Below are 109,735 nucleotides of genomic sequence, written 5' to 3'. Positions count from 1 at the left end.
TCCCGGTTGACCCCCATCGAGTACGAGACCATCATGACCCCACCGGCCAATCAGGCCGCGTGACTGAAACTGTCACCTATCGGTGCAGCAGACCCTGGTGCGGGCCGACTCACCCGTCATCACGTTTGGTCCGTGTACTGCCCGCCGCTTGTCGTCGTCCTGCAGCGCTTGACGGGCCTGTTCGGCGGCTGCGGTTGTAGCGGTGTGCTGCGCCCTAGCCGCATTCCATGCCTGGTAGGCGGCCTGAAAGGCGGCACCTGCCTGGCGATGCTCGACGCTGTCCCGTTTGGTCGTGGCGACTGTGGCACTGTGCCGCAACGCATCCGCGCCGCTGGACCGGATGCGCTGCCGCAGCTGCCTCAGGGCGTCGACCTGGTGCTCGTGGATCGCTCGGTCATCAGTCGAGAGGAGGACCGATTCGGATTGCCGGCCGCGCAGCGCGCGATCGGCGAGGTCACGCATGGCCTTATCGGCGTGATCGATGTCCACCGGGGTGGTGTTTTGCTCGGCGCGGACCCGTCGCTCGAGCCACCTGATCGTGGCGGTCAGCGACTTCACCGCCGCTTCGACCTCGGCCACATCGTCGGCTAGTTCCTCGCGCAGCTCGTTCTGTGCCTCGCGGATCTCCTGGGTGGCCTGGTCGAGCACATCGAGCCGGTCGTCATGGAGTTGGACCTGTCCGTCGAGGGCTTCGTGCTTCTCCTGCAGCTCGTAAACCTCGCCGGACGTTGTGGACACTTGGCGACTTAGCCGTTCGACGGTGTCGGTCAAGTTCCGGAGATCCGTCTGCTGGTAGGTGGAGTACGTCATTTCGTGTCCTCCGCTTCGGTGCCGTCGTAAAGCCAGCAGACCATCGACATCACCAGCAGCGGCAGCAGGGCCGACAGCCAGAACGCTGATAGCAACCGAAGCACCGCGACGACCACCAACGCAGCGCAGGCCACCACGATGAGCGCGCCGACGGCCCGGCTACGGTGCCCGATTCGCTGGGCGTGAGGTTCGCTCAGCGTGACGACCACGGCCACCAAGCCCACCACGATGACCGGCACCAGATACCAGCGACTGAACCAGCCGGCCACGACGAACCCACCCATGACCAGCATCGCCGCCGCAGCAGCTCCACCGGCGACGTAGACGACACGGCTACTGATCTGCCGGCGCTGCTCGTCGATCAACACCGGGATCCGCGCCCCGAAGTCCAGCAGCTGCGTCGTGGCCGCGAAAACCTCCGCCCGTTGCGAGCAGTACGCCGCCGTCCCGGGCTCCGTCGCGGCCAGATCCTCGTGGCGCTTACGCAGCACTCGTTGGAGCCGCTCCGCTTCCCCTTGATGATCCAGTTTTGGCTTACCCACAGGCTGCACCACCTTCTTCGACCACCACGTAGACCGCACGCACCATATCGGCCACTGTCACTCTAGGCGGTGGGCCTGACACTTAATGAAGTGTCGATCAAGGGCTCGAGAGTCGTCCGGCGCTGTTGGCGGATCGGTGGACACGCCGAGCCGCCTCATCTGGGCACTGATCAGATCCCTCGTACCAACTCCGTGAACGCGACCGTCACCCGCCGGGCGGGCAGGACGTCAGTGGCGAGTTCGTAGTGTCCGCGTGCGCACCGCAGACGCGGCGCACCGCGAGGCGGAACTTTCTCCCGACCGTCAGAAGGATGCGGTGTACGGGCGCTCGGGCGTGTTGTCGAACGGTTCGAACAGGCTGGCGATTGTCTTGGCATGTAGCTTGCCGGGGTTGGTCATCAGCATGGTGTAGTCGCTGTCCTGGAAGAGCGTGTCCAGGATGCCCTCCCAGTCGTAGTCGGTGGTGGATTCGCGTAGCTGCTCCAGGTCGTCGTCGAAGGCGCCGAGTTCGAGTTCGACGGTGGCGCGGTCGGTCATGAGGTGCAGAGCCATCTCTTCGGCGTTGGTGCGGGGGTGGGGTTCGGCGCCGTGGGCGAGGTCGGCGGCCAGGTCGAGGAACGCGGTGCGGAACCGCTCCAGCGCGACCGGGGACAGATGCCGGAAGAACGGCGGGAACTCCTCCCAGCCGTCCGGGTCCTCCAGCGCCGCTGTGACTTCGTCGCTGAGGATCTCCGCTGCGGTGTGCAGGATCAGGGCGGTCCGGGGGGTGATCACCGGGGGCATGCAGGTGTCGCACTCGCCGCTGTCGCAGGCCGCGCAGTCGAGGCATCCATCGGCGCAGGTCGTGCAGGTGTCGCATCCACCCGTCGGGCAGCCGGTGACCGGGAAGCTGGCGAATCCTGCGGTCGCTCGGCGTCGCAGGTGCACGGCCAGGGCGTGAGGGTTGGTATCGAGGGCCTCGACGATCGAGGTGACCGCGGCGCGGACCGGGCCCGGCTCGGCGTCGAGTGCGGCCAGTAACCGGTCCCGGGTCAGCTCGGGCGGGTGCCCGACAGCCAACAGGTTCAACAGATCCGCGACGGTGTCGGCCCGCTCCGGCGTGGGGAACGTGGCCAGGGCCTCCACCGTTTCCCCGCCGCCGTGGTCAACGATGGCGAACACTCGGTGGGTACTGGCGGTGTGCTGCGGCAGGAAGCCGTGATAGATCGTCCTCATCTGGGAGTCCTTCTAATGGGTGGGCCCACTCAACGGGCGGGCTCCGCGAGGGAGAGAGCATGACGGGGCTGCACGTCGCGGTACGTCCACAACGCCGGTGCCCAAGAAGATTCGCGGCTGCCTGCCGGGGTTCGACCCTGGCCGCGTGACCAGATACCTGACTATCAGAGTCGGACCTACCAGGCAAGCTCGGTCTTCAACAGACCGCCGCTGCGTCCCTCGCCGGATCCGACTTCCCAGCATGGCCGAAGGGGTGGCCGTCGCACGCCGCCCTGGTCGGGGTGATCGGGGGTGCTCCGTGGGTGCTCGGACGTCGGGGAGCTGGCCCGGACGGACTGGACTGAGCCGGATTCTTTACTCTACTTTCGAGTAGAACACATATTGATGAATGCCGCGATAGTTCCGCACCTGCAATAACGCATTCGGATCGGGGTGGACGGGGCTGGACTTGACTGGAGCCTTCGCCTTACGCATAGGAGCACATGACTACGGATCAGAAGGTTAGGGGTTCGAGTCCCTTCGGGCGCACAAGATCACAAAGGGTCTGACCTGCCGATACGGCGGTCAGACCCTTTCTGCTGTCTGGCCCGTGTGGACGGCGGGTGTCACGTGGGTGCGATGTATGCAGCCCCGGAAGCGGCCTTCTCGTGGGTTCGCTGGGAGGTGACCTGCGGCTTTGCGGCCTGCTCGCGCTTCGGCGGGGTTGGAGCACCTGTTTTCGGTTTCGTCGGCGCCGGTGTGCCGGCTTTGGGGCTGCGGTCGGGCCGGTTCTTGCGGGCGCTGGCTTTGATCTTCCGGCGGGTGCGGCGGGTGGCGTTGAGGACCAGTTGGGCGGTGGCGTCGGCGCAGCGGCGCTGGATCTGCGGTAGGACGCTGGTGTAGGTGTCGGCCGTGATCACGATGCTGGAGTGCCCGAGGAGGTCCTGCAGGGTCTTCCGGTCGGCGCCGGCCTCGTGGGCGAGCGACGCGGCGCCGTGATGTCCGGGCGTGGCCCAATCTCCGCGGCGGTGCTGCTCGTGAGCCAGGGCCGGCGGCTGATCCGGGGCGACGCGCCGTTACGGTCAAAGATTGCCGCGGCTTTCCTGCTCGCGTTCGATGGCCTCGAACAGGGCCTTGAAGTTGCCCTTCCCGAAGCCTGCCGAGCTGTGCCGCTCGATCAGCTCGAAGAACACCGTCGGGCGGTCCTGGACCGGCTTGGTGAAGATCTGCAGCAGGTAGCCGTCCTCGTCCCGGTCGACCAGGATCCGGCGCCGGCGCAGATCCTCGATCGGAACCCGGACGTCGCCGACGCGCGCGCGAAGCTCCGCGTCGTAGTACGAGTCGGGGGTGTCGAGGAACTCGACGCCGGCCGCCGTCATCGCGTCGACGCTCGCGACGATGTCGGGCGTCGCCAGCGCCACGTGCTGGACCCCGGGCCCGCCGTAGAACTGCAGGTACTCGTCGATCTGCGAGCGCCCGCGGGACACGGCCGGCTCGTTGAGCGGGAACTTCATCCGGCGCGTACCGTCGGAGACGACCTTGCTCATCAGCGCCGAGTACTCGGTGGCGATGTCGTCGGCGACGAACTCGGCCATGTTGGTGAAGCCCATGACGCAGCGGTAGAACTCGACCCACTCGTCCATCGCGCCGAGCTCTACGTTGCCGACCACGTGGTCGACGGCCAGGAAGAACTCGCCGGCGGCCGGTGCCTTCGGCGGCGCGCACGCGACGAAGCCCGGCAGGAACGGTCCGGTGTACCGGGAACGGTCGATCAAGGTGTGTCGGGTGTCGCCGTATGCGGCGATCGTGGCCGTGCGCACCGTACCGTGCTCGTCGGTGAGGTCGTGCGGCTCGGCGATCGCCGTGGCACCCCGTTGCGTGGCGTACCAGAAGGCGGCGTCCACGTCCGTCACCTCGATCGCGACGTCCTGGATTCCGTCGCCGTGCTTCGCGTGGTGAGCCGCCCCGTCTGCCTCGGCGTGCACCGCGCCGGCGAGGACGAACCGGGCCGTGCCGCTGACCATCACGTATTCGGCGTAGTCACGGTACCCCTGATGCGGGCCGCGCATCGCGACGCAAGTCATGCCGAACGCGGTGCGGTAGTAGTGGGCCGCCTGTACCGCGTTGCCGACGACGAACCGGAGGTGGTCGAGGCCCTCGACCGGGAAGGGATCGTCAGCGGCGCGCTCGACGGCGCCGATGAGGTCGGCGACCGTACGATCGGCGGCGGCGACCGCCGGCGTGGCTTCCGGCTTTGTTGCGGCCGGGGCCTCCAGCGTTGTCGCGGCTGGCGGGGCCTGCGTCACCGTCACGGCCGTCGCGGCCTCCGGCGCTCCCGAGGCATGAGCCTGGGCTCGGGCTCGGCTCGCGAGCCACAGGCGGTGGCCGAACAGTGCCGCGTAAGCGGCCAGGACGACGCTCAGCACGGCGATCGACGTGCCGCCGGCCCCGCGCCGGGCGGCGTCGAGGACCATGCCCAGCATCGCCGCCGCGACGATGAGCGACACGTGGTTGGACGCCCAGAACACGACCGGCGTCATCCGGCGCGGGTCGAGATCGCGCATGGCGCCGCCGCGCAGCTGCACGGCGAGCCACCAGGACAGCGGCGCGGTCACCGTCATCAGCGCCCAGACGAGCCACGGAACCCAGCCGGCCAGCGCGAAGGCGGTCAGGGCCAGGTAAGCGACGGGCTGCACGCCGACGATCACGGTCACCGCGCGGCGGTAGCCGAGGATCACCGGCAAGGTGCGCTTGCCGACCAGTTCGTCGGACTGTCGGTCGCCGAGGTTCATCACCATCATCCGGGCCGCCTGCAGCAGCGCGGTCGGGGCCAGCACGGCCAGCAGGAGCGTTGGTACCCGCCCGGTCTGCAGCACCACCGCAACCGCGGGCCACAGGCCGTTGAGGATCGCAGCGACCGTGAACTCCCCCGCCGCGCGGTAGTTAAGCCGCAGTGGCGGCGCCGTGTAGAACCAGGCCAGCACGACGGTACCGGTCGCGAGCAGTCGCGTGGGCCAGGTCGGCATGACCGCCACCATCACGATCGACGCGCTCAGCAGCACGAACGCGGTGCCGAGCGCCACCAGCGGTGGCACGAGCCCGTCGACCAAGGCTCGGCTGCCGCCGGTCCAAGGCGTGAAGTAGACGTTCGCCCGGTCGGCCTCTAGGTCGAAGTACTCGTTGCAGTAGTGGGTGGTGACGTGGACGGTCCAGGCGAACACCTGGGCGAGCAAGTACCACTTCACGTCTATCGCATGCCCCTGGTGGACCGCCACGGCCACCCCGAGGCCGACCGGCAGGACGTTGTACAGCAGGAACCGCAGGCGGGCCAGGCGCACGAAGCCGCGCACTTTGACGCGCGGAGCGATAAATCCGGTCGATGCGGTGGTCAGGCGGTTTCCCGGTACAACACTCATCGGGACCATCTCTTCGTAGGCGGACGGTTGCCTGGACCGTACGCCACCGTCGAGGGCCTGCACTATCGGCGACATCAATGTTTTACATTTAGCATTATCGGGGTGATTACATTAATCCAAATGACGCTGATTAATCTGTTGAACCTGCGACGCGGCTCTGCCGGTCGTGTGTCAACGTCCTACCGGCTGGCCGGGATCCCCAGGGCGATTGCGTAGTCGGGTAGCAGTGCCTTGAGCTGGGAGCCTCCGAGGTCGGTGGCGTCTGAAGCACTGCGCACTGCCGGCACGCCGCGCACCCCGCCAGGCGGGCGTCGACGAGGGCCGGCAATGGCCAGTTCGACGGCCTTCCCCAGGCGGACGCGGGCGACGCGACGGTGTCGCCGCGCATCAAGGCGACCTCGCCGAGACCGTGGTCAGCGTAGGCCCAGCTGAGGGGCCGCCGCCGTCGGCCTGGCCGCGCTCGTAGCGAAACCCGTGCTCGGCGAGCACCCGCGGGCGTGAGGTCATCCGACCAGTCGGTCATCGCCGCACCGTCATCGGCGCCCCTGGTGGAGTGGCCGTCGCCGACCGGCCGGGACAGGGCGGGCCGGCGACGGCGGCCGATCAGAAGTCGCTGTCGGTGTCGTTCCGGCCCCCGCTGGGGATGTCGTCGATGGTCTTCGACGAACCCCCGACGTCCCGCCTCGGCAGGCCGCCCAGCATTCGGGCGAGCTGCTCGTCGGCCAGTTCCACGCCGCCTGCCGGAATCGTGTCGATCCGTACCGTCTTGCGCCTCATGTCGTACCCCTGTTCACCCTGAGGGAGCGCCCGGCTGCTCGGCCGGACGAACGCCAGTGTGTGGCCGCCGGGAACCGCCTGGGACCAGGGATCTCCCTGGTTCGGGACCCCAGTCTTGGCTGGCCGGGTGTCCGCCGGACGCGCGGCCGGGCCGGCGCTGGAGCGATCGTCGCCGGGGTCCGACTCACGACGGGGGTCGGGCCGAGGTGTAGGCCGGCAGCGGCAGCGGCTCGTCGCGCAGGAACGCGCGGAGCAGCGCGTCGTACGCCTCCCGCTGGCCGGAGGTGATGTCGTGTCCCGTATGCGGCAGGTAGACCAGGGTCGCCTGCGGCAACGTGCGCCGGTATTCGTACGTTTCCTCCCACGGGACGAAGTCGCACTCGCCGCGCATGATCAGCGCCGGCACCCGGGCCTGCCGGAGCGCGGGCCGCGGATCGGGGATGCGGGCGAAGTCCTCCACCGTCAGTTGGTTGGCGTAGAAGCCCTGGTGGTTGTCGTGCACCCCGGCGGGTGCCGAACCGGGGCAGCGGGCGGTGTCCTTACCGAGCACGGCGACGGCGTGCATCAGCGCGTCCGCCTCGTCGTCGCCGACGAGCGCGTGCGCCGCGTTCGGGTTGACGCCCTGCAGGACCGCCTGGGCGACGACCCGGGGCGAGGCGAACAGGTCGTCGCGCTGCCGACGCTGCTCGGCGGTCATCCGGGCCCAGGGGTCGCCGCCTCCGCCGTCCGGGTAGGCGCCCGCCCAGATCGGTCCGGGCGAGGTGAACACGACCCGGGCGACGTGCTGCGGGTGGGCCGCGAGATACTGCGCCGCGAGCGACCCGCCCCACGACTGCCCGACGAGAACGACGCGCTCGGCGCCCAGCTCGACACGGATCGCGTCGAGGTCGGCGACCTGCCGGGCGACGGTGTAGCCGGTGACGTCGGCGAGCCGGGTGGACCGGCCGGCGCCGAGCTGGTCGTAGGCGTAGACCTCGAAGCCGTCGGCAGCGAGCAGGGCACCGACGGCGGGCACCCCCTCCCCCGGGGTGCCGGGGCCGCCGTGCAGGAAGAGCACGGGCGTCGGGCGGGGCGTGCCGGAGGCGGCGGCGTGGACGTACGCGATCCGTGATCCGGTGGGCAGGTCCCAGAACCGGACGCCGGCGGGCGGGGGCGGGGCGGTCGGGTGCGGGCCGGGCCGGAACACGGTCACGGCGGCGAGCCCGGCGACGGTGACGGTGACGGCGGCGGCCAGCGCCGTCGCGGCGCGGCTCCGGCGGCGTACGCCGAGCAGCGCGAACGCGGGCCGGGCGAAGAGCTGGGCGACGGTGCCCAGCAACACGAGCCCTACCGCGCACAGCAGCGGTATCCAGGCGGTGACGAGCGCGGTGGCGACGAAGCCCGCGCCGCCCACGGTCACGGCGGTGGCCACGGCGACCGGCAGCAGCAGGACGCCGATGCTCCGGCGAACAAGGGAACGAACCATGAAGATCATGCTGGCCGGTGCCTGGCGCAGGCGCGTCGTGCCACAGGACGGCTTCCGCGCGCCCCACCCCCGTCTCGCGGCGGGGTCCCGACCGGCCGGGCGGCCCGTACCATCGGGGGATGCGACGCTGGGCCCCTGACCTGGGCGACACCTGGGCTCCCGGCGCCGTGGCGGTGTCGCAGGCGCTGTGGTGGCTCGCCGCCCGGCCGGACCCGCGGCTGGCACCCGGCGTCTGCGCCGTCGCCTTCGTCGCCGTGGTCGCGCTGCTCTACCGCAGGCGGGTGCCCGGCCCGGCGCTGGCCGGTGCCGCCCTGGCCACCGCGCTGGCCGCCCCCGTCGTCGGGGCCGCCCCGGCCGGCCCGGCCGCGGTGCTGCTGACGGCGTACGCGCTGGTGGTGCACCGCACGGCGGCGGTCTCGGCGGCCGGCGTCGCGGCCGTGGTGGCCGGGTTCGCCGTGACGGCGGCGGCCTCCGGCGCGTCGGCGCGGGCCACCGTCGCGACTGCGCTCGTGCTCGGGGCCGTGGCCGCCGGGGTGTGGGCGGTCGGGCGGTTCCGCCGTCGGGTCCGCGCCGACCGGGCCTCGGCCGAGGCCTTCCGGGCGGCCGTGGACGGTTTCGCGCCGCTCGCGGTCGCGCAGGAACGCCGGCGGCTCTCGACCGAGCTGCACGACGTGGCCGGTCACCGGCTGACCGCGATCCTCGTGTCCGCCGGTGCGGCGCTGCGCCTCGCCGACCCGGTGCTGCGGGAGCGGGCGATCGAACACGCGATCGGCGCCGGGCAGGCGGCGGTCGACGACCTGGACCGGGTGGTGGCGTCGGCGGGGCGGGACGACGAGGTCGGCATCGAGGCGGTCGACCAGCTGGTGGCGGGCCACCCGTGGGTGCACTACGAGCGCACCGCGCGGGTCGTCCCGCCGGCGGTCGCGGCCCTGGCGCACCTGATCGTCCGCGAGGCGCTGACCAACCTCATGCGGTACGCGCAGGGCGCGGCGGCGACGGTGCGGATCACCGCCGACCCCGGCGGGTGCACCGTGACGGTGCTCGACGGGGGTGGCAGCCGCGCGGCTGGCGACGTGGGCAGCGGGCTCGGCATCGCCGGGCTCCGCGCCCGGGTCGAGGCGGTCGGCGGCGACCTCGACGCCGGGCCGGCCGGTCCGGGATGGCGGGTCCGGGCCCGGCTGCCGTGGCGGCCCGGGGCGGCACCGGGTGCCCCGCCAGGGACCGGAGCGACGCCGCCCGTCCGGGCGACGACGGGAGCGCCGCCGGGCGTCCGGACCTGGGCCGGGGCCGGCGCGGCGGTCCGGGACGGGGCGATGGTCGTCCTCGCGCTCGGGCTGTCCACGGGCACGGTGCTGCTGCCGGGCGGGGACGGCCCCGATCCGCTGGCCGCGCCGATTCCGGCGACGCTGCTGGTCGCGCTGCTGGTGCTGCACGCGCTGCCGTTGGCGTGGCGCCGGCTCGCGCCCGGCGCGGCGCTGGTCGCGGCGTTGACGGTCCAGGTCGCCTGGCTCGCCGGCACCGCTGCCGGCTGGACCCGGCACGACCCGGCGGAGACGTTCCTGTGGTGCTGGTGGGTCGAGCTGGCGCTGGTGTACGCGGTGGCCGCCTACCGGCCCGCAGCCAGCCTCGGGTTCGCCGCGCCGTTGGCGGTGGCCGCCGTCGGCGGGGTGGCCCTGGGCGCGGGCGCCGACATCACCGGAAACCGTGCCGCGGCCGGTGCGGTGCTGGGCGTCGTGCTCGCGATACCGCTGGGTGCCGCCTGGCTCGCCGGCAGGCTGGTGACGACGCGGCGGTCCCGCCGGTCGACCGCCGAGGCCGCCGCACGGGAGACCGTGCGGCGGCACGCCGACAGCGCGGCGCGGGGCGAGCGCGCGCGCATCGTGGACGACCTACGCGCGAGCGCGCGGCTGCACGCCACCTCGGCGCTCGCCGCGGCCGAGGCGGGCCGGCTGGACGAGGTCGCGGCGCAGGCCCGCGCCGGCCTGGTCGCCCTGCGACGGCTGCTGCACGGGCTGCCCCAGGACCGGCCCGACCCGCCGCCCGCCGTCGCCGCCCTGTCCGACCTGGCGGCGCGCCGCCGGTCGGCGCTGCGGTTCGTCGGCGAGCCACGGTCCCTGCCCGCGCCCCTGGAGGTGGCCGCGCACCGGGCGGGCGCGGCGCTCATCGCCGACGGCGCGGTGGCCACGGTGACGTACGTCGCCGGCGGGATCGGCCTGGAGGTCCGCCGCTGCCCGCCCGTCGGTGCGGAGGTGCTGCGGTCGCTGCGGGATTCGACGGACGCCGCCAGCGGTTCGGTGGCGGTCGACACCGACCGCACCACGGTCCGCGTCTGGTTGCCGGAGGCGCTGCGATGATCCGGGTCATCGTCGCCGACGACGAGGCCACGGTGCGCGCCGGCATCGCCGCGATCCTCGACGCAGAGCCGGACATCGCGGTCGTCGGCCAGGCCCACGACGGTGACTCGGCCGTCGCGCTCGTCGCGTCGACCACTCCCGACGTCGCCGTCCTGGACGTACGCATGCCAGCCCGCCGGCCCCCCACCCCGGGTCCTCCGGTTCGGGGGCTCCGCCCGGAGGGCCCGCCCTCGGGCCGGCCGACCTGCGCCGACGGGATCGCGGCGGCCGCCGCGATCGGGCAGCGGCATCCGGCGACCCGGATCGTCATGCTGACGACGTTCGGCCTCGACGAGTACGTGTTCGCGGCGCTACGGGCCGGAGCGGCCGGGTTCCTGCTCAAGGACGCGGAGCCGCAGCGGGTCATCGACGCCGTCCGGGTCGTCGCCGCCGGGGACGCGATGCTCGACCCGGGGGTCACCCACCGGCTCATCGACCGGTTCGCGACCGGGCCCGGGCCCGAGGACGCCGCACGCCTCGGCGGGCTGACCCCCCGCGAGACGCAGGTGCTGCACCAGGTGGCACGCGGGCTGTCCAACGCCGAGATCGCGGCGGTCCTGGGCATCAGCGCGTCGACGGTCAAGGACCACGTGGCGGTCGTCCTGGGCAAGCTGGGGGTGCGCGACCGGGTGCAGGCGACGATCGCGGCGTACGAGGGCGGGCTGATCCGCCCGGGGGTACGCGAGCAGCAGGCCCCGGAATCGTCGGGGCACCACGGGTCTCCACCGTCGAAGGGCCGGCTGCTCGGATGAAGGTCCGGCCGGTCGGCCATGCCGCACCCGGCCCCTACCGCCCCGTCGACTCCCTGAGTCACGCACGGCTTTTTTCAAGATCTCCTTCTCCAGCTCCAGCTGGGTAACCTGCCGCCGCAACCGGATCAGCTCTGCTCGCTCGTCAGCGGCCAGGTCGCTGGGCCGGCCACCGTCGCGCTCCTGCCGAAGCCGATCCACTCAGTTGCGCAGCGTCTCGTGATTGACGCCCAACTCCCGACCCACGTCCCGGATCGTGCGACCGGAGTCGAGCACCAACGCCGCGGCCTGGCTCCGGAACTCCTCGGGGTACTTGCTCTGTCGAGCCACAGCGGTTTCCTCCTCCTCGGCAGGATGCCAAGTCAGGAGATGTCCGGTCTCAGAGGGTCACTTCACTCGGGGGCTGGGTGGTGACTCCTGTCGAGGGGCCGGTCCGAGACCTTCCTTGGCCGCGCGGTGAGACCGAGTGAGGCGCGAACCACGCATCAGATACCCCCCGGGGGTATAGGATGGATGGCGAGGAGGTGACGAGATGTCCCGTCACACGCACCAGCACGGCGATCACTCGGCCGCTGCGGGCCATGAACAGCACGGCGCGCCCGGGCACGGGGGACACGACAAGCACGCCGGGCATGATCCGGAGGCGTTCCGCCGCAAGTTCTGGCTGAGCCTCGCGCTGACTGTGCCCATCGTGGTGACCAGCCACATGGTGATGGACTGGTTCGGCTATCGGGTCGACTTCCCCGGGATGAACCTGGTCGGGCCGGTGCTGGGCACCGTCGTGTTCGGCTATGGCGGCTGGCCGTTCCTCCAGGGAGCCGTGCGGGAGGTCCGGGATCGCGCGCCCGGGATGATGCTGCTCATCGCGATGGCGATCACCGTGGCCTACGTGGCCTCGCTGGCCACCGCGCTGGGCGCCTTCGACCTGGACTTCTGGTGGGAACTGGCCGCCCTGGTCACCATCATGCTGCTCGGTCACTGGCAGGAGATGAAGGCCATCGGTCAAGCCCAGGGGGCCCTCGCCGCGCTCGCGGCGCTGCTGCCCGACGACGCCGAACGCGTCGGCGAGGACGGCCAACCGCGGCCGGTGGCGGTCGCGGACCTGCGCGTCGGGGACGTGGTGCTGGTCCGGCCGGGCGGGCGGGTACCGGCCGACGGCCAGGTGGTCGACGGCGGCGCCGAACTCGACGAGTCGATGATCACCGGAGAGTCCCGGCCGGTCGCCCGGGGCGTTGGTGACCGGGTGGTGGCCGGAACGGTGGCCACCGACGCGGCGATCCGGGTCCGCGTGAACGCGGTCGGCGAGGACACCGCCCTCGCGGGCATCCAGCGACTGGTCGTGCAGGCGCAGCAGTCCAGCGGGCGGGCGCAGGTGCTCGCCGACCGGTTCGCGGCCTGGCTGTTCTACATCGCCACCGCCACGGCGGCGGTCACCCTCGTCGTCTGGACCGTCGTCGGCAACCTCGGCGAGGCGGTGGTCCGCACCGTCACGGTGCTGGTGATCGCCTGCCCCCACGCCCTCGGTCTGGCCATCCCGCTGGTCATCGCCCTGTCCACCGCCGTGGCGGCCAGGGCTGGGATCCTGGTGAAGGATCGGCTCGCGTTGGAGCGGATGCGTACTGTGGACGCGGTGCTGTTCGACAAGACCGGCACCCTGACCCGCGGCGAACACGCGCTGACCGGCGTCGCGGGCGTCGGCGGCACCGCCGACGACGAGGTCCTCGCGGTCGCGGCCGCGGTCGAGGCCGACAGCGAGCACCCCCTGGCCCGGGCGATCGTGTCCGCCGCCCAGGCACGGCAGCCGGCCCGCCGGGCGTCGGGGTTCCGGTCGTTGACCGGGCGGGGCGTGCGGGCCGAGGTCGACGGCGTCAGCTACGCGGTCGGCGGCCCCGCGATGCTGCGGGAACAGGGCGTGGCAATACCCGAGGAGCTGACCCACCGACAGCGGGAGTGGTCCGACCGGGGAGCCGCGGTGTTGCACCTGCTGCGCCTGGACGGCGACCGGGCCACCGTGGTCGGGGCCCTCGCGTTGGAGGACGAGGTCCGCCCGGAGGCCCGGCAGGCCATCGCCAATCTGCGGGCCCAGGGGGTACGAAAGATCGTCATGATCACGGGGGACGCGCGGCCGGTCGCCGAGGCGGTTGCCGCGGACCTGGGCTTCCGGGCCGGCGACGATGAGGTGTACGCGGAGGTGTTGCCCGCCGACAAGGATGACGCCGTGGCCGACCTGCAGCGGCGGGGCCTGCGGGTGGCGATGGTCGGTGACGGGGTCAACGACGCCCCGGCGCTGGCCCGCGCCGACGTGGGTATCGCGATCGGCGCCGGCACCGATGTGGCCATCGAGTCGGCAGGGGTCGTGCTGGCCTCCTCCGACCCGCGTGGGGTGACCGGGGTGATCGCGCTGTCCCGGGCCTCCTACCGCAAGATGATCCAGAACCTGGCCTGGGCCGCTGGCTACAACGTCGTCGCACTTCCCCTCGCGGCGGGCGCGTTGGCGTGGGCCGGGGTGACTCTCAGTCCGGCCGTCGGGGCGGTGCTGATGTCGGCGTCGACGATCGTGGTGGCGCTGAACGCCCAACTGCTGCGCCGCGTGCGTCTGCGCCCGGAAGAGATGACGTGACGAGGTTGGCGTCGAGACCCGGCAGGAGCCCGGTAGCGTGATGACCGTGACCGGTATGTCGGCGGTGCGAGGCGGACGGCTCGTCCGCTTCGTGCTGTTGACCGCCACCCTGATCGGGCTCGCCGCGATGCACAGCCTGGGTCACGAGCCCACCATGGCTGACCACCACAACCGGTCAGGCATGTCTGCGATCACGCACATGGTGGTGCAGCCCGCGGCGGCCTTGACGAAGACGGGTGCGGCGACGAGCGTGGCTGCCCCGAGCGGGTGTGCCGGGGACGGGTGCGCAGGCCTGAGCTCCGCTCGGGGTGACTCGCCCGGACATGTACCTGGCTGGGCCGTCTGCCTGGCGGTCGTCGGCGCGTTCGGGGTGGCGCTGGTGCTCGCGGCAGCGCTGCTGCGGCGCGCGACGGGCACCACGCCCGGCGACCGTCGCCGGCCGTCCGTGGCGGTTTCCCGTGGCCCGCCCGCCTGGCCCCGGATGGGGCAACGCGTCGCCGCAGTGTCGGTGCTGCGCATTTAGGAGCGACCCCGCGGCGGGCACCCGGCTGGGCCCGCGCGACCGCTTCCGCGCATCCTCACCGACCGAAAGGCTTACCTCGTCATGTCTCGTACCATCCTGCGCCGTGCCCTCGTGGCCGGCGTGAGCCTCACCGCCGCTGCCGTCCTGGCCGGCTGCGGCAGCGGCGACGACCACAGCGCGGTCGGCGGCGGCCACGGCTCGCCCACCGCCGCCGTCCCGTCCGACACCGCGACCGCCTCCGCCCACAATGCGGCGGACGTGATGTTCGCGCAGATGATGATCCCGCACCACCAGCAGGCTGTGGCCATGGCCGATCTCGCCGCCACCCGGGCCGCCGACCCGCAGGTCAAGCAGCTCGCCGCCCAGATCAAGGACGCCCAGGCACCGGAGATCGCGACGATGAGCGGCTGGCTGAACGCCTGGGGCGCGCCCATGCCGCCCGGCAGCGGCAGCACCGGTCCGGGCACGAGTCACGGCGGCAGCGGCATGCCGGGCATGGGCCACGGTGACAGCGCCAGTCCGACCAGCTCCGGGATGCCGGGGATGGATCACGCCATGCCGGGGATGATGTCCGACGCGGACATGGGCCGGCTGGCGGCGGCCTCGGGGCGGGACTTCGACAAGCAGTTCCTCACCATGATGATCGCCCACCACGAGGGCGCGATCACGATGGCGAAGACCGAGGCCACCCAGGGCACCAACACCGACGCGAAGGCCCTCGCCGAGCGGATCAGCACCAGCCAGCGGGCCGAGATCGACACGATGAAGTCCATCCTGGCCAGGATCTGACCGGGAGCGCGGTGGCCGGGATCCGCGTGGACGCCCGGCCACCGCGCCATGCTCAGGCCAGGTACGCGAGGTTGGCCATCATGCCGGTCTCGGCGTGGCACGGGTTGTGGGAGTGGGTCATCCACTGGCCCGGGTCGGCCCCCGCCGCGGCCGACTGGGCCCGGTCCCGCGCGTCATAGCCTGTACCCTTCACACATCACAGTGGATCATGGACAATGCGTACATGCTGGCAATGGGGAGTGCCGACAGTCCCGCCCCGATCCATCTGGCGACACCTGGCCGGAGAGCAGTGTCTGGCGGCTCGGCGACAACGGACCCCGAACCCGTTTCTTCCTGGTGAACTTCCGCCTTGCTCACAACCGTGCCGATGAACTGGAATTCGTCCTCGGAGCTATGGCGGCTGCCAACTATCGCATTAAAGCCCGTCTCGATCTCGATCTCGCCGGAGATCTAGTTCACAGTTCAGAGCCTCACGCGGTCGAAGACGCCGCGCCAACTGGCGTCGGTTCGCACCCGAGGAGGCAGGCGTTGCGCTTGGTGGATGTCATCGTCCGAGTCCTTCCGCCAGACCAGCGTGCCCGATACAGCGAGGAGCTCCGCGCCGAACTGTACGGCCTCGCCGAGAAAAACTGGCGATACGGGGCGCAGCTGCTCTACGTCGCAAGGCAGTTCAACCGGGTATTCGAACTCAGGCACGAGTTGCGGCGCCCCTCCCCTCAGAAGTCGAGCCCGTAATCGCGATGTTGGGCCGCACCGGCGATGCGCACATTCACCGCTTTCAGGAGAACACCGATGCTGACCGCCAGCACGCCGCCCGCTACGCCCCCGTCCTCGCCTCGAGCACCTCGGTGGATGTGGCTGCTGCTTATGCTGCTCTTCGCCGGAATCATCGGTGGGGTCGCCGGACTGCTTTCGTACGCATCGGACGGTAACATCCCCGCCGCTATTCTCACCGGCGGCAGCGCATTCGCGGGTGCACCAGCTTTGCTTTTGGCTATCGCTCATTACACTAGCGGGGGGTGAGCATTAACACTGCACCGACCTGGCCGATCAACCGGGATGTTCGACGCTGGTAACGCTCCAGAGCCCCCGCAAACTGCTCCTGGAACGGGATGTCCCGTCGCCGGTGATCGGCCGCACCCGCAGCCAGCGGCGCCGCTCGCCCCGACGGGCACGTACGCGGCCTGATGCGCGGGTCCTATTCCTCTCGGGTGGGACGGAGCACGTGGCGCACGGCGTCACGCAGCCACTGGTGGGCGCCGTCGACGCTGTGCCGGGGGTGCCAGGCCATGCCGATCGTCAGTGGTGGCAGCGGCAATGGGATCTCCAGCAGGCGCAGTCCCAGCGCGTGCGCCGCGTCGCTGAGCCGTGACGACGGCTCACCCGGCAGCGCGGTCGGTACCAGGCAGACCACGTTCTCGGCTGCGGCCAGCATCATCGCGGCCAGGTGTCCGGGTAGGACGGCGCTGACCCGCCGGCTGAGCCCCTGCGCGGCCAGGGCCGTATCCAGCGGCCCGGTGAAACGTCCGCGGCGGCTGACCGCCACATGCTCGGCCGCAGCGAGCCGGGCGGCGGTCAGCGTTCCCTCGGTGAGGGGGTGCCCGGCCCTGACGCCAGCCGCCATCCGCAGGGTGACGAGTTCTTCGACGCGCGTTTCCGGGTCGACGTGGTCGATGGCCCCGATTTCCAGGTCGATCCGTCCGTCACGCAGCGCGGGGCCCGCCTCCCACTCCTCGGCCAGCACGCGCAGCGAAACGCCCGGCGCCCGCTGTCGGGCGAGCCGGATCAGACCGGGCGTGACTGCGGCGCCGACCAGGTCCGCGGTCTGGACGGTGAAGGTGCGCCGCAGTGCCGCGGGATCGATTCCGCCGCTCGGGGCGAGCAACGCCTCCAGCCGGCGCACCACCGCGCCGGCCTCGTCCCGCAGCGCCTCGGCGCGCGGCGTGGGCACCATCCGCTGTCCGGCCCGCACCAGTAGTGGGTCTCGGAGTGCCCGACGCAACCGGGCCAGGGTGCGGCTCATCGCTGCGGGGGAGGTCTGCAACCGCGCGGCGGCCCGGGTGACGCTCTGCTCGGTCAGCAGGGCGTCGAGAGCGACTGCGAGGTTGGCGTCAAGGTTCGGGGGTGGGCTGCTCACCGAAGTTATTCCATTTCAGGCAATGATTGGATGCTGAAGTTCCCATTGTGGCAATGCGGTGCCCGTCCGCACGATGAACGAGTCCTACCGATCCGACAATCGAGGTTTCATGATCGTGATTACCGGCTCCACCGGGAACATCGGGCGACACCTGCTGTCGCTGCTGATCGAGGCCGCTCCCGCAGGCCGTGAGGAGTTGCGTGTCGTCGTGCGGGATCCGACCCGGCTACCCGAGGGCGTCCGTGAACGGGTAGAGGTGGTCGTCGGCTCGCACGGCGACGCCGCGACCGTCGAGCGTGCCTTCGCCGGGGCGGACGCCGTGTTCTGGCTGGTGCCGCCGGACGCTTCCGTCACGCCCGACGACGCCTACAGCGGCTTCACCCGCCCGGCCGCGCGGGCTTTCGCCGCCAACGGCGTCGGCCATGTTGTCGGCGTCTCCGCACTCGGTCGTGGCACCCCGCAGGCCGCCCAGGCCGGGCTGGTCACCGCCTCCCTGGCCATGGACGACCTGATAGCCGGCTCCGGCGTCGCCTACCGCGCCCTGGCCTGCACGTCCTTCTTCGAGAACCTGCTGGAGGACGTCGACGCGATCCGCGACGACGGCGTCTTCACCGACACCGCCGCCGCAGACCGTCCGGCCCCCATGGTGGCCGTCGCCGACATCGCCGCCGCCGCGGCCGCGCTGCTGCTGGACCGCTCCTGGACCGGCGTGGGCACCGTCCCTGTGCTCGGCCCGCAGGACCTCTCGCCCGACGACCTGGCCCGCATCATGACCGAGGAACTGGGCCGTCCGGTCCGCTACCAGCGTCAGTCGCTCGACGAACTGCGCTCCACCATGCTCGGCTACGGCCTCAACGAGGCGTTCGTCGAGGCCATGGTCGACATGAAACGCGCCAAGGACGAGGGCCTGGACTCGGGCGTCGACCGCTCACCGCAGGCAGGGTCGGCCACCGCGTTCGCGCAGTGGTGCGCCCAGACGCTCCGGCCCGCCGTCCTCACCACCCGGGGGGCCGTCGATGCCCGCTGACCGAACCGAGCCGCCGGTCACCGCTTTCATGCTGGTCAAAACCATGCCCGAGTGGCTGACGATGACCGTGGCCGAACGCGTCCAGGCCTTCACCACCCACGTTCTCCCCGTCATCGAGGCCCGCACCCGCGGTGTCCGCTCCCGCTTCTACGACACGGAGTTCTACTCGGCGCGGGTCACCGACATCTGGGTCTGGGAGGCGGACGACCACGACGCCTACCGCCTGCTGATCGACGCCTTGCGTGAGACCCCCTTCTGGGACCGCTACTTCCAGGTCGTCGACCTGCTCGTGGGCACCGAGAACGGCTACGCCCATACCTACGGCCTGACGCCGCTGGCCACCGTCACCACCTGAGGCACCGCCGGAACGGCCGGTGCCGCCGTCGCCCGACGGCGGCACCGGCTCGGCGGACGACGATCCACCCCGATACCCCCCGTTGCTGTTCAGCGGGCGGCGGCCAGCCGGGCCAGCTGGCCGTCGCCCAGCGGCACGTCCACCGCGTCGACGGCCTCGCCTCGCTGCGCGAGGCTGCTCACGCCGGCGATGGGCCGGATGCCCTGCCGCAGCAGCCAGGCGAGCACCACCTGGTTGCGTGTCGCCCCCGGTCTCGACGGTGATCTGGTCGAGCACGCCGAGGACCCGGCTCGTCCCCGGGTGGTCGTAGGCCTCTGGGAGGGGTTTGTCGGGGCGCACGTAGCCGCCGATGATCAACTGGTGTAGGCCCACACGTCCAGGCCCTCGGTGTGTGCGTAGTCGAGGTCGTCGGCGGCGAGGAGTCTGTGCCCTGTGCGTGGTCCTATCGACGCGGAGGACGTGCGCGAGCAGGTGGGCGTCGCCGCGGTCGGACTTCTTTCGTTGCGCGGCGAGGCGGGAGCGGTAGTTGGCGACCTGAGTTGGGTTCAGCACGACGTTGGGCTGGCCTGCCTTCAGCAGGCCGGCGACCATCAGACCGCGGCCGGTCTCGATTCCGATCGGAATCGACCGCCGGTTCCGCCGGATCGCGGCGAGGGCGGCCAGGAGGCGTGCCAGCCCTTCGGGGTTGTCGGGTAGGCGAGTGTGGGTGATGAGGTGACCGTGGTCATCGATCACGGCGAGATCGTGGTGGCTTTCGCCCCAGTCCTGCCAATCTGGACGACCGGATCACGCCCCGGCATGCCAGGTTAATCAGGGCGAAGAGCCATTTCCTGGACACCGATAGTGGCCAGCAGGTCCAGTTTGCTTCGGGCGTCAGTGCCCGGTCGCGCCGTCAGCACCACGACCCGCAGATCGCTGTCCTGCGTCGGAAGAATGTTGGCGTCCAAGGCGATCTCACCAACCTCCGGATGGACAGCGGTCTTGTGCGCGCTTTCGTGAGCCGCGACGGTCGGACTCGCCCACAGTTCCCGGAACCGCGCAGTGCGGTTCAGTCGATCGATCAACGATGCGACATCGGGATCGTTCGGGTATCGGCCGGTGGTGGTCCGCAGGTCCGCGACGAGGGACTGCTCGAACCACACCCGTTCCGCCGCGGTCTGTCGGACCCGGGCGTTCCGCCGTTCGAACTGGGTGATCATGGCGTTCCGGTCCTCAGCGCTGGCTCGGCACGGGTCACCCCAGGTCGCCGCGAACAACGGGTTCCAGTGCAGCAACTGCCAGGCGGCGTCGTACACGGCCAGAGGGTTGGCGCTGAGCTGGTCGGTAACCCGGCGCACACTGATCGGGATCAACCTGGGAATGCGATCCGGGTTGGCGGTATGCCCAGCCAGACGCAGCAGGTGGGCCTGCTCCTCGTCGTTCAACTGCAACGCGCGAGCCAACGCCGAACACACCTGAGCCGACGGGGTCTTCGCCCGGCCCTGCTCGAGCTGCGCGACGTACTCGGTCGAGACGCCCGCCAGCATCGCCAGCTCGCCGCGGCGCAGTCCGACGACCCGCCGCGGTGCGTGGTGGACCAGCCCGACGGTGGCCGGCTCCAGTCGGTCTCGCCAGGCGCGGAGCGCGGCACCAAGGTGGTTCATCCTCTTCATGATCCCGTATCCGGTTGCCCGTGTCCTGGTACCAGCAGTACGAGGAAGATCTCTGACTCCCTCGGAACGTATCGGTGTAGGAGCATCGATGGATGCTCAAAGTGACGCGAATGAACCACATCGGCGTGCCCGTCAGCGACCTCGACCGGTCGGTGCGGTGGTACGAAGATGTTCTCGGGGTCGCCGCGAACGGCGTGACCATCTCGGCCGACAACGCTGCGCTCGGCGCCGTGGTGGAAGTGGAGAACCCCGCGATGCGCGCGGTGTTCTCGCTCGCCGGAGACAACGTCCTGCTGGAACTGATCCAGTATGACCGGCCTGTGCCGAAGCCGTTCGAGGGCCGCAACTGCGACGTTGGGGTGATGCATCTCTGCTTCGAGGTCGACGACATGGACACGGCGGTACGCCACCTGAGGGAGCGGGGCGTCCACCTCAACGCTGATCCGGTGATATTGGCCAGCGGTGACGGAATCCACGCTGGCGAGCTCGCCGGCACCAAGATCCTGTACCTGCGCGACCCGGACGGCATCCAGTTGGAGCTCTTCGAACTCACTCGGTGACCACACGGCACGCTACTCAGCCACGGGTAGGGCGGCCGCCGCAGGCTCAGGAACGCCCAAAACCCGATCCACGGATCGTGGGTTAGCTACGGTACGTGAATGTGTAGGTGGGCTCAGAGCGGCGCTATTGCATTGGCGGATCGGTGGGCACAGCGCGCCGCGTCAGCGGTATTGGTCAGATCGCTCGGGCCAGTTCGGTGAACGCGGCGGCCACCCGCAGCGTGGGCGGGACGGCGGTGGCGAGTTCGTAGCGTCCGCGTCGGAGGTTCTGAACGAAGGCGTGGCCGGTGACGATCGTCTGGGCGGTGCGGAGTCCGCGCATCGGTCCGACGAACGCCGACGACGGCGGAGACCAGGACCGGACGCGGGACGACAACCTCACCAGGCAAGGAGACCACACCAGCCAAGCTGAAATCGATCATGCTTCCCCCAGCGCAACAGACCCGCGTCAGCTCGAGGAGGACAGGTAGTCCGCGAGGCGGGCCGAGCCGGTGAGCATCGCCCGACCGCGATTCGTGATCCGCTCGCGCCACTGGTCGATCGACGCTGCCAGCGGGCCGGGGCCGCCGGCGGCGTGGACTTGCTCGATCACGGCCGCGATGTGCTGTAGTGGGTAGCCGCCTCGGCGCAGCAGGTGGGCGAGTTCGGCGTCGCGTACGTCGTCGGCGTGGTAGGCGCGTGCGGTCCGTGACCGGGTTGGGGCCAGGATTCCGGCTCGTTCCCATTTACGCAGGGTGGCCGGGGTGACGCCGAGCCGATGAGCGAGGACTCCGATCGAGACGGGCCGATCTGAGGCCAGCGTGGCCGGCGGGCCGGAGGCGAGCAGGACGACCGCTGAGGCGACTCGTTCCACGGTCTCCCGGTCGCGGTGCAGCTGTATGTGAGCGGTGTCGAGCACGGCCAGCGCCGTCGGGAGGTCATCGCCGAGCACGGATTTCATGATCTCCCCGGCGGCGCGGTGGCCGTATCCCGCGATGAGCGCGACGTAGGCGGACAGCGCGCGTACGTGGTCATCGGTGTAGACCCGGTAGCCGCTGGCCGTGCGGGCGGCGGGCGGGATCATCCCGGCCTGCTCGTAGTTGCGGACCGCCTGCGCGGACAGCCCGACTGCCCGGCCCAGATCCACCGGCCGGTACCGCACCGTTTGAGGCTTCACGTGGCAGTCTCCGAGCGAGAGATTGGTGAAGTTTCACAGGTTGGTTCAACGATACGGTCGAGGTCATGGCTTTCGACGCCGAGTTGCTGTCCCTTGTCCGTGCCCGCCGGCCGCACCTGCTCGCGATCGGTGAGCCCTACCACGGGGAGCCGGCATTCCCCCGCCTGCGTAACCGGATCCTCGAAACCCTCGTCGGGCACGGCTTCCGGTCGATCGCGATCGAATCGGACCGGGCCGCCGGCCTCGCCGTCGACGACTACGTCCAGGGCCGGCGCGACGAGGTGGACCTGAGCACCGGCATCAGTCACGGCTGGGGTGCTCACCCGGCCACCCGTGAACTGGTGGACTGGCTGCGCGAACACAACGGGAAACTGCCACCGGCAGAGCGCGTCACCTTCCATGGCTTCGATGCCCCGACCGAGATCACCGGTGCGCCGAGCCCTGGCCCGCTGCTGCGTGAGCTGTGCGAATACCTCGGCGCAGCGACGACCGACCTGGACCGCCTGGTCGGCGAGGAAGACCGCTGGAGCGCCCCGGAGATCATGTACGACGCGTCGCGTTCACCGGGCCGCTCACCGCAGGCCGCCGCGCTACGCGGCCTCGCCGAGGACCTGCGATCCCAGCTGTACGCCGACGCGCCCCATCTCATCGGCGACACCTCCGCCCAGGCCTGGAACCGCGCCAGGGTGCTCGCCACCACGGCGATCGGCCTGCTCACCTACCACGGCGCAATGGCCGAGCCGGGCACCCAGTCCCAGCGGATCGGCCGCCTGCTCGCGGCGCGGGACGCGCTGATGGCGCAGAATCTGCTCGACATCCTCGCCCTGGAACGCGACCGTGGACCGGTCCTGGTCTCCGCCAACAACGCCCACCTCCAGCGGCACCCGAGCCGGTGGGACACCCACTGGGATGGTCAGGACCTCGCAGCACAGTGGAACGGCGCCGGCTCCATCGTGTCGCCACTGCTCGGCGACAGATACCTGTACGTGGCCGGCAGCCTCGGGGCAAGCGGGCCGGTCGGCCTCGGCCAACCGGACGTCGGCACCTACGAGGAACGCCTCGGCCCGCAGAGCGGCATCTTCGCACCGCCCGTCGGCAGCGACCTGCGCCCACGCGCGACGGACCTGCTCGGGTACTTTCCGCTGGACGCGGCCACGGTCGAGACCTGCGACGCGATCCTGCACATCGGTTCGGAGCCCGGCGCGGCTGACGCGGCCCGGATCGCCGGCCGTCCCGCGGTGACCGAGACCCGGATCGAAGCGGCCTCGGAGATGCCGTCCTACACCTGGGGCGACCGGTTCTTCTTCGCCGGCGAGGACCGGATGCGGCCGTTCGCCACGATCGTCGGGCACGACGTGCCCGGTTTCGACGAGCGATCCCGGCTGTCCGAGCCGGGACGATACCGGCTCAACATCGAGGTCGGGCGGGCCGAGTTCCGCAACCTGTTCGGCTACGGGCCGGAGGAGTTTGCCGCGCACAGCGACACACTCGATTTCACGCGGACCGACCAGCTGATGCCCCATCCCGCCTACGCCGTGCAGGGCTGGGTCAGCGTGGTCAACCCAGGACCAGCAAGCGCGGACGAGGTAGAGCGACTGCTGGAACGGGCACGTGCCCGTGCCGCTGATCGCGAGCACCGCAGGAACCGGGGATCGAAGTAGGTGCTGGGAGAGCGCACTGGCTTCCACAGGTGCGTAGCCGGGAAGAGAATTCATGACGTCCTCCTTCCCGTGCATCCGGAGTGCGACGGTTGACGACACCCGCAGCCCTACATCTGGTCCCGGCGCAGTTGCAGGGCGGGGTGGCGGGGTGGTGCGAATCCGAGGGTCCGGTAGAGGCGTTCGCCGCCCGGGGTGGCGTTGAGGTCGACCACGCTGACCGTGGTGTCGTCGGCGAACCAGCGCAGGAGCGCGTTCAGGCAGTCCCGGGCGTGGCCGCGTCCGCGTGCGTGGGGCACGGTGCTGATGTTGAAGACGTGACCGCGTAGCCCTCCGGGATTGCCGGGTCCCGGCGCGTGCCGGTCGCAGAGGCCGGAGGCGTTGCTGACGATGCCGTGTTCGGGGTCTTCGATCACGAAGGCGGCGAACGTCTGCGGATCGTTCAGCGAACGGGTGAACCAGTCCAGGGCGGCGGCCCGCCACGGTGCCGTGGCGTCGCCGACGGGTGCCCCCATCGCCTCCAGCATGGTGACGCGGAGTCGTACCAGCGCAGCCGCGTCGTCGGGGCCGGCCCTACGTGGTCGTGCCATTGTTCGTCCTGCTCCCTGCGGCTACCGGCCGATGTCGAGGACGACCTTGCCGCGCACCCGTCCCTCGTTCAGCGCCCGGATCGTGGTGCCGGCGTCCCGCCAACTGTCGCGCCTGGCGATGTGCGGTGTCAGCGTATTGTCCGTGACCCGCGCGGCCAACCAGGTCAGGTCCTCGGACAGCCCGGCGTGGGCGCCCAGGAAGAAGGAGGTGATGGAGCGGTCGTTGCGCCCGTCGTGGCCGGAGAAGGCGAGGGCGGGGAAACACTCACCCGTACCGCCGACGTTGCCGACCGACACCAGGGTGCCGTGTTCGGCGAGTTTGTCGTACGCCTGCACCAGGGTTTCGCCGCCCACCACGTCGATGACGCCGGTCACCGCCCGGTCGAGCTGCCCGGGGGACCGGATCACCTCGTGGGCACCCAGTTCCCGTAGTTCGCCGCCGTGGGTGTCGGGGTCGCTGGTCGAGGCCGTGACGTGCGCACCGCCGAGCCGGGCCAGTTGCACGGCGTACCGGCCCACCGCACCGGTGGCACCGGTCACGAGCACCCGGCGTCCGATGATCGGGCCGAGTCGGTGCAGGGCGCGCAGCGCGGTCGTGCCGGCGACCGGCACCGTGCTGAGGGCCCCGAGGTCGGCGTTCGCCGGTGCCACGCCGATCCAGTCGGTGCGCACTGCGCGTAGCTCCGCCCAGCCGCCGGCGAAGCCCAGCGTCACCACCGGCGTGCCGACGGCCGGACCGGAACCGTCCGCGGCTGCCCGTACCACCACTCCGGCGGCGTCGTAGCCCGGCACGGCTGCGTCCGGGGCGTTGTCCAGGTACAGGTCGCCCGGATTGATGGAACTGGCGACGACCCGGATCAGGGATTCGTTGGCGGCGGGTAGCGGGTCGGGTGCCGAGCCGAGCCGGAGACTTCCGGGCACGGTGCGATCAACGAGCAGAGCTTGCATGACGTCGCCTCTCCGGTTGGACTTGCTCCCGAAGCAGAATGCCGCTGAGTGGCATTAGCCCGCAAGTGGCGTACGCCGCTCGGTAGTATCACCGCATGGCCACCGCGTCGTCGTCCTCCCCCCCGCCCCGGCCCTCGCTGCGGGAACGCAAGAAACAGCGCACCCGTGAAGCGCTGACGGACACCGCCCTGGACCTGTTCACCCAGCGCGGCTTCGACGGGGTGACGCTCGACGAGCTGTGCGACCGCGTCGAGGTCTCCAAGCGCACCTTCTTCCGCACCTTCGCCAGCAAGGAGGAGGTGGCGATGGCGCCCTACGAGGACCTGTGGAGAACGTTCCTCGATGACCTGGCGCTGCGGCCGGCCCCTCCCGGGCGGCCGGTCCTGCTGGTGTTGCAGGACAGCGTGCTGGCCGCCATGCAGATCATGGACTCAGGTGACTGGACCCGCCGGCTCCTGCTCTGCACGCAACTGGCCGGCAGGACCCCCGCGATCGAAGCCCACTGCCTGTACTTCTGCGACGTCACCGTCCGCGCCGCGCTCGACGTCCTGCACCGCAGGTTCGGTCTCGCGTCCGACGACCTCCGCCCCCGGCTGGCGCTGGACGTCCTCGTCGCCGCGTTCCACCGCGGACTCGAGACCTGGACCACCCGGGCACCCGAGGCCACCGCCGACCAACTGGCCGCCGACACCCGCGCCGCGTTCGCGGCGGTTCCCGGCGTCCTCACCCTCACTGCTGCGACCCCGGCAGAACGGGCCTGATCGCGGCGTGTCGCTGTCGACCGGTGTGGTCAGCGCGTTCGGGACGCCGGCGCGAGTCCCGTGACGGATCTTCGCCGACGACCGCAGTTCCAGGACGACGGGTGACTCCCGGCCATCCGTTCCGGTCACGCGCCGATCCTCGGTGTCGAGTTGGGGTGCCACCGCTACCGCGGCTGTCCAGCAGGCTGGATTGAGGGCTTTCGTGCGGTTCCGCAGACTCAGGTAGTTCGATGTCGTAGGACCCACGAGGAGCTGTTCAACGTGCCTACCGTCCCCTTCCCGAAGGATCGACCCACCCGGCGGCGTCTCCGTGCAGTCGCCATCACAGCGGTCGCCGTGACCACGGTCGGCGGTCTCGCGTTCACCGGCTCCGCCTCCGCCGGGCCGCCCGAGACCCGCCGCGACAGCATCCAGCAAGGTCTGGACAAGCTCGTCGGCACCGACCGGCACCCGGGCGCGCTGGCCGCGGTCCGCGACCGGCAGGGCCGGACCCGGCACTACACGGCCGGCACCGGTGATCTGCGTACCGGCGAGAAGGTGCCGGTGAACGGCAAGGTCCGCATCGGCAGCGCCAGCAAGATGTTCGCCTCGGTCGTGATCCTGCAACTGGTGGGCGAGGGCACGGTGAAGCTCGACGAGCCGATCGAGACCTACCTGCCCGGCCTGGTACGGGCCGAGGGCGTGGACGCCACCAAGATCACGGTACGTCAGCTGCTCCGGCACGACAGCGGGCTGCCCGACTACACCGATGCCATGTTCTCGGCCATGGGCGACCTGCTCACCTACCAGCACGTCTACCTTGAGCCCCGCGAACTGCTCGACCTGGCCAACGCGCGCACGGACGGCAGGCCCGCCGGCGGCGGCTGGTCCTACAGCAACACGAACTACCTCCTGGCCGGCCTGATCGCCCAGCGGGTCACCGGCCGCCCGTTCAACGAACTGGTCACCTCCCGCGTGATCGAGCGGATCGGCCTGCGCGACACCTACGCGCCCGGGGTCGGCGACAAGCAGATCCGCGGCCGGCACCCGCACGGCTACCAGCGTGACCCGGCGACCGACAAGCTGGTCGACTTCACGACGATGGACCCCAGCTGGGGTTGGGCCGCCGGTCAGCTGATCTCCACACCGGGTGACCTCAACACGTTCGTGCGGGCCCTGCTGGACGGAAAGCTGCTGCGGCCGGCCCAGCTGGCCGAGATGCGTACGACCATCGCGGCGTACCCGGCGGGCCGCAGCTACGGACTCGGCCTGTTCCGCATCGAGCTCAGCTGCGGTGCGGTGGCGTGGGGCCACGGTGGTGACATTCCGGGCTACTCGACCGCCAACGCGGCCACCGACGACGGCCGCGCCGTGACCGTCGTGGTGACCTCCCTCAACGGGTCGGTGAAGGACGGGTCCGTCGGCGCGGACCGGGACGCGCTCGTCGACGCCGCACTGTGCGGGCGGTGACGGCGGTCGCGAGAGCGACTCACTACGCATAGCGCCTGGGTACGGTGTGTCCACACCGTACCCAGGTTGCGTTGGCGTGGTGCCGGTCGGCGCGGGAGGGTTTGCTCCGCCCGGCAGGCGATGCCGATGGTGAGCCCCGACCTGCCCGCGTTCGAAGACGATTCGGCGCACATTCCGATGCCCGACCCGGCCATCGGCCGCTGGTGTGCTCCCGATCAGATCGAGTAGTGCTGGCTGTACCGGTGTCGGGTAGTGCGGGGGATCGTGCGGCGTGGATATGCAAACAACACTGAGTGGGTCAGCGCGAATCAAATAAATGGGAGTTCCCGTGTTCAGTATGGTGAATCGTCCGACGCGTGAGTCGCGTTCCACCGGCGGCTGGCGCCGGGGTGTGATCGCCGCAGCGATGGTCTCGGTGGCGGCGGCCGGCGTTGCGGTCGCCGGCGTGGCGTCGGCGGACGTGTCGAAGGCAAGCACCGGCAACGGCCGGGACAAGACGCTGCAGGCGGCACTGGACGCCGCGGTCGAGGACGGAACGCTTCCCGGGGCCCTGATGTCGGTCCGGGATCGGCACGGACGGGTCACCAACTACACCGCCGGGGTGGGTGACATCCGGACCAGGGCGAAGGTGCCGACCGACGGATACGTGCGGATCGCCAGCAACACGAAGATGTTCACCGCTGTGGTCATCCTCCAGTTGGTGGGGGAGGGCAGCATCGCGTTGACCGATCCGGTGGAGAAGTTCCTGCCGGGTGTGATCCGGGGGACCGGTGCGGGCGCGGCGATCGACGGCCGCCGGATCACCATCGAGCAGCTGCTGCAGCACACCAGCGGGCTGGGCACCTACACCTTCCTCGACAAGGGGATCCTGCCGATCCGGAACCGGTTCTTCGAGCCCCGGGAGTTGCTCGACTCGGCCCTGACGCAGCCTCCGACGTACACCCCGGGTGAGGACCCGGTGTGGGAATACAGCAACGCCGGATACGTGGCACTGGGTCTCGTGGCGCAGCAGGTGACCGGCCGGCCGCTCGCCGAGGTGATCACGGACCGTATCCTGAAGCCGGCCGGACTCCGGGAAACCTACTACCCCGGCCCGGGGCAGCGTGGCATCCGTTCACCCCACCCGCAGGGCTACCTTTTCGCCCAGGACGGCAAGCTGCTGGATATCACCCGGTTCGACCCGTCGATCGCCGGTGCGGCGGGGCAGATGATCGCGACCCCGACCGACATGAACAAGTTCCTGGTCGCCCTGCAGGATGGCCGGTTGCTCAAGCCACGCGAGCTGGCGAACATGCGTCGGACGGTGTCGGCCCCCGGCTTTCCCGAGGGGTGGAGCTACGGGCTGGGCACGATCAGGTTCGAGCTCAGCTGCGGGGTGACCGCGTACGGCCACGGCGGTGACGCCGACGGTTTCCAGAGCCGCGTGGGGATCACGACCGACGGCCGGGCGGTCACCCTCGTCGGAACGAACGACGACGCCAAGGTGGAGGAGTTGCTGGCCCTGTTCGACAAGGCGCTGTGCGCCGACAGGTGAGATCGACCTGCCTTCTCCGGGCCGGCGCGGTGGAATCCACCGCACCGGCCCGTTTCCCTGTGCCCTGCTGGTTCGCCGCGCCCGGGGTTCGCCTGGCCGAGCCGGCCGGCCCGCCGTGGGTGCGGCGGTCGGCCTCCCGGGCAGGCGGTGCAACGCAGGACGGGCGCGGCTACGGACGAGGATCTCGTCGTGACCGCGCGGGACGACCTGGTTCTGAAGGGCCCGGTCGGGGCGTACCTGTTTCGAGGGCGGCTCAGCTGCGGTAGGCGCGATGCAGGAAGTACAGCCCGGCACCCACACCGCCGAGCAGCAGTGCGGTGCTGCCGACGTGGCCCCACCAGTGGTCCAGCAGACCGTCGGCCAGCGTGCCGGAGCGCAGCAGTTCCTCCGTCACGACGGCTGCCGCGAGGACGGCAATCGCAGCGGCGATCCACCCCCGGCGGCCCGTGTTCCTGTCGCTCGTCATAGCTGAGGTCGTCTCCCTGTTTTCGTTTCGACGGTATCGTGCCGCAGCCCGGGCTGGCGGTCCCGGCGGTCCTGGTGCTGTCGGCCTATGTCGAGCAGGCATTCGCCACCGAGTTGCTCGCCGGTGGCGGTGAACGGCTCGGTTACCTGCTCAAGGAGCGGGTCGGCCGGGTGGAGGAGTCCCTCACCGCCCTGCGCCGGGTCGCCGGGGGTGGCACCGCGGTCGACCCGGAGGTGGTGGGGCAACTGCTCGCCCGCAGCCGGCCGGACACCGTCCTGGGCCGGCTCACCCCGCGTGGGCGTGAGGTGCTGTCACTGATGGCCGAGGGACTCGGCAGCACTGCCATCTCGGAGCGGCTGTTCGTCCCCGGGGGGGCGCGGTGCACGAGAACATTCGCGGCATCTTCTTCGCCAAGGACGATGAGGGTGGCACCGCTGCGGCCATGTGCTCAGGCCCGTCGTCGCCCTGACGTCGACGGGCGGGCCCGTGTTGCGGGCCCGCCCGTCGCGCGTGTTCGGCCGATCCCCGACCGGCCGGCCGTGGCCGGCTACTCCTTGATGCCGATGCCGGCGACCGGAGGGACGCGGAGCAGTCGGGCAACCGGCAGGATCGTGGTGAACAGCGCCAGCAGCGTCGTGCCGCCGATGATGGACACCCATCCCAGCGTCGGCACGTAGGGCACCAGCTGCCCGGTGAGCGTGTGCACGATCGACACCAGGGTGACGGCGGCGATGGCTCCGCCGATGAGCAGCGAGACGCCGAGCAGGCCGGTCTGTTCCGCGTGGACCATCCGCTTGACCTGCTTGCCGGTGACACCGACCAGGCGCAGCAGGGCCAGCTCGCGGCCCCGGGCGAGGGCGGCCATGACCATGGTGTTCGCCGCGGCGAGAGCGGCGTAGCCGACCATGATGCCGATCAGGAGCTTGTTGAGCCAGGCGCTCAGCGCGAGGTCGTCGGCGAGCTGACCGCTGACGTCGGCCGTGTTGGTCACCGAGCTGCCGGGGTACTGGCCGATGACCTCGTCCAACGCGGCGGAGATGTCCTTGCCGGGCTCGGTGCGTACCAGGATCCGCTCGTAGCCGGCGACGGCGGTGTGCCCGTCGACGACGTCCTTGACGACGGTGACAGCGCCGAACGCGAAGCCCCGGTCGTAGATCGCCACGACGCGCAGGTCGGCGGGTGTGCCGTCGCCGAGCCGCACCGTGACCTGGTCGCCCACCCGCCAGCCGCTCGACTCGGCCTGCAGGGTCGATGCTGCCATGGCCGACCCGCGCAGGTCCGCCAGGCTTCCGCTGCGGACCTTGAGGTCCATGGTGAGGTCGAGGCCCTCCGGGTCGATCGCCTGCGCGTCCGCGCCCTCGACGGCTCCGTCCGGGATGATCGAGGTGTTCCGTACGCCGGTGGCCGCGAGCACACCGGGGATGTCGCGGATCTGCGCCAGCATGGTGTCGGGCAGTCCGGTGGCGGAAACCACGGTCTGCTGGGCCAGCACCCCACCATGGTTCTCGGCGACGATCTGCTTGTCCAGGTTGTCCTGGAGGAACCAGATCGAGCCGCCGAAACCGACGGACAGCACCAGTGCGGTCAGCACCGTGACCATGCCCTGGGCGTTGGCGCGGAGGTTCGCCGCGGCGAGGTAGCCGCTGTCGCCCCACACCCGCCGCAGCACCGGGGCGAGCAGCCGGGCGGCGGCCCGGTTGATCCACGGCCCGAGCAGGGCGACCGCGAGGACGAGCAGGCACAGCAGACCCATCGCGGGCCCGAGGGCGGCGGTCCCCTTCGCCGCGCCGGTGAGGGCGATCAGGATGAAGCCGCCGGCCAGGGCGGCGAAGCCGAAGATCAGGCGAAGTACGCCGTTACGGCCTGATTCCACGGCGATCTCACCGAGCGCCTCCGTCGGGCGGATCCGCACCGTCCGACGCGCTGCGAGCAACGCCGCACCGGTCGCCACCGTGACCGTTGCCACCGTCACGGCGATCGCCGCCCAGCCGCCACCGCGAACCGGGAAGGTGTCCGGGATGAACGCCCGGTCCACCAACTCCTGGTGCAGCCAGCGGCTGGCGAGCCAACCGACGGGCACACCGATGACTACCGACAACAGGCTGAGCAGTCCCACCTCGGCGAGGATCAGGCGGGCGACCTGGCCGGGGGTGGCGGCGACGGCGCGCAGCAGGGCGAGGTCACGGCGGCGGTGCCGGACCGCGAGCCCGATGGTGCCCGCCACCACGAACATGACCAGCAGCGCGACGTAGCCGCCGAACACGCTGCCCAGCTGGACCAGCATGAGGGAGGCCGTCTGGTCCGCGGACTGTTCCAGCAGCCCCCGCTCGTCGCCGGCGTAGGCCTTGACGCCGGCTTCGGCGGCCAGCCGGCGCACGTCGGCCACCACGGCCGGGGCGGCACCGGGTTCGGCCAGGACGGCCACCGCGTCGACCTGTCCCAGCCGGGGGTGGATGACCACCGCGTGCGCGTCGGTGAAGAACACCGCGGGTGGCGCGTGCGGGTCGGGCCGGGGGCCCGCGTGGCGGACGAAACCGCTGACCCGGTACGTCCGTGCGCTGCCGTTCACCAGGACCGGCACCTCGTCGCCCGGAGCCACCGAGGCGGCAAGACGTTCGTCCAGCGCGACCTCGGTGTCGCGGGTGGGTCGGGCACCCTTGGTCAGCTGGTACGGGGTGATGGCGGTGCTGCTCCAGCCGTGGCCGGTGGCGGCACCGTTCGGCAGGATCGCCGGCACCGTCCGGTCGGCGACGACGGCGGCCACCCCCGGCAGTTGCCGGATCTGGTCGACCATCGCGGCCGGGACGGTTCCGCCCTCGGGCAGCGCGACGGTGTTCGTTTCCTTTTCGCCGAGCATGGTGGAGGTGAGGGTGATGTCCCGGTTGGCGACGACGACGTCGGCGGCCGCGTAACGCTGTGGGGCGGCGGTGAAGCGCAGGCCGGACTCCACGAGCACGCCCAGCGACATCAGAATCAGCACTCCGGCGGTCATCGCCAGGAGGGTGGCGGCTGCGCTGCCCTTGCGGTGACGCAGCATCTGTCCGGCCAGTTTCAGCACGGGTCAGCCCTCCTGCGTCAGCTGCGGACGACGCCCGAGCGTCGCGAGATGCTCGGCGATCCGCTCCGCGCCCGGCTGCGGCATGTCCTGCACGATGCGCCCGTCGGCCAGCACCATCACCCGGTCGGCGTAGGACGCCGCCACCGGGTCGTGCGTGACCATGATGACCGTCTGTCCCGCCTCGTCCACCACCGAGCGCAGCAGGGCCAGCACCTCACCGGCGGTCTGGGTGTCCAGCGCGCCGGTCGGTTCGTCACAGAAGATGACCTCCGGCCGGGTGGCCAGTGCCCGGGCGATCGCGACGCGTTGCTGCTGCCCGCCGGACAGTTCCGAAGGGCGGTGGGACAGCCGCTCGGTGAGCCCGACCCGGTTGACGATCTGCTGTATCCAGAGGGGGTCCGCCCGCTTTCCGGACAGCCGCAACGGCAGCGTGATGTTCTCCTGCACCGTCAACGCTCCGACGAGGTTGAACGCCTGAAAGACGAACCCGATCTCCGACCGCCGCAGCTTGGTCAGTTTTGTCTCCGACAGCTTCGACAGTTCCGTGTCGCCGACCCACACCAGGCCGCTGGTCGGGCGGTCCAGACCCGCTGCGGTCTGCAGCAACGTGCTCTTGCCCGAGCCGGACGGGCCCATCACCGCGGTGAACGTCCCCCGCTGAAAGGCGGCGTCGACTCCGGCGAGCGCGGTCACCGCGTGCCGATCCCCGCCATAGACCTTGCGCAGTTGCTGGACCCGCACCGCCGCCACTGGCGTCTCTCTGTCAACTGTCGACCCGGATTCGAGTCGTGCACTATTAACCGACATCGCCGGACTCCCATTTTCGTTGATTTCTTCTGCAGAGAAACCATATTTTTGGGAATCGCCTCCAGCAATCCAGGTGGCGGGCCGACCGAGGTAGCGCTGGCTGTACCGTCAGGGCCCGGTGCCGTCGTCAGGCCATCGCCACGGACCCGTCCGGGCGCGAGCCGGCCCGGCCGGACATCCGGCCCGCGAGCCGGCCCGGCCGGACATCCGGCCCGCGAGCTGGCCCGGCCGGACATCCGGCCCGCGAGCCGGCCCGGCCGGACATCCGGCCCGTGAGGCGTTCCTCCCCGGCGGCTCCGGACGGTGCCCGTCGCGCGTCCGCCATGGCCCCTGACGGGCAACTGTGCGGCGACGACCTTGATTTATCGATGTGTATGCATCTATCCTTTGGCGGCCCGTCGGCTGCCGGGACAGGCAGTCGAAATATCGTCGAATCGCTTCGACAACCCAGCGTGACTATGGGCTCGAAGACGGGAGACTCTTGTGAAATCGACCCTCAGGAAGGTGCAGTTCGCCGTGCTCTCCGGCGTACTGGCGCTGGCCGGCTCCACCGCCGTGCTGACGAGTTCCGCCTCGGCCGACAGCATGGCCCAGGTGAACGCCACCCAACTCGTCGCCGACATGGGGGCGGGCTGGAATCTGGGCAACGCCCTGGAGGCCAACGCCAACGGCATCCCCAGCGAGACGGCCTGGGGTAACCCGGTCGTGACCCAGGCGTTCATCGACCGGGTCAAGGCGGCGGGCTTCAAGACGATCCGCATCCCGGTGTCCTACCTGGGCAACATCGGGTCCGCCCCGAACTACACGATCAACTCCGCCTGGCTCAACCGGATCAAGGAAATCGTCGACTACGCCTACGGCCGCGGCCTGTACGTGCTGATCAACATGCACGGCGACGGCTTCAAGACCGTCAACGGCTCGTGGCTGATCTGCGACTCGTCCAACCAGACGACGATCCGGGACAAGTACCAGAAGGTCTGGCAGCAGATCGCGACCAGGTTCCAGAGCTACAGCGAGCGACTCATCCTCGAATCCATGAACGAGGAGTTCGACGGGCAGTACGGCAATCCCACCCAGCCGTGCTACTCGAACATCAACGCCTACAACCAGATCTTCGTGGACACGGTCCGCCGCACCGGCGGGAACAACACCTCCCGCTGGCTGCTCGTCCCCGGCTGGAACACCAACATCGACTACACCGTGGGCAACTACGGCTTCGCGCTGCCGACGGACCAGTACCGGTCGTCGTCCGTGCCCGCCAACGAGCAACGGCTCATGATCTCCGTGCACTACTACGACCCCTGGGACTTCGCCGGTGAGGAGAACGGCACCATCACGCAGTGGGGGCCGAACGCCACCACTGCGTCCCGGAAGTCGACCTGGGGTCAGCAGGACTACATGGACGGGCAGCTGAAGAAGGTGCGCGACACCTTCGTCTCACGTGGTTACCCGGTCTTCGTCGGCGAGTACGGCTCGGTCGACAAGACGTCGGCCGACCCGACGAACAACAGGTACCGCGCGGACTACGCGCGCACCCTGGTGGCCGCCGCCAAGAAGTACGGCGCGGCCACCGCCTACTGGGACAACGGCTACAACGGGGCGTACGGCTTCGGGCTGTTCAACCGCAGCAACGCCACGGTCACCCAGCAGGGCATCATCGACGCCATCATGAGCGCCGTCGGCGGCACCACCCCCACCACGCCGCCGACCACCACCCCACCCCCCACCACGACCCCGCCTCCGCCGACCACCACCCCGCCGCCCACCACGACCCCACCGCCGTCGACCGGGCGGTCCTGTGCGGCGTCGTACACGGTGACCGGTCAGTGGCAGGGCGGCTTCCAGGCCGAGGTGCGGGTGACCGCCGGCAGTTCGGCGATCACCGGTTGGACGGTGACCTGGACGTTCGGGAACGGGCAGCAGGTGACGCAGGCGTGGAGCGCGACGCTGGCCACCAGCGGCCCGACCGTCACCGCCCGCAACGTCGGCTACAACGGAGCGCTGGGTGCCGGTGGCAGCACGACCTTCGGTTTCCTCGGATCGTCGGGTGCCGTCAACGGCGTACCAACGTTGTCCTGCGCGGCGAGCTGAGCAGGCCGTGAGCTGACGGGCCGGGCGTCACGGACGCCCGGCCCGTCGGTCCTACGCACACGAGATGCAGTGGCGGGCGGACGGCCGCACGGCGGGTCGTTCCGCACCGATCGGCCGCTGGCGGCGCGCGCAGCTCCCGAAGGTCTGCGCCCCCAGCCTGAGCAGGACGTCGTCGCCCGTAACCGCAGCAGCGCCTCCCGGATCATCTGCCCAGGTTGGTACCGGACGTGGCGGTCGTACGGCTCCCGGCGGCGGGCGTGCACCGAGGTCTTCGACGCCGGGATCGGCCGGCCGGTTGGGCAGCACCACGCCGACGGTCAGGCCCCCGCCGACACCGGCACACCCGTCGACCTGCGGACCGGCGTAGGGATCTCGGCGCGGTGCAATGGTGGCAAAGTTCCGATTATAGTGGCGGCGGTCTCGTCAATGCGTGGTGCTGGAAGGGTGGCGATGGAACGGCCGGAATGGGCACCAGCAGATGTGGATCTCAGCCGGCCGAGCGTGGCCCGAGCCTACGACTACTGGCTCGGCGGCTCGCACAACTTCGAGGTCGACCGGGAGTTCGCCCGCCAGGCACTGGCTGCGGTGCCCGATCTCCGCCTGGTCGCGCGGGCCAACCGCGAGTTCCTGCACCGGGCGGTGCGGTTCATGCTCGACGAGGGGATCCGTCAGTTCCTGGACATCGGGTCCGGTATTCCGACGGTGGGCAACGTGCACGAGATCGCCCAGCAGGTGGACCCGCACTCCCGGGTCGCCTACGTGGACATCGACCCGGTGGCGGTGACGCACAGCACGCACATCCTCGCCGGCCAACCGAACGCGGTCGCCCTGCTCGAAGACCTGCGCCATCCGGAGGCCATCCTGGACCATCCGGAGGTCCGCCGGCTGTTGGATCTGGACCGACCGGTCGGCCTGCTGCTCGTCTCGGTGGTGCACGCGGTCCCCGACCACGACGACCCGTACGGACTGATCAGGCGGCTGTGGACCGCGTTGGCCCCCGGCAGTTGCGTGGCGATCAGCCACGTCACCACCGACAGCCGGCCGGACGAGATGGGCGAGGGCGCCCGGCTCAGCGGCCGGACGAACACCCCGGTCACCGCCCGGACCCGCGCCCAGGTGGAGGACTTCTTCACCGGCCTTGACCTGGTCGAACCCGGCGTGGTGTGGTCCCCGCTGTGGCGTCCCGAGTCGGAGGCCGACGTCGGCGAGCACCCGGAACGGATGAGTTTCTACGTCGGAGTCGGACGCCGCAGGTGAACGACCGGCCCGCCGCCGACGGGGCCGACGACCGGCCCGCCGCCGACGGCCGGGGCGTCGGGGAGTTCGTGACGGCGTGGGCCACGGCCCTGCACCGGGCCCACTACGTGCCGATCAGCGCCGAACAACGGCACCGCATCGTCACCGGGCTCGCGGACCGCGTGGTCACCGCGGTTCTCGCCGGACCGGGCGGGCCCGGCGAAGGCCGTCGGATCGGTGCCGACCTGGTGGCGGCCGGCTTCGGGTCGCCGGAGGCGCTCGGTGGGACGATCGCGGTCCTCACCTCGCGGCTCCTCGGCGACCTCGGCGTCGCCGCCGACCCCACCCGGACGGCCCGGCTGAACGACCTGCTGGCGGAGCTCGCGACGGGCTTCACGTCGGCCGCGCACGACCACAGCCTGCGGGCCCAGGACACGGTCCGGCTTGCCGCGTTGGCCGCCCGCACCCAGGCCGAGGAGGCGTTACGGGTCAGCGAGGTCAGGTTCCGCCGCTTCGCCACGCACGACCAGTTGACCGGACTACCCAACCTGACACTGCTCACCGAGCAGTTGGGACGGCTGTCCACCGCCGAGGCACCGACCGACCGGGTCGGGGTCTGCTGCCTCGACGTCGACGACTTCGCGGCGGTCAACGACGTACTCGGGTACCAGGTGGGTGACCTGCTCCTGCGCGAGATCGCCGCCCGGCTCGGCGCGCTCGCCGACGGGCGGTTCGACCTGGTGGCGCGGCTGGACAGCGACCGGTTCGCGATCCTGGTCCGCGACACCACCTGCGCCGGGGACGTCGTCAAGATCGCTGATCGGGCGCTCGCCGTGCTCGCCGCCCCGTTCCGGGTCAACGGCACCGAGGTGCCGCTGACGGTGAGCGCCGGGGTGGCCGAGGGCACCGTCGCCGACGGCGGCGCCACGCGCCTGATGCGCGCCGGTGAGATCGCGCTGCACTGGGCCAAGGCGGACGGCAAGGCCACCCTGCGCCTGTTCGACCAGGACCGCAGCAACGCCGACGCCGAGCGTTACCGGCTGTCGGCGGCCATGCCGGCGGCGCTGCGACGGGGCGAGTTCACCGCCGCCTACCAGCCCGTCACCGCGCTACGCTCCGGGCGGCTGGCCGGGGTGGAGGCCCTGGCCCGCTGGCGGCATCCCCAGCTCGGGCTGCTGAGCGCCGCCCGCTTCATCGAGCTGGCCGAACGCACCGGCCTCGTGGTGGCGCTCGGCAGCCAACTGCTGGAGCAGGCGTGCCGGCAGGCCAGCCGTTGGCAGCGGATCCAACCCGGCCTGTACGTGAGCGTGAACGTCTCGGTACGCCAACTGCACCGCACCGGCCTCGCCGGGGAGGTGGCGCAGATTCTCGACCGGACGGGTCTGCCGCCGCACCTGCTGCACCTGGAAGTCACCGAGCAGGCGGTGATCGACCTGACCGGCGTGGTGACGCAGACCCTGGCGGCGTTGATGCAACTCGGCGTCCGGATCGTCATCGACGACTTCGGTGTCGGCTATGCGAATCTGGCCAACCTCCGCTCCCTGCCCCTGTACGGCCTCAAACTCGACGCCAGTCTGACCCGGCCGTCGGCGCAGCCGGCCCGCTGGCCGGGGGCCCGCCGCCCCGGCACGGACGACGACTTCCTCGGCACCGTCGTGTCGCTCGGGCACAGGCTCGGTCTCGTCGTGACCGCCGAGGGCATCGAAACCACCCAGCAGGCCCACCGGCTGACCGCGGCCGGGTGCGACAACGGGCAGGGTTGGCACTTCGGTCGTCCGGTGCCACCCGACGAGATCACCGCCGGCATCGTCGCGCAGCAGCACCGCGAAGCTGTGCCACCCGGCCCCGAGCTGCCGGTGATCCCGGTCCAGCGGCGCTGACGCCCCCGCCGGCCGCTGCTGCCGGAGGGTCAGGGGCCGGTGTGGACCAGCGCCGCCCACAGTTCCGGGCGCTCCGGGTGCGCCCGTCGTACCCGATCTATGGCCGCGTCCAGCGCGACGGCCGCACCGTCGGCGTCCAGGTGGTCCCCGGCGCTCAGCCCGGCGTAGACGTCGCCGGCGACCTGGGCCGCCACCCGGTCGGAGACCGCCCACTGGCTGCCGATCACATGCCGGAAGCCGGCCATCTGGAGCGCCGCGGTGAGATGGATCGCCTCGTCGGGCAGGTCCCGGCCGCCCGCCGCGGTGCGACACGCCGAGAGGTAGGCGAGGTCGGCCCCACCGGCCGACTGGCTGCGGGCGGCGAGGCGGCCGGCCAGGTCCAGGACGCTGAGCCTGCCGTCGACCAGGCGGAGGGCGGCCGCACTGGGCCGCTTGAAGTCCTGGTCGCCGTGGCAGGCGAAGTGCGCCCAGCTGTGCCGTTCGAGCGCGCTCAGCACACCCTCGACGGTGGCGCTGCGACCGGACAACACCCGCAGGCCGGGCACGTGCGAGCTGACCGCGCGCAGTTCGTCGCTGACCGCCGGCAGCGACGGCTGGCCGGGTAGGGTGCCGAGCCCCACCGCGAACGCCCGCGGCGGCCCGGCCGGCGCCGGGGTGGTGCGGGCGCGCAGCAGCGCGGACAGGCTCGGGGTGTAGGACGACACGCAACGCGCGGCGATCGAGATCCGGCGTCGCGCGGCGAGCGGGGCGCTCGCCCCGAACCGGCCGGCGGCGTGCAGCGGCAACATCGTCAGCGGCCCCGTCGGGCACCACCACACGCGGTGCCGTCGCTCCGGCCCGACGTCGAGCAGGTCGTCGAGGGCCGCACAGACGGACTCCCCGACGGTGTCCCAGAGCCACCGCTGCAACGACACCAGCGTCTGGTGCAACGCGGCCCGCTCGGCCGGCCCGCCGCCCCCCTCCACCGCCCGCTGCACCTCGAGGAACGCCGCGGCACGCCGCTGCGCCGTGTCGTGCGACAGCCACGGCAGCGGCACGGCCCGTACCCCGTCGGCGGTGACGACGATCGCGTCGCTGCGCCACCGCGAGGTGTTGACCAGCACCGCGGCCCCGCCCCTGGTTGCGGGCTGGAGGGCGGCGAACGACGGCGGGTGCAGGAAGTTCTCGAAGCCGGGCTGGCGGCGGGCCTCGGCCGCCAGCCGCTCCCAGCGTTCCGCCAACCGGCGGCGGTGACCGGCGTCCTCGGTCTCGGCACGGTGCGGTCCACCCAGCGCGCTGGTCAGCAGGTCCCGGCCCAGCTCCCAGCCGGGCCGGGACGGTAGCGCGACGATCGGGGACGCCCCGGCGCCGTCCAACTCCCGGCGCGTCCGGTCGAGTTCGTCGGCGAGCGTGGGTGCGACCGCGGCCAGCGCGGACAGGTCGCTGCGCGTCTGCAGGGCCTGTGACCACAGCACCTGACGACCCTGCTCCAGGAGTTCCACCGCACGTTGCGGCTGACCGGCGGCGATGGCCCAGGCCGCCGCGTCGCCGGCCAGGCCGGCCACCGAGGTCAGCCGTTTCTCCTGCACGGTACGGTCCAGGCCCCGCCACGCCAGCAGCGGCAGCAGACCCACGGCGGTGCCGTACGCCTCCAGGGCCAGCGCCGCGTCACCGGCCTCGGCGGCGGTCTGCGCCCAGGTGCGGGCGGCGGTCATCCGGATCTCGATCGCACCCGCCCGGGAGGCCGACGACGACCGCCACATGCCGACCGCGGCGTCGAGGTCGGCCGGGTCGTGATCGATCAGGTAGCGGATCCGCAAGGCGGTGCCGAGCACGTTGAGGGCCCGTGCCCGGTCCGGATGGCCCGGTGAGAACCCGGCCAGGGCGGCCATACCGGTGTCGACGGCGTCGCTGACCCCGGCCGGGTCGCTGCTCATCCGGGCCCGGACGAGCAGCGAGTGGGCCAGGCTGACCAGGTGGCCGGCCCGTTGGGTGCCGGCGGTCGGTGCGTCGACGGCCTCCCGGGCGCTGCGGATCGCCTCGTCGAGGTGCACCGACGAGTTGTTGCTGAGGCCGTGCAGGACCAGCAGCACCCCGTGGGTGGCCAGCAGTTGCGCGCGGACCGTGCCGATGGCCGGCAGGTCCGCGACGACCTGCCGGCTGACCCGGACCGCCTCGTGCAGGTCGGTTTCGTCCGCATGGTCGGTGCTCACCCAACGCTGCACCAGCGCGATCACCAGCACACCGTTGAGGGCGGCCCGGTCCACGTGCCGCGCGGGCATGGCGGCCAGACCGCTGCGGCAGTGCTCGATCGCCTCGTCGATGTCGCGTGGACCGCCCGTCCGGGTGAAGCGCATGACCAGGCACAGCGCCAGCAGTTGGCGGGCGGTGAGCAGGTGGTCCGGGTCGGTGGACCGGTGGACCTCCCGGCTGAGGCGTACGGCCGCGTCGATGTCCGCCAACTGGCCGAACCGTTCGAAACTGAGCCGGTACACGTTCACGCAGCGGACCAGCACGTCGATCCGGATCGGGTCGTCCGCGCCGACGGCGGCCACCGCGACGTCCGCGTGCCGCTTCGCCGTCGACAGGTCCGCCACCTCACGCCGCTGCTCGAACCGGAAGCCGACGACCAGGGCCAGCTGGGCGTTGACGTACGGCCACCACGGATCACCGGGCGAGGTCAGCGCCGTGGCCTGCTCGGCGGCGACCACCGCCGCGTCGAGGTGCTTCGGGTCCGAGGCCCGGCCCCGCAACATCAGGACGGTGGAGAGCGCGGCGAGCACATCCACCCGGGACGGATCGGACGCGAGCAGGCCCCGCGCCACGTCCTCGGCCCGGACCAGCAGCGACACGTCGCCGCTGTCGTTGTAGGCGACGATGAGCGGATCCATCGAATCGACGGATCCTGCTTCGGATGGCACGGATTCAGTAGATTCGACGGCAGCTCGGGCGTCAATCGACAGGAGTGTCGTGTATGGAGCAACGTCGTCTGCTGGCCGCGTTGTGCGCCGCCGTACCGACCCTGCGCGAACGGGCCGAGGCGGGGATGTGGACCGACCTGCTCGACGACCTGCTCGACGAGCTGGCCGCCGGCCGGCCGGTGGAGGAGGTCTGCCGGCAGCTCGGCTGGACCGTCGGACCGGAGCCCGAGACCGAGCGCGGCATCGGCTCCGGCCCGTCACTTCCCGACTACGCCGGGGGCGCCCGACTGGAGGGTCTCGCGCCGGTGGTGCTCAACGGTGACTACCGCTGTCCACACCACCGCTGTGCACGCCGGGCCCACCGCGACGACCGGGGTCGGGTGCCGCACTGTGCGCTCGCCGGTACGCCGATGACGTACCGGACCGAGCCATGATCGAGGTGCTGCTGGGCGAGGTCGGCCGACGCCTCAACGACCGGTGGCTGACCCGGGCGCTGGGCCCCGGCCTGCTGTGGTGCCTGGTCGCCGCGTTCGCCGTACTGCCGGGGCGCGGTGGGGTCCTCGACGTGCCCGGCGCGGCGCTCGCCGCCGCCGACGCGCTCGACCACCTGAAGGGCCGGGTCAGCCTGGCCGTGGTGGTCGGGTCGCTCGTCGTCGCGGTCGCCGCGGTGGCCGCCGTCGGCGCCCAGGCGGCCGGCCGGGTCGTCCGCCACCTCTGGCTCGGGTCCTGGGCCGGCCCGGCGGGGCGGATCGCGGCGACGCTGACCGCCCGCCGCCGGGCCGCTGCCGCGCGTCGGCTGGACGCGCAACACCGGGTGGTCCCGGCGGTGTACCTACCGGCCCGGCCGACGTGGATCGGTGACCGGATCCGCCTCGCCGACGACCGGGTCGCCGCGCAGTACGGTCTCCGCCTGGGCCTGATCTGGCCACGGCTCTGGCTGCTGCTCACCGCCGACGGCCGGACCGACGTGATGCAGGCCCGTGACCGGTTCGACCGGGCCGTCACCTCGGCCGGCTGGGCGGTGCTCTACCTGGCGCTGACCCCGTGGTGGTGGCCGGCGGCACCGCTCGGCGCGACCCTCGGTGTCGTCTTCTGGTGGCGGGCCCGGTCCGCGGTGGGCCTGTTCGCCGACACCGTGGAGGCGACCGTCGACCTGCGGCACCGCAGCCTGGTCGCCGAGTTGGGCTTCCCGGTCGAGGAGGGTCGTCCGCTGCCCCCGTCCACCGCCGCCGCCGTCAACGACCTGCTGCACAAGGGTGCCAGCGGTCACGGGCAGGAGGCCCGGGCCGGGGCGGCGAGCGAGCCCACGCGGTATCCGGCACCGTCCTTGACCAGTGACAGCCGGGAGCGCCAGCAACCGGATGACGAGCCTTCACCGCTCGGCACGAACACCACGTTGACCTGAGGGCTGCCGCTGGTCGCGGTGCGGATCCCGATGATGGTCGCGCCACGGAACGGGCCCCGGTCCGCCAACGTGGCGGCCCGCGCGGTCTGGGTGCTGCTGCGGTCGGCCAGGCGTGGTGAGTCGATGTTGATCCCGCAGAGGAAGCTGCCGACGGCGGCGACCGCCGCCTTCGTCCGGGCGGACGTCCGGTTGAGGCCGCGCCCCACCGTGACGTCGCTGAACAGGCAGGGCCTGGCCAGGGGAAGGAGCTTTTCGAGGTCGAACCGGGTCGGCAGCGGCAGGACGGGCGCTGCGGGCACCCCTGCCGGGTAGCGGGTGGGCAGGACCCGGGGGTAGGAGGGCACGGTGGTGGCGTCCCACCGCACTCCCGTGGGCAGACTCGACCGGGCCCGGGGGGTCGTGCTCGTCGTGTCGCTGTTGGCGCTGATCAGGCCGGCCATCACCACGATCGCGGCGATCGCCGCGACGAGCAGACCCCAACCCCGGCCGGCCGGCTGGGGGTTGACCACCCCGGGCCGGGGGACGTTGCGGCGTACGGGGTCCCGGCGGGGGGCGTTCGGGCGCGTCGACCCCTGACCGGGCGGCTCCGGGCCCGTCGGGGGAGCAGCCGGTGCCGTCGGCGGTGTGCGTCGGATGCCCCGCTCCAGGGCGTCCAGCCAGTGCTCCGGGGCCGGCCGGCGGTCCGGGATCGGGTCGAGACTCCGGCCGGCGAGGGTGACCAGTTGCCGGTCGAGCCGCCGCTGCGCCGCAGCCGGATCGCGGGTCTGCTGGTCACCGGCGAACAGGCGGACCGCGAGCAGTCCGAACTTGAACGCGTCGGTGGCCGGGGTGGCCAGTTCCTCGGCGTCCGCGTCCGGCACGTGCCACTCGGGGGTTTCGGCCTGCGCCAGCACCGAGTCGCCATCGAGGCGCATCGCGTCACAGTCGATGAAGTAGCACCGGGGCCGGGCGTCGAGGCTGAACAGCAGGTTGTTCGGCGACAGGTCACCGACGCAGACCCCGAGGCGGTGCAGCAGGGTCAGCGCCTCGGCGGTGTCCCGCAGCAGTTCGAGGCGCATCCGGTCGTCGACGTGCAGGCCACGGCCGCGCAGGTAGTCGTCGTTGTTGAGCAGGTACTGCACCTGTGCCAGCACGGTGTCCGGCCCGCGTGGCAGTTGGATGCGGACCCGGAACCGGTCGGGCACCCGGGGCATCAGGAACCCCCGCACCACGCCCTCCTTACGGACGACGGCGGTGGGCCAGGCGGCGAGACCGAGCAGCGCGTCCGCGTCCGGTCCGGCGTCGGCGGCGAGTCGGACGAAACGGTTCAGCGTGGTCACGTCGACGTCGTCGACGAGCCGGGTCGCGTACTCCTTGTAGACCCACCGGGGGTCCTCGGTGAGGGCGTAGACCGTGCCCTGACCGCCGACCCCGATGCGGTTACGCGGGCCGAGGGCGGACAGGCTCACCTCGGGCGGCAGTGGGCTGGTCATGGCAGTTCGGACGGGACCGGCCAGACGGCCAGCACGGTACGGTCGTCGTCCCAGGCCCCGCCGGCGAAGTCGAGCATCCAGGCGAGCCGGGTCATCGCGGGCGGCGTGGTCAGCCCGTCGCCGAACAGTCGCCCGAGATCCCCGGTGCCGTGACCGAGCGGCTCGGCGAAACCGTCGGTGGCCAGCACCAGCACGTCGCCCGCGACGAGGGTCACCGCCACCGGGTCGACCTCGGGGGGCACCCGGGGCAGGGCGGCGACGCCGTCCGGGAGCAACTCGTCCTGCGGGTCGGCCGGGTCGGTGAGCAGTGGCTCCCAGGTGCCGTCGCGCAACCGCCAGGCGGCCGAGTCACCGACCCGGACCAGGTGGGCGACGGCCCGACCGGGCCCGTCCGGCCGGACGAGGGCGACGACCACGGTGCTGGCCAGCAGCGCCTCGGCCCGCTGCGGATCGGGCTCACCCAGCTGCCGCCCGGCGTACTCCACCAGGGCCCAGCCCGCGCAGCGCAGCAGGTCGTGCCAGTCGACGGTGTCGTCGGCGCGCAGCAGGTAGTCGACGACCGTCCGGCACACCATGGTGGCGCCCAGGTGGGACAGCGGGGCGTTGGAGACCCCGTCGGCCACCACCGCGATCACCGAACCGTCCGCCGTGGCCAGCGCGAAATCGTCCTGCCGGGGTACGTCGGACGCCCGGTGGCCGGGCCCGCGCACCGAGGCCGCCCGCACCGCGAAGCCGTCCGTCGCCCACCCGTCGAGCACGGTGTCCGGCCGATACGGCTGCGTCTGCGGCGCGCGGGCCGGCAGCTCCGGGCCCGTCGCCCCGATCAGCGGAGGAGCCCAGTCGAAGCTCACACCACGTCCACGGCCATCCGGAAGCTGTCCGGCCGCTCCACGACCAGCTCCGCCGTGTCGCCACCGACGGCCTGCCCCGACCTGATGACGCTGCGGGTCAGGGCGGTGCAGAACTCGGCGATCGCGAACCCCACCTCGACCCCGGGGGTGGCCACGAACGCGAACTCCGGCCGGGTCGCCACGTGCAGGATCGTCTCGGCCCGTGCCTCGCCGATGCCACACGCGATGATGTTCGGCGCGGTCGGGGTGCGCTCCCGGTCGGTCAGCTCGGCATAGACCGGCTCCCACTCGCCCGGGTCGGTCGGTTGGCCGTCGCTGAGGAAGAACACCGCCGGCCGGTGCACCGCGAAGCCCTCCCGTTTGAGGGCCCGCACGTCGGCCGGGATCCGGTCGACCAGCAGGCTGAACGCGACGCCGTAGGCCGTCCCGGCCCGTACGGACAGCTGCGGCAGCGCCGACTCGTTGCGCAGGTCGGACAGTGCGGAGTGGACGATCACGTCCTCGGAGAACCCGATGATCGAGAAGCGGACCTTGGCCGCTGCGAGCGGCTCACGTAGCAGGGCGTCGTGGAGTGACTGGAGGCCGGCGTTCAGCTCGTCCACGACCGGAGTCATGGAGACGGACTCGTCCGCCACCAGATAGACCGGCAGGACCCGCCCCTTGGTCTCGGCCATGCACACCCCCTCGACGGTCGCTAGTGGACCGCTTCAACGTAACACCGCCTGTCTATGCGAGTGTCGCGCTCCGCAACGGCCCTGACCGCCCCGCCCCGACCGCCCCCGTTCCGGCCGGCCTGCTCAGGCCGGGCGATCCGCCCGGTCGGGGCGGGGAGGGGTTCAGGCGGGCCGTCCGGCTTTCAGTGCGGCTGCGGTGTCGACCACGCGCCGGGCCTGGTAGCGGGCTGCCTGGAGGGTGACGTCACCGGGCGGGCCGCTGCCGGCCACGTGCGAGGTGCCGTAGGGGTTGCCCGACTGGAACTGGATCGGGTCGGTGTAGCCGGGAGGCACGATGATCCCGCCCCAGTGGTAGAAGACGTTCGACAGCGACAGCAGGGTCGACTCCTGCCCGCCGTGCGAGGTGTTCGACGCGGTGAAGGCCGAGTAGACCTTGCCGGCGAGCCGGCCCTGGAACCACAGCGGGCCGAGGGTGTCGATGAACGCCTTGAGCTGGCTCGACACGTTGCCGAAGCGGGTGGGGGTGCCGAGCAGGGCCGCGTCTGCCCAGTCCAGGTCGTCGCCGCTGGCCACTTCGACGTCGGCGGTGTCCTGGACGTGCTGGGCCCACTCCGCCCTGGCGTCGACCGCCTCGGCCGGGGCCGACTCGGCCACCTTGCGCAGGCGTACGTTCGCGCCGGCCTGCCGTGCCCCCTCGGCCGCAGCCTGGGCCAGGGTGTGCACGGTGCCGGTGGCGCTGTAGTAGATGATCGCCAGGTTCACTGGTCCCATGATCGTTTTTCCCCCGTCGCTGGGATAGTGTTCGGTGCACTGATACGACGACACAGCCCTGCCGAATGTCAGGCGGCGTGCCGGGGTCGCCACCGCTGGCGCACGTCGGTCGAGCCGGTGGGCGGGGAGCGGGCGAGGGGGCCGGCGGCAGCATGACCAACCCCACCGGTCCGGGGTCCGACCGGCCCGGCCCGGCCCCGAGCGGGCTCGTCGGCGAACGGCGTCAGCTCGTCAATCTCGCGTACCGGCTGCTCGGGTCCCTGGCCGACACCGAGGACGTCGTGCAGGAGACGTACGCCCGCTGGTATGCCCTGACCCCCGGCCAGCGGGACGCCATCGCGGCCCCGGACGCCTGGCTGGCCAGGGTCGCCGGTCGGATCTGCCTCGACCTGCTCGGCTCGGCCCGCGCCCGCCGGGAGCGCTATGTGGGCCAGTGGCTGCCGGAGCCGCTGCCCGCACGTGCGGAGTGGACCAGCGACCCCACCGGTGGTGACCCGGTCGACCAGATCGCCCTCGACGAGTCGGTCGGGATGGCCTTCCTGGTGGTGCTGGAGTCGATGACCCCGGCCGAGCGCGTCGCGTTCGTCCTGCACGACGTCTTCCGCTACTCCTTCGCCGAGGTGGCCGAGGTTGTCGGCCGTACCCCGGCGGCGTGCCGCCAGCTGGCCTCGTCCGGTCGCCGCCGCGTGCGCGGGGCACCGGCACCCGGCGTGCCCACCGCCCGCCAGGCCGGCATCGTCCGGGAGTTCAGGGAGGCGTGGCAGGCCGCCGACATCGACGCGCTCGTCGGTCTGCTGACGCCCGACGCGACCGCGACCGGTGACGGTGGCGGGCGGGTCAGCGCGGTACTCCACCCGATCGAGGGTGCCGGGCAGGTCGCGCGTTTCTTCGCCGATCGGGGCGGTGCGGCCTCCGGCGTCCGGCTCCTGGAGTGCACGGTCAACGGGCGGCCAGGTCTGGTGGCGCAGGTGGCGGGTGTCGTCGGGGCGGTGCTGGCGTTCGACGTCGAGGGTGACCGGATCAGGCGCATCTGGACGGTCCTCAACCCCGACAAGCTCCGCGCCTGGACGGCCGGCTGAGCTGCGGGCCGTTCCCGGACGCAGGCGTCCGGGAGCGTCGCGGGCGGGCCACCCCGGGCCCGCCCGCGACCGGTACGGCGGTTACCTGGTGCAGGTGACGCCGTTGAGGGTGAAAGTCGTCGGCGCGGCAGCGTTGCCGGTGTGGTTGGCCTGGAAGCCGATGCTGACCGAGGCGCCGGGGGCGATGGTCGGGTTGTAGCTGACGTTGCGGGCGGTGACCTGGCCGGAGGCGGGCGTGTAGGTGGCGTTCCACCCGGAGGTGATGCTCTGCCCGCCGGGCAGGGTGAAGATCAGCGACCAGCCGTTGACCGGGGTGCTGCCGGTGTTGGTGACGGTGAGGTCCTCGGTCAGGCCGGTGCTCCACGCGTTGACCGTCGCGGTGACCGCGCAGCCCCCGCCGCCCGGCGGTGGGGTGGTCGGTGCGGGTGTGGTCGGGCCGGGTGTGGTGGGCGCGGGGGTGGTGGGCGCGGGCGTGGTCGACGTGAACTGGGTGAAGAACCGCCACGTCTCGGCCGGCAGCCAGGTGCGGGTGCCGCTGTCACCGGGCGCGCCGTCCTGCGGGGCGGCGATGTGCCCCTCGTCGAAGGCCGCCCACACCACCGGGTACCCGGCGCGGCAGCCCGAGTAGGTGGTGCTGCGGTGGGTCAGGCTGCCCTGGCTCGGCTCGGGCGGGTTCTGCGCGGTGCAGCCGTTGTTGCGGACGAACCGGTCGCGCAGCGTACGCCCGCCGGCGATGGAGAGCACGCCGTCGCGGATGCCGTGCGCGCCGAAGTAGGCGATCGGTTGGGTGCCGCCGCTGCATCCGCTGAGCTGCCCGCCGGAGTAGACCGCCACCGCCCGGAAGACGGTGGGCCGGGCGCAGGCGACCGCGTAACTCATCGCGCCGCCGTAGCTGAAGCCGAGGGCGAACCGCTGGGTGGTGTCCACGCACAGCCCGGCCTCGACCCGGCTGAGGATGTTGTCGACGAAGGTGATGTCCTCCCCACCGGCGTTGCCCCAGCCGTTGTTCAGGCCCTGGGGCGCGACGAAGATGGTGCTGTTGTTCGCCAGGCGTTGCAGGCCGTAGTAGGACCACACATCGCGCTGCACGGTCTGACCGGTGGCGACGTCGGTGGCGGTGCCGCCGACCCAGTGGAAGCCGAGCACCAGCCGGTACTGCCGGTTGGCATCGTAGCCGTCGGGCACCCGCAGGATGAAGCTGCGGTTCTTGCCGTTGCTGGTGATGGTGTGGGTGCCGCTGGCCAGGGTCGGGGCCTTCCCGCAGCCGGCCGTCGCGGCCGTCGTCCCGACGTCCGCGGCGCGGGCGGAGGCGCCCAGGCTGCCGCTGACCATCGCGGTGCCCAGGCCCAGGGCCAGCAGCATCGTCGCGGCTACCGACCCGAGTCTCGATCTGCGTCCTGTCATCAGGTGTCTCCTCGTGCGTGGGGGTGGAGGTGGTCACCGCCGGCCACGGTGGGACGGGCGGCCGGGCGGCGGGGCGTCAGCGGAACTGCCACCAGTTGACGTTGAAGAGGTTGCCGCTGCCCCCGGCGAACCGCAGGTACACGTCCTGGGTGCCGGTGACGCCGCTGACCGGGCAGGTGACCGTGGTCCAGGTCTGCCAGCCGCCGGTCACCGGGACGGTGCAGGTGCCCACGGTGGTGCCGGTGACGCCGCCGAGCCGTACCTCGATGCGGCCACCGGTGGTCGCCGAGGCGACCCGGGCGGTGAACGAGGTGGCGCCGGCACCGAAGGCGACCCCCTTGACCTTGATGTGGTCGCCGTTGTTGAGCCAGCCGACGTTCATCCCGCCCTCGCTGGACGGCTCGGTCTCCACCCCGACCGACCAGGCGATCGTCTCCGCCTCCTGGCGGACGTACGGGTTGAGTGTGCCGACCTGCGGTGCGCCGGAGGCGGTCATGGTGATGGTGGGGATGGTGCCGTCGGCGCGGTAGGCGAACTTCTCCACCGCGACCGAGCGGGTGAAACCGCCGCCGCCGGGCAACGCGCCGTTGTGGTAGAAGAAGTACGAGCCGCCGTTGAAGTCGATGACGGCGGCGTGGTTGGTGAAGCTGGCCCCCTGCCTGGGCATGATCGTCCCCCGGTAGGTCCACGGCCCGGTCGGGCCCGGCGCGGTGGAGTACGCGATGAACTCCGAGCAGCATTCGGCCGCGAACACGTTGTAGTAGAGGCCGTTGCGCTTGTAGACCCAGGGCGCCTCCTCGTACAACGTGGGGCGGCTCGGGTTGCCGCTGCGGGTGCCGAAGCCGGCGGTGGTCAGCGGAATCTGGGTCGGGCCGCCGGAGAACGAGACCATGTCGGTGTTGAGCCGCACGTACCACAGGTTGGGGTTGCCCCAGTACAGGTACGCCTGCCCGGTGTCGTCGACGAAGGCGTGCGGGTCGATCTCGCCGTTCTCCACCAGTGGCCGGCCGATGGCGTCGCGGAACGGGCCGGTGGGGCTGTCGGCGACCGCGACGCCGATCGCCATCCGTCCGGTCGCCCGGTTCTTGACCGGGACGTACCAGTAGAAACGGCCGTTGCGGTAGACGGTCTGGCCGGCCCACGCGTCGGCGCTGGCCCAGCTGAACGTGGCCAGGCTCATCGGGGAGCCGTGGTCGGTCCAGTTGACCATGTCGGCCGAGGAGTAGACGCGCCAGTCCTTCATCGTGAAGTACGTCGAGCCGTCCTCGTCGTGGCCGGTGTAGAGGTAGACCCGGCCGTTGTGCACCAGCGCCGCCGGGTCGGCCGTGTAGACGGTCTGCACGATGGGGTTGTCCGCGTGGCCGGCGACCGGGGTCAGCACGACTACGCAGAGCAGGCTCGCGAGCAGCGCCGCACCGCGGCGCAGCAGGGTCCTGGTCATGGTGTCCTCCTCGGTCAGGGCGTGATGCGGAAGGTGGCGTCCTGCCGGTCGTTCAGGGCCGAACCGGCGCTGAGCGGGTCGATCCGCAGCAGGTTCCCGGCGTGCCGCAGGTAGCGGTCGGGGAAGTTGGCGGAGCGGAACGACGTCCACGCCGCGTCGGCCAGGCCGGCGGTGCGGTGGAAGGTGGCGTCGGCCCGGAACGTCGCCGACCCGTCGTTCGGGTCGAGCCGGATGGCGTAGTTGCTGTGCCGCAGGAAGCTGCCCGGCCGGTTCACCGACTCGAACGAGACCCCGGCGGCGTCGGACAGGCCGGCCACCATCCGCCACAACTGATCCTGGTACGGGTCGAACGGGAACGGGTCGATCCGGCCGACGCCGTTGCTGTGCCGTACGACGTAGTCCGGCAGGTTGGACGACTTGAGCCGGACCCAGTTCGGGGTCCCCCAGCGGGACACCATCGCGTTGTACTCGGCGTCGCTGATCCCGACGATCGAGCCGTGCTTGGCGTTCAACGGCGGGGTGTAGTCCCGCTGGTTGAGCGCCGTCCACGAGTTGCCGCCGATGTTCGAGGTGGACCAGATGTAGTAGTCGGCGTTGACCGGGCTGAACGAGTCGCCCCACAGCCGCCAGCCGCCGCCGTCGTTGTTCTTGACCAGGAGCGGAGCCTCGATCGCGTTGCCCATCCGTAGCCCGCTGGTGTAGGTGGTGAAGCTGTTCGGCGCCCCGGTCGAGGAGCGCGCGCCGTGCAGCAGGCCGGTGGAGAGGTTCTTGTAGTACAGGTAGGTGGTGCCGCCGTCGACGACGACATCGCCGTCGAGCACGCCGAACCCGGGGCTGAAGAACACCTGCTGGGGGCCGATGTTGACGAAGTCGCTGGTGTAGTTGATCATCAGCACGTCGCCGCCGCTGTTGCAGGAGTAGACGATGGCGTACTGGCCGCGGGCGGCGTCCCAGAACGCGGTCGGCGCCCAGGTGTGCGAGTTGGGCAGGGTGTGCATCCTGATCCGGCGGTAGCCGGTGAAGTTCGTCAGGTTGGTCGAGTCCCACACGTGCAGGTACTGGCTGTTCAGGCCGAAGTTGGTGCCCTTGAGATCGGTGGCCAGCACCACGAAGGTGCCGTCCTGCTTGCGGAACACGAACGGGTCGCGCAGGCCGAGCTGCCCCTGGGTGGGGGTGACGACGGGGTTGTTCTGGTTCAGCGGCGTCCAGTTGAGACCGTCGCGGCTCACCGCCAGGTGCAGGCCGTAGTCCGCGCCCTGGAAGCTCGGCGTCTCGGTGAAGTAGGTCATCGCGTACGCGGTGTTCGCCGCCCACGCGACGCCGGGCAGCCCGGCCACCGATGCTGCGGTGAGCGCCCCGGATGCGGCCACGGCCTTGATGAGTGCTCGTCGGCTGATCGCCACGGATCGGACCCCTTCTGTCGTGGTGCCTGGTGGTGTGCGGATGGTGTGCGGGCGGGTCGTCGTGGCGCAGGGTGAGGCTGGCCGCCACCTGCGGCCCGGACGGGTGGGAGGGCACGCTGACGCCGACGGTCGGTGGTGTCCGCCGTCGTCGGTTCCTGGTGGTGTTCGACGGCCCGTCGACCGTCGCGCTGTTAGCGTTAACAGGTGCTGCCCGGGCACCCTCAGCTGCGGCTGGGCGACGCCTCGGCTCCCGACCGTGCGCCACGTCCGCTGATATGGACTCTCGTGGATGCATACGTGGTCCGTCAAGATGTGACACGGACTTTCTCGAAACTTCTTCGGCCTCGGTTCTCGGCTGTCAAACCGGCTATTCCGGCCCCTCTGCCAGGCTGTAAAGCTGCTCTACCTGCGTTTATTCGATCGGGCGGGAGAAGTGGCCGCCAAACAAGTCATGTGATGTTTGCGTTAACAGTTTCGAGGTATGGTGAGTGTGGCGGTGGGTGGCTGTCGTGCCCGGCGTCGGTACCGGCCGGGTCGGAGCTGGCCGGAACCGCGCACCGGATGATGTAAGCCGTTGACAAGCGTCGATGTGTTGCCGCACGGTGGACGCATGCCAGGGGTCCGTTCGTCCGCGCCGCGCCGCCGCGTGCGGCCCGGCCTGCTCGCCGCCGTCGTCTCGTCGATCGCCGTGTTCGGCCTGGGAGCGATCGCCGTACCGGCCGCCGGTGCCGGCACCACGACGCTCCCCTTACCGGCCGCCGGTGGGCTCCCCGGGGTCGCGCCCGCACCCGTCGCGGCGCCCCTGGCGGTAGCGGCTACGACGCCGCCGCCGACCGCGGCACCCACCACCCCGCCGGGCACACCGGACACCTCGCCCTTCCCGCCGGGCGTGCCCACGAACGTCACCGCCAGCCAGGTCAGGACGAGGTCGGTCACCCTCACCTGGACGGCCGCGACCCGTGGCTGCTGCGCCATCGCCGGCTACGACATCACGTACTACAGCCCCTTCGACGACGTCGTCATGGCGGCAAGCGTCGGCGACGTCACCACCACCACGATCAGCAACTACATCACCCCCGGCCGGCAGTACCTGTTCCGGATCTCCGCCCGGGACGTCGTCGGGCACCGCTCCCTGTCGTCGGAGCCGGTCACCGTGGTCACCCCGGTCACCGACACCGGACCGGACACCACCCCGCCGAGCGCGCCGCAGAACCTGACCCTCGGCGACGTGACCGACTCGACCGCCACGCTCTCCTGGTCACCCTCGACCGACGACGTCGGGGTGACCGGCTACAACGTCTACCGCTTCGACGGCTGGTACAGCTCGTTCCTGGTCGCCACCGTGTCGACGACGACGTACCCGATCGCGCTCCCGCCGCCGCCCCCGCCGTCGACGCCGCTGCGGTACCAGTTCTACGTGCGGGCCCGGGACGCGGCCGGCAACCTCTCGATCGCCTCCAACGCGGTCTTCGCGCCGACGACGCCCACTCCACCGACGACGCCGATGCCGCCGCCGCCCACCTGCCGGGTGACCTACCAGAACCAGTCCGAGTGGCAGGGCGGATTCGTCACCGTCGTGACGGTCCAGAACACCGCGACCGCGCCGGTGGACGGCTGGACGCTCACCTTCAGCTTCCGGGGGGACCAGCAGGTCACCTCCGGGTGGAACGCGACGACCAGCCAGAGCGGGGCCACGGTGACGGCCCGCAACGTCGACTGGAACCGCGTCGTCGCGCCGAACGGCTCGGTGAGCTTCGGCATCCAGGGCAGCTGGAACACCAGCAACGCGCCGCCGACCAGCTTCGGGCTCAACGGCAGCCCCTGCACCGCGGGCTGAGCCCGGCCCGCCCGGCTCACGTCCGGGCGGGCCGCCGGGTCCGCGGGTCACCCTCCTGCACCGCCTCGACGACGGCGAAGACGACGCCGAGCACGGTCAGCAGCAGCAACGAGAGCACGGACGGCAGCGCGACGGTCACCGGCGCGAGGACGATGACCACCCCCGCGCCGATGAGCCGGTGGGGGCTGACCGTCCGGAAGATCCGCAGCCAGAACATCTGGTTGCCGAGCAGGTACAACGCCACCCCGAAGAACAGCATGTAGTGACCCAGCAGGGCGCTGTGCCGCTCCTGGGACGCGGCCAGGGTCTGGTGCAGGCCGTAGGCGACCAGGACGATCCCGGCCATCATCGGCAGGTGCAGATAGGTGTACGCGTCCCGCGCGGCGCGGACCCGACGATCGCCCTCGTAGGCCCCGAGGGTGATCCGGGCCGCGTCGATGCCGGTGAAGTAGCTCCACCAGATCGTGCCGAGGGCCACCACCGACGCGACGACGACGACCAGCGTGGGGGCGGAGATCGGCACGTTGTTGATGGAGATGCCGACGGAGAGGACCGCCTCGCCGACGGCGATCAGGATGACCAGGGCGTGCCGGTCGGCCCAGTGCCGGACCAGCCTGATCCGCCACAGCCGCCCACCGGCCCAGTACCCGGCGACGTACTGCACGAGCAGCGCGGCCACCCAGAGCAGCGTGACGGCGGGGTGCCGGGCGACCGCGTCGGGGGCGACCACCTCGACGACGGCGATCACCAGCAGGATGGCGATGGTGGCGGTCGTGGCGACGAACCGGGTCCGGGTGCCCCGCAGGTCGGAGTTCTCCCGGACGAGCTGCCGGAAGATCAACCCCTGCATGAGCTGGACGCCGATGTAACACCCGACGACCAGCAGCGGGCCGGGGAGGCTGCCGGGCAGGGGGACGAAGGCCTGCGGGATCGCCAGCCCGATCAGCAGCACCGCCGTCATGATGCCCGCCGTGCACAGCCGCACCACCGTGCTGTCGTGCCGCACGGCGTTGGCGAGCCAGGTGTACGACGTCCAGGCCCACCACAGCAGCGCCAGCAGGATCATGCCCTGGGCCAGGCCGAGTAGGGTCGGAAACCGGTTCATCACCGCGGTGACCTCGATGAAGGCGTACACGAACACGAGGTCGACGAAGAGTTCCCGGGGGTCGACCGTCCCGACGTGGAGGCTCTCCTGCTCGACCGACTCGTGAAGTTGCCGGTGTTTCCGCCGGAAGAGGGTGTTGTCCAGCACCAGCATCGTGCAGACGGCGGCGACGAGCACCACCAGCGCCTGCACCGCGGTCAGCCGTCCGACCACCGTCAGCAGCGCCGTCAGCAGCGCCACCCCCACCAGCGGACCCCGACCCAGCAACCGGACCGCCCGCCACTCCACCACGACGAGCGCGCCCAGATAGAGCAGCACACCGCCGTACAGGATGGCGACGCCGGCCGACGGCCACGGCTGGGTGCTCTTCGGGGTGGCGTGCGTGTTGAGGTACTTCAGCCCCAGCGCGAAGAAGATCAACCCGCCGATCATGGGCAGGTGCAGCCCGCTGTAGACGTCCCGACCGACCCGGGCGCGGTCCCGCCCGGAGCTGGCCCGCAGGGCCCGTTCGATGATCACCTTGGCCAGGTCGAAGTAGCTCCACCACAGCGCGAAGACCACGGTGATGCCCAGCACCGCCCCGACGGCCAACTGGGAGGTCACCGGGCGGTCCACGCCGAGCCCCTCGCTGGCGCCGATCGAGATGATCGTCTCGCCGAGCGCGATGAGCACGATCAGGGCGTGCCGTTCGGCCAGGTGCCAGGGCGAGACGACCCGCCAGCCGCCCTTGCTGGCCGCCACGAGGATCAGCGAGTCGATCATGAGAGCGCTCGCGAACAGCACAGCCTGCACCAGGGCGGCGTCGACGACCGCCGGCAGCAGCGGCGGCACCAGATAGGAGGCGAGCAGCACCAGCCCACCGGCGATGAAGATCAACCAGGCGGCGACCACCGACGGCTGTCCGCCCTCGCCCCGGTGGCTGACGAACGTGAGGACGACCATGGCGGTCGCCCGGATCAGCAGATATCCGCAGATCAGCACCATCGGGCCGGGCAGCCCGCCCGCCCGGTCGGTGAACGCCTCGGGTATCGCGACCCCGATCGCCAGCAGGGCGGCGGCGATGCCGAGCATGATCGGGGGCATGATCCCCCGGTCGAGGTGCACCACGTTGCCGAGCCAGACACACGGGGTCCAGCAGTGCCAGAGTAGGAGGATCACGAGCACGCCCTGGACCAACCCGAGGGGGCTGAAATGCTCGGCCATCAGCGTGGTGACGGCCAGGAACGCGAACACGAAGAGTAGATCGACGAAGAGCTCGACCCAGCTCACATCGCCGATGGCCCCGGGGTCACGGGCCACCAGACGCCGACCCCCGGCTGTCGGGTGTGGCGCGGGATCATCCCTCCGCACCCGATAAGCCTCGCAAACCGGACACGGCTTGTCCCGCCAACGTCGATTAGCGGTGCGAACGGTCGGCGCCGGGCGGAATTCACCTCCGCCGCGTACGCCACCGGGCCGGGCCGGCGTCTCCCCGGATGCGGGAGACGCCGGCCCGGTCCGCGTGCTGCGGGAGCGGTCGCCGGTCGACCGTCAGGTCAGGGGCGTCAGGGTGAACCGCTGGTTGGTCTGCCCGTGACAGTCGTAGAGCTGGACCTGCGCCCCGTTGGCCGTGCTCCAAACGTCCAGGCACCGCCCGGACTGCACGCTGCTGATGGTGCCGTTGGCGTTGACGTTCCACTGCTGGTTGGTCTGGCTGTGGCAGCCGTAGATCTGGACCGCCGCACCGTTACCGGAGCCAGCCGCGTCCAGGCACATGTCGCCGTACACCCGGAGTTGTTTGTTCGTGGTGTACGTCCACGACTGGTTGGTCCCGCGGTTGCAGTCCCAGAGCTGGACCCGGGTGCCGTTGGCGCGGGAGGCGTTGGGCACGTCGAGGCACCGGTTGGACTGTGCGCCGACGATCAGGCTGGCGGCACCGGGCGGGTTGCTCGGCGGCGGCGTGGTCTGCGGCGGGGTGGTCGGGATTGGCGGCGGGGTGTCCGACGGGATCGGCGGCGGGGTGGTCGCGGTCGGCGGCAGCAGCGGGCAGGTGCTGCGGTAGCTGACCACGCCGCTGTTGTCCGCCAGTGGGCAGAGGAACTGGCTGTACCGGGCGTCGTTGTCGACGAACATCTTGAGGAACGGCAGCATGGTCCGGATCAGCACCGGGTTGGACCGGCCGACCATGAACCCGTGGTCGGCCCCCGCGACCTCCAGGTAGGCGCTCTCGGTCGTGGCCGGGAGGCTGTTGTAGAGCCCGGTGGCGTAGGACGGGGTGACCACCGTGTCCGCCTGCCCGGCGAAGACCATCGTGGGCACCCGGTCGTTGGCCAGGTTCGACGACGGCGAGTACGGCGCGATGCCGACCGCCGCCTTCAACGCCGGGCGGCGCAGGGCCGCGCTGAGCGCCCCGCCACCACCCATCGAGTGACCGGAGACGGCCAGCCGGGTGGGGTCGATCCGGTCCCGTACCGGGCTCTGCTGCACCAGGTAGTCCAGCGCGGCGAGCAACTGGGTGCCCCGGGCCGTGTCGAAGTCGTTGCGGCTGTTGGTCTCGATGCCGATCACGACGAAGCCGTGCGAGGCCAGCCACGGCCCCATCCAGGCCAGCTCGACGGAGAACAGCGCGGTGTAGCCGGGCGAGATGGCGACCGCCCCGAAGGTGCCCTGGCTGGTGTCGGTCGGGTAGTAGATCCGGCCGCCGTTGAAGCCGTACCCGGTCGGGACGGCGACCGAGGTGTTGGCGAACGGGCCGTTCACGGCCGCGACGCTGCTCCGGGTGGGGTCGGGGCCCCGCTGGTACGGGTTGTCGGCGGCCGACGCCGTCCCGGTCGCCACCGTCATGGTGAACAACCCGGCGACGGCGGCGGCGATCCCGGCCGTGACCAGCGTGAACAGCCTTCCCCGCCGACGGGGGGACACCCGGGCGGGGTGGGGCTGCTCCGGGGGCGGAGAGTGGGGTACGTGTCCGCGCACTGTCGGTACCTCCTGGTGGTGGATGGTGGGTGGCCCGTAGCGTGCTGTTTACGTTCACGATTATCGATGGATTTCAGGTTGGCAGGTAATCCCGGGGTTTTCAACCGGTAGTTTCGAGCAGGTGACCCGATAGTTTCGAGGTCGTCTCCGGGGTCACGAAACGGCCCTCCCCGGACGCCGTGGAGACGTCCGGGGAGGGCCGGTGGTCGGGACGGGGTCCGGGCGCTGCGCCCCGGCCGGTGACTCGACAGCGGCGTGCCGGTCAGCCCGTGGTGCAGGAGCGGATCTGTGGCCGGGCGCCGCTGTTGCCGTTCATCATCGTGGTGAAGCCGAAGGTGTTGCCGCTGCCGTTGGACCGCATCGTCATCACGTAACCGGAGCTGTCCCAGCTGGGCGTGCCGTTCCAGGTGGTGTTGACCTTCTGCGGCGCGGTCAGCGCCACCACCACCGTCCAGTTGCTGCCGCCCTGGACCGTCACCGAGGTGTTGTACCGGTCGCCCCACACGTTCGGGTACGTCGCCGTCGCGGTGCACGTCCCACCGGCCGGCGGGGTGGTCGGGGTGCCGGTGGGCGGGGTGGTCGGGGGGTTGGTCGGCGGGGTGCCGTCCGGGGCCACGGCCCGGCCGGTGCTCGGCGAGATCATGCCCGGGCAGAGGCCCCGGCTGTTCAGGTTGGCCATGATCTGCGGAATCGCGTCGCGGGTGTTCTGGATGCCGTCGTGCATCAGGATCACCTGGCCGTTCTGGAGCCGGCCGGCGTTGGCGACGATCTGGCTGACGCTCGCGCCGTTCCAGTCCTGGGAGTCGACGTCCCAGATCACCTGGCGCATGCCGAGCGACGAGGCGACCGACTGGAGGGTCGAGTTGGTCTCGCCGTAGGGCGGGCGGAACAGTTGCGGCCGTACGCCGGTCGCCGACTGGATCGCCGAGTTGGTCTGGGAGAGGTCGGACTGCATCTGGCTCTGACCCATCGAGGTCATGTGCGCGTGGTTCCAGCTGTGGTTGCCGATCCACATGCCGGCGTCGACCTGGGCCCGGGCGGCGGACGGGTTGCCCTGCACGTTCTGCCCGACGTTGAACATGGTCGCCCGGACGTTGTTGGCGCGCAGCACGTTCAGCAGCGCGCCGGTGCTGCCGGTCGGTCCGTCGTCGAAGGTGAGACCGACGTAGCCGTTGCAGGCGGCGGCGCTGGACGGGGTGGCGGAGACCGCGACGCCGACGGCGCCCAGCGCCACGGTGGTGGCGAGCACCGCCAGCCGGACGGTCAGGCGGGAGGCTCGGGAGCGGGACGGGTGACCGGAGTCACCGGTGCTGGAGATCATGCGCAGGTCCTCCTGGGGGCGGTGCTGCCTGGGGGTGCTGGGTTCTATCGAGATGCGTTGATGTCGCTGTGAATCGGAGTATTGCAGCGGCGTTTCGAACGCGTCAACGACTTTCGGAAACTTTCGGAAACGTGTTCGGTCGGGGGCGTCGAGGCCGGCGAGCTGCCGGATACCGCCGTCGTTCCCGGCAGCGTCCCGCCGCCCGGCGTCGCCCCGCGCCGGCTGCTGCCGGACAGTGGGACCGTGGACACCGTCGCGGAGTTGACCATCGTCCGGCACGGGCAGAGCGTCGCCAACGTCGCGTTCGCCGAGGCCCACGCGCGGGGCGTCGCCACCCACGGGCTCACCGGACGCGACGCCGACGTCCCGCTGTCACCACTGGGCCGGCGACAGGCCACCCGGCTCGGCCGCTGGCTCGCGGCGCAACCCGCCGGCCGGCACCCCGACCACGTCGTCTGCTCCCCGTACCGGCGGGCCCGGCAGACCTGGGCACGGGTGGCGGACACCGCCGCCGCCCTCGGCGTCACCCCGGCCCCGGTCGACCTCGACGGGCGGCTGGTCGACCGGCTCATGGGCGACCTGGAACTGCTGACCCCGCTGATGATCGCCGAACGGTTCCCCGCCGAGGCGGCCCGGCTCGCCGCCGACGGCCTCCACGCCTACCGGCCACCCGGCGGCGAGACGTTCGACGACGTCGCCGCCCGCGTCCGCGCCGCCCTGGCCGACCTGCACCGCCGGCACGCCGGCCGCCGGGTGTGGGTGGTGGCCCACGACGCCGTGGTCGTCGCCGCCCGGCACGTCCTGGAGGGGTTGTCGTTCGCCGACCTCGACGCGGTCCTCGCCACCACCCCGGTCGCCAACACCTCACTCACCCGCTATGCGTCCACCCACGGCCGCCTCGACCTCGTCGAGTTCGCCGCCGTCCCGCACGCGCCGTGACCGGCTCAACGGACCGGATCGGGCCACGACCCGACGGCACCGGGTACCCCGGCCAGCCGGGCGAACGGCCCACCGGCGGTCAGCAGCACCCGGGGCGGCCCACTCTCCACCAACCGCCCCCGGTCGAGCACCAGCACCAGGTCGGCGTCCGCGACCGTCGACAACCGGTGTGCGATGACCAGTCGGGTCATCGGCAGCGTGCGCAGGCTCGCCTCGACGGCCGCCTCGGTCACCGCGTCCAGCGCGCTGGTCGCCTCGTCCAGGATGAGCAGGGCCGGGTCGGCCAGCAGCGCGCGGGCCAGCGCGACCCGCTGCCGTTGCCCGCCGGACAGGCCGACGCCACCGTCGCCGAGGTGGGTGTGCAACCCCATCGGCAGGGCCGCCACGTCCTCGTGCAGCGCGGCGAGCCGCAGCGCCCGGGTGACGGCGGCGTCGGAGGCGTCCGGGCGGGACAGCGTCAGTGCCTCCCGCAGGGTGCCCGCGCCGAGGTAGGTCCCCTGCAGGACCACCCCGATCTGCCGGCGCACCGAGGACAGGTCCAGCGTGGCCAGGTCGTGGCCGTCGACGCGGATGCACCCCCCGGTCGGGGCGTACAGGCCGGTCAGCAGGCCGACCAGGGTGCTCTTGCCGCTGCCCGAACCGCCCACCACCGCCACCTTGCTGCCGGGCGGGATCACGGCGGTGACGTCGCGCAACGCCCAGGGCGACCGCCGGTCGTACCGGAAACTCACCCTGTCGAGGGTGACCAGGCCGGTCAGCCTGGGCGCGGGTACGCCGGGGACGGGTTGCTCCAGCGGTGCGTCCGCGATGTCGGCCAGCCGGTCCATGGTGGGCGCGAGCAGGGTGAACGACGGCAACCGCTGGGCCAGCGCGACCGCCGGGGTGATCGCGGCGACCGCGAGCGCGGACAGCCCGGCCGCCCGACCCGGCGAATCGGCCTGCCCGACCGCCACCAGGAGCATGAGCACCGGGCTCGCCATCGACCAAGCGGCGAGCAGCGCGTCCGCGACCGCCGACAACCGGGCCAGCCGGTGCGCCGCCCACACGCCCCGGTCGAACGACTCCTGCCAGCGCTGCCGTACCCGCTGCTGGGCCCCGGCGACCCGGATCGCCGCCATGCCCTGCACCGCGTCGGCCAGCCGGGCCGCCTCCTCCCCGGAGGCGAGCAGCTCCTCCCGTTGCAGGGCACCGGAGCGGCGGCCCACCCACAACGCGGTACCCGCCTGGACGGCGATCACGGCGGCGGCCACCAACCCCAGCACCGGTGCCAGCACCGTCACCACGGTCAGGTAGCCGACCACCAGCAACCCGTCGAGCACGGTCGCCACCAGCGCCGACGCCAACAGGTCCCGGACACCGGCCACCGCCCGGACCCGGTCGACCAGGTCACCGGCGGACCGGCGGTGGAAGTACCGGTAGACCACCGCGAACAGCCGGTGCACCGTCTCGGTGCCGAGCCGGCTGCCGATACGCCGTTGCAGGGCGGTCACGGTCAGCCCCCGGGCCAGGGACAACGCCCCGGTGAGCACGGCCAGCGCGGCGACGGCGACGAGCCAGGACGCCGCCGGGGGCACGACGGCGTCGATGAGCGCGGCGGTCGCCCACGGTACGGCCAGGCCGGTCGCGGTGAGCAGCACCGAGGTCGCCGCCAGCAGCGCGAGCAGGCCGGTGTGCCGACGCAGCACCGGCACCAGCAGGTCGCGTACCGGTGACGGGGCCGGTGGGACCGGCGGAGCGGGCCCGTCGGGTGCGGCCAGCAGCACCACTCCGGTGGTCCCGGCGCAGAACTGGGCGGGGGACAGCCGCCGCCGACCCACGGCCGGGTCGACGACGTCGATGCCGCGCCGGCCCACCCGCTCCACCACCAGGTAGTGGTCGCCGTTCCAGTGCGCCAGCAGGGGCATCGCCAGTTCCCGCAGCCGGGTGGCGTCCCGGCGCAGTGCGGGCAGGGCGATCGCCCGGCAGCGCAGCCCGTGCTCCTGCGCCGCGTCGCGCAGGTCACGCAGGCTCAGGCCGTCCCGGCCGACATCGAGCCGGGCCCGCAGGTACGACGCCGGGACCGCCCGACCGCAGGCGGCGAGCAGCATGGCGAGCGCACTGGGCCCACAGTCGGTGGCGGCGACCTGGAGCACCACCGGCACCCGTCGCCGGCCGGTCACCGGACCCGGGTCGTCCGGTCCCGGGGCAGCCAGAACCACTCGATGTCGGTGCCGGCCCGCCGCCGCGCCAGCCACTCGTCGAACATGGCCCGCTCGACCAGCGCCCGGGTGTCGTCGTCGAGGACGGCCGGCTCGCGGTCGACCACCACCGCCGTCACCGCGATCCCCGCGATCGTGGTCGGCACCGGCCCGGTGGCGTCGCGCAGCTCCGCCGGGGCCGCGACCGCCACCGGCCGCAGGACGCCGGCGGCCCGGCCGGCGCGGACGGCGGCGGCCACCGTCGCGAGCGCCGTCGCGCGGTCGGTGGGGGGCGTCCCCTCGGCGGTCCAGGCGATCAGGAGCCGGTCGAACGTGGACCGGTGCGCGGCGAACCACTCCGGCAGCCGGTCACCCACCACCCGGGCCCGCAGCCGGGCGACCGCCACGGTGTGCGCGACCAGGTCGGCGAAGTCCTCGGCGGAGAGCCCCCGCTCGGCCAGCCACCGGGCGGTCGACTCGGCATCGAGCAGCCCCTTGGCCCGGCGGTACGCGTCGGCCGCCGCCTGGAGTTCACCGTCGTCGACCTCGACCGGGTGCTGCTCCAGCTCCTCGGCGACCAGACCGGTGTCGACCAGCCGGGCGAGCACGTCGTGGTCGTACCAGAGGAAGTCGAGGGCGGTGAGCGCCTCGCCCACCCGCAGCGTCCGGGTGCCGACCCGGGCGAGGTGGTGGTCGGAGTGCCGGACCGCCCCACGCAGCGGCCACGGCAGGGCCGGCGTCGGGCTGTACGCCACGGAGACCGTGCCGGCGGGTTCACGCAGCAGCACGTCGAAGGAGACGGAGCCGTCGGCGACCTCCTCGTCCCGCACGATCGCCGGATCGGCCCCGGGCCAGCGCTCCCGCAGCGGGGTGAGGCGTCGGCGGGCCTCGGGCAGTCCGGCCCGGTCGACGGTCAGCTCCCGCACCAGGGTGAGGGCCGCGTCGAGCAGGGCCGGGTCCAGGGTGGTCATGTGGTGGCTCCGGGGATGGGGGTGGGCGTGGTGAGCAGGTCGACCACGGCGGCGGTGATGGGCAGCCCGGTCTCCTCCTCCACCCACAGGTACTGGCCGCTGGGGTTGATCTCGAGGTAGACGTACCGGTCGTCAGGGGTGACGATCAGGTCGAGGGCGCTGTAGCGCAGGCCGAGCGCGCGGGTCAGCGCCACGCACCGGGCGGCGACGTCGGTGGGCAGGTCGTAGCGGCTCAGCGGGGTGTTCCGGTCGTCCTGGCGACGCCAGTCGTGTCGGGCGTGGTTGGACCGCTGGGAGTCGATGGCGGCGGTGAACACCCGGTCGCCGACGACGGTGACCCGCAGCTCGACCCGCTTGGGCACCCGTTCCTGCGCGATGAGGGGGCAGTGGCGTACCCCGTCGACGTGGCCGACGTCGCGGTGGGTGACCGGTTCGGTGAAGCGCATCAGTTCGTCGCGGAGGCTGGTCAGCCCGACCTGCTTGGTGATCATCCGACCGGCGGTGTGGTCGAACAGGTCGAGCACGGCCCCGGGGTCGTTGCCGACGGCGGTGGCCGGCACGTCGAAACCGAGGCGCAGGGCGAGCTGGAGCTGGCGGACCTTCTGCTGGGCCCGCAGCACCACCGGCCGGGCGGCGGGCAGCGCCGGCACGTCGAGGGTCTCCCAGACGTCGCCGACGAACTGCCGGCTCTCCTCGACCACGAAACCGGCGTGGGGTTCGCCCAGGTGGGCCGGGGCGACCGGGATGCCGGGGCGGCGGAACCAGACGGCGGTCACCGCGTCGAGGTCGACGGTCCGGCCCGGGTCGGCGTGCCGGACCAGGGTGCGGGTCAGCCGACCGTCCCGGATGGTCACCGACAGCGATGCGCGGGACGGCACGTCGGCCGGGTCGAAGCGGGCCCAGTGGACGCCGCGCCGGCCCAGCTCCACCTCGGCCGCGTCGGCGTGCACGTCGTCGGGGGCGGTCAGGATGAGGATCATGGGTGCTCCGGGCGGGGGCCCGCCGGCGGTCCATCCACCCGGAGGGCGGGCCGGATCGCCGACGGTGACGGATCAGAAGTCGGTGTCGGTGTCCGGTCGACCCCCGCCGGGGATGTCGTCGATGGTCTTCGACGAGCCCGCGCCGTTGCGCGGCAGCCCACCGAGCATCCCGGCGAGCTGCTCGTCGGCCAGCTCCACCCCGTCGGCGGGAATGGTGTCGATCTGTACGGTCCTGCGCTTCATGGTGTTACCTCTATCTGGTTCGCAACGCCGGCCGGCCGGCTGGACCGGCTGGTGCGAGCAGTCTGTGCCGACCGGGGTGAGCTGGGCACCAGGGAAATCCCCAGGGTTGGTCCCGGGTTCTACGCTCGGCCGGTGTCCACCGAGATCACGGCCGAGCGCCTGCTGTCGGCGGCCGACCGTGCCGACCCGGATCAGTCCGCGCGCCTGGTGTTCCAGGCGTTCCTCGCGCTGTCCCGCACCGCCGACCGCGACCGGTTGCTCGCGTTGCTGGACCGGGTGCGGCGGGCCCACGAGGTGAGCGGTTCGGCGCGGACCGAGCTGATCTACCGCACCCTGGCGGGGACGGCGGCGACCCGGGCCGGCCTCGCCGAGGGCCCGGAGCACCTCGACGCCGCCGTACGGATCTTCGACCGGCACGCCTTCGGTGACGACCCGGTGCTGGTCGAGTGTGCGCTGACCGCCGTGATGACCCTGATGCGTCCGCACGAGGCGCGGCGGTTCGCCCCGCTGCTGGCCGACCTGGACCTGACGCCGGTGGACCGGGCCCGGATGCTCGCGCTGATCGGGGTGGGCGACGCCTGGGCCGGCAACCTGGTCCGGGGCCAGGCCGAGCTGCGGGAGGCGGCCCGGTTGGCCGGGCAGTGCGGCAGCCTCGACGTGCAGGCCGAGGTGACCTCCTGGCTGGCCAAGTGCGACGCGCTGCGCGGTGACCTGGACGATGCCGCCGTCCACCTGGACCAGGCCCGCGAGCTGGCCGCGCGGGTCGGGTCGGCGTGGGTCGCCCACCACCTGCCCGAGTGCACGGCCGCGCTGGCGTTCGCCCGGGGTGACCGGGAGACCTGGGCCGGGCTGCTCGAACTCGTGGTGGCCACCGACGTCGGGGCGACCGCCGGCCTGCAGTACGAGCACCGCTGGGAGCTGGCCACCCATCACGCCCTGGCCGGCCGACCCGGGGTGGCCGGTGAACTGCTCGTCGGGGTCGACGACCCGCCCGTCTCCTGGCCGGGTGGGCCGGTGCTGCCGGCCTGGCGGGCCTGGATCCTCGACCCGGACGCGGTCGGGACGACGGCGGCGCTCACGGCTGCGCTCGACCTGCTGACCCGACCCACCGAGCAGTTGCTGGCCGCCCGGCTGGCCTGGCTGCTCGGCACGCACCACGGTCGGGCCGGCCGGCGGGGCGAGGCGGCCCGGTTGTTGGAGCAGGCGTGCGCGGGTTACGCCCGCACGGGTGCCGCCGGGATGCTGACGCTGGTGATGCGGGATCTCCGGGCGCTCGGCGGCGCACCCGTCGCGGGCCCGTCGGGGGTGGACCTCTCCCCGGCCGTCGGGCCGGTGTTCGGGGCGCCCCCGGGCGGGCCGACGTTGACCGAGGCGGAGGCCCGGGTCGCCACCGCGATCGCCAACGGGCTCAGCAACCGGGAGGCGGCCCAACGGCTCTTCCTGTCGGTCAAGACGATCGAGTTCCACCTCGGCAACATCTTCCGCAAACTCGGGGTCCGTAACCGCACCGAGCTGGCCACCCGGCGGGTCCGTGCCCGCTGAGGGCGACGTCGCCGGGTGGTCGGGCGGTGGCGCAGGGTGTCGGGTCGCCAGGACCCTCCCGACACCTGTCGCAGATCGAATGCATTCGATATAACATCACCGCAGGGCAGCGTCACCCCGCACGGGCGTACGACGCGGAGTGTTCGCGATCCACCGGGCGGACCGGGCAGCCGGCCGGTGGTCACCGATGAGGACGCGGCCGGGTGAGTGCCGGCCCGGCGTCCCCTGTGTCGTGCTGGTCCCGCGCGGCGAGTGCGGTGCTCCGGTCGTCGACCCCACAACGATCGGCCGGTTCCGTGCTGGTGCCGCGACGGACCAGACAGAACACCGAGAGGAAACGCACAGATGAACGACGTACCCGCTCCATCGAAACGCCTTACCAGGAGCAGCGTCAGGCTGCTGCTGGGCGGGGCCTGCGCCCTGGCGATCACCGTGACCTCGATGGTCGTGGCCACCACCGCCCAGGCCGACCTCAGCGGGCCGCCCGGGACCACGCTGAAGGCCGCCGCCGAGCGCAGCGGCAGGTACTTCGGTGCGGCCATGGGGGCGGACCGGCTCAACGACTCCGGCTTCCTGAACATCGCCAGCCGCGAGTTCGACATGATGACGGCCGTCAACGAGATGAAGCCCGACGCGACCGAGCCCAACCCCGGGCAGTTCGACTTCAGCAGGGGTGACGCGATCTACAACTGGGCCACCCAGCGTGGCATGCGGTTCCGGGGCCACACCCTGGCCTGGCACGCCCAGCAGCCGCGGTTCTGGGGCAGCCTGAGCGGCAGCGCGCTGCGGCAGGCGATGATCAGCCACATCAACGGCGTGATGGCCCACTACAAGGGCAAGCTCTACGCCTGGGACGTGGTGAACGAGGCGTACGCCGAGAACGGCAGTCGCCGGTCGTCGAACCTCCAGTCCACCGGCAACGACTGGATCGAGGTGGCGTTCCGCACCGCCCGGGCCGCCGACCCGTCGGTGAAGCTCTGCTACAACGACTACAACATCGAGAACTGGACGTACGCCAAGACGCAGGGCGTATACAACATGATCAAGGACTTCAAGGCCCGGGGCGTCCCGGTCGACTGCGTCGGTCTGCAGACCCACTTCACCGGGGGCAGCTCGCTGCCGGGCAACTTCCAGCAGACGCTGTCCAGCTTCGCCGCCCTCGGGGTGGACGTGGCGTTGACCGAGGCCGACGTCACCAACGCCTCGACCACCCAGTACGCCGGGCTGACCCAGGCCTGCATGAACGTCCCGCGCTGCGTCGGCATCACCACCTGGGGCATCCGGGACAGCGACTCCTGGCGGGGCAGCGAGAACCCGCTGCTGTTCGACCGCAACAGCAACCCCAAGCCGGCGTACACCTCCGTCCTCAACGCCCTCAACGCGGCCTCCACCACGGTCCCGGGGACGACCACCCCGCCGCCCACCACCCCACCGACCAGCGCTCCGCCGACCACCCCGCCCACCACGCCACCGACCACCCCGCCGACCAGCGAGCCGCCGACCACGCCGCCGCCCACCGGGCAGCCGGGTGGCTGCACCGCGACGTACCGCACGGTCAGCAGTTGGAACGGTGGCTTCCAGGCCGAGATCATCGTGACCAACGGCTCCGCCGCCATCAGCGGCTGGACGGTGCAGCTGACGATGGCCAGCGGACAGACCATCCAGAACGTCTGGAACGGCACCAACACCGGCAACAGCGGCGCGGTGAGCATCCGCAACGCCTCCTACAACGGCGCCCTCGGCCCGAACGCCTCGACCACCCTCGGTTTCCTGGCCAACGGCAGCAGCAGCACCGCGCCCGGCAACATCTCCTGCGCCACCGCCTGATCTCCCGCACCACCGCCTGACGGCGGGCACACCACCCACGCCGACCGGGGCCGCAGCCACCAGCTCCGGACCCGGTCGGCGTCCGGGCCGGCCGGCGGCGACCGGGCGTCGTGGTCGACCAGGGTGTGGGCGACGCCACCGTCGTGGCCGATTCTTGCCGATGCTTCTGCATGTTCCCGGGGCGGCGGAGTCACTTGACTCTTAGTCATGACGCAAACCTGGAAAGCGACCCCCCGCTCGGTGGTCGCCGGTGTGCTGCTCGGCACCACGGTGCTGGTCGGTCCACTGACGGCGGCCTCGCAGGCCGCGCCCAGCCAGCCGTTCGGCACGTCGGCGACGACGCCGACGTCCGAGAACGGCCGCTCCCTGCTCGACCTGATCCCGGCGCAGACCCGGGACCGGATGATCGCCCAGACCCCGCTCGTCGACGCCGCCAACGTCATCCGCACCGCCGTCGACGCCGGCACCCCGCGCGGCTACGCCGGCATCGGGCTGGTGGACGACCATGTCACGCTCTGGTGGAAGGGCACCCTGCCCAAGGACGTCGCGACGGCCGTGACGACCGCTCGCCGCACCGCCCCGGTCGAGGTGGTCGGGGCCACGTACTCCCGTACCGAGTTGAAGAAGGCGGCGGCGAAGCTCACCGCCGTGGTGGACGCCGACCCGAAGGACGCCGCGCACGCCGTCCGGCTGCGTACCGACGGTTCCGGCATCGAGGTCGCCGTCGACCCGAAGGCCGGCGCGAAGCAGCCGAAGCTGCCGGCGACCGGGGTCAGCACCCGGACGGTCGTCCGGGAGCGGATGGTCGAGCGGTCCCGTTACAACGACTCCGCGCCGTACGACGGCGGCATCGGCATCGGCCTGACCACCTACGGCTGCACCGCCGGCTTCGGTGTCCGCAACTACACGACCAACGTGGGCTACCTGCTCACCGCGGAACACTGCGGCCCCATCGGTCAGCCCTGGCACGTCGGCTGGAACACCAACACCAACACCGGCACGTTGATCGGCTACTCGGTCGCCAGCAACGACGACCACGACACCATGCTGGTGTCGACCTCGTCGCCGGGCAGCCACATCTATGTCGGTGGGCAGAACGACGAGGTACGCGCCCAGGTGACCGGCTGGACCCAGGTCTTCCCCGGCCAGCTGCTCTGCCAGTCGGGTTACACCTCGGCCGGTGAGATCGGCGGCCCGGTCTGCAACCTGCGGGTCGACTTCCACTACGACGACATCGAGGACCTGGTCGAGGCCACCCAGCTCGACGGCGACGAGTCGGCCCGGGGCGGCGACAGCGGTGGGCCGGTCTACTCGGTCAACGCCAACGGCACCGTCCTCGCAGCCGGCACCACCACCCGGTCGGCCGGTCCCGGCTTCGGCTTCCAGGACTTCGCCACCGCCCGGGACGACTACGGCGACATCCGGCCGGCCACCACCCTCGCGAGCACCTGCCGGGTGTCGTACGTGGTGACCAACTCCTGGAACGCCGGCTTCAACGTCAGCGTCACCGTCTACAACGACGGCCCGGCCGTCAACGGGTGGTCGCTCGGCTGGACCTTCCCCGGCAGCCAGCTGGTCCAGGGCTACTGGAACGGCGTCTTCCAGCAGACCGGCGCTGCGGTCACGGTGGGCAACGCGAACCACAACGCCAGCATCCCGACCAACGGGGCGGTCAGCTTCGGCTTCACCGCCAGCGGGTCCCCCACTGTGCCGGCACCCTTCAAGCTCAACGGCACCACCTGCAACTGACCCCCTCCCGGCCGCCCCTGGGGACCTCACGGGAAGCGGCGCAGCAGTCTGGTCGTCCGCCACGATCCGGGTGACCACGAAGAGGGCCCCGCCGGTCATCCCGGCGGGGCCCGTCGTGCTCGTCCGCGCCGGTGGGCCCGCCGACGGCACCGGCGGTCCCGGGCTGGCGGGCGATAGGCTGCCGACGGTGTCCGAGTGATCTGAGGGGTACGCGTGAGTGGCGCAACGGTTCGCGGGCTGGTCGTGGTCTGCGGGCAGCCGACGTGAACGACGGGCTGCGTCCCGGCGACCCGGCCCGACTCGGGGGGTACGAGCTGCTCGACCGCCTCGGCGAGGGGGGCATGGGCAGTGTCTTCCTGGCCCGGTCGCCGCAGGGCCGCCGGGTGGCGGTGAAGGTCGTCCGTCCGGAGCTGTCCCACGACGACGAGTTCCGGGGCCGGTTCCGCAGTGAGGTGAACCGGGCCCGCCAGGTCCCGCCGTTCTGCACCGCCGAGGTGCTGGACGCCGACCCGGACCACGACCCGCCCTACCTCGTGGTGGAGTACGTCGAGGGCCCCAGCCTGGCCCAGGTGATCCGCGACGGTGGGCCGCTGGGCTCGGCGCAACTGCACGGCATCGCGGTCGGGGTGGCCACCGCGCTCACCGCGATCCACGGTGCCGGGGTGATCCACCGGGACCTGAAGCCGGCGAACGTGCTGGTGGCACCCGGCGGGATCAAGGTCATCGACTTCGGGATCGCGCGGGCGTTCGAGGCGACCAGCCAGCACACCCGGACCCACCAGATGGTCGGGACCGTCTCGTACATGGCGCCGGAGCGGTTCGACACCGCGTCCGGTCGGGCGGTGGGCCCGGCCGCGGACATCTTCGCCTGGGGTGCCGTGGTCGCCTACGCCGCGACGGGCCGGAATCCGTTCGGGGGTGACTCCGCGACCGCGACCGCGATGCGGATCCTCACCCAACCGCCGGACCTGACCGGTCTGCGGGGGCCGTTGCGGGAGCTGGTCTCCCGGGCGCTGGAGAAGGACCCCGACGTGCGGCCCACCGCGCGGGAGCTGCTCGACGGGCTGTTGACGGTCACCGCCCCGGCGGGTGTTCCGGCCCCGGCAAGCGTTCCGGCCCTGCCCGCCCCGCCGTCCTCCGCCGGTGCCGACCGGCCGTCGGCCGGGTCGCCTGCACCGGTCGCGGCGACCGGCGTCCCCGGCGACGGCCCGGGTGATCCGGCGTCGGCATCGGGTGGCCCGGGCGAACCGTCGGCGGCGGGGGTGGTCGTGGCCGGCCGACGGGTCTCGTCCCGGCGTCGCCTGTTCGTCGGGGTGGGAGCGGCCGTCGCGGTGGTCGCGGTGCTGGTGTCGGGCGCGGTGTTCGGCCCGCGACTGGTCGGCGACCGGTCGACCCCGGATCCGACCGGCGCGGCAGCCGGCGGGCCGACGGCGGGTGGCCCGACGACCACCGCATCCGGATCGGGTACGCCACCCGCGTCGCCGTCCGCCGCGGACCGTACCCGGGCCATCCTGGCCGGGCAGCGGCAGATCCTGCTGCACGTGGTGGAGATCGACCGTGACCTCTCGTTGCCGTTCGACGGTGTGGTGGGGGTCGGCGACGGGACCACGCCGGACGCCCGTTTCGTGCTCGACCCGGTCGGCGTCGACTTCATGATCAAGTCGCTGAATCCGCAGATCGCCCACCGGCCCTGCCTCGGCGTCAAGCTCGACGCGCAGGGGTACGCCTCCCTGGTGGGCACCGACTGCGAGCCGACCGCGGCGACGCTCTTCGGGATCTCCCGGGAGGGCAAGGACGACAAGGGGCGACTCGCCTACGCCATCGTCAGCGAGCAGTACGGCGTGGTGCAGTGGAGCCCGTCCCAGAGGAAGATCTACGTGGAGGTTCTCGGCGACGCCCCGGTGGGCACCACGTTCAGCCTGGTCGACCGGGGCGCGGTCGGCTAGCTGGGGAGCCGTGCGCCGCGACCCGGTCGGGTGGCGACCGGGCTCCGCGCGCCGGGATCGACCGGCTCGCCCGGGCCCACCGGGCGTGCTGATGTCTGTCGATGTTGCCTGATCGGATCCGGTCGTGCTGGAATGGCTCAGATCGCCGCAGCACGGGGGCAACCGCGCTGGCAACGGTGAGCACGGGAGCAGCGCAGTGCCGGCACCGCGCCAGTTCGGCAGCCGCGGGTGCCGCATCGCCGGGCCAGCACCAACGGCGACGGGCAGGTGTCCCGTCGTCGGTGTCCCCGCCTCGTCTTCCCGCACCCGCCGAGACCGCCCCACCTCTGACCGCCGCAGGCGTCCGACGCGCCCGGGACGAGGTCGGTGGTGCTCGGGTCGGCCGGGATTTCCCGCTGAGCCCTGCCCGCGTGGTGGGGGTCGGCCGTCATGGAGGAAAGACCATGCGCAGTCTCCTCGCGGTGTTCACCGCCGCCCTGATCCTCGGCACCGCAGCCGGCAGTGTCCCGGCCGGCCCGTCGACGGCCGCCGAGCGGTCGTGCCCCCGTGGCCTGCTGTTCTGTGAGGACTTCGACCGGCTGCCCCTCGGGGGTCCCCGCACGGTGAACTGGGGCGTCGACACCCGCCACGGCACGCTCACCGTCGAGCGCGCCCGGCGCGGCAACCAGGTGCTGCACCTGCACACGGTCGACAACGGACGCGCCTTCCTGCGGGTCGACGACTTCGCCGCGCCCGGCAACCGCTTCTACGGGCGGATGCGGCTGCGGGTCGACGCCTTCCCCACCGCCCCGGACTGGGCGCACTTCACACTGGTCGAGGCGACCGGCACCGGCAGCACGGAGGTCGTCCGCCCGGTCGGCGGCCAGTACGCGCCGACCGTCCCCGGCACCTTCTGGGGGGTGGGCGCCGACGGTGGCCCGACGGGCGACTGGACCAACTGGCGGGAGTCCGCCCCGGTCGTCGAGGACACCTGGCAGTGCTTCGAGTGGCAGCTCGACCCGGCGGACAACCGGGTCGCCGTGTGGATCGACGGCGTGGCGAACCCGGACCTGACCGCCTCCACCACCGCACACGGCGGCAACGACGTGCCCTTCGTGTTGCCCACGGTCGACACCGTGAAGATCGGTTGGCAGCTCTACCAGGGTGGTACGACCCCGGGCGCGTTCGACCTGTGGATCGACGACATCGCCCTGTCCACCAAGCGGCTCGGCTGCTGACACCTGCCGGTTGCGCCCTCCGGGCGGGACGACGATCCGTCGTCGTCCCGCCCGGACGGGTGTAGGGCGGGACAGGTCGACCCGGGACGGTTGCCCGGGGGGTGGGTTTCCCGACCGGGCTGTCCGGGGTAGAGAGCATCCCGCCCGTTCGTCAACCTCCTGAGGGGACAGTCATGTCGGCACAGGCGTTTCTCTATGTCATCGCGGTCATCCTGCTCGTGCTCGCCGCCCTGCCGATCCCCACCCGGGGGTTCTCGCTGGCGCTGCTCGGGGCGGCGTGCGCGCTGCTGGCCTACGCCTGGCCGGTGATCACCGGCTAGCCGCCGGGCGGCCCGGATGCGGCGGGTGTGGGCCGAGGTGGCTGCGCTCGCCCTCGTGGTCGAGGATGCAGAGGATCTCGGCCGGGCCGTCGTGCGCGCCGAACGCGTGCGGGACCAGGGTGGAGAACTCGGCGGCCTCGTTCGTGCCGACGAGGATCGTCCGGTCCCCGAGGCGCAGCTCGATGGTGCCGGAGAGCACGGTGAACCAGTCCCGGCCCGGGTGTACCCGCAGGTCGGTCGGGACGTCCCGGGTGATCCGCAGCTTGGCGACGGTCTGGTTGCTGTCCCGGGAGAGCAGCCAGGTGGTGACGCCCCGGTCCTCGTCGCAGTGCGGACGGATCACGACGTCGTCGTCGGCGTCGGACTCGACCAGCCGGTCGAGGGTGATGCCCAGCACCCGGGCGATCGTGGCGATCTGGTCCAGGGCGACCCGCCGGTGTCCGGTCTCGATCCGGCTGAGCGTGGACGGGCTGATCAGGCAGCGGTGGGCCAGCTCGTCCAGCGACCAGCCCCGGGCCACCCGCAGGCTGCGGATGCGCTGCCGGACCAGGGTCTCCAGATCCTTGTCTTGCCTCATGGGCAAGATGCTATGCCATTCAGGCATGGTCGGGCTACCGTTTCCCCATGGCACACGACCACCTCATCGAGCTGCTCGACCTGGACGCGGAGGTGCTCCACGAGTACTTCCGCGACGTGATCGGCTGGGTCGGCCGCGAGGCCACCGCGCAACCCCATGTCGTCGACCTCGGTGCCGGCACCGGCACCGGTTCCCTCGCCCTCGCGCGGGAGCTGCCCGGCTCCACCGTCACCGCGGTCGACCTCTCCCCGGAGATGCTGTCCCACCTGCGTGACCGGGCCGACGCGGCCGGGCTGGGCGACCGGATCCGCACCGTCGAAGCCGATCTCGACCAGCCCTGGCCCGACCTGCGGCCGGTCGAGGTGATCTGGGCCGCCGCGTCGATGCACCACATGAAGGATCCGGCGACCGCGCTCGCGTCCGCGTACGGCATGTTGCGACCGGGCGGTCTACTGGTGATCGCCGAACTGGAATCGTTCCCGCACTTCCTCACCGGCACCCCGGACGAGGAGGTGGAGCGGCGCTGGCACGCCGAGGCGGCGAAGCGGCGGCAGGAGGCGGGCCTGCACATGCACGAGAACTGGGGCGAGCGGATGAGGCAGGCCGGATTCACCTCGGTCACCGAGCGGCACTTCGACATCGACCTGCGACCACCGGTACCGGCCGCCACCACCCGCTACGCGCAGGCCACGCTGAGCCGGATGCGCCACGGGCTGGAAGGGCGGCTCTCCGCCCTGGACCTCGCCGCCCTGGAGCAGACCGTGGCAGGTCTGGCGACCCGTGCCGCCCTCAGCGTCCGTACCGGGCGGACGGTCTGGCTGGCCCGCCGCTGACCGCACCGGTTCCGTACCGCCCGGCCGTGGCCCCGCCCGACCCGCACCCGGTCAGCTCCGGGTGCGGGTCCTGGTCCGGGTCGGTCGCCGGCGGTCGTCGTCGCCACCGGCGAGCCGCGTGTAGGTGAGCATGTTCGCCACGGCGACACCGACCACCCCGAAGCCGACCTGGAGCGCGAGCACGATCCAGTCCCAGCGCAGCACCCAGACCTGCACCGGAGCATCGTCGGCGATGCCCAACGCCCGGGCGACCACGGTGCCGAGCACGGCCGCACCGACACCGATGACGAAGGTGGCGAAGACACCGATCCGTTGCCGGCCGGGCAGCACCAGCCGACCGAGCAGGCCGACGAGGGCACCGATGAGCACCGCACCGAGATAACCGGTCACCAGCATCGAGTCACTCCCTCCCGAGGGTGGGGGAGTACATGCCCGCCCGGCGTACCACCGGAAACCTCCGCACCGCCGCGGACGGTCATCCGGTCCCCGCCGATTCGGTGCGGGTCGGGATCGCGTCGCCGGTGTCCGAAGTGGGGTCCGTGTCATCATGGCGTCGAGACCGACCCTTCAGGAGATGGTGTGAATTCCGCCGTACCCCAGACCGAAGATGCCGGTGCCGCTGCCTCAGCCCGGCCGACCGACGTGCTCGGGACATCCGCCGCGCAGGCCCGCAGCGCCGTGCTGGAGGAGCTGATCCGTAAGGATCCGGGGCAGTTCCGGGTGCTCACCGGTGACCGTCCCACCGGCCGCCTGCACCTCGGTCACTTCTTCGGCACGCTGCACAACCGGGTCCGGCTCCAGGAACTCGGGGTGGAGCTGTTCGTGGTCATCGCGGACTACCAGGTCCTCACCGACCGCGACGTGGCGGACAATCTGCTCCAGCACGTCGAGGAACTGGTCCTGGACTACCTGGCCATCGGGGTGGACCCGGCCCGCAGCACGATCTTCACGCACGGGGCGGTGCCGGCGCTCAACCAGTTGATGCTGCCGTTTCTCAGCCTCGTCTCGGTGTCGGAACTCAACCGCAATCCCACCGTCAAGGACGAGATCTCGCATTCGCGGCAGTCCGCCGTCAGCGGCCTGATGTTCACCTATCCCGTCCACCAGGCTGCCGACATCCTGTTCTGCAAGGCGAATCTGGTGCCGGTCGGCCAGGACCAGCTCCCGCACCTCGAACTCACCCGGACGATCGCCCGTCGTTTCAACGACCGGTACGGCTGCGGCAAGGCGGTGTTCCCCCAGCCCGACGCGCTGTTGTCGAGTGCTCCGCTGCTGCTCGGCACGGACGGCACCAAGATGAGCAAGAGCCGGAACAACGCCATCACCCTGGCCGCCACCGCCGACGAGACCGCCCGCCTGGTCAAGGGGGCCAAGACCGACTCGGAGCGGCACATCAGCTACGACCCGGCCACCCGACCGGAGGTGTCGTCGCTGCTGCTGCTGGCGGGCCTGTGTCAGGGGCGTACCCCGGAGCAGGTGGCCGCCGACATCGGGTCGGCGGGGGCGGCGGCGCTCAAGAAGGTCGTCACCGAGTCGGTCAACGAGTACCTGGCCCCGATCCGGGCCCGTCGGGCCGAGTACGGGCAGGACCGCGCCCACCTGCGGGCCATCCTGGGTGAGGGCAACGAGCGGGCGCGCGCGGTCGCCGACGCCACCCTCGCCGAGGTGCGGGCGGCGATGAACACCTGCTACTGACGCCGGCCGTGGCCGGTGGCGTGCTCGGGGAGCCTGCCGCCGGCCACGGGTGGGGCCGGCGGCAGGTCACCGACGGCAGCGCCCGACGTTCAGACCTTGCGGGCCACCCCACCGACGATGGTGTGGTAGGTGGCGGTCTGCCTGGTGTCCTCTTCGCCGTCCGGGTGCCACTCGGCCAGCGGGACCAGCCCGGGCGGGATCAGCTCCAGGTCGCCGAAGAAGCCGAGGATCTCGTCGCGGGTACGCCAACGGCCGGTGCCCAGCGTCTCGTTGAAGACCTTCTCCACCGCCCGCGCCTTCGCGGAGACCTCGGGCTGGGTCTCGCCCGGGTCGTAGAAGTGCGAGATGGCCAGGTAGCTGCCGGTGGGCAGGGCGTCGATCAGCCGGCGGGCCACCCCGGCGGGATCGTCGTCGTCGTGCAGGTGGTGCAGGATCGCCAGGAGCAGCAGTCCGACCGGCTGGTCGAAGTCGATCAGCTTGCGGTCGCGCATCTCCGCCAGCAGCTCGTCCGGCTGCCGGACGTCGGCACCGACCACGGTGGTGGTCCGGGCGTCGGCGAGCAGGGCCCGGCCGTGGGCGAGGGCCATCGGGTCGTTGTCCACGTAGACCACCCGGGCGTCCGGGTCGACCTGGTGGGCGATCTCGTGCACGTTGCCCCGGGTGGGCAGGCCGGAGCCGAGGTCGAGGAACTGGCGGATGCCGGCTTCGGCGGCCAGGTAGCGGACCGACCGGCGCAGGAAGGCCCGGCAGGCCCGCCCGGCCTCCGGACCGTCCGGGGTGACCTGCATCGCCATCTGGGCGGCCTCCCGGTCGACCGCGAAGTTGTCCTTGCCGCCGAGGTAGTAGTCGTACACCCGGGCGATGCTGGGCCGGGTGGTGTCGACGCCCGGCGGCGCCACCTTGTCGCTCGTCAACGCTTCGATCCCTCCGAACAGGGCCATGGTCGGTGAATACTGGCGGGGAGACCACGACACCCATGGCTGCCGAACCGGTGCCGGCCCACGACGTGGGTCGGATCTGCCCTGAGGGTAGATGAGCGCGCTCCCATCGTCGATTCCGCCTCTGTCGGTAACGCGGCAGGAGAGTGCGAATCAGGACTGTCGGTGCGTCTGCCCGGCCCGATCGGCGTCCACAGTCGACCGGTCCACGATGGTCGACGACGGAACGTCTCCGCCGTTGCGGCGACAGGCCGCGCCGCAGCGGCCGGACGGACGCGGGGAAATCCATCGACCAGACCCGATCACCATGTGGACCGGCCCGGTGGCCGGCGTCCGGAAGTTCCCGGTAGTCCATCGACATTGACCAGCATCTTAGTAAGAAATCCGGATCATTGCCGGGATCGGTGGATCGCCACCCATGCGGTGGGGTGGTTCCTAATTTATGCTGCCCGTGACACATCGATACCGGTGTATCAATGCCGGTGCCACCCCGCGACCGCCAACGACGGCCGCTCCGTTCGCCGATCGGAGTTCCCGATGGTCCTGCAACCGGCCGCCACCGTGCTGGCCAGCCTCCTGCTCGCCCTGCCCGCCGCCGTCCCGGCGGGCCCCGACACCGCGCCCGCACCGCCGGCAGGTCAGCCCGCCGCCCTCGCCGGCCCGCCCGGCGCACCGCCCGGTGTCTGCCCGACCGGCACCGGATACGGCCCGCCGCTGCCGTCGACCTCGGTCACGGCCACGAAGATCCGTGGCGGCTTCGCCTTCCTGGAGGGCCCCGTCTGGATCGCCGACCGGGGCTACCTGCTCTTCTCCGACATGGCTGCGGCGACCGGGTCGGAGTGGGTCCAGCCGTCGACGATCAGGCGGTTCACCCCGCCGGCCACCTTCGACACCTTCCTCGGCAACGCCGGCAGCAACGGGCTCGCGCTCACCCCCGACGGGCAGCAGCTCGTGGCCGCCACGCACGACCAGCGCAGCGTCTCGACGTACCGGCTCGACAACCTGGCCCGGGGGGTCGTCGCCGGCAACTACCAGGGCCGGGCGTTCAACTCGCCGAACGACGTGGCGGTCCGCTCCGACGGCGTCGTCTACTTCACCGACCCCAACTTCCAGCGCGGCAACCGCCCCGACCAGATGGGCGGGCGGACCAGCGTCTTCCGTGTCTCGAACGGCCAGGTGTCGCTGGTCGACGACGCGCTGCGCCAGCCCAACGGCATCGCGCTCTCCCCGGACGGCGGCACCCTCTACGTCGGCGCCTACGGCGAGAACAAGATCTACAAGTACGCCGTCCAGCCCGACGGCAGCACCGGCCCCCGCAGCGTGTTCGTCAACTACGTCGGGGGTCCGGACGGCGGCACGATCGACTGCGCCGGCAACGTCTACTGGACGTCCGGCGGCGACGGGCTGGTGCACGTCTACTCGCCCACGGGCAGCCAGCTCGGCACGATCCGGTCCGGCCCCAGCGGCACCACCAACGTGGCGTTCGGCGGGTCCGACCGGCGCACCCTCTTCGTCACCTCGGGCCGTACCAACGACTCCGGTTTGTACAGCGTGCGGCTCAACGTGCCCGGCTACCCGTACTGACCACGACCAGGCTCTGAGAAAGGGACGTATCGCGTGCGAATCAGTCCTCGGCATGCCACCCTGGCCCTGTTGACCAGCGCCTGCACCATCCTGGCCGGCGCACCCGTCTCCGCCGGCCCGCCAACCGCGCCGGGCGGGACGACCCTCGCCCGGGCCGCCGCCGACACCCGGCCGCCCACCGCGCCGGGCTACCTGCGCAGCAGCAGGCTGACCTGTCAGTCCGTCACGCTCACCTGGTCCGCGTCCCGGGACGACGTCGGGGTCGCGTACTACGACATCTACCACGACGGCCAACTGGTCACCTCGGTCGCCGGCAACACGCTCACCGCCACCCTCACCGTCGCGCAGGGCGTCACCTGGGGGTGGTACGTCAACGCCCGGGACGCCGCCGGCAACGTGTCGCAGGCCAGTGCCACGCTCTCCGTGACACCGCCGTTCTGCCAGTCGGACACCCAGCGGCCCACCACCCCGACAAACCTCGCCGGCACCGCCAACGGCACCGACGTGACCCTGACCTGGACGGCGTCCACCGACAACGTGGCGGTCACCCGGTACGACATCCTGCGCGGCGGGGTGACGGTCGGCTCGGTCACCGGCACGGCCGCCAACCCGCCGGCGACCTCGTTCACCGACACCGGGCTGGCCGCCGCCACCGAGTACCAGTACACGGTCGTCGCCCGGGACGCGCAGGGCAACACCTCCACGGCGAGCAGCGCGGTGACCGTGCGCACCGGGTCGGCCTGCACCAGCGCGGTCTGCGGCACGACGGTGGTCACCACCGAGCGGGACCTGCCGTGGGGGCTGGTGCAACTGCCCGACGGCACGGTGCTCTACGGCCGGCGTGACCTGTTCGACGTCGTCGCGATGAACCCGGACGGCAGCAACAAGCGCAGCATCGGCACGGTGCCCAACGTGGCCGGCACCAACGGCGAGGGCGGGGTGCTCGGCCTGGCCGTGTCGTCGAGCTTCACCACCGACCGGTGGCTGTACATCTACCACACCACCACGACCGACAACCGGATCGTCCGCATCCGCTACGACGGCACGTTGCAGACGGGCACGGTGCAGGTGCTGGTCACCGGCATCCCGCGCAACAAGTACCACAACGGGGGGCGGCTGCGCTTCGGCCCCGACGGGATGCTCTACGCCGCCACCGGCGACGGGCAGAGCCCGGACCGCGCCCAGGACGTCAACGACCTGGGCGGCAAGGTGCTGCGGGTACGCCCCGACGGCACCGTGCCGTCGGACAACCCGTTCGGCAACGCGGTGTGGAGCTACGGGCACCGCAACCCGCAGGGGCTGGCGTTCGACTCCCGGGGCCGGCTCTTCGAGCAGGAGTTCGGCAACAACGTCATGGACGAGACCAACATCATCGTCCGGGGCGGCAACTACGGGTGGCCGGCCTGCGAGGGAACCACGGGCAGCTGCACCAACCCGAACTTCATCGCCCCGGTACGCACCTACCCGGTGGCCGAGGCGTCGTGCAGCGGCCTGGCCATCGTCCGGGACGTGCTGTATCTCGGCTGCCTGCGGGGCAACCGGATGTACCGGGCGGTGATCAGTGGGAACACCCTCACCGACGTGCAGCAGTACTTCGTCGGCACGTACACCCGGCTGCGGACCGTCGAGCCGACCCTCGACGGGAACCTGTGGTTGACCACGAGTACCGGCGGTGACAAGGACAGCATCCCCAACAACAGCAACGAGCGGATCCTCAAGGTGACCCTGGGCAGGTAGCCGGGTCCGCTGCGCGTCCGGTCGCCGCGACGGCGTACCACCGGACCACCACCTGCGGTGCGGTCGCCGACCCTCCCGGTCGGCGACCGCACCGGCCCGGGCCCGCACCTGACCCCGGCGGAGCGGGACCGGACCTCCGGTGGAGCGGGATCCGCCGGTGGGCCGTGTCCACAATGCTGGGACGTGTCGGCGTAGCCTGAATCGGACGTGGTTTCCGTCCACCGTGATGAGATCGCCGCGTGCCGTCAATCCGAGGTGAAAGAGGCGAACCCGGCTGTGTCGACCCAGCAGACCTCGCAGGACAATCCGCTCGCGGATTTCGGTCCCAACGAGTGGATCGTCGACGAGATGTACCAGCGCTATCTGGCCGATCCGACGAGCGTCGACCATGCCTGGCACGACTTCTTCGCCGACTACCGACCGCCACCGGCCACCCCCACCCCGCCGCCGGCCTCGACCGCCCTGCCACCGGGCTCGACCGCCCTGCCACCGGGCTCGACCGCCCTGCCACCGGGCTCGACCGCCCTGCCACCGGCCTCGCCCGCCCTGCCTCGGGACTCGGCCGCGCGAGAGGGCGCGGCTGCGCCGGATGTGGTGGGGCCCGTGGACGCCCACGCCGGGGCGGCGACCGGGGCGGGCGCACCGACCCCGCCGACCGCCCGGGTCGGGCGGGCTCCCGCGTCCGGCGAGCGGGCCGGGTCGCCCGGTGGGCGGTCCGGCGGAACCCGGGCGACCGGTGGGAAGACGTCCGGCGGTGGCGCGGCGGGTGACCCGGCCACCGCCGCGAGCACGGTCCCGCTGCGCGGGGTCGCGGCCCGCATCGTGCAGAACATGAGCAGCTCGCTGCACGTGCCGACCGCCACCAGTGTCCGCGCCGTGCCGGCCAAACTGCTGGTGGACAACCGCATCGTGATCAACAATCACCTCGCCCGGGGCCGGGGTGGCAAGGTCAGCTTCACCCACCTGATCGGTTGGGCGCTGGTGCGCGCGGTCGTCGCGCATCCGGAGATGAACAACTCCTACGCCGAGGTGGACGGCAAGCCCGCGCTGGTGCAGCCGGAGCACGTCAATCTCGGTATCGCCATCGACCTGGCCCGGCCGGACGGCACCCGCACCCTGGTCGTACCGTCGATCAAGAAGTGCGAAAGCATGGACTTCCGGCAGTTCTGGCAGGCCTACGAGGATCTGATCCGGCGGGCCCGGCGCGGCGAGCTGACCACGGAGGACCACTCGGGCACGACGATCTCGCTGACCAACCCGGGCGGCATCGGCACCGTGCACTCGGTGCCCCGGCTGATGCCCGGCCAGAGCGCGATCATCGGGGTCGGTGCGATGGAGTACCCGGCACCGTACTCGGGCATGTCCGACGAGACCCTTGCCGACCACGGCATCAGCAAGGTCACCACGTTGACCAGCACGTACGACCACCGGGTGATCCAGGGCGCGCAGTCCGGCGAGTTCCTCAAGACGGTCCACGAGCTGCTGCTCGGTGAGCACGGCCTCTACGACGACATCTTCACCTCGCTGCGCATCCCGTACGAGCCGGTGCGCTGGATGCGGGACGTGGCCCGGACCTCCGAGGGGCAGATCGACAAGGCCGCCCGGGTGATCGAGCTGATCCACGCCTACCGGGTGCGCGGGCACCTGATGGCCGACACCGATCCGCTCGAGTTCACGATCCGCCGGCACCCCGACCTGGACGTCCTGCAACATGGTCTGACCCTGTGGGACCTCGACCGGACCTTCCCGGTCGGTGGCTTCGCCGGCCGGCAGAAGATGCGGCTGCGTGACGTGCTCGGCGTCCTGCGGGACACCTACTGCCGCCGGGTCGGCGTCGAGTACATGCACATCCAGGAGCCGGAGGAGCGTCGCTGGATCCAGGAGCGCATCGAGATCAGGTACACCAAGCCGGACCCGGACGAACAGCAGCACCTGCTCAACCGGCTCAACGCCGCCGAGGCGTTCGAGACCTTCCTGCAGACCAAGTACGTCGGTCAGCGTCGCTTCTCGCTGGAGGGTGGCGAGTCGCTGATCCCGCTGCTCGACGAGGTGCTCCAGGCCTGTGCCGAGGGCGGCTTCCACGAACTGGTCATCGGCATGGCCCACCGGGGCCGGCTCAACGTGCTCGCCAACATCGTCGGCAAGCCGTACGAGAAGATCTTCAACGAGTTCGAGGGCCAGATGGACCCGGACTCGGCGCACGGCTCCGGCGACGTGAAATACCACCTCGGGCAGACCGGCAGGTACACCACGCCCGACGGCCAGCACTGCACCACCGTCAGCGTGGTGGCCAACCCGTCGCACCTGGAGGCCGTCGATCCGGTGCTGGAGGGCATCGTCCGGGCCAAGCAGGACCGGCTCGACCTGGGCCTGGAGGGCTACACGGTGCTGCCGGTGCTGGTGCACGGTGACGCCGCGTTCGCCGGGCAGGGGGTCGTCGCCGAGACGCTCAACCTGTCGCAGCTGCGTGGCTACCGCACCGGCGGGACCGTGCACGTGGTGGTCAACAACCAGGTCGGCTTCACCACCGCCCCGGAGTACAGCCGTTCGTCGCTCTACTGCACCGACGTGGCCCGGATGATCCAGGCGCCGATCTTCCACGTCAACGGCGACGACCCGGAGGCGGTGATCAGGGTCGCCCGGCTGGCCTTCGAGTACCGCCAGGCGTTCAACAAGGACGTCGTGATCGACCTGGTCTGCTACCGCCGCCGTGGGCACAACGAGGGCGACGACCCGTCGATGACCAACCCCCGGATGTACGAGATCATCGATGCCAAGCGCAGCGTCCGGAAGATCTACACCGAGGAGTTGATCGGCCGGGGCGACATCACCGTCGAGACCGCGCAGCAGCAGCTCCGCGAGTACCAGGCTGAGCTGGAGCGGGTCTTCAAGGCCAGCCGGGACGTGGCCGTCGCGCCGTCGCGGGCCCGCCCGTCCTGGTCCGCGGTGCCCGAACCGCAGGTCGACACCGCCGTCGACGCGGCGGCCGTCCGTGCGGTCGGCGAGGCGCACCTGCACCTGCCGGAGGGGTTCACCGCGCACAAGCGGGTCCAGCAGGTGTTGCAGCGGCGGGCGCGGATGGCGGTCGAGGGCGGTATCGACTGGGGCTTCGGTGAGCTGGTCGCCTTCGGCTCGCTGCTGGGCCAGGGCGTCACCGTCCGGTTGGCCGGCCAGGATTCGCGACGCGGCACGTTCACCTCACGGCACGCCGCGGTCGTCGACGCGGCCACCGGTGAGTCGTACCTGCCGCTGTCCCGCCTGGCCGCCGGCGACGCCCGGTTCTTCGTGCACGACTCGCTGCTGAGCGAGTACGCCGCCATGGGCTTCGAGTACGGCTACTCGGTGGAGAACCCCGATGCGCTGGTGCTCTGGGAGGCGCAGTTCGGTGACTTCGCCGACGGCGCGCAGTCCATCATCGACGAGTTCCTCTCCTCCGGCGAGCTGAAGTGGGGGCAGCGGTCGTCGCTGGTGCTGCTGCTGCCGCACGGGCAGGAGGGACAGGGGCCGGACCACTCGTCCGGGCGGCCGGAGCGCTTCCTGCAACTGTGCGCGCAGGACAACATGCGGGTCGCCATCCCCAGCACCCCGGCCAACTACTTCCATCTGCTGCGCCGGCAGGCCCTGTCGGCCAAGCGCAAGCCGCTGGTGGTCTTCTCGCCGAAGTCGCTGCTGCGGCACCGGCTCTGCGTCTCGGACGTGGCGGCCTTCACCACCGGCGGTTTCCAGCCGGTGCTGGACGACGGCGGGCCGGGTGTCGAGGCGCCGTCCGCCGGGACGGTCAGGCGGGTGCTGCTCTGCTCCGGCAAGGTCTACTACGACCTGGTGCAGGCCCGCGCCGACCGCGGCATCGGCGACACCGCCATCGTCCGGTTGGAGCAGCTCTACCCGCTGCCGGTCGGGGAACTCCGGGCGGTGCTCGACCGGTACCCCCACGCGGAGGACGTCGCCTGGGTGCAGGAGGAGCCGGCCAACCAGGGTGCCTGGTCGTTCGTGGCGCTCAACCTGGTGGAGCACCTGGACGGGGTGCGGCTGCGCCGCGTCTCCCGTCCGGCCGCCGCCGCCCCGGCGGTCGGCTCCGCCAAGCAGCACGAGGTCGAGCAGGCCGCGATCGTCGACGCGGCGCTGCCGCAGCCCTGAGGTACGGGTGACGAACGGACGGGGCGGCCCGCCGGTGTGGTGAGCCGCCCCGTCCGTCGGGGTTCGGGTGGTGGGGTCAGCCGGTGACCTCGGTCGGGGCGTACGTCTCCCGGAGCGGACGGGTGTCGCGGCGTCGGCCCGTCCGGGGTGCCCGATCGCCTTGCGCCCGGGGTGGCTGGTGGGCCGAACTGGACCAGGTCAGCGACAAGTATTTACAATGGTCTTTGTTAACGCTCACACCCGTCCCGGTGCCGAGACCACCTCGTCCTGTCGAGGTGGCGATCGGCGTGTGCCCGGCGGGACCGGCGGCCGGTGGGCTGTCCGGTCCGGCCGCCCCGCGTCACCGACGTGCCGCCCCTCACCACGGTGGCCGTCCGACCGGCCCACGCCCTCGGCCAGCTCCACCGATCCAGGGGAGAAATCCATGCGAACGAGGGCACGATGGCTCGCGGCGCTCGCCGTACTCGGCGTCATGACCGCCGGGGTGGTGACACCGACCGGCCCCGCCCACGCCGAATCCAACGGCGGGGTACGGGTGATGCCGCTCGGCGACTCCATCACCGAAGGCACCCAGGTGCCGGGCGGCTACCGGATCGGGCTCTGGCAGCGCCTGGCCGCCGGCCGCTACACGACCGACTTCACCGGATCGCAGTTCAACGGGCCGGGCAGCCTCGGTGACCACGACCACGAGGGGCACCCCGGCTGGCGCATCGACCAGATCGACGCCAACATCGTCGGCTGGCTGAACAACCAACGGCCGCAGACCGTGCTGCTGCACATCGGCACCAACGACATCCTCCAGAACTACAACGTGGGCACCGCGCCGAACCGGCTCTCCACCCTGATCGACAAGATCACCACCACCGCACCCACCGCCGAGGTGTTCGTCGCGCAGATCATCACGCTCTCCAACGGCAACCAGGCGGCGGCCGCGCGTACCTTCAACGCGGCGATCCCGGGCATCGTGCAGAGCAAGGTGAACGCCGGCAAGCGGGTGCACCTGGTCGACATGCAGAGCGCCCTGTCCACCGCCGACCTGATCGACGGCATCCACCCCACCTCCGGCGGCTACGACAAGATGGCCGCCCGTTGGTACAGCGCCCTGCAGTCGGTGCCCGGCAGCATCGGCAACCCGGGCAACAGCGGCGGACAGACCACCACGATCGTCGGCACCCCCTCGGGCCGGTGCGTCGACGTGCCCGGTTCCGCCACCACCAACGGGCTCCAGCTGCAGCTCTGGGACTGCCACGGCGGCACCAACCAGCAGTGGACGTACACCTCCGGCCGGGCGTTGACCGTGCTCGGCACCAAGTGCCTGGACGCCGCCGGCTACGGCACCACCCCGGGCACCCTGGTCACCACGTACGACTGCCACGGCGGCACCAACCAGCAGTGGAACCTCAACGCCAACGGCACCATCACCGGCGTGCAGTCCGGCCTCTGCCTCGACGCCAACGGCGGGGCCACCGCCAACGGCACGAAGCTCGTCCTGTGGACCTGCAACGGCCAGGCCAACCAGCAGTGGAGCCGGCGGTAGTCCGCAGCCCCGTCAACCGAAGGAGAGGCCTGAAGTGACGCTACCGACAGATCGACCCCCGACCCCACCCCCGGCCGGCCGCCGGACCTCCGTACCCCGGTTCGTGAGCTGGCTCTCGGCCGGCCTCGTGGTGCTCCTCGGCCTCGTGGCGACCGCGAGCATGCCGCACGCCGCGGTGGCGGCGGCGGACAACCCCTACCAGCGTGGCCCGGACCCGACCCCGGCCAGTGTGGCCGCCACCCGGGGGCCGTTCGCCACCACGCAGGCGACCGTGCCGGCGGGCAACGGCTTCAACGGCGGGTTCGTCTACTACCCGACCGACACCAGCCTGGGCACCTGGGGCGCGGTGGCGATCGTGCCCGGGTACTCCGCCCTGTTCGCCAACGAGGAAGCCTGGATGGGCCCCTGGCTGGCGTCCTTCGGTTTCGTGGTGCTCGGGATCGAGACCAACAGCCGTACCGACGGTGCTGACGCCCGGGCCACCCAGCTGCTCGCGGGGCTGGACTACCTCACCCGGACCAGCCCGGTGCGCAGCCGGGTGGACCCCAACCGGCTCAGCGTGATGGGCCACTCCGCGGGCGGGGCCGGCACCCTGCTGGCGGCGCTGCGGCGGCCGTCGCTGCGGACCGCGGTCGGCCTCGCCCCGGGTACGCCCGGCAACAACCTGAACATGTCGACCACCCAGGTCCCCACCCTGCTCCTGTCGGGGCAGAACGACGGCACCGTCACCCCGTCCTACGTGCAGGGCATCTACAACACGCTGCCTGCCGGGGTGGAGCACGCCTGGGCGGAGCTGGCCGGCAACGACCACCTGTCGTTCACCCGGTCGAACCCGACCGAGATGCGGCTGCTGATCCCCTGGCTCAAGATCTTCCTGGACTACGACACCCGCTACACGCAGTTCCTCTGCCCGCTGGCGAACAGCACCGGCGTCTCCCGGTACAGCTCCACCTGCCCCCTGGTGCCGCCGGGCGGGCCGACGATCCCGCCCACCCCGCCGACGACCCCGCCGCCCACCACGCCTCCGCCCACCACCCCACCGCCGACCACCCCACCGCCCACCACGCCTCCGCCGACCACCCCGCCGCCGACGACCCCGCCGCCCGGCACCGCCTGCACCGCGACGTACCGCACGATCGGCTCGTGGTCGGGCGGCTTCCAGGCTGAGGTCACGGTGACCGCCGGCAGCGCCGCCGTCGACGGCTGGACCGCCCGTTGGCAGTTGGGCAGTGGACAGGGCATCAGCCAGGTCTGGAACGGCACGCTGAGCACCAGCGGCTCGACCGCGACCGTCCGCAACGTCTCCTACAACGGCGCGCTGGCCCCCGGCACCTCGACGACCTTCGGCTTCCTCGGCACCGGCACGCCGACCAGCCCGTCGCCGACCTGCACCAGCCCCTGAGGGCGTCGGCCGCCCACCCGTCGGCACGACGGGTGGGCGGCCCCGGTGCGCCACGGGTGGTACGACCGGCAGGTTGCCCACAGCTGATCCACAGCCGACTGCGAGGCCACTCCCCACCATGTCCCGTACGAACAGTGGGTGATCTCCCCGATGCCCAGGGTGCTCGTCGTGGACGACGACCCCCATCTCCGGACGCTGCTCTCGGCGACACTGGGAAGGCACGACTTCGAGGTCCGGGTGGCCTCCGGCGGCCGGGAGGCGCTGGTCGTGGCGGCGGACTTCGAACCGCACCTGGTGGTGCTCGACGTGGTGCTGCCGGATCTCGACGGTCTCCAGGTCGCACGGAGCCTGCGTGCGGGTCCCGGTCCGGGAGTGCCGGTGCTGTTCCTCACCGCCCGTGACGAGGTGGCCGACCGCATCGCCGGGCTCACCGCCGGGGCCGACGACTACGTCACCAAGCCGTTCAGCCTGGAGGAGCTGGTGCTGCGGGTGCGGGCGGTGCTGCGCCGCTACCGGGCGGATCAGGGCACCCAGGACGGCGGGTTGCTGCGGTACGCCGACCTGGAGCTGGACGAGCAGGCCCACGAGGTACGCCGGGGCGGGCACCCGGTGCCGCTGTCGCCCACCGAGTTCAACCTGCTGCGGTTCCTGCTCGCCAACGCGGGCCGGGTGGTCAGCAAGGCGCAGATCCTCGACGGGGTGTGGAACTACCGTTTCGGTGGCGACGGCCGGATCGTCGAGTCGTACGTCTACTGCCTGCGGCGGAAGATCGACCGCTGGGACCCGCCCCTGATCCATACCGTCCGGGGTGTCGGTTACGCGTTACGGCTGCCCCCGCAGGCGCAGGAGGGGGCGGGGTCTGTCGCGGGGCCGCCCCGGTGAGACGTCTCCTGTCGCGCACCCGGATCCCCGTGGAGGGTGGGGTGGAAGTGCCGACGTAGGGTGCGCCGCCAACGCCCGGCGGGCAGGTCGGGGTCGAGGGCGGCCAGCCCGGTCGCGTACTTGGAGATGGCCACCGGGCGGTGACCCTGCCGCCAGAGCAGCCGATCGACGTGGGAGGCGGTGGAGCCGGTCTTCGTCTCGATGATGGCCAGTTCGGGTAGCGCCAACCGACGGCCCCGGTGGTCCGCCCAGCGCAACGCGACGTCGATGGTCGCCCGGCTCGCGGTCGCCGGTAGATAGAGCGTGCTGCGCAGGTAGCTGGTGGTGAGGGTCGGCGCGAAGGTCAGGGTGGGGCCGGTGCGCAGCGCCGCGAGCACCCCGTCGACGAACGACCGCCCGGGGGTGAGGGTGCCGCTGTCGTCGGGACGGTAGGGCAGCCGTTCCTTGACCGTGCCGCCCCGGGTGCCCTCCGTCTTCACCTCCAGCCAGCAGAGGCCGGAGTCGAGGTACGTCCTCGTCCTGATCTTGAAGCGGCGGCGGCGTCGGCGGGCGGTGAGCCGGAAGCTGACCAGGTCGGCGGTGTCGAAGTAGATCGACTCGTAGCGGAACGCGCGCCTGCCGTCGATCTCCAGCACCTGGTCGGTGTGGTCGAGCCCGGCGAGCAGGTGCGGCAGCTCGGCGAGCGGGAGGAGGTACTTGCGGTCGAACCGGGTCTGTAGCGCGGCGCGTTCGGTCAGTTCCGCGAGCCCGATCGGCGTGAGCGGGGCCAGCGCACCGGTGAGCGGGGTCAGCGCCGCGGTGGGCGGGATCAGGGCCGCGGTGGGCGGGTCGGGGGCGGTCACCGGGCGGCGCCCGCGTCGACCGGCCGCCGCCCGCCGGTGGCGGTGACCCTGGGCCGCGAGTAGCGGACGTCCACGACGGTGGTGTCGTTGACCAGGTCGACGCGCTCGACGTTGACGTTGTGCACCCGGGCGCCGAGCAGCTGCTCCAGGTGTGCGGTGAGGGCGACCGAGTCGGTGACCGCGCTGTCCAGCACGATGACGTGCCGCCGGTACCGGCGCAGCAGTCGGGGGTGGTCCCCGACGAACATCACGGCGAGGATCAGCGCCGTCAACGCGCCGACCGTCAGGACCGAGGTGCCGGAGAGCGGGCCGAGGATGCCGAGCGCGAGCGCCGAGAAGTAGTACGCCACCTCGTGCTGGTCGAGTTCCGTGGAGCGGAGCCGGATGATCGACAGGACGCCGAAGAGCCCCAGCCCGAGCCCGGCGCCGACGGTGCTGCTGCTCAGTGAGCTGGCCACGGCGAACACGCCGACGTTGACGCCGAGGTAGGCGACCACCAGGTCCCGTCGTCGGTGGCGCGGGAAGTACAGCGCGAAGACGAGCAGGACCACGGCGACCAGGTCCACTCCGGCCAGGACCAAGCGCGACATATTTGCTCCTTGGGGTGTCCGCCGGCCGTTTGCCGTGTGCGGCGTCCGGCGGTGGGGCATCGGATCTGGCGGTGGTGCACCGGCGGGCCGGTGGCGCGGTTCGGGCCCGGGCGGACCGGTTGCGCGGTTCGGGCCCGGGCGGGCCCGAACCGCAGGGCCCGGACTCAGAACCGCCCGTACCGGCCGGCGGTGACGCCGGTCAGCACCCGGGTGGCGCCGGTGATGCTGCCGCCGGTGTAGAGACCGCCGACGTTGGTGCCGGTCACGCTGCCGCCGGTGTAGATGTCGTACCGCTGGCCGTTGGTGATCCGGTTGGACGAGAAGACGACCTCCCGGACGGTGGCCGAGGTCCGGTACGAACCCAGCACCGTGCTGCCGGACACCACGTGCACGATGGTGTTGGCGGCCAGGTTGGCGTTGAACCGGGGGGCCACCCAGCCCTGGCCGGTGTTCGGCACCGCCTGGAACACGGCCAGCGAGGTCAGCGCCGCGCCCACCACCGTGCCGCCGGTGAAGGCGATCGGGCCGTCGGCGTCGATCGCGCCCTCGCCGCCGCCCCGGGTGCTGGAGCCCCGGGCCACCACGGTGCCACCGGCGAAGGTGAGCGACCCGTTGGAGTCGAAGCCGTCCGTGCCGCCGGTGGCCACCACCGTGCCGCCGGTGACCTTGATGAACGCGATCGCGGACGGCTCCATGTGGCCGAGGCCCTCCTCGGCGGCGTTGACCGCGTCGTCGCTGGCCACGACGGTGATGTTGCCGCCGCTGATGGTGGTCCGGAGCCCTTCCAACGCTTCGTAGGACCGGGTGACGTTGATGGTGCCGCCGGAGATGTTCAGGACGTTCTCGCCCTTGATGGCGTCGTCGGCGACCGAGGCGGTGATGGTGCCGTTGGTGATGGTGAGCACGCCCTTGCCGGCCTCGGTGTCGTTGGACTTGAGCCCGTCGCCGCCGGACGAGGTGACGGCGATCGTGCCGCCGTTGACGGTGAGGGAGTCCTTGCCCCGGATCGCGTCGTCCACCGCGTTGACGGTGATGGTGCCGGACTGGATGACCAGGTCGTCCTTGCTGACGATGCCGTCGGCGTGGTTGGCGCGCACGGTCAGCGCGCCGGTACCGCCGATGGTCAGGTCGGCGGCGCTGAACAGGGCGGCGTCCGGCTCCCCGGTGTTGGTGTACGTGGCCGCGTCGGTGAGGTTGTTGCTGGTGCCCGCGGCCAGGGTGACGGTGACCGCGCTGGCGTTGGTCACGTACAGCGGTGAGGAGGTGGAGTTGGTGATGGAGGCCCCGGCGAGGACGAGTTCCACGGTGCCGGTGACGGCGGTGTCGACCGCGATGTGGCCGTTGTTCAGCGTGCCCCTGATCTCGTAGGTGCCCGGCGCGGTGATGGTGACGGCGCTGCCGGCGACGGTGACGTTGCTGCCGGTGACGTTCGCGCTGGAGCCGTTGAGGGTGATCGTGGCGGTCGCGGCGGCGACGGCGGCGACGGCGAGCGGGCCGGCCAGCAGGGTGGCGGTGAGTCCGGCCAGGACGGCGGTACGACGTGCGGTGGCTGTCATGGGGGTCCTGTTCCTCGGGGCGGGCGGGGTGGGGTGCGTCGGTCCCGGGCGCGGTGCGGACGCCTCGAAGGCCGGCCGTCGGTAGGGTGAACGGCGGATGAACGAGGCATTGCATCGACGATGGTAAATGAGATTCGTCGCTCGCTGACAGTGCTGGAGCAGGAAATCGAAGCGCTTTCACCATTGCCAGCTGACTGACAGGTGATATTGACGCAACTCTGAGCCGGGCACGCTTGACCGGGGAATCGGGAGCCTGCCCGGCCGTGGAGTCGGCGTCGTCGCGGATGTCGGGGCCGGCGGATTGCGGGCCGGTCAGATGGTGATGACCACCTTCGCCCTGGCGTGTTCGCCTTCGAGATAGCCGATGGCGTGGGGCACCTCGGGCAACGGATAGGTCCGGTCGATGACCGGTGTGAGGTGACCGGCCTCGGCGTGGGCGCGGAGCGTGTCGAGGTGCTCCCGGCCGGGGGTCGCCGTCAGGACGACGACGCGCTGCCGGACGAGGGGGGCCAGCAGCCGCCCCCGCGCGATGAGCCGGACCGGCCCGAGGAGGCTGCCGCCCCGGTACACACCGCCGCCGGAGAGCACCAGCGTCCCGGTCGGGGTCAGTGCCCGCCGCAGCGCGGTGAGGCTGCGGTTGCCGACCAGGTCGAACACCACGTCGTGGCGGTCCCCGTGGGTGAAGTCCTCGCGGGTGTAGTCGACGACGTGGTCGACGCCGAGCGAGTGGACCAGGTCGACGTTGCGGGTGCTGCACACCCCGGTCACCGTCGCGCCGAGCACCCTGGCGAGCTGCACGGCCAGGGTGCCGACACCACCGGAGGCGCCGTTGACGAGCACGCGCTGGCCGGGCGCGACCCGGGCCGCGTCACGCAGCCCCTGGAGCGCGGTCACCCCGGCCAGTGGCAGGGCTGCCGCCTGCGGCGCGGTCAGGTTGGCCGGCTTCGGTGCGACCAGGGCGGCGGGGGCGCACACGTACTCGGCGAACGCGCCGTTGGCGTCCCCGAGGTCGCCGAACACGCTGTCGCCGGGGCGCAGGTGACGCACGTCGACGCCGACGGCCTCGACCCGACCGGCGAAGTCGCGACCCCGGATGCGGGCCCGGGGCCGCGTCAGGCCCAGCGCCAACCGCGCCATCCGGGGATCGCCGCGCATCACGTGCCAGTCGTACGCGTTGAGCGCGGCGGCCTCGACCCGCACGAGCACCTCGTCGGCGGTGGGCACCGGCACGTCGACGTCCGCGAGGGTCAACGTCTCGGGTGGCCCGTACCGGTCCTGCACGATCGCTTTCATCTCGTCCTCCTCGGAGTGTACGCCGTACACCAGATGGCGACCACGGTAGGTGTACGGCGTACACCTGTCAATGCCGGTTAAGGTTTCCCTCGCCGACCGAGGACAGGGACCGAGATGGCCGAGCAGGCTGAGACGCTGCGCCGGACGCCGCTGAGCAGGGACCGCATCCTGCGCGCCGCCGTCGCGCTGGCCGACGGGGCCGGAATCGAGTCGCTCAGCATGCGCAACCTCGCGCAGGAACTGGGCGTCGTGCCGATGGCCCTCTACAAGCACGTGGCCAACAAGGACGAACTCCTCGACGGCATGATCGACGTGGTGGTCGGCGAGATCGAGCCGCTGACGACGGGTGTCGGCTGGCAGCCCGCCATCCGCCGACGTGTCCTGTCGGCCCGGCAGGTGCTGCGCCGGCACCCCTGGGCGTCGCTCGCCATCGAGTCGCGCACCATGGCGACGCCGGCCGTCCTCGGCTACCTCGACTCGATGATCGGGGCGCTACGCGCCGGTGGCCTCTCCACCGACCTCACCCACCACGTCATGCACGCCATGGGCAGCCGCATCCTGGGCTTCAGCCAGGAGTTGTTCGACGCGTCCCGGCAGGCCGGCCGGACCGGACCGGCCGCCCCGACGCCCCCCGCGTCCCTGCCGCCGGAGGTCGCGGCGCGGTTCCCGCACGTCGCCGAGATCGCCGAGGCGGCCTCGCACGACGACGGGTCCGTCGTGGGGCAGGGCTGCGACGACCAGTTCGAGTTCGAGTTCGCGCTGGACCTGCTGCTGGACGGCATCGAACGGCTGCGCGCACAAGGCTGGACGTCGGCGCGCTGATCAGCTGAGGTCGGCCCGCCGCTCACCGGCGTGTCACGCCGCACCGCACCCCGGACCGCCCCGACGCCGATCGGCCACCGTCCCGGCCCCGACGCCCCGACACCGGTCGGCGACCGTCCCGACCGCCCCGACACCGGTCGGCGACCGTCCCCGACCGGGGCCCTGACGCCGACCGTCCCGGCCCCGATATCGACAGGCGGCCTGGTGAAAGCGTTTTCGCCGGGCGCGTTCGCCATTTCGACGCGCGCACCATTTCTTGCTCTCCCAACATATAGCGGACGGGGGGACTTGCCGCAAGACCCGGGTCACCCCGCAGAATCGTCAGCCGTGGTCGCCACCTGCGGAAATGCATCACGACGGTGCGCCGGCGACCTGTCACCAGCGGAAGGCGAAACGATGTCCACGTACCCGATGACATATTCGAGGCCGCTGAACCACCCGGCCGCCGTCATGCGGCGACGCTCGACCGTCCCGGAGTTCGCCCGATGACCGGTCGGTACGTCCGGGGGCTGCGTGAGGTCGACCCGACGCAGCGGAACCTGGTCGGCGGCAAGGGCGCCCACCTCGGTGGACTGACCCGGCTCGACGGGGTCCGGGTGCCGGCGGGCTTCTGCGTGACGACGGACGCCTTCCGGCGGGTCACCGCGCTGGCGTCGGGACTCGACGGGCAACTCGATCGACTGGCCCGGCTGGCACCCACCGAACGGGCGGCGATCGGCACCCTCAGCGCGCAGATCCGCCGCACCATCGAGAACGTCACCGTCCCCGACGACGTCGCGACGGAGATCACCCGTGCCCTCGATGCGCTCGGTGGGCACGGCGGGTACGCCGTCCGGTCCAGCGCGACGGCGGAGGACCTGCCGACCGCCTCCTTCGCGGGGCAGCAGGACAGCTTCCTCAACGTGGTCGGCCCGACGGCGGTCCTGCGGCAGATCAGCCGGTGCTGGGGCTCGCTGTTCACCGCGCGGGCCGTCACCTACCGCCAGCGCAACGGCATCGACCACCACCGGGTCGCGATGGCGGTGGTCGTCCAGCGGATGGTCCCCGCCGGGGCGGCGGGCGTCCTGTTCACCGCCGATCCCGTCACCGGCAACCGGCGGGTCTCCTTCGTGGAGGCCGGGTTCGGCCTCGGCGAGGCCCTGGTCTCCGGGCTGGTCGACGCGGACGTCTTCCGGGTCCGCGACGACCGTGTCGTCGCCCGGACGATCGCCGCCAAACGCCACGCCGTGCGGACCACGCCGACCGGCGGGACCCGGGTGGTGGCGGTCGACCCGCAGCGGCAGGACCAGCCGGCGCTGACCGACCCGCAGGTCGTCCGGCTGGTGCGGCTGGGCCGGCGGATCGAGGCGCACTTCGGTCAGCCGCAGGACATCGAGTGGTGCCTGGTCGACGACGACTTCCAGATCGTCCAGACCCGACCGGTCACCACGCTGTTCCCGGTCCCGGTGGCCGACGACACCGACAACCACGTCTACGTGTCCGTGGGCCACCAGCAGATGATGACCGACCCGATGAAGCCCCTCGGGTTCTCGATGTACCAGCTGATCGCCGCCCGGCCCATGTACGAGGCCGCCGGCCGGTTGTTCGCCGACGTGACGCCCGAGCTGGCGTCGCCGACCGGCCGCACCGGCCTGCTGGCGGCCCTGGGCAGGTCCGACCCGCTGATCGGGGACGCGTTGCGCACCGTCGTGGAGCGCGGTGACTTCGTCCGGGAGGTGCCGGACGAGAAGCCCGCCGGGCCGCCACCCGGGCCGGCGGCACCGCCCGTCGAGACCGATCCCGCACTGGTCACCGAGCTGATCACCCGGATCGACGACGCCAACGCCGCCCTGCTCCGCGAGATCCGGACGAAGTCCGGGCCGGCGCTGCTCGACTTCATCCGGACCGACTTCCCCCGGCTGACCCGGATGATGATCGATCCGAGGAGCATCCCGGTCATCATGGCCGGGATGGAGGCGGTCTGGTGGCTCAACGAGCACCTCCAGGAGTGGCTCGGTGAGCGCAACGCCGCCGACCCGCTCACCCAGTCCGTCCCGCACAACGTCACCTCCGAGATGGGGCTGGCCCTGCTGGACGTCGCCGACGCGATCCGGCCGTACCCGGAGGTCGTGGCCTTCCTGAGCCGGGTGGCGGACGACGGCGGGCCCGGCCGGGAGTGCGACGCCCCCGGCGGGCCGGACGACCTGCTGGCCGGGCTGGACCAGCTCGCCGGTGGCCGGGAGGCCCGGGTGGCCATCGGGTCCTGGCTCGACCGGTACGGCATGCGCGGGGTCGGCGAGATCGACATCACCCGGCCCCGCTGGCGGGAACGTCCCGCCATGCTGGTGCCGCTGATCCTGGGCAACATCAGGAACTTCGCACCGGGGGCCGGCGGGCGGCACTTCGAGCAGGGCCTGCGCACGGCGCGGGACAAGGAGCGGGAGGTGCTGGAGCGGCTGCGGGCCCTGCCCGACGGCGGCGCGGACAAGGCCGAGCGGACCAAACGGATGATCGACCGGGCCCGGACGTTCGTCGGCTACCGGGAGTACCCGAAGTACGGCATGGTCACCCGCACCTTCGCGTACAAGCAGGCGTTGCTGGCCGAGGCCGACCGCCTGGTGGCCGAGGATGTGCTGCGGGACCGGGAGGACATCTGGTACCTCACGTTCCCCGAACTCGACGAGGTCGTCCGTACCCGCCGGGTCGACGACGGGCTCATCCGCCGACGGGCGGCGGAGCACCTGTCGTACCGGGCGCTCACCCCGCCCCGGGTGCTCACCTCGGAGGGCGAGATCGTCGCCGGGACGTACCAGCGGGACGACGTGCCGGTCGGCGCGCTGGTCGGCCTGGCGGTCTCCGCCGGGACCGTCGAGGGTCGGGCGCGCGTGGTGCGGGACGTGGCACGGGCCGATCTCGAACCGGGGGACATCCTCGTCACGCCGTACACCGATCCCAGTTGGACGCCGCTGTTCGTCACCGTCGCCGGGCTGGTCACCGAGGTCGGTGGCCTGATGACCCACGGCGCGGTGATCGCCCGGGAGTACGGCCTGCCGGCCGTCGTCGGGGTGGTGGACGCCACCCGGCTGATCCCGGACGGGCAGCGGATCCGCGTGCACGGCACCGACGGGTACGTCGAACTTCTCCCGTGAGCGGCCGCCGGTCGGGTGCCCGGGTCACGGGGCCGGGCACCCGACCAGCGCGGCGCGGATGGGGATGACGGACGCTCACCGGTGCCGTCAGCCGACCCGGATCGCACCCGCCGGGCAGAGGTCGACGGCCCGTTGGACGCGGTCGCGCGACGCGGCCCCCGGGGCGGGGTCGCGTAGCAGTACCAGGCCGTCGGTGTCGTCCTGGTCGAAGACCTCCGGGGCGGTCAGGACGCAGTTGCCCGCCCCGCAGCACCGCTCCCGGTCGACGACCACCCGGGGTGTCGCCTCCCGCCCAGCTGTCGTGGTGCGGGCGTCACCAGGTCACCGGGAGAGCGTCCAGGCCGAACACGACCGAGTTGTCCCGGGTGGTCAACTCCTGTGGGTCCGCCGCCACCCTCAGGTCGGGGAAGCGGCGGGCCAACTCCACCAGCGCGACGCGCAGTTCGGCTCGGGCGAGGGGCTGACCGATGCACTGGTGCATCCCGAACCCGAAGGCCAGGTGCTGGTGGGCCTGCCGGTACGGGTCGAACCCGTCGGGGTCGTCGAAGACCTCCGGGTCCCGGTTGGCCAGGGAGAGCAGGGCGATGACGCCCTCGCCGGCCCGGATCAGCCGGTCGCCGATCTCGACGTCCTCGGTGGCCACCCGGAACAGCCCGGTCCGGACGATGCTGAGGTAGCGCAGCAGCTCGTCCACCATGCCCGGGGCGAGGTCGGGGCGGTCGCGCAGGAGCGCGTACCGCCCGGGGTGGCGGGTCAGCAGCAGGACGCTCAGGCCGAGCATGTTGGCGGTGGTCTCGTGGCCGGCGATGAGCAGCAGCAGGGCCATCCCGCCGAGTTCGTCGACGCCGAGTTCACCCGGCTCGACGCGTTCCCGGATCAGCCGGCTGAGCAGGTCGTCGGCGTCGTCGGGCCGGGCCCGCTTGGCGTCGATCAGCGACCGGAGGTATTCCCGCAGCTCCTGGGCGGCGTGCTGGAGCTGGTCCATCGGCACCTGGCGGTTGAGCAGCAGCCGGCTGCGGGACTGGAAGAAGTCGTGGTCGGCGTAGGGGACGCCGAGCAGGTGACAGATCACCTTGGACGGCAGCGGCAGGGCGAACGTCGACACGAAGTCGGCCGGTGGGCCGGCGGCGGCCAGGTCGGCCAGGGCCTCGGAGACGGTCTGGTGGATCAGCGGTTCGATCCGGCGGACATTCCTGATCATGAACTCTGCGGTGAGCATCCGGCGCAGCCGCAGGTGCGCCTCGCCGTCCATCCGGATGAAGGCCCCCTGGGAATCCGCCGTCACCTCGGGAGGCAACGGGCGGAGCAGGGGAAAGCCGGGGCGTTGCAGATCGGAGCTGAACGCCGGGTGGCGCAGCAGCTGCCGCACCTCGGGATGCCGGGTGACCAGCCAGGCGGTGGCTCCGGTGGGCAGCTGCACCCGGGTCACCGCCTGATCGGCGAGGCGCAGCCTTTCGGCGTCGTCGAGCAGGGCGAACGGGCTGCGGGCCGGGTTGACCGGCGGCCAGTGGGGCAGGTCGGTCTGCGTGGTCTGTGTCATGTGGAACACTCCTGCCATGACGTTGAGTAGTCGCACCGATTCGTGACGTTACTCATCGGCGAAGGTCGACACAACCCTGCGCCGCGACCCCCGCCCGTTCCTCACCCCGCCCGTTTCCCGCGCCCGACGGCACGAGGAACCGGGGGGACCCCGGCCCCGACGGCGGGCGGCCCCACGGTCCGCGCCGGAGAATCGGCGCGGGACCGCAGGGCCGCAGGGGTGGCCGTCGAGTCGACGACCGGTGACTCAGGTCGCGCAGACGGCGTACGCGCGCACCTTCCAGTTGCCGCTGAAACCGTTCTCGTCCTCGGCGGCGCGTACCGTGGCGGTGGTCGACGAGGTGGGCCGCATCTCGGTCAGCCGCACCTGGCCCTCGCCACCGACGATCTCGCCGCCGACCCCGTGCAGGCGCGTGCCGGCCGGGCAGGTGGCGGTGACCGCACGGCTGGCCGTGGAGTTGTCGGCGCTGTCCACGATCACCCGCTGCTCACCGGGGAGCGGGTTGACGCAGATCACCGACGCGTCCACCGACCAGTTGCCCGCGAAGGCGTTGCCGGCCTCGACCCCCGCCACCGTCACGCTGCTCTGGTTGATCCGCAGATCCTCCAGGAGCACGTCACTCGCCCCCGAGCCGAGGGCCAGGGCCGCACCACCGCCGCCGATGGCCCGCTTGCCCACCGGGCAGAACAACTCCAGGAACTTCGGGTTGACCGAGTTGGACGCGGAGTGGCCGGTCACCACCTCCAGCCCCGACGGCGCCGGGGCGCAGATCGCACTCGCGGTGACCGACCAGTTCCCGGCGACACCGTTCGGGTCCTCCCGGCCGGTCACCGAGTAGAGCCCGGAATTGGCCAACGGCTGCATGATGTCCATGCCCACCTGGCCGAGACCCGACCCGGTGATCGCGCCACCCCCACCGATGACCGTGGTGCCGGTCGGGCATACCGCGCTCTGCGACTTGGCGACGCTGTTGCTCGGCCCGACCGTCGTGCGGATCAGCAGGCCGGGCACCGCCGCCACCGGCCCGCTGAGCGCGACCTGACCGAGCACCACCGCGCTCAGCAGGGCACCACCCAGGGCGACCGTCCGTCGCGTCCACTCTTGGCTGCGCATGATGTTCTCTCCTCGTGTCGTGCGGTCCCGGAACCGGTCGGCCCCGGGCGGAGTTCGGATGGGGAAACGGACCGTCAGGGGGTGACCCGCCGGATCCGGACCGGCACGGAGTCCGTGCCGACCAGACCCGACGCGTCGAAGACCTCCAGCCACACCGACCAGGTGGTGGTGTCCGTCCCGCTGGTCAGCTGGGCCAGCGCCGCCGTGAAGGAAGCACAGTTCTTCGGCGTGCCCTTGTCGTCGACCGGTTCGCCGGTGGGCACCCCGCCGCCCTGGCACAGCACCTGCTTGACGCCGCCGTCGCCGTACGCCGTCCACCGGAACCGGGTCCCGGCGACCACGCCGTCCTCGACGTCGAACCCGGTCCCGACGAACGCGACCGACTTCGGCCCGGACTCGATCGTGGTCAGCTCCAGGGCCGGCGTCGGCAGGGTGATCGTGGCGACCGGCCGGGACTGCCCGGCCGGTGCCGAGGTGACCGCGAAGGCCCGCTGCACGCTCGCCCCACCCGCCGCGAACGTCACGGTGTACGCCCCCGGCGTGACCGCGTTCGCCGGCAGCAGGGCCTGGTGACCGGCCTTCTCCAGGACCACCGTGTTGCCGCGCCGGACCGTCCAGGACACCTCCGCGTCGGGGAGCTGCCCGAAGAGGTCCGGATCGTTCGAGGTGCCGAGCAGTCCGACCGACTGCCCCGCCGTGAGGGTCAGCCCCGCCGGCGGCGAGATGATCCCCACCGTCGTCGGGCTGTCCACCACCGTGACGGTCACCGACGCCGAGCCGGTACGCCCCAGACTGTCGGTGGCGCTGGCGGTGATGACGTGGCTGCCGGCCGAGAGCGACGGCACGAACGTCTGCGACCCGGTGGCCAGCTCACCGTCGAGGCTGCTGGTCCAGGTGAGCGGGATCTCCTTGCCCAGGAAGTCGGTGGCGGTGCCCCACAGGTCCACCGACTGGTTCACCCCGACCTTCTGCTTGGTCTTCGGGGTGCTGATGGTCACCGTGGGCTTGCCGACGGTCACGCCCAGCGCCTCGGCGACGGCGGCCAGCGCGTCGACCCGGCGCTGGCTGCCGGTCACCTTGTCGCCCAGCCCGCCGACGTGGGCGGTGTCGTTGAGGATCTCGCGGACCTGCTCGGAGGTGAGCGTCGGGTCGGCGGCCATCACCAGGGCGGCGACCCCGCCCACGAACGGCGAGGCGACACTGGTGCCGCAGGTGCTCTTCGTGGTGTTGACCGCGGGCGTACCCGGATCGGTCAGGCCCGTCACACACATCGGACCGTAGATCTCCACCGACGTGGTGAGGTCCTTGGTGCCCCAGTTCGACCCGCCGGACACCGTCGCGTTCGTGTTCATCCCGCCCACGCACATGACGTGCGTGCTCTCGCAGGGCACCCAGAGGGTGTCGCCGTCGACGTTCGTGCCGTTGTTGCCGGCGGCGGCGACGATCAGCGCCCCGGTGTCCCGGACGTGCTTCATCCGCCGGTCGGTCCAGGTGCGCGCGTGGCTGACGCCGAGGTTCACGTCCCGGGTGAAGCTGAGGTTGACCACGTCCGGGTGGGTCGACTCGGCGGCCTTCTCCAGCCGGCGCAGGACCGTCCAGTAGTCGATGCCGTTGCGGACGGCGACCAGTTCCTGCACCACCGGCCCGGCCGGACCGGCGGTGCCGTAGTCGTTGTCGACCCGGCCCATCCCGGCGAGGACCACGCTGGAGGCGTGCCACGGGCAGGGCGTGCCGCCGGTGCAGTCGTTGGTGTTGCTCTCGCCCCATTCCGCCTTGTGCAGCGAGACCTTGCTGGGGAAGTCGGAGTTGAACTGGAAGCCGCCGTCCTGCACCAGGTACTTCACCTGCTTGGTCAGCCGACCCTTGCTCTCCAGCAGCTGCCAGGCCGGCGCCACCCCGATGTCCATCGCGCCACCGGCCCGCATGAACGGCCAGTCGAAGACGTTCTTGCCGATGTCCGGGGCCTCGAACACCTGGCCGTCGGTGATGCCGGACGGCTCCACCAGCCAGTCGAGGACCAGCTCGGTGCCCGTACGCCACTCGGCGGCGGCCAGCGCGAGCAGCCGCAACGCGCGCTCGTCGCCGACCCGGTACCCGCCGGACTGGCGTGGCTCGGCGGCGAGCAGGTCGGCGACCAGCCCCGCCGGGTCGGCCCGGTTGGCGTCCACCCGGACCAGGTGGTCCTGCCCCTGCTCGTCGGGGGCGAACGAGTCGAGCACCTGACCACCCCAGCGGGCCAGGAAGGCGTCCAGTTCGGACTGGCCGGCGACCCGCACCATCACCTCGTCGAGCACCAGGCCGGCGGGCTTCCCGTCCGGCCCGGCCACCACACCGACCTCCCGGTCGGTGCCGACCCGACCGACGGTGTCGAGTGACAGCCGGGGCGCGGTCAGGCCCGGGTCGACCCGGAAGGCCAGCGGTTCGACACCGGCGGCCCCGGGCACCCCGGTCGGGCCACCCGGGACGGTGGCGGCGGTGGCGTCCACCGAGGTGGCCGCGACGAGTCCGGCGGCGAGCGTCGCGACCACTACGGTGGCCAGGTACCGGCGTCGGCCGGTGCCCGGTCGGCGGGTCGAGGAACGTGTCGTTGTCATGGGGTGTCTCCCGGTGTCGGCGCTGCGATGACACCCGTGGGAGTGCCGGGGGGTCGGCATGCCAACAGAAAGTTCCCGGGAAATTTTTTCTTCGCTCTACTGGACCGGTGGACGAGTGGTGGGGGCACGGATGGATGTGACGGCGCTGGACGACCGGGCGCTGGTCGACGCGCTGCGACGGGGTGACCGGGTCGGCCTGGAGGGCATCTACCGGCGGTACGCCGACCGGCTCTACACGTACGCCCGGGTGATGCTGCGCGAGCCGGAGGCCGCCGCGGACGCCGTCCACGACGCGTTCCTCCTCGCCGGTCAGCGCATCGACCAGCTGCGTGACCCGGACCGGCTGCGGTCCTGGCTGTACGCGATCGTGCGGACGGAGTGCCTGCGGCAGTTGCGGGAGCGGTCCCGCTCCGCGCCGCTGGCGGAGGCGACCGAGCCGGTCGCCGACACCGCCGATCCGGCCGCCGCCGTCAACGCCGACCAGGTACGCGACCTGGTGCACCTGGCGGTCGCCGCGCTCAACCCCGGTGACCGTGAGGTGGTGCACCTGGCGATCCGTCACGACCTGTCCTCCGCCGACATCGGCGCGGCGCTCGGGGTGCCCGCCAACCATGCGCACGCCCGGTTGTCCCGGGCCCGGTCCCAGCTCGAACGGGCACTGGGTGCGCTGCTCGTCGCCCGGGGCGGGGCGCGGGACTGCCCGGCCCTGGCCGACGTGCTCGACGACTGGCAGGGCCGGCTCACCCCGACCCTGCGCAAGCGGGTCGCCCGGCACATCGACGACTGCGCCCGGTGCGGGCTGCTCCGGCGCGAGCAGTGCAATCCGGCGGCGCTGCTGACCGCGTACACGGCACCGGGTTTTCTGGTGGTCGCCGACTCGGTCTGGCCGCGACTCGCCGACGTGGATCCCGCCACCGGCCAGGTCGCCGGCCCCGGCCCCGGCCCCGCCGGCGACGACCCTGCCGACGGGGGCTCCGCCGATGCGGGTCCGACCGACGGGGGCTCCGCCGATGCGGGTCCGACCGACGGGGGCTCCGCCGACGGGGGTCCGACCGATGGGGGTGCCGTCGACGCCGCCGCCCCGGGAGAGGTCCCCGACCCGGCCGGTCCGGTCGGGGCGTCCGACGGCCGGCCCGAGACGCCTCCGTCGTCCGAGACCGCTGCGTCGCCGGGGGACTCCGTCGTCGTGGGGGACGCCCCGGATGCCGCCGCTGGCGGACGGGTCGTCCACGCGGTGCCGGTCGCCGCGCCCGTGGCGGTGGTGACCTCGGATGACGCGGCGGCTGCGGGCACCACCGCCGGCCCGCAGCGGCCGGTCGCGGTCACCACCGGCCCGCCGGCCCGCCGGCGCAACCGGCGGCGGCTCGCCGGTCTGCTGCTGTTGTTGCTGCTCCTCGGGGCCGGGACCTGGGCGTTGTCACCCGGCGGGCCGGCCGCCGAGCAGGCGGCGGTGACCTCCGGCGAGCTGTCCGGTGGCACGTCGTCGACCGCCCCGACGGGCGGCGGTTCCCCGCAGCGGGGTGCGTCGCCGTCGGGTCCGGTCGGTGCCGGTGTGCCGGCCACGGCGGTCCCGCCGCCGGTCGTCGCTTCGCCGTCGGCCGGAGCCGGGCAGCCGACCGCCGTCGTGCCGCCTGCGGGTACGCCGCCGGTCCCCGCCCCGACCGGAAAACCGGCCGTGCCCCACCCGCCGGCCGCGCTGCCGCTGGCCGTGCCCTTCACGGTGACGGCGAACGCGCACGTGCGCTGCGGCGCGGCCACCTGGAGCCTGGTCGTCCGGGCCACCGGCAGTGCCACGCTCGGGACGGCCCGGGTGCGGTGGACACCTGCGGGCGGCCGGGCGGCGAGCCGGGCGATGACCGTGGACGGGTCGTCCGCCCAGGTGACGGTGAGTGTGCTCGGTGCCTCGGCGGTGACCTGGTCGGTGCGGGTGACCGGCACCGACGGCCGTACGGCGGACAGCCCGTCGACCACGACCGCCGACCCGTGCGTCCGGCCCGGTTAGTCGGCCTGCCGTGACCCCTCGCCGGGGTCGGGTGCGCGGACCCCGGCGAGCAGCACGGTCAGGTACAGCTCGTCGCGGTGCCGGGGCGTGCCGGCGATCCGGGCGGCGAACGCGGTACCGCAGACCAGGTGTTGCAGATCGTCCAGCGTGAGGCCGGGGCGTAGCCGGCCGGCCCGGGTCGCCTGCTCCAGCACGGTCGCGGCCAGGTCGCCCAACTCCGCGCGACCGGCTGTGGTCTGCGTGGTGGCGTCCTGTTCAGCGGGGGTCGCGAGCACCTCGGCGAGGGCCGGATCGTCAAGTTGACTGCGCAGGAAGGCCCGTAGCAGCAGCTCCACGCCGGCCCACGGGTCGTCCTCGCGGGTTGCCGCCCGTGCCTGGTCGAGCAGCGCGGCGAAGGCGTCGGCGGCGAGCGCCTCCAGCAGCGCCCGTCGGGTCGGGAAGTGCCGGTAGACCGTGCCGACGCCGACTGCGGCCCGCCGGGCGATCTCGTTGAGCGGCAACGACAGGTCACCTTCCGCCACCACGGCACGGGCGGTGGTGAGCACCCGTTCCCGGTTGCGGGCGGCGTCCGCACGCAGTGTCGTCGTCACCGCGCCAGCCTAACCCGACGGATGGACCATCCGATCGGATTGACAATCCGTTTACCTCCGGGTTCAATCGGATAGGTAATCCACTTCATTCCTCCACCGGAAGGCACCCCATGGACAGCGCACCCGGTTGGACCGTCGCCGATCTCACCGACCAGTCCGGCCGGACGTTCGTGGTCACCGGCGCCAGCAGCGGGCTCGGCGTGGCGATCACCCGCCACCTGGCCGCCCGCGGGGGCCGGGTGGTGATGGCCGTCCGGGACACCGCCAAGGGTGCCCGGGTCCGGGCCGGGATCCTGCGCGACCACCCCCGGGCCGATCTCGTCGTGCGTCGACTGGACCTGCTCGACCTGGACTCGGTCCGCGCCTTCACCGAGGACCTCGGGAGTGCGGTCGACGTGGTGGACGCGCTGGTCAACAACGCCGGCATCGGCACCGTTCCCCGACGGCTGAGCCCACAGGGGGTGGAGAGCCAGTTCGCCACCAACCACCTCGGCCACTTCGCCCTCACCGGGCGGCTGCTGCCCGTGTTGACCGCCGGCCGGACGCCGGTCGTGGTCACCGTCTCCTCGGGTCTCTACCGGCTCGGTCGACTCGACCTGACCGACCTGGCCGCCGAGCGCCGCTACTCCCCCGGCGGGGCGTACGCCACATCGAAGCTGGCCAACGTGCTGTTCGGGCTGGAACTCGACCGACGGCTGCGGACCGCCGGCTCACCGGTGCGCAGTCTGCTCACCCACCCCGGGATGACCAGGACCGACCTCTCCCGGGACCTGCCCTCCCTCGCCCGGCGGGTGGAGACCGTCGTCATGGGGCCGCTGCGCCGCCCTCTCGACGAGGCTGCGGCACCGATGCTCTTCGCGGCCACCGTGCCGACCGCGCCCACCGGCCGGCACATCGGCCCCGGCCGGCTGTTGCGCCGCGCGGAGCCCACCTTCGCGCCGCTGCGCGGTACCGCCACCGACCGGCAGCTCGCGGCCGACCTCTGGGCCCGCTCCGAAGAGCTCACCGGGGTACGCCCACTGCCGGCCCCGCTGCGCTGACGGGGGCACCCCGGGAAACCCGTAACCGATGGGTTACGCTTTCCGGGTGGACGAGGTGGCGGCGGCGATATCCGATCCGATCCGCCGCAGCATCCTTGAGCTGCTGCGCGACGGTGACCTCCCGGCCGGGGAGATCGCCGACCGGTTCCCGGTGAGCAGACCGGCCGTTAGCCGCCACCTGCGGGTGCTGCGGGACAGCGGCCTGGTCCACAGCGAGCTGGTGGGTCGGCAGCGGCGCTACCGGCTCGACACCGACCGGCTCACCGAGCTGGTCGACTGGCTCGCCCGGTTGCGTCGTCCGCGCGGTTGGGCGCAGCACCTCGATGCGCTGGAGACAGAGGTCCACCGCACCCGCCGTGAGCGGCGCACCCGCGACACGGCACCCCGAGCAGTAGGAGAGACCGCATGACCGGCATCCCCACCGGGCAGTTGTTCCGCACCCTCACCGGCACCGACCTGGTGCTGGTGCGCACCTTCCGCGCCCCGATCGAGGACGTCTGGGCGAGCGTCACCGAACCCGACCGCACCGCCCGCTGGTTCGGGCGGTGGGAGGGCGACGCCGGCCCCGGCCGCACGATCCGGTTGCAGATGGCCTTCGAGGACGGCACCCCCTGGACGGCGCTGCGGATCGAGGCGTGCGAGGCGCCCCGGCACCTGGCCGTGTCGTCGGCCGACGAGTCGGGCGGCTGGCGGATCGAGCTGGCGCTCACCGAGACGGCCGGCACCACCCAACTGCGGTTCACCCACCACCTCGACAGCGAGGAGCACGTCGGCGAGATCGGCCCCGGCTGGGAGTTCTACCTCGATCTCCTGGTGGCCGCAGGCCCGGACGCCCCGGCGGACGCCCCGAAGACCGACTTCGGTGACTACTACCCGGCGATGAAGCCCTACTTCGAGCAACTGCGCACCGGGGCCAGCTGACGACCCGGGCCGCGCCACCCGGCCCGGCCCGGGTCGACCACGGGCCGATCGGCTCACATCCGCTCGACGGTACGGATGCCGAGCAGGTAGAGCCCCTGCCGCAGGGTGCGGCCGGTCAGGTCGGTCAGCAGCAACCGGCTGGCCCGCAGGTCCCCGTCTGCCCGCAGCACCGGGCAGCGCTCGTAGAACGCGCTGAACCGGGTCGCCAACCGGTGCAGGTAGCCGGCGAGCTGGTGGAACTCCATCGTCCGGGCCACCTCGTGGACGACAGTGGCGAACCCGAGCAGCTCGAACGCCAGCGCCCGCTCGGCCGGCGCGGTGAGCACGACCCGGGCGTCCGGGTCGACAGCGGTGCCGGCCCGCCGCGACACCGACCTGGTCCGGGCGTACGCGTACTGCAGGTAGGGGGCGGTGTTGCCGTCGAGTGCCAGCATCCGCTCCCAGTCCAGCACGTAGTCGCGGGTGCGGTCGGTGACCAGGTCGGCGTACTTGACCGCGCCGATACCGACGGCCCGGCCGATCTCGGCCGCGTGCGCCTCGTCCAGCGCGGGGTTCTTGGTCCGGGCCAGCGCGGTCGCCCGGGTCACCGCCTCCGTCAGCAGGTCGACCAGCTTCACCGACTCCCCGGTCCGACTGCGCAGCATCCGCCCGTCCGGACCGAGGACCGAGCCGAAGCCGAGGTGCTCGGCGCGGGTTGGCGGGCGCAACCAGCCGGCCTGCCCGGCCACCGCGAACACCATCGCGAAGTGCTGCCGCTGCGGCAGGCCGACCACGTAGAGCAGCCGGGTCGCGCCCAGCTCGCCGGTACGCAGCCGCAGCGCGGCCAGGTCGGTCGCCGGATAGCCGTACCCACCGTCGCCCTTGCGCACGATCAACGGCAGCGGTGCGCCGTCCCGCCCGGTGAACCCCGGTGGGAAGGCGCAGGTCGCCCCGGCGCTGTCGGTGAGCAGCCCGAGCCGGTCGAGGTCGCCCACCACCGCACCGAGCCGGTCGTCGTACGCGCTCTCGCCCCGGAAGTCGCCTTCGGTCAGGGTGACGTCGAGCAGTTGGTACACGGTCAGGAAGTACCGCTGGGACTGCTCGACCAGCAGCCGCCACAGCCGCCGCGTCTCCGGATCGCCACCCTGCAACGCGACCACCCGCTGCCGCGCCCGGTCCCGGAAGGCCGGGTCGGCGTCGAACTTCGACCGGGCCGCCCGGTAGAACCCGTCGAGGTCGCCGATGGACAGCTCCTGTGCCGCCTCCGCCTCACCGAGGTCCACCAGATGCGCGATCAGCATCCCGAACGGGGTGCCCCAGTCGCCGATGTGATTGACCCGCACGACCCGGTGCCCGAGCCAGCCCAGTAGCCGGACCGCCGCGTCGCCGATGACCGTGGAGCGCAGGTGCCCGACGTGCATCTCCTTCGCCACGTTGGGCCCCGAGTAGTCGACCACGACGGTCTCCGGTGCGGCCGTCACCGGCACCCCGAGCCGGTCATCGGCGGCCAGCGCGGCGACCATGCCGGCCAGCGCGCCGTCGTCGATCGTCAGGTTGACGAAGCCCGGACCGGAGACCTCCGCCGTCGCGCAGACGTCGTCGAGGACCGCACGGTCCAGCACCGCCTGGGCGATCTCGCGCGGCGGCCGGCCGAGCCGTCGGGCCAGCGCCAACGCCGCGTCGGACTGGAAGTCCGCGCGCGGCGAGCGCCGTACCACGGGGTCGACCGGGCCGTCGGCCACGGCGGTGAACGCCGGCGTCAGCCGGTCGGTGAGCAGCCTTTCAAGATCCATGGGTATGCCGTTCTGCTCGGATCCGTCAACGCGGATCTCCGGGACGGGAGAGTCTGCGGACGGACCGAGGACAGCGGCGGTGACCGGCGGCTCGATCCGCCGGTCGCAGGGAATGGGTCAGCGCGGGCGGGCGACGGATCGCCGGCGTCGCTCCGCACCGACCTGGACGTCGTACGACGTTCCGGGGTGCCGGGCGGGCGCGCTGGTCATGCCGCAACGGTAGCGGGCTGCCCGGCGGCGGGTACACCCGGTTCTCGACTGCCCGCCGGCGGCGACGCCGGCCCGCTCGACCCGTTCGGCCTGGCCGGCCTCAGCAGGCGTGGCTGGCCTGGTCGGCGCTGGCTGGGCTCGGCGGGCGTGGCTGGCCTGGTAGACGTGGCTGGCTTGGTTGGCCCGGCGGGCGTGGTTGGCCTGGCCCGCCCCGGTCGGCGCTGGCTGGGCTCGGCGGGCTTGACTGGCCTGGTAGACGTGGCTGGCTCGGTCTGGCTCGGCCGATGGGAATGGCGGAAACGAAGCGACTGTCCGCGTCGGTGCCGACGGCGTACCTGCCGGGCACGCGGCCGTCGGGGGTGCGCATCCGTGCTCGCCCCGGGTGGGGACCGGGAGCACTGGAATACTCGGTGACCATGGTGTTGTCGCGGGGTTGGTCGCTGTTCCTGATCGGGGTCGGGGTGTGGACCTGGGCGATCTGGCCGAGGTTCGGGCTGGCCATCTGGAACGACGCGCGGGCCTGGGCCGGTGGGACGGTCGGCGGCGGCGCACCGACCGGCTTCTTCTGGATCCACCTGCTCCTGATCGCCGCCGCACTGGTCATCGGGACCACGGTGGGGGTGCTCGGCATCCGGGGTTGGCGGGCAGCGCGCCGGGCTTCACGGCGATGACCTGCGGATTTGACGATCAAACCCGAAACCGCGTAACTTTCTCTCTGCCAGCGCGGAACGGGCAAACGGGACGAAAGCCCCAGGAGTCAGGTTCCAGGTTTGGCACCGGGTCGTCGAGGGCATCAGCCCACTACGACACGGACCGGGTGGGGCTCACCGAAACGCCGCAGGGCGGATTTGGACGGGCGGAACCGACCGGGTAGTGTTGTCGATCGGCAGAGCACCGGGCGAGCCTACGGGAGACCGTAGCGGCCGGTTCTGCCAAATCCGATGATCAAGCACAGCGCTGGTCGCTGTGTGCACTCAGCGGAGCAAGGCCGTACAAAGCGTGACACACCGGAATACACCGGTTGACACGGGGCAGACGGTGAGGTAACGTAGTAAAAGTGCCCAGCGCGGAAGCGCCGGTCACGGTGAACGAGATACCCCAGGTCGGGGGTCCTGTTGGTCGGGGCTTTCGGGTGGTGTGTGGTTGTTCTTTGAGAACTCAACAGGGTGCTTGATAAGCCAGTGCCAATTATGATTTATACCCCGCACTGGGCAGACTTTCGGGTTTG

88 protein-coding genes and 3 pseudogenes are annotated in these 109,735 nt (G+C 71.9%); 40 read left to right on the top strand and 51 right to left on the bottom strand.

Annotated features, from left to right (window positions below):
• Nucleotides 1–72: 72 nt before the first annotated feature.
• The 8 genes and pseudogenes from AB0B63_RS26275 to AB0B63_RS26240 all read right to left on the bottom strand — a co-directional run bounded on the left by AB0B63_RS26275 (nt 73) and on the right by AB0B63_RS26240 (nt 8,204).
• A complete protein-coding gene (locus AB0B63_RS26275) occupies nt 73–810 on the bottom strand; it encodes a hypothetical protein (protein WP_357023350.1) in 738 nt (245 codons plus the stop codon).
• Complete coding sequence (locus AB0B63_RS26270) at nt 807–1,352, bottom strand: hypothetical protein (RefSeq protein WP_357023347.1); 546 nt, start codon at nt 1,350–1,352, stop codon at nt 807–809. Before AB0B63_RS26270 ends, AB0B63_RS26275 begins: the two co-directional genes overlap by 4 nt.
• A 303-nt stretch (nt 1,353–1,655) precedes the next feature.
• Nucleotides 1,656–2,567 (bottom strand): hypothetical protein, encoded by a 912-nt coding sequence (locus tag AB0B63_RS26265; RefSeq protein WP_357023344.1) that lies wholly within the window; start codon nt 2,565–2,567, stop codon nt 1,656–1,658.
• A gap of 605 nt (nt 2,568–3,172) precedes the next feature.
• Complete coding sequence (locus tag AB0B63_RS26260) at nt 3,173–3,466, bottom strand: hypothetical protein (RefSeq protein WP_357023341.1); 294 nt, start codon at nt 3,464–3,466, stop codon at nt 3,173–3,175.
• Between the two features lie 162 nt (nt 3,467–3,628).
• Nucleotides 3,629–4,822 carry a 4-hydroxyphenylpyruvate dioxygenase gene (gene hppD, locus AB0B63_RS26255; RefSeq protein ID WP_357023356.1) on the bottom strand — a complete coding sequence of 398 codons (1,194 nt, stop codon included), beginning with the start codon at nt 4,820–4,822 and terminating at the stop codon, nt 3,629–3,631.
• Nucleotides 4,823–5,137: 315 nt separating this feature from the next.
• Nucleotides 5,138–5,962 (bottom strand): annotated as a pseudogene (locus tag AB0B63_RS26250) (prenyltransferase); the annotation flags it as partial.
• 603 nt (nt 5,963–6,565) lie between these two features.
• Complete coding sequence (locus tag AB0B63_RS26245) at nt 6,566–6,739, bottom strand: putative ATP-grasp target RiPP (protein ID WP_204925396.1); 174 nt, start codon at nt 6,737–6,739, stop codon at nt 6,566–6,568.
• 184 nt (nt 6,740–6,923) lie between these two features.
• On the bottom strand, nt 6,924–8,204 hold the full coding sequence (locus tag AB0B63_RS26240; RefSeq protein WP_357023338.1) for an alpha/beta fold hydrolase: 1,281 nt from the start codon (nt 8,202–8,204) through the stop codon (nt 6,924–6,926).
• A 119-nt stretch (nt 8,205–8,323) separates the two neighbouring features.
• Here AB0B63_RS26240 and AB0B63_RS26235 point away from each other — a divergent pair, with 119 nt between their 5' ends.
• Together AB0B63_RS26235 and AB0B63_RS26230 are read left to right on the top strand one after the other, a co-directional pair.
• Nucleotides 8,324–10,558: a histidine kinase gene (locus tag AB0B63_RS26235; protein ID WP_357023335.1), complete on the top strand. Its 2,235-nt coding sequence runs from the start codon at nt 8,324–8,326 to the stop codon at nt 10,556–10,558.
• Entirely contained in the window at nt 10,555–11,349 is a 795-nt protein-coding gene (locus tag AB0B63_RS26230) for a response regulator transcription factor (RefSeq protein ID WP_208565009.1), read from the top strand. The genes AB0B63_RS26235 and AB0B63_RS26230 overlap by 4 nt, the downstream gene beginning before the upstream one ends.
• Before the next feature lie 198 nt (nt 11,350–11,547).
• On the opposite strand, the gene AB0B63_RS26225 is transcribed toward AB0B63_RS26230, so the two are convergent.
• Nucleotides 11,548–11,676, bottom strand: coding sequence for a transposase (locus AB0B63_RS26225; protein WP_208565008.1), 129 nt, complete (start codon nt 11,674–11,676; stop codon nt 11,548–11,550).
• A gap of 202 nt (nt 11,677–11,878) precedes the next feature.
• Here AB0B63_RS26225 and AB0B63_RS26220 point away from each other — a divergent pair, with 202 nt between their 5' ends.
• The 3 genes from AB0B63_RS26220 (at nt 11,879) to AB0B63_RS26210 (ending at nt 15,278) form a co-directional block, all read left to right on the top strand.
• Nucleotides 11,879–13,966: a copper-translocating P-type ATPase gene (locus AB0B63_RS26220; protein ID WP_357023331.1), complete on the top strand. Its 2,088-nt coding sequence runs from the start codon at nt 11,879–11,881 to the stop codon at nt 13,964–13,966.
• 37 nt (nt 13,967–14,003) lie between these two features.
• Nucleotides 14,004–14,489: a hypothetical protein gene (locus tag AB0B63_RS26215; RefSeq protein ID WP_357023329.1), complete on the top strand. Its 486-nt coding sequence runs from the start codon at nt 14,004–14,006 to the stop codon at nt 14,487–14,489.
• Nucleotides 14,490–14,570: 81 nt separating this feature from the next.
• On the top strand, nt 14,571–15,278 hold the full coding sequence (locus AB0B63_RS26210; protein ID WP_357023326.1) for a DUF305 domain-containing protein: 708 nt from the start codon (nt 14,571–14,573) through the stop codon (nt 15,276–15,278).
• A 52-nt stretch (nt 15,279–15,330) separates the two neighbouring features.
• Here AB0B63_RS26210 and AB0B63_RS26205 read toward each other — a convergent pair whose 3' ends face one another.
• The 4 genes from AB0B63_RS26205 to AB0B63_RS26190 form a co-directional block, all read right to left on the bottom strand.
• Nucleotides 15,331–15,471 carry a multicopper oxidase domain-containing protein gene (locus tag AB0B63_RS26205; protein WP_357023324.1) on the bottom strand — a complete coding sequence of 47 codons (141 nt, stop codon included), beginning with the start codon at nt 15,469–15,471 and terminating at the stop codon, nt 15,331–15,333.
• 269 nt (nt 15,472–15,740) lie between these two features.
• A complete protein-coding gene (locus AB0B63_RS26200; protein ID WP_357023321.1) occupies nt 15,741–15,974 on the bottom strand; it encodes a hypothetical protein in 234 nt (77 codons plus the stop codon).
• A 20-nt stretch (nt 15,975–15,994) separates the two neighbouring features.
• Complete coding sequence (locus AB0B63_RS26195) at nt 15,995–16,213, bottom strand: hypothetical protein (RefSeq protein WP_357023319.1); 219 nt, start codon at nt 16,211–16,213, stop codon at nt 15,995–15,997.
• A gap of 263 nt (nt 16,214–16,476) precedes the next feature.
• Nucleotides 16,477–17,415: a LysR family transcriptional regulator gene (locus AB0B63_RS26190; RefSeq protein WP_357023316.1), complete on the bottom strand. Its 939-nt coding sequence runs from the start codon at nt 17,413–17,415 to the stop codon at nt 16,477–16,479.
• A gap of 109 nt (nt 17,416–17,524) precedes the next feature.
• On the opposite strand from AB0B63_RS26190, the gene AB0B63_RS26185 reads away from it, so the two are divergent.
• The gene (locus tag AB0B63_RS26185; protein WP_208565005.1) at nt 17,525–18,442 is read left to right on the top strand and encodes an NAD(P)H-binding protein; all 918 of its coding nucleotides are present in this window, start codon (nt 17,525–17,527) and stop codon (nt 18,440–18,442) included.
• Nucleotides 18,432–18,797 carry a darcynin family protein gene (locus tag AB0B63_RS26180; protein WP_357023313.1) on the top strand — a complete coding sequence of 122 codons (366 nt, stop codon included), beginning with the start codon at nt 18,432–18,434 and terminating at the stop codon, nt 18,795–18,797. The genes AB0B63_RS26185 and AB0B63_RS26180 overlap by 11 nt, the downstream gene beginning before the upstream one ends.
• A gap of 89 nt (nt 18,798–18,886) precedes the next feature.
• On the opposite strand, the gene AB0B63_RS26175 is transcribed toward AB0B63_RS26180, so the two are convergent.
• From AB0B63_RS26175 to AB0B63_RS26165, 3 genes and pseudogenes are all read right to left on the bottom strand, one after another.
• Nucleotides 18,887–19,027: a hypothetical protein gene (locus AB0B63_RS26175; protein WP_208565003.1), complete on the bottom strand. Its 141-nt coding sequence runs from the start codon at nt 19,025–19,027 to the stop codon at nt 18,887–18,889.
• A gap of 199 nt (nt 19,028–19,226) precedes the next feature.
• Nucleotides 19,227–19,550: pseudogene (locus AB0B63_RS26170) on the bottom strand (transposase); the annotation flags it as partial.
• Nucleotides 19,551–19,603: 53 nt separating this feature from the next.
• Nucleotides 19,604–20,440 (bottom strand): helix-turn-helix transcriptional regulator, encoded by an 837-nt coding sequence (locus AB0B63_RS26165; protein WP_244251533.1) that lies wholly within the window; start codon nt 20,438–20,440, stop codon nt 19,604–19,606.
• A gap of 101 nt (nt 20,441–20,541) precedes the next feature.
• Between AB0B63_RS26165 and AB0B63_RS26160 the strand changes: the two genes are divergently transcribed.
• Nucleotides 20,542–21,009, top strand: a complete 468-nt coding sequence (locus AB0B63_RS26160; RefSeq protein WP_208565000.1) for a VOC family protein — start codon at nt 20,542–20,544, stop codon at nt 21,007–21,009.
• Between the two features lie 175 nt (nt 21,010–21,184).
• On the opposite strand, the pseudogene AB0B63_RS26155 reads toward AB0B63_RS26160, so the two are convergent.
• Together AB0B63_RS26155 and AB0B63_RS26150 are read right to left on the bottom strand one after the other, a co-directional pair.
• Nucleotides 21,185–21,346, bottom strand: a pseudogene (locus AB0B63_RS26155) (IS6 family transposase); the annotation flags it as partial.
• Between the two features lie 111 nt (nt 21,347–21,457).
• Entirely contained in the window at nt 21,458–22,150 is a 693-nt protein-coding gene (locus tag AB0B63_RS26150; RefSeq protein ID WP_357023308.1) for a TioE family transcriptional regulator, read from the bottom strand.
• An 80-nt stretch (nt 22,151–22,230) separates the two neighbouring features.
• Between AB0B63_RS26150 and AB0B63_RS26145 the strand changes: the two genes are divergently transcribed.
• Entirely contained in the window at nt 22,231–23,826 is a 1,596-nt protein-coding gene (locus AB0B63_RS26145) for a DUF6194 family protein (RefSeq protein ID WP_357023305.1), read from the top strand.
• Between the two features lie 107 nt (nt 23,827–23,933).
• Here the strand turns inward: AB0B63_RS26145 and AB0B63_RS26140 are convergent, their stop codons facing one another.
• Entirely contained in the window at nt 23,934–24,413 is a 480-nt protein-coding gene (locus tag AB0B63_RS26140) for a GNAT family N-acetyltransferase (RefSeq protein WP_357023302.1), read from the bottom strand.
• Nucleotides 24,414–24,434: 21 nt separating this feature from the next.
• Nucleotides 24,435–25,334, bottom strand: a complete 900-nt coding sequence (locus tag AB0B63_RS26135; RefSeq protein WP_357023299.1) for a zinc-binding dehydrogenase — start codon at nt 25,332–25,334, stop codon at nt 24,435–24,437.
• A 122-nt stretch (nt 25,335–25,456) separates the two neighbouring features.
• Here AB0B63_RS26135 and AB0B63_RS26130 point away from each other — a divergent pair, with 122 nt between their 5' ends.
• The 3 genes from AB0B63_RS26130 (at nt 25,457) to AB0B63_RS26120 (ending at nt 29,105) form a co-directional block, all read left to right on the top strand.
• Entirely contained in the window at nt 25,457–26,122 is a 666-nt protein-coding gene (locus AB0B63_RS26130; RefSeq protein WP_357023296.1) for a TetR family transcriptional regulator, read from the top strand.
• 336 nt (nt 26,123–26,458) lie between these two features.
• Nucleotides 26,459–27,571: a serine hydrolase domain-containing protein gene (locus AB0B63_RS26125; protein ID WP_357023293.1), complete on the top strand. Its 1,113-nt coding sequence runs from the start codon at nt 26,459–26,461 to the stop codon at nt 27,569–27,571.
• Nucleotides 27,572–27,908: 337 nt separating this feature from the next.
• Nucleotides 27,909–29,105, top strand: coding sequence for a serine hydrolase domain-containing protein (locus AB0B63_RS26120; protein WP_357023290.1), 1,197 nt, complete (start codon nt 27,909–27,911; stop codon nt 29,103–29,105).
• Nucleotides 29,106–29,358: 253 nt separating this feature from the next.
• Here AB0B63_RS26120 and AB0B63_RS26115 read toward each other — a convergent pair whose 3' ends face one another.
• The 3 genes from AB0B63_RS26115 to AB0B63_RS26105 form a co-directional block, all read right to left on the bottom strand.
• Nucleotides 29,359–29,499: a hypothetical protein gene (locus AB0B63_RS26115; protein WP_208564995.1), complete on the bottom strand. Its 141-nt coding sequence runs from the start codon at nt 29,497–29,499 to the stop codon at nt 29,359–29,361.
• Nucleotides 29,500–30,118: 619 nt separating this feature from the next.
• Entirely contained in the window at nt 30,119–32,629 is a 2,511-nt protein-coding gene (locus AB0B63_RS26110; protein ID WP_357023286.1) for an FtsX-like permease family protein, read from the bottom strand.
• Between the two features lie 3 nt (nt 32,630–32,632).
• Complete coding sequence (locus tag AB0B63_RS26105; protein ID WP_307798937.1) at nt 32,633–33,379, bottom strand: ABC transporter ATP-binding protein; 747 nt, start codon at nt 33,377–33,379, stop codon at nt 32,633–32,635.
• Nucleotides 33,380–33,919: 540 nt separating this feature from the next.
• Between AB0B63_RS26105 and AB0B63_RS26100 the strand changes: the two genes are divergently transcribed.
• From AB0B63_RS26100 to AB0B63_RS26090, 3 genes are all read left to right on the top strand, one after another.
• On the top strand, nt 33,920–35,527 hold the full coding sequence (locus AB0B63_RS26100; RefSeq protein WP_357023282.1) for a cellulase family glycosylhydrolase: 1,608 nt from the start codon (nt 33,920–33,922) through the stop codon (nt 35,525–35,527).
• A 426-nt stretch (nt 35,528–35,953) separates the two neighbouring features.
• The gene (locus AB0B63_RS26095; RefSeq protein ID WP_357023279.1) at nt 35,954–36,784 is read left to right on the top strand and encodes an SAM-dependent methyltransferase; all 831 of its coding nucleotides are present in this window, start codon (nt 35,954–35,956) and stop codon (nt 36,782–36,784) included.
• Nucleotides 36,781–38,643, top strand: coding sequence for a bifunctional diguanylate cyclase/phosphodiesterase (locus tag AB0B63_RS26090; RefSeq protein ID WP_357023276.1), 1,863 nt, complete (start codon nt 36,781–36,783; stop codon nt 38,641–38,643). Before AB0B63_RS26095 ends, AB0B63_RS26090 begins: the two co-directional genes overlap by 4 nt.
• Nucleotides 38,644–38,672: 29 nt before the next feature.
• Here AB0B63_RS26090 and AB0B63_RS26085 read toward each other — a convergent pair whose 3' ends face one another.
• The gene (locus AB0B63_RS26085; RefSeq protein WP_357023273.1) at nt 38,673–41,513 is read right to left on the bottom strand and encodes a CHAT domain-containing protein; all 2,841 of its coding nucleotides are present in this window, start codon (nt 41,511–41,513) and stop codon (nt 38,673–38,675) included.
• 83 nt (nt 41,514–41,596) lie between these two features.
• Between AB0B63_RS26085 and AB0B63_RS26080 the strand changes: the two genes are divergently transcribed.
• Nucleotides 41,597–41,977, top strand: coding sequence for a hypothetical protein (locus tag AB0B63_RS26080; RefSeq protein WP_219465222.1), 381 nt, complete (start codon nt 41,597–41,599; stop codon nt 41,975–41,977).
• Nucleotides 41,978–42,809: 832 nt separating this feature from the next.
• Here the strand turns inward: AB0B63_RS26080 and AB0B63_RS26075 are convergent.
• The 4 genes from AB0B63_RS26075 to wrbA all read right to left on the bottom strand — a co-directional run bounded on the left by AB0B63_RS26075 (nt 42,810) and on the right by wrbA (nt 46,716).
• Entirely contained in the window at nt 42,810–44,420 is a 1,611-nt protein-coding gene (locus AB0B63_RS26075; protein ID WP_357023268.1) for a hypothetical protein, read from the bottom strand.
• Entirely contained in the window at nt 44,417–45,271 is an 855-nt protein-coding gene (locus AB0B63_RS26070) for a protein phosphatase 2C domain-containing protein (protein WP_357023266.1), read from the bottom strand. Before AB0B63_RS26070 ends, AB0B63_RS26075 begins: the two co-directional genes overlap by 4 nt.
• Nucleotides 45,268–45,945 (bottom strand): hypothetical protein, encoded by a 678-nt coding sequence (locus AB0B63_RS26065; protein ID WP_357023263.1) that lies wholly within the window; start codon nt 45,943–45,945, stop codon nt 45,268–45,270. The genes AB0B63_RS26070 and AB0B63_RS26065 overlap by 4 nt, the downstream gene beginning before the upstream one ends.
• Nucleotides 45,946–46,107: 162 nt before the next feature.
• Nucleotides 46,108–46,716: an NAD(P)H:quinone oxidoreductase gene (gene wrbA / locus AB0B63_RS26060; protein ID WP_208564986.1), complete on the bottom strand. Its 609-nt coding sequence runs from the start codon at nt 46,714–46,716 to the stop codon at nt 46,108–46,110.
• A gap of 152 nt (nt 46,717–46,868) precedes the next feature.
• On the opposite strand from wrbA, the gene sigJ reads away from it, so the two are divergent.
• Nucleotides 46,869–47,795 carry an RNA polymerase sigma factor SigJ gene (gene sigJ / locus AB0B63_RS26055; protein ID WP_357023259.1) on the top strand — a complete coding sequence of 309 codons (927 nt, stop codon included), beginning with the start codon at nt 46,869–46,871 and terminating at the stop codon, nt 47,793–47,795.
• Nucleotides 47,796–47,876: 81 nt separating this feature from the next.
• Here the strand turns inward: sigJ and AB0B63_RS26050 are convergent, their stop codons facing one another.
• The 3 genes from AB0B63_RS26050 to AB0B63_RS26040 form a co-directional block, all read right to left on the bottom strand.
• A complete protein-coding gene (locus tag AB0B63_RS26050) occupies nt 47,877–49,199 on the bottom strand; it encodes a cellulose binding domain-containing protein (RefSeq protein WP_357023257.1) in 1,323 nt (440 codons plus the stop codon).
• Nucleotides 49,200–49,275: 76 nt separating this feature from the next.
• Nucleotides 49,276–50,640 carry a glycoside hydrolase family 43 protein gene (locus AB0B63_RS26045; RefSeq protein ID WP_357023253.1) on the bottom strand — a complete coding sequence of 455 codons (1,365 nt, stop codon included), beginning with the start codon at nt 50,638–50,640 and terminating at the stop codon, nt 49,276–49,278.
• A 14-nt stretch (nt 50,641–50,654) separates the two neighbouring features.
• The gene (locus AB0B63_RS26040; protein ID WP_357023250.1) at nt 50,655–52,043 is read right to left on the bottom strand and encodes a glycoside hydrolase family 43 protein; all 1,389 of its coding nucleotides are present in this window, start codon (nt 52,041–52,043) and stop codon (nt 50,655–50,657) included.
• 610 nt (nt 52,044–52,653) lie between these two features.
• Between AB0B63_RS26040 and AB0B63_RS26035 the strand changes: the two genes are divergently transcribed.
• Nucleotides 52,654–53,880: a cellulose binding domain-containing protein gene (locus AB0B63_RS26035; protein WP_357023247.1), complete on the top strand. Its 1,227-nt coding sequence runs from the start codon at nt 52,654–52,656 to the stop codon at nt 53,878–53,880.
• Nucleotides 53,881–53,896: 16 nt separating this feature from the next.
• Here the strand turns inward: AB0B63_RS26035 and AB0B63_RS26030 are convergent, their stop codons facing one another.
• The 3 genes from AB0B63_RS26030 to AB0B63_RS26020 all read right to left on the bottom strand — a co-directional run bounded on the left by AB0B63_RS26030 (nt 53,897) and on the right by AB0B63_RS26020 (nt 59,261).
• Nucleotides 53,897–56,254 carry a low temperature requirement protein A gene (locus AB0B63_RS26030; RefSeq protein ID WP_357023244.1) on the bottom strand — a complete coding sequence of 786 codons (2,358 nt, stop codon included), beginning with the start codon at nt 56,252–56,254 and terminating at the stop codon, nt 53,897–53,899.
• Nucleotides 56,255–56,515: 261 nt separating this feature from the next.
• Complete coding sequence (locus AB0B63_RS26025; RefSeq protein WP_307798932.1) at nt 56,516–57,886, bottom strand: ricin-type beta-trefoil lectin domain protein; 1,371 nt, start codon at nt 57,884–57,886, stop codon at nt 56,516–56,518.
• A 316-nt stretch (nt 57,887–58,202) separates the two neighbouring features.
• Entirely contained in the window at nt 58,203–59,261 is a 1,059-nt protein-coding gene (locus tag AB0B63_RS26020) for a polysaccharide deacetylase family protein (RefSeq protein WP_208564979.1), read from the bottom strand.
• 243 nt (nt 59,262–59,504) lie between these two features.
• On the opposite strand from AB0B63_RS26020, the gene AB0B63_RS26015 reads away from it, so the two are divergent.
• Nucleotides 59,505–60,200 carry a histidine phosphatase family protein gene (locus tag AB0B63_RS26015; RefSeq protein ID WP_357023240.1) on the top strand — a complete coding sequence of 232 codons (696 nt, stop codon included), beginning with the start codon at nt 59,505–59,507 and terminating at the stop codon, nt 60,198–60,200.
• A gap of 5 nt (nt 60,201–60,205) precedes the next feature.
• Here AB0B63_RS26015 and AB0B63_RS26010 read toward each other — a convergent pair whose 3' ends face one another.
• The 4 genes from AB0B63_RS26010 to AB0B63_RS25995 form a co-directional block, all read right to left on the bottom strand.
• Entirely contained in the window at nt 60,206–62,359 is a 2,154-nt protein-coding gene (locus AB0B63_RS26010) for a peptidase domain-containing ABC transporter (protein ID WP_357023237.1), read from the bottom strand.
• On the bottom strand, nt 62,356–63,348 hold the full coding sequence (locus tag AB0B63_RS26005; protein ID WP_357023235.1) for a TIGR04500 family putative peptide maturation system protein: 993 nt from the start codon (nt 63,346–63,348) through the stop codon (nt 62,356–62,358). Before AB0B63_RS26005 ends, AB0B63_RS26010 begins: the two co-directional genes overlap by 4 nt.
• Nucleotides 63,345–64,328 carry an MvdC/MvdD family ATP grasp protein gene (locus tag AB0B63_RS26000; protein ID WP_357023232.1) on the bottom strand — a complete coding sequence of 328 codons (984 nt, stop codon included), beginning with the start codon at nt 64,326–64,328 and terminating at the stop codon, nt 63,345–63,347. The genes AB0B63_RS26005 and AB0B63_RS26000 overlap by 4 nt, the downstream gene beginning before the upstream one ends.
• A 72-nt stretch (nt 64,329–64,400) precedes the next feature.
• Nucleotides 64,401–64,571 (bottom strand): putative ATP-grasp target RiPP, encoded by a 171-nt coding sequence (locus AB0B63_RS25995; RefSeq protein WP_208564974.1) that lies wholly within the window; start codon nt 64,569–64,571, stop codon nt 64,401–64,403.
• Nucleotides 64,572–64,703: 132 nt separating this feature from the next.
• On the opposite strand from AB0B63_RS25995, the gene AB0B63_RS25990 reads away from it, so the two are divergent.
• From AB0B63_RS25990 to AB0B63_RS25965, 6 genes are all read left to right on the top strand, one after another.
• A complete protein-coding gene (locus AB0B63_RS25990; RefSeq protein ID WP_357023228.1) occupies nt 64,704–66,113 on the top strand; it encodes a helix-turn-helix transcriptional regulator in 1,410 nt (469 codons plus the stop codon).
• A 345-nt stretch (nt 66,114–66,458) separates the two neighbouring features.
• Nucleotides 66,459–67,940, top strand: a complete 1,482-nt coding sequence (locus AB0B63_RS25985; RefSeq protein WP_357023225.1) for an endo-1,4-beta-xylanase — start codon at nt 66,459–66,461, stop codon at nt 67,938–67,940.
• 207 nt (nt 67,941–68,147) lie between these two features.
• Nucleotides 68,148–69,689 (top strand): cellulose binding domain-containing protein, encoded by a 1,542-nt coding sequence (locus AB0B63_RS25980; RefSeq protein ID WP_357023222.1) that lies wholly within the window; start codon nt 68,148–68,150, stop codon nt 69,687–69,689.
• 263 nt (nt 69,690–69,952) lie between these two features.
• The gene (locus AB0B63_RS25975) at nt 69,953–71,635 is read left to right on the top strand and encodes a protein kinase (protein ID WP_357023219.1); all 1,683 of its coding nucleotides are present in this window, start codon (nt 69,953–69,955) and stop codon (nt 71,633–71,635) included.
• Between the two features lie 443 nt (nt 71,636–72,078).
• The gene (locus tag AB0B63_RS25970; protein WP_357023216.1) at nt 72,079–72,852 is read left to right on the top strand and encodes a hypothetical protein; all 774 of its coding nucleotides are present in this window, start codon (nt 72,079–72,081) and stop codon (nt 72,850–72,852) included.
• A gap of 173 nt (nt 72,853–73,025) precedes the next feature.
• Entirely contained in the window at nt 73,026–73,172 is a 147-nt protein-coding gene (locus AB0B63_RS25965) for a hypothetical protein (RefSeq protein ID WP_208564968.1), read from the top strand.
• On the opposite strand, the gene AB0B63_RS25960 is transcribed toward AB0B63_RS25965, so the two are convergent.
• Complete coding sequence (locus tag AB0B63_RS25960; protein WP_357023212.1) at nt 73,162–73,749, bottom strand: helix-turn-helix transcriptional regulator; 588 nt, start codon at nt 73,747–73,749, stop codon at nt 73,162–73,164. The two genes, AB0B63_RS25965 and AB0B63_RS25960, sit on opposite strands and share 11 nt — an antisense overlap.
• A 47-nt stretch (nt 73,750–73,796) precedes the next feature.
• On the opposite strand from AB0B63_RS25960, the gene AB0B63_RS25955 reads away from it, so the two are divergent.
• A complete protein-coding gene (locus AB0B63_RS25955) occupies nt 73,797–74,582 on the top strand; it encodes a class I SAM-dependent methyltransferase (RefSeq protein WP_357023209.1) in 786 nt (261 codons plus the stop codon).
• A 51-nt stretch (nt 74,583–74,633) separates the two neighbouring features.
• Here AB0B63_RS25955 and AB0B63_RS25950 read toward each other — a convergent pair whose 3' ends face one another.
• Nucleotides 74,634–74,978 carry a GlsB/YeaQ/YmgE family stress response membrane protein gene (locus AB0B63_RS25950; protein ID WP_244251530.1) on the bottom strand — a complete coding sequence of 115 codons (345 nt, stop codon included), beginning with the start codon at nt 74,976–74,978 and terminating at the stop codon, nt 74,634–74,636.
• Between the two features lie 246 nt (nt 74,979–75,224).
• Here AB0B63_RS25950 and trpS point away from each other — a divergent pair, with 246 nt between their 5' ends.
• On the top strand, nt 75,225–76,277 hold the full coding sequence (trpS, locus tag AB0B63_RS25945) for a tryptophan--tRNA ligase (RefSeq protein WP_208565775.1): 1,053 nt from the start codon (nt 75,225–75,227) through the stop codon (nt 76,275–76,277).
• Between the two features lie 89 nt (nt 76,278–76,366).
• Here the strand turns inward: trpS and AB0B63_RS25940 are convergent, their stop codons facing one another.
• A complete protein-coding gene (locus tag AB0B63_RS25940) occupies nt 76,367–77,218 on the bottom strand; it encodes an SAM-dependent methyltransferase (protein ID WP_244251529.1) in 852 nt (283 codons plus the stop codon).
• 534 nt (nt 77,219–77,752) lie between these two features.
• Here AB0B63_RS25940 and AB0B63_RS25935 point away from each other — a divergent pair.
• From AB0B63_RS25935 to AB0B63_RS25910, 6 genes are all read left to right on the top strand, one after another.
• Nucleotides 77,753–78,799 carry an SMP-30/gluconolactonase/LRE family protein gene (locus AB0B63_RS25935; protein WP_357023205.1) on the top strand — a complete coding sequence of 349 codons (1,047 nt, stop codon included), beginning with the start codon at nt 77,753–77,755 and terminating at the stop codon, nt 78,797–78,799.
• A gap of 33 nt (nt 78,800–78,832) precedes the next feature.
• On the top strand, nt 78,833–80,536 hold the full coding sequence (locus AB0B63_RS25930) for a PQQ-dependent sugar dehydrogenase (protein WP_357023202.1): 1,704 nt from the start codon (nt 78,833–78,835) through the stop codon (nt 80,534–80,536).
• 276 nt (nt 80,537–80,812) lie between these two features.
• Nucleotides 80,813–84,673, top strand: a complete 3,861-nt coding sequence (locus AB0B63_RS25925; protein WP_357023199.1) for a multifunctional oxoglutarate decarboxylase/oxoglutarate dehydrogenase thiamine pyrophosphate-binding subunit/dihydrolipoyllysine-residue succinyltransferase subunit — start codon at nt 80,813–80,815, stop codon at nt 84,671–84,673.
• A 424-nt stretch (nt 84,674–85,097) separates the two neighbouring features.
• A complete protein-coding gene (locus AB0B63_RS25920) occupies nt 85,098–86,210 on the top strand; it encodes a ricin-type beta-trefoil lectin domain protein (RefSeq protein WP_208564963.1) in 1,113 nt (370 codons plus the stop codon).
• A gap of 103 nt (nt 86,211–86,313) precedes the next feature.
• Entirely contained in the window at nt 86,314–87,612 is a 1,299-nt protein-coding gene (locus tag AB0B63_RS25915; RefSeq protein ID WP_357023196.1) for a cellulose binding domain-containing protein, read from the top strand.
• Between the two features lie 150 nt (nt 87,613–87,762).
• Nucleotides 87,763–88,494 (top strand): response regulator transcription factor, encoded by a 732-nt coding sequence (locus AB0B63_RS25910; RefSeq protein WP_357023353.1) that lies wholly within the window; start codon nt 87,763–87,765, stop codon nt 88,492–88,494.
• On the opposite strand, the gene AB0B63_RS25905 is transcribed toward AB0B63_RS25910, so the two are convergent.
• The 4 genes from AB0B63_RS25905 to AB0B63_RS25890 all read right to left on the bottom strand — a co-directional run bounded on the left by AB0B63_RS25905 (nt 88,428) and on the right by AB0B63_RS25890 (nt 92,775).
• A complete protein-coding gene (locus AB0B63_RS25905; RefSeq protein WP_357023192.1) occupies nt 88,428–89,336 on the bottom strand; it encodes a polyphosphate polymerase domain-containing protein in 909 nt (302 codons plus the stop codon). The genes AB0B63_RS25910 and AB0B63_RS25905 overlap by 67 nt on opposite strands.
• Nucleotides 89,333–89,926 (bottom strand): DUF4956 domain-containing protein, encoded by a 594-nt coding sequence (locus tag AB0B63_RS25900; protein ID WP_208564961.1) that lies wholly within the window; start codon nt 89,924–89,926, stop codon nt 89,333–89,335. Before AB0B63_RS25900 ends, AB0B63_RS25905 begins: the two co-directional genes overlap by 4 nt.
• A 164-nt stretch (nt 89,927–90,090) precedes the next feature.
• Entirely contained in the window at nt 90,091–91,482 is a 1,392-nt protein-coding gene (locus tag AB0B63_RS25895; protein WP_357023188.1) for a carbohydrate-binding domain-containing protein, read from the bottom strand.
• Nucleotides 91,483–91,794: 312 nt separating this feature from the next.
• Nucleotides 91,795–92,775 (bottom strand): NAD(P)-dependent alcohol dehydrogenase, encoded by a 981-nt coding sequence (locus tag AB0B63_RS25890; RefSeq protein WP_357023186.1) that lies wholly within the window; start codon nt 92,773–92,775, stop codon nt 91,795–91,797.
• Nucleotides 92,776–92,889: 114 nt separating this feature from the next.
• Here AB0B63_RS25890 and AB0B63_RS25885 point away from each other — a divergent pair, with 114 nt between their 5' ends.
• Both AB0B63_RS25885 and rph read left to right on the top strand, forming a co-directional pair.
• On the top strand, nt 92,890–93,597 hold the full coding sequence (locus AB0B63_RS25885) for a TetR/AcrR family transcriptional regulator C-terminal domain-containing protein (protein ID WP_357023183.1): 708 nt from the start codon (nt 92,890–92,892) through the stop codon (nt 93,595–93,597).
• Between the two features lie 485 nt (nt 93,598–94,082).
• Nucleotides 94,083–96,725 (top strand): rifamycin-inactivating phosphotransferase, encoded by a 2,643-nt coding sequence (rph, locus tag AB0B63_RS25880; RefSeq protein WP_357023180.1) that lies wholly within the window; start codon nt 94,083–94,085, stop codon nt 96,723–96,725.
• Between the two features lie 87 nt (nt 96,726–96,812).
• Here the strand turns inward: rph and AB0B63_RS25875 are convergent, their stop codons facing one another.
• The 4 genes from AB0B63_RS25875 to AB0B63_RS25860 form a co-directional block, all read right to left on the bottom strand.
• Complete coding sequence (locus tag AB0B63_RS25875; RefSeq protein WP_357023178.1) at nt 96,813–96,998, bottom strand: ferredoxin; 186 nt, start codon at nt 96,996–96,998, stop codon at nt 96,813–96,815.
• Nucleotides 96,999–97,038: 40 nt separating this feature from the next.
• A complete protein-coding gene (locus AB0B63_RS25870; RefSeq protein ID WP_357023175.1) occupies nt 97,039–98,265 on the bottom strand; it encodes a cytochrome P450 in 1,227 nt (408 codons plus the stop codon).
• Nucleotides 98,266–98,511: 246 nt separating this feature from the next.
• Nucleotides 98,512–99,378, bottom strand: coding sequence for a hypothetical protein (locus tag AB0B63_RS25865; protein ID WP_357023172.1), 867 nt, complete (start codon nt 99,376–99,378; stop codon nt 98,512–98,514).
• 74 nt (nt 99,379–99,452) lie between these two features.
• The gene (locus tag AB0B63_RS25860; protein ID WP_357023169.1) at nt 99,453–101,972 is read right to left on the bottom strand and encodes a S8 family serine peptidase; all 2,520 of its coding nucleotides are present in this window, start codon (nt 101,970–101,972) and stop codon (nt 99,453–99,455) included.
• 130 nt (nt 101,973–102,102) lie between these two features.
• Between AB0B63_RS25860 and AB0B63_RS25855 the strand changes: the two genes are divergently transcribed.
• Complete coding sequence (locus AB0B63_RS25855; protein ID WP_357023166.1) at nt 102,103–103,974, top strand: sigma-70 family RNA polymerase sigma factor; 1,872 nt, start codon at nt 102,103–102,105, stop codon at nt 103,972–103,974.
• Here AB0B63_RS25855 and AB0B63_RS25850 read toward each other — a convergent pair.
• Nucleotides 103,971–104,564: a TetR/AcrR family transcriptional regulator gene (locus AB0B63_RS25850; RefSeq protein WP_219465175.1), complete on the bottom strand. Its 594-nt coding sequence runs from the start codon at nt 104,562–104,564 to the stop codon at nt 103,971–103,973. The two genes, AB0B63_RS25855 and AB0B63_RS25850, sit on opposite strands and share 4 nt — an antisense overlap.
• A 110-nt stretch (nt 104,565–104,674) precedes the next feature.
• On the opposite strand from AB0B63_RS25850, the gene AB0B63_RS25845 reads away from it, so the two are divergent.
• The 3 genes from AB0B63_RS25845 to AB0B63_RS25835 are packed head-to-tail and all read left to right on the top strand — an operon-like array spanning nt 104,675 to nt 106,525.
• The gene (locus AB0B63_RS25845; protein WP_357023161.1) at nt 104,675–105,604 is read left to right on the top strand and encodes an oxidoreductase; all 930 of its coding nucleotides are present in this window, start codon (nt 104,675–104,677) and stop codon (nt 105,602–105,604) included.
• A gap of 46 nt (nt 105,605–105,650) precedes the next feature.
• Nucleotides 105,651–106,013 (top strand): metalloregulator ArsR/SmtB family transcription factor, encoded by a 363-nt coding sequence (locus tag AB0B63_RS25840; protein ID WP_219465173.1) that lies wholly within the window; start codon nt 105,651–105,653, stop codon nt 106,011–106,013.
• The gene (locus tag AB0B63_RS25835; RefSeq protein WP_357023158.1) at nt 106,010–106,525 is read left to right on the top strand and encodes an SRPBCC family protein; all 516 of its coding nucleotides are present in this window, start codon (nt 106,010–106,012) and stop codon (nt 106,523–106,525) included. The genes AB0B63_RS25840 and AB0B63_RS25835 overlap by 4 nt, the downstream gene beginning before the upstream one ends.
• A gap of 53 nt (nt 106,526–106,578) precedes the next feature.
• Here the strand turns inward: AB0B63_RS25835 and argS are convergent, their stop codons facing one another.
• Nucleotides 106,579–108,297, bottom strand: a complete 1,719-nt coding sequence (argS, locus tag AB0B63_RS25830; protein ID WP_357023155.1) for an arginine--tRNA ligase — start codon at nt 108,295–108,297, stop codon at nt 106,579–106,581.
• Nucleotides 108,298–108,923: 626 nt separating this feature from the next.
• On the opposite strand from argS, the gene AB0B63_RS25825 reads away from it, so the two are divergent.
• Nucleotides 108,924–109,178, top strand: a complete 255-nt coding sequence (locus AB0B63_RS25825; protein ID WP_219470445.1) for an SCO4848 family membrane protein — start codon at nt 108,924–108,926, stop codon at nt 109,176–109,178.
• The last annotated feature ends 557 nt before the right edge of the window (nt 109,179–109,735 follow it).

The sequence above is a fragment of the Micromonospora sp. NPDC049081 genome (assembly GCF_040648835.1).
Taxonomy (GTDB): domain Bacteria; phylum Actinomycetota; class Actinomycetes; order Mycobacteriales; family Micromonosporaceae; genus Micromonospora; species Micromonospora antibiotica.
This window is presented reverse-complemented; position numbering and strand designations above follow the sequence as displayed.

What these genes read in the sequence shown, in the direction of transcription:
- AB0B63_RS25890 (WP_357023186.1), bottom strand. Translation starts at nt 92,775, where the DNA reads ATGAAAGCGATCGTGCAGGACCGGTACGGGCCACCCGAGACGTTGACC.
- AB0B63_RS26230 (WP_208565009.1), top strand. Translation starts at nt 10,555, where the DNA reads ATGATCCGGGTCATCGTCGCCGACGACGAGGCCACGGTGCGCGCCGGC.
- AB0B63_RS25885 (WP_357023183.1), top strand. Translation starts at nt 92,890, where the DNA reads ATGGCCGAGCAGGCTGAGACGCTGCGCCGGACGCCGCTGAGCAGGGAC.
- AB0B63_RS26220 (WP_357023331.1), top strand. Translation starts at nt 11,879, where the DNA reads ATGTCCCGTCACACGCACCAGCACGGCGATCACTCGGCCGCTGCGGGC.
- AB0B63_RS26065 (WP_357023263.1), bottom strand. Translation starts at nt 45,945, where the DNA reads ATGGCCGAGACCAAGGGGCGGGTCCTGCCGGTCTATCTGGTGGCGGAC.
- AB0B63_RS26275 (WP_357023350.1), bottom strand. Translation starts at nt 810, where the DNA reads ATGACGTACTCCACCTACCAGCAGACGGATCTCCGGAACTTGACCGAC.
- AB0B63_RS25895 (WP_357023188.1), bottom strand. Translation starts at nt 91,482, where the DNA reads ATGACAGCCACCGCACGTCGTACCGCCGTCCTGGCCGGACTCACCGCC.
- AB0B63_RS26235 (WP_357023335.1), top strand. Translation starts at nt 8,324, where the DNA reads ATGCGACGCTGGGCCCCTGACCTGGGCGACACCTGGGCTCCCGGCGCC.
- AB0B63_RS25845 (WP_357023161.1), top strand. Translation starts at nt 104,675, where the DNA reads ATGGACAGCGCACCCGGTTGGACCGTCGCCGATCTCACCGACCAGTCC.
- AB0B63_RS26160 (WP_208565000.1), top strand. Translation starts at nt 20,542, where the DNA reads ATGCTCAAAGTGACGCGAATGAACCACATCGGCGTGCCCGTCAGCGAC.
- AB0B63_RS26265 (WP_357023344.1), bottom strand. Translation starts at nt 2,567, where the DNA reads ATGAGGACGATCTATCACGGCTTCCTGCCGCAGCACACCGCCAGTACC.
- AB0B63_RS26210 (WP_357023326.1), top strand. Translation starts at nt 14,571, where the DNA reads ATGTCTCGTACCATCCTGCGCCGTGCCCTCGTGGCCGGCGTGAGCCTC.
- AB0B63_RS26005 (WP_357023235.1), bottom strand. Translation starts at nt 63,348, where the DNA reads ATGACCACCCTGGACCCGGCCCTGCTCGACGCGGCCCTCACCCTGGTG.
- AB0B63_RS26120 (WP_357023290.1), top strand. Translation starts at nt 27,909, where the DNA reads ATGGTGAATCGTCCGACGCGTGAGTCGCGTTCCACCGGCGGCTGGCGC.
- AB0B63_RS25970 (WP_357023216.1), top strand. Translation starts at nt 72,079, where the DNA reads ATGCGCAGTCTCCTCGCGGTGTTCACCGCCGCCCTGATCCTCGGCACC.
- AB0B63_RS25955 (WP_357023209.1), top strand. Translation starts at nt 73,797, where the DNA reads ATGGCACACGACCACCTCATCGAGCTGCTCGACCTGGACGCGGAGGTG.
- AB0B63_RS26050 (WP_357023257.1), bottom strand. Translation starts at nt 49,199, where the DNA reads ATGACAGGACGCAGATCGAGACTCGGGTCGGTAGCCGCGACGATGCTG.
- AB0B63_RS25960 (WP_357023212.1), bottom strand. Translation starts at nt 73,749, where the DNA reads ATGAGGCAAGACAAGGATCTGGAGACCCTGGTCCGGCAGCGCATCCGC.
- AB0B63_RS26075 (WP_357023268.1), bottom strand. Translation starts at nt 44,420, where the DNA reads ATGACCAGCCCACTGCCGCCCGAGGTGAGCCTGTCCGCCCTCGGCCCG.
- AB0B63_RS25855 (WP_357023166.1), top strand. Translation starts at nt 102,103, where the DNA reads ATGGATGTGACGGCGCTGGACGACCGGGCGCTGGTCGACGCGCTGCGA.
- AB0B63_RS25910 (WP_357023353.1), top strand. Translation starts at nt 87,763, where the DNA reads ATGCCCAGGGTGCTCGTCGTGGACGACGACCCCCATCTCCGGACGCTG.
- AB0B63_RS26095 (WP_357023279.1), top strand. Translation starts at nt 35,954, where the DNA reads ATGCGTGGTGCTGGAAGGGTGGCGATGGAACGGCCGGAATGGGCACCA.
- AB0B63_RS26145 (WP_357023305.1), top strand. Translation starts at nt 22,231, where the DNA reads ATGGCTTTCGACGCCGAGTTGCTGTCCCTTGTCCGTGCCCGCCGGCCG.
- AB0B63_RS26035 (WP_357023247.1), top strand. Translation starts at nt 52,654, where the DNA reads ATGCCAGGGGTCCGTTCGTCCGCGCCGCGCCGCCGCGTGCGGCCCGGC.
- AB0B63_RS26195 (WP_357023319.1), bottom strand. Translation starts at nt 16,213, where the DNA reads ATGTTACCGTCCGATGCGTACGAAAGCAGTCCGGCGACCCCACCGATG.
- AB0B63_RS25940 (WP_244251529.1), bottom strand. Translation starts at nt 77,218, where the DNA reads ATGGCCCTGTTCGGAGGGATCGAAGCGTTGACGAGCGACAAGGTGGCG.
- AB0B63_RS26240 (WP_357023338.1), bottom strand. Translation starts at nt 8,204, where the DNA reads ATGGTTCGTTCCCTTGTTCGCCGGAGCATCGGCGTCCTGCTGCTGCCG.
- AB0B63_RS26165 (WP_244251533.1), bottom strand. Translation starts at nt 20,440, where the DNA reads ATGAACCACCTTGGTGCCGCGCTCCGCGCCTGGCGAGACCGACTGGAG.
- AB0B63_RS25965 (WP_208564968.1), top strand. Translation starts at nt 73,026, where the DNA reads ATGTCGGCACAGGCGTTTCTCTATGTCATCGCGGTCATCCTGCTCGTG.
- AB0B63_RS26185 (WP_208565005.1), top strand. Translation starts at nt 17,525, where the DNA reads ATGATCGTGATTACCGGCTCCACCGGGAACATCGGGCGACACCTGCTG.
- AB0B63_RS25860 (WP_357023169.1), bottom strand. Translation starts at nt 101,972, where the DNA reads ATGACAACGACACGTTCCTCGACCCGCCGACCGGGCACCGGCCGACGC.
- AB0B63_RS25980 (WP_357023222.1), top strand. Translation starts at nt 68,148, where the DNA reads ATGACGCAAACCTGGAAAGCGACCCCCCGCTCGGTGGTCGCCGGTGTG.
- AB0B63_RS25995 (WP_208564974.1), bottom strand. Translation starts at nt 64,571, where the DNA reads ATGAAGCGCAGGACCGTACAGATCGACACCATTCCCGCCGACGGGGTG.
- AB0B63_RS25935 (WP_357023205.1), top strand. Translation starts at nt 77,753, where the DNA reads ATGGTCCTGCAACCGGCCGCCACCGTGCTGGCCAGCCTCCTGCTCGCC.
- AB0B63_RS25835 (WP_357023158.1), top strand. Translation starts at nt 106,010, where the DNA reads ATGACCGGCATCCCCACCGGGCAGTTGTTCCGCACCCTCACCGGCACC.
- AB0B63_RS25865 (WP_357023172.1), bottom strand. Translation starts at nt 99,378, where the DNA reads ATGCGCAGCCAAGAGTGGACGCGACGGACGGTCGCCCTGGGTGGTGCC.
- argS (WP_357023155.1), bottom strand. Translation starts at nt 108,297, where the DNA reads ATGGATCTTGAAAGGCTGCTCACCGACCGGCTGACGCCGGCGTTCACC.
- AB0B63_RS26245 (WP_204925396.1), bottom strand. Translation starts at nt 6,739, where the DNA reads ATGAGGCGCAAGACGGTACGGATCGACACGATTCCGGCAGGCGGCGTG.
- AB0B63_RS25825 (WP_219470445.1), top strand. Translation starts at nt 108,924, where the DNA reads ATGGTGTTGTCGCGGGGTTGGTCGCTGTTCCTGATCGGGGTCGGGGTG.
- AB0B63_RS26020 (WP_208564979.1), bottom strand. Translation starts at nt 59,261, where the DNA reads ATGATCTCCAGCACCGGTGACTCCGGTCACCCGTCCCGCTCCCGAGCC.
- AB0B63_RS26085 (WP_357023273.1), bottom strand. Translation starts at nt 41,513, where the DNA reads ATGGATCCGCTCATCGTCGCCTACAACGACAGCGGCGACGTGTCGCTG.
- AB0B63_RS26130 (WP_357023296.1), top strand. Translation starts at nt 25,457, where the DNA reads ATGGCCACCGCGTCGTCGTCCTCCCCCCCGCCCCGGCCCTCGCTGCGG.
- AB0B63_RS26140 (WP_357023302.1), bottom strand. Translation starts at nt 24,413, where the DNA reads ATGGCACGACCACGTAGGGCCGGCCCCGACGACGCGGCTGCGCTGGTA.
- AB0B63_RS25870 (WP_357023175.1), bottom strand. Translation starts at nt 98,265, where the DNA reads ATGACACAGACCACGCAGACCGACCTGCCCCACTGGCCGCCGGTCAAC.
- AB0B63_RS25950 (WP_244251530.1), bottom strand. Translation starts at nt 74,978, where the DNA reads ATGCTGGTGACCGGTTATCTCGGTGCGGTGCTCATCGGTGCCCTCGTC.
- rph (WP_357023180.1), top strand. Translation starts at nt 94,083, where the DNA reads ATGACCGGTCGGTACGTCCGGGGGCTGCGTGAGGTCGACCCGACGCAG.
- AB0B63_RS25920 (WP_208564963.1), top strand. Translation starts at nt 85,098, where the DNA reads ATGCGAACGAGGGCACGATGGCTCGCGGCGCTCGCCGTACTCGGCGTC.
- AB0B63_RS26080 (WP_219465222.1), top strand. Translation starts at nt 41,597, where the DNA reads ATGGAGCAACGTCGTCTGCTGGCCGCGTTGTGCGCCGCCGTACCGACC.
- AB0B63_RS25985 (WP_357023225.1), top strand. Translation starts at nt 66,459, where the DNA reads ATGAACGACGTACCCGCTCCATCGAAACGCCTTACCAGGAGCAGCGTC.
- wrbA (WP_208564986.1), bottom strand. Translation starts at nt 46,716, where the DNA reads ATGGGACCAGTGAACCTGGCGATCATCTACTACAGCGCCACCGGCACC.
- sigJ (WP_357023259.1), top strand. Translation starts at nt 46,869, where the DNA reads ATGACCAACCCCACCGGTCCGGGGTCCGACCGGCCCGGCCCGGCCCCG.
- AB0B63_RS26180 (WP_357023313.1), top strand. Translation starts at nt 18,432, where the DNA reads ATGCCCGCTGACCGAACCGAGCCGCCGGTCACCGCTTTCATGCTGGTC.
- AB0B63_RS25900 (WP_208564961.1), bottom strand. Translation starts at nt 89,926, where the DNA reads ATGTCGCGCTTGGTCCTGGCCGGAGTGGACCTGGTCGCCGTGGTCCTG.
- AB0B63_RS26000 (WP_357023232.1), bottom strand. Translation starts at nt 64,328, where the DNA reads ATGATCCTCATCCTGACCGCCCCCGACGACGTGCACGCCGACGCGGCC.
- AB0B63_RS26045 (WP_357023253.1), bottom strand. Translation starts at nt 50,640, where the DNA reads ATGACCAGGACCCTGCTGCGCCGCGGTGCGGCGCTGCTCGCGAGCCTG.